This window comes from Burkholderia sp. LFS061 (genome assembly GCF_047978125.1).
Classification (GTDB): Bacteria; Pseudomonadota; Gammaproteobacteria; order Burkholderiales; family Burkholderiaceae; genus Burkholderia; species Burkholderia pyrrocinia_C.
Window position 1 is genome coordinate 1 of sequence record NZ_JBFPFS010000033.1, and the last position, 91109, is coordinate 91109.

A 91109-nucleotide genomic window follows, 5' to 3' on the forward strand; every position below is an offset into this window, starting at 1 on the left:
ACGCGGCAGCGCGTGGAACTGCTGCCGCCGCCCGCGAGCGCGCCCGCCTGGCGCGCATCGCCGGCCGCGCTGCGCTTCGAGCTGCGGCGCGCCGACGGCGCATGGCGCTGCCACGGCGCACTGCAGTTCGACGCGCCCGATGCGCTGGCCGTGTTCTTCGCGGCCGCGCCGGCCGCACTCGCCGACACCCGCGCGGCCTATGCGAACCTGCCCGTGCCGCTCGTGTTCGAGATCGGCCGCACCGAGCTGACGACGGCCGAACTGGCCGATGTCGTCGGCGGCGACATCATCGCGATCGAGCGCTGGCAGGCGCACGAGCAGAACCTGCTGTGCGTCGCGCGGCTGCCGGCCGCGCCGGCATGGGAGATCATCGGACGGCCGTCGGGCAACCGGCTGACCGTCGAACGAATCAGGGAGATGCCTTTGGAACCGACCCGCACCGACACCACGCCCGCGACGGCGCACGACGCGCCGCCCGCCGATGCGCCGCGCACGCTCGACGGCCTCGCGGTCGACCTGCGCTTCGAGCTGCCGCCCACGTCGATGCCGCTCGGCGAATTGAGCGCGCTGCAGCCGGGCGCCGTGATCGAGTTGCAGCAGGGAATCAACCAGAGCGTGATCCATCTGGTCGCGAACGGGATGCTGATCGGCACCGGCCACCTGATCGCGGTCGGCCAGAAACTCGGCGTGCGCGTCGTCACGCTGACGCAACCCGTGCCGCGCGAGCGCTGAGCGATGGGCAACCTGCCGAATCCGGTCGCGCTGATCGCGGTGATCGCCGCGCTCGGCATCGCGCCGTTCGCGGCGCTGATGGTGACGAGCTATACGAAGCTCGTGGTCGTGCTCGGCCTCTTGCGCTCCGCGCTCGGGATCCAGCAGGTGCCGCCGAACCTCGTGCTGAACGGCATCGCGCTGATCCTGTCGCTGTTCATCATGGCGCCCGTCGGGATGTCGATCCGCGACGCGCTGCAAGCGCGCCACTTCGACGCATCGGGGCAGCTGTCGACTGCCGACGTCGGCGCGCTCGCCGATGCCGCGCTGCCGCCGATCAAGGATTTCCTCGTATCGCATACGCGGCAGCGCGACCGCGAATTCTTCGTGCGCACCGCGACGTCGGTCTGGCCGAAGAACCGCGCGGACGGCATCAAGGACGACGACCTGCTCGTGCTGGTGCCGAGCTTCACGCTCGCCGAACTGACGAAGGCATTCCAGATCGGTTTCGTGATCTATATCGTGTTCATCGTCGTCGACCTGCTGGTCGCGAACATCCTGCTCGCGCTCGGGATGCAGATGATCTCGCCGACGACGATCTCGGTGCCGTTCAAGCTGCTGCTGTTCGTCGCGCTCGACGGCTGGTCGCTGCTCGTGCACGGGCTCGTGCTGTCATACCGCGTGGCGGGCGCGGGATGAATGCGCGCGGCCTGCGAACCGCCGCCGCGCACCTGTGCGCGCTGGTCGGGCTGCTCGTGCTCGCATGCGCCGGAATGCAGCCGCACATCGCGCATGCGGCCAGCGGCGCGGGCTTCGCGCAACTCGCTCGCGCGTGTGCGCCGAACGTCGATCCCGACACGCTCGCCGCGCTCGTGCGCACCGAGTCGGGCTTCAATCCGTATGCGATCGGCGTGGTCGGCGGCCACCTGGCGCGCCAGCCCGCGTCGCTCGACGAGGCGCGCGCGACCGCGCGCGAGCTTGCGTCGCGCGGCTTCAGCTACAGCGTCGGCCTCGCGCAGGTGAACGAACGAAATTTCGCGAAATACGGGCTCGACGAAGCGACGATGTTCGAGCCGTGCCGCAACCTGCGGGCCGGCGGCGCGATCCTGACCGAATGCTTCGCGCGCTCGTCGGGCACCGGCCGCGCCGCGCAGGCCGCATTGCGCGCGGCACTGTCGTGCTACTACAGCGGCAACTTCACGACCGGCTTCTCGAGCGGCTACGTGAGCCGCGTCGTCGCGAGCGCGCAGCGCAACGCGCGCGAAGGCGGCGTCGAACCGATTCCGGTCGTGAGCGACACGCCGCCGCCCGAGCGCCGCCGGCGTATGGACGCGGCCGCCACCACGCCGCCCGAACACGCGCGGCGGCTGGCGTCGCCTGCCGCGTCCGCCGATGCGCCTTCGTGTCACGCGCGCCCGGTGGTGATGATGTGCCGCGGGCTGCCGGCGAACCAGGCGAAGCGGCTGTGCGTGCGGTGTCTCGACCAGTGAACGGGTGCGGCGCGGGCGTACGCGCCGACCGTCGCCGGCAAGTCGAACGCCGCGTCACCCGGCCCGCTGCGCCTCCAGCCACGCCTGGAACATCAGCACCGTCCACAACTGATGCTGCCAGTTCATCCGGCCCGTCTGATGCTGCCGCCACAGACGCTCGACCGCGGCCGCATCGAAGAAACCCTCTTCGCGCAACCGCGACGGCCGCAGCAACGCCTCGGCCCAGTCGCGCAGCGAGCCGCGCAGCCAGTGATCGACGGGCGCGCAGAAGCCCTGCTTCGGCCGGTCGATCAGCGCCGACGGCACGTACTGGTCGAGCAGCCGGCGCAGCAGCGCCTTCGACTGCCCTTCCGGCAAACGCACCGACGCCGGCACACGCCATGCGAATTCGACGACGTGATGGTCGAGGAACGGCATGCGCGTCTCGAGGCTCACGGCCATCGCCGCGCGGTCGACCTTCGCGAGAATGTCGGTCGGCAAATACGTGAGCGTATCGATCGCCATCGCCTGCTCGGCGAAGCTCAGGTGCGCGGGCCACGCGGACACCGTGTCGAGCGGCGTCGGCGGCTCCTGTCCCGACAGCGCGATGCGCTCGGGATGATGCACCGACGACATCAGCAGCCGGTACAGGCCGATGCGGCTCTCGGCCGTCATCACATGGCCGAGCTTGTGCAGGCGGTCGCCGATGCGCGACGCCGATTCGCGCGCCTCCACGCCGCCCCATGCGCCCTGCGCGACGGCCGCGAGCTGGTCCGCGTGATCGGGCCGCAGCGCATGCAGCGCGGCGGCGATCCGCGCGCGCACGGCGGCCGGCACGCGATGCAGCTTGCGCCACAGGCGCGGCGTCAGGAAGTAGCGCGTATAGCCGCCGAACAGCTCGTCGCCGCCGTCGCCGGACAGGCTCACCTTCACATGCCGGCGCGTCAGCTCCGACACGAGAAAGGTCGGGATCTGCGATGCATCGGCGAACGGCTCGTCGTAGATCGACGGCAGCTTCGGCACGACGCCGAGCGCATGGTCGGCCGTCACGTAAAGCTCGGTATGCCGCGTGCCGAGATGGCGCGCGACGGCCTTCGCGTAACCGGCTTCGTCGTAGCCGGCTTCATGAAAGCCGATCGTAAACGTGTCGACCGGCGTCGCCGATTGCGCCTGCATCAGCGCGACGATCGCCGACGAATCGACGCCGCCCGACAGGAACGCGCCGAGCGGCACGTCGGCTTCCATCTGCCGCGCGACGGCCTGGCGCAGGATCGCGTCGAGCTGGCCGACGGCCTCGTCGGCACTGCCCTCGAACGGCTGCTCGCGGCCGCTCTCGATCGCCTGTTCGAGCGTCCAGTACGCGCGCACGCGCGGCGTGTCGCGCGCATGCTCGAACTGGATGTACGTGCCGGGCGGCAGCTTGCTGATGCCGCGATAGATCGTGTACGGCGCGGGCACGCTCGACTGGCGCAGATACAGGCACAGTGCGTCGCGGTCGACCGTGCCGTCGAAGCCCGGATAGCCGCGCAGCGCCTTCAGCTCCGACGCGAACACGAGCGCGTCGCCGATCCGGCCGTAGTAGAGCGGCTTCTCGCCGATCCGGTCGCGCGCGAGCGTCAGCACCCGCGATGCGCGATTCCACAGCGCGAACGCGAACATGCCGGTCGCGCGCCGCAGCGTCGCCTCGACGCCCCACGCGACGATCGCCGCGATCAGCACCTCGCTGTCGGAGTGGCCGCGCCACGCCGGTGCGCGACCCGCGCGCTCGAGCTCCGCGCGCAGTTCGCGATGGTTGTAGATTTCGCCGTTGAAGACCATGACGTAGCGGCCGCACGCGGACGCCATCGGCTGTCGGCCATGTACCGACAGGTCGACGATCGCAAGCCGCCGGTGGCCGAGGGCGATGCCGGCTTCCGGATCGACCCAGATGCCCTGCCCGTCCGGCCCGCGATGCGCGAGGCTCGCCGTCATTCGCGCGAGCGTGCCGCGCGCTGTCTCCTCATCGCAGGCGACGCTATTCAAAAAGCCGTCGATTCCGCACATTCGATTTGTCTGCCCCTGTTGACCTGTTCCGTCACGCGTGGCGCAACCTCGCGGCCCGCCGTCAGGCGTGACGGTCGAGCCATCTTACGAAGAAATAATTCAGCAATAATTCACAGATGAATTCCGGCCGCGACCGGAAAAAAAACGGCGTCAAGCGCCGCGCGCGCATGACCGCGCAAAGGGCCATATCGAAATGGAACGGATGGCCGTGCAGGCCCGCTGTCCTGACTAAAGGGGACGGCATGGGGATATGCCCGCCGCGGTGTGCGTCAGACAGCGCCGGTCGCCCATTTCAGCAACTGCGCGACCTCGCGGAAATGCTGCTGCTGGATCGTGCCGTTCTCGGGTGTCGTCTCGTACAGCGCCTGCGCGAGCCCGACGTTCGCAAGCGTCGGGCGCAGCGCGTCGCGCGCGAGCCGCACGATCCGCTCGGCTGCCTCGCCTTCGCCGCGCGCGAGCACCCACGGCAGCGTGCCGATCCCGCCGTAATAGAGCGCGACCGCGACGCGCGGCGAATAGACGACCACCGACGCGAAACCGATCCGGTCCGGCAGCGACGCGAACTGCGCTTCGCGCGCGAGCTGCCGGCGCTTCGCCTCGATGTGCGGGTCGCCCTCGTCCTCCTTGTGCTCGCGTCGCACTTCGTCGATCGACATCTTCATCTTCTGGTTGAACTCGTGACGCTGATGCACGATGTCGATCAGCGCCATCACGATGTAGATCAGCGCGGCCCAGCCGAACAGCAGCATCAGCAGCTTCACGATCAGCGCGAGGATCGACATCGGCCGCGTGAAACCCGACTGCACCGACGGGTCGAGCGACTCGACGATCAGCCAGCCGAGCGTCGCGGCGAGCAGCACCGTCTTCAGCAGCATCTTCGCGAGATTGACGAGGTTGCGCATCGACCACAGGTTCTTCAGCCCCTCGGCCGGATTGAGCCGCGACAGTTGCGGCATGAGGCGGCTCCACGCCATCACGCCGCCGACCTGCACGAAGCCCGCGAGCAGCCCGGCCAGCAGCCCGGCCGCGACGATCTGCGCGGACAGCGTCGCCCAGTCGCGCGCGGCGCCGTCGATCAGCACCGCGATCCGTGCGGACGGGTCGGCCGCGCCGACCGCGTCGAACACGAGCCGGAACAGCGACTGCAACCGCGCGAACAGCGCGCCGATTCCGACCGCGAGCGCGACGCATACGCCGACGAAGAACGCCGACGAAATCGTTTCCGCGCTCTTCGGCACATCGCCTTTCTCGCGCGCCTCGCGCAGGCGCTTCGCGGTCGGCTTCTGGTCCTTTTCGGCCATGTCGGCTCCGTCGCGCGCTCAGGCGCCGCCGTGCGCGGCGAACAGCGCGCGCAGCAGCGCCATCAGCCCGCTGTCGGGGCTCAGCAGCGAATGCAGCGCCGCGTACACCACCGGCAGGAACAGCACCATCATCAGCAGCGCGAGCGCGCTCTTCAGCGGCTGCGAGAACACGAAGATGTTGAGCTGCGGCACCGCGCGCCCGACGAGGCCGATGCCGAGCTCGACGAGCACCAGCACGATCGTCACCGGCGCGGCGAGCTTCACCATCCATTCGAAGATCGTGTCGGTCTGCCGCACGATGAAGGTTTGCAGCATCGACGAGAAATCGGGGCCGAGCGAGCCGATCGGCCACCACGCATACGACTGCGCGAACAGTTGCACCAGCACCTGCAGGCCGCCGGCCGTGACGAACAGCGCGATCGCGACGAAGTTGAGAAAGCCCGACGTCGGGCCGCCCTCGTGGCCGCCCATCGGATCGAAGAACGCAGCGCTGCCGCTGCCCGTCTGGAAGTCGATCAGGTAGCCGACGCCCTGGATCGCGAACAGCACCGCGCTGAACGCGCCCGCGAGCAGCATGCCGACCACCGCCTCCTTCGCGACGAGCAGGCACCACATCAGGAACGGCAGCGCAGCCACCTGCGCGGAGTCGATCGCCGGCGCGACGAACGCGGCGATCACGACGGCGATCCCGTTGCGCACGAGCCCCGTGATGATCTGCTCGTTGAACACCGGCACGACGAACATGATCGGCAACAGGCGCGGCATCACGTAGAGCAGCGGCCGCAGCGTACCCGCGACGTCGTTGAAACCCGCGGCCTGGTCTAGCATCGGCGCTCCGCGGCGGCGGGCGGCTCGGGGTCGTCGGCCGGGGCGGCCGGGGTGGTTGAGGCGGTTGAAGCGGCTGCGTCGCTCATGTCGCTCGCGTCGACCGAGCCGGCTTCCGCAGCGGCCGGCCGGGCGGCCATCTCCGCGTCGAACGCGGCGGCCGCTTCCGGCTGCGCGGCCGCGTGGCCGGCCAGGTCGCCCGCCGCGCCTGACCATACCCCGGCCGTCGCGAAGCGCCGCACCGCGTAGCCGTCCGCGACTTCGTCGGCATCGCGCTCGACCCGCGCGGCGCGCGCGTGCAGCGCCTTCTCGCCGGCCTTGTCGAGCTTGTCCTCGGCGGCCTTCGCCTTGCGCGCGGCGCGCTGCAGGTCGGCGAGCGTCGCCTCGTGGCCGCGATACACGTGCGCGGCCTCGCTCACCGACGCGTTCGCGGTACCGATGTGCCGGTCGAACGTGCGCGTGTCGGCCGCCGCGTTCTGCAGCGCCCGCGCCTCGCGCACGTCGTCGGCGAGCCGCGTCTGGATCGCGGCCTTCGCGGCGACCTGCTGCGCGAGCTGCGCATGCGCGGCCTCGAGCGCGCGGCGGCTCTGCGCGGCGATGCCCTGCTGACGCGCGGCCGCGACGCGCGCGATCTGGCTGCGCATCTCGCGCACGCGCTTCAGGCGCGCGAGCGTGGCGAGCACGAGGCGGTCGTCGGCTTCAGACATGATCGTTCGCCAGCTTCGTCAGCTTCGCGAGCAGCGCGTCGAAATGCACGTCCTCATGCGACGCCTGCGCGCAGAACGCACCGATCGCGTCGCGCGCGCGCAGCGCGAGATCGCCGAGCCGGTCGCTGCCTTCGCGATACTCCCCGATCTGCACGAGCAGCTCGATCTCCTGGTACTTCGCGATCAGCTCGCGCACGCGCGCGGCCGCATGCTGGTGCACGCGGCTCGCGACGAGCGGCATCACGCGCGACAGGCTCGCGAGCACGTCGATCGCCGGATAGCGGTTCGCGAGCGCGATCTTGCGCGACAGCACGATATGGCCGTCGAGGATCGAGCGCACTTCCTCGGCGATCGGGTCCGATTCCTCGTCGCCTTCGACAAGCACCGTGTAGAGCGCGGTGATCGATCCGTTCGCGCCCTGCCCCGCGCGTTCGAGCAGGCGCGGCAGCACCGCGAACGTCGACGGCGGGAAGCTGCGCCGCGTCGGCGGCTCGCCGCTCGCGAGGCCGACCTCGCGCTGCGCGCGCGCGAAGCGCGTCAGCGAATCGACCAGCAGCAGCACGCGCTTGCCCGCATCGCGGAAGTGCTCGGCAATCGCGGTGGCGACGAGCGCGGACTTCACGCGCTCCATCGCAGGACGATCGGACGTCGACACGACGACGATCGAACGCGCGCGCACCTCGGGCGACAGGCTGTGCTCGATGAATTCGCGCACCTCGCGGCCGCGTTCGCCGACCAGCGCGATCACGTTCACGTCGGCCTGCGCGCCGCGCGCGATCATCCCGAGCAGCGTGCTCTTGCCGACGCCCGACGGCGCGAAGATGCCGACGCGCTGCCCGACGCCGAGCGTCATCAGCCCATCGATCACGCGCACCCCGGTCGGAAACGGCGTGTCGATCATCTGGCGCGCGAGCGGGTTCGGCGGGTCCTGCTGCGTCGACACCCACGCGGCACCCGTCACCGGCCCGCGATCGTCGAGCGGCCGGCCGAGCCCGTCGAGCACGCGGCCGAACAGCCCTTCGCCCACCGGAAACACATGCTCGCGCCCGGACGGCACGACGGTCGTCTCCGGCGACAGCCCGGCCACGTCGCCGAGCGGCGTGAGCAGCGTCGTCTGCCGCGAAAAGCCGACCACTTCGGCGAGCAGCGTCGGCTGGTTCGGCGTGCGAAGTTCACAGATCTCGCCGAGCCGCGCGCGGATGCCCGTCGCGTTCAGGATTTGCCCGACCGCGTGATTGACGCGGCCCTGCACCGATACCGGCGAGAAAAACGCGAGCCCCGCGTCGAGTTCGCCGACGAGGCGGCCGCGATCGAACGGCGCGCCGTCGTCGTCGTCGCTGCCGAACGGCTGCGTATCGTCGAGCGGCACGTTCATCGCGCGGCGCCCTTCAGCGCATCGCGGCGGATCGCCTGGCGCAGCGCGTCGATCTGCAGGTCGAGGCTCGCGTCGATGCGTCCGGACGGCGTCTCGACCGTGCACGCATGGCGTTCGAGCTGCGTATCCTCGACGATGCGGATCTTCTGCCGGTTCGATTGCCCCGCGAATGCACCGTCGAGCGCGTCGCGCATTTCGTCCTTGCGACCGGGCGCGACATGCACGACCAGGAACGCCTCGTCGCGCACGAGCGGCGCGATCCGCGCCAGCGCGGCCTCGTACAGCTTCTGCGTGCTCATCTCGCCGACGATCGCGCGCACGGCCTTCACGACGATGTCGGCCATCGCGTCCTTCATCGTCTCCATCGTGCGCGCGGCGGCAAGCGCCTGCGTGTAGGCCTGCGCGGCCTGCTCGCGCTGCGCGCGGCGCATCCCTTCGTCGTAGCCGGCCGCCTGCCGCTTGTCGAATTCGCGCTGCGCGTCGGCGACGATGCGCGCGGCCTCGTCGTGCGCGGTCGCGATCACCGCGGACGCGTCGAGCAGCGCCGCGTATTCGCGCTCCTTGAGCACCTTGCGCTCCGACAGCAGTTGCAGGTTGTCGCTCGTGATCAGAAAAGCCAGTCCCATGACGCAAGCCTCTCGGGAATCAGAAACAGGAACATCAGTTCGCCGAACTGGTCGCGCTGCGTGCGGTTCAGCCAGTACGGCGCTTCGTCGTCGATCGCGCGGTTGAACTTCAGGCGCGCGCGCCGCGCAACCGCGTCGCCCGCCACGCCGATGAAATCCGCGAGCAGCCGTCCGCCGCGTGCGCGGATCACGACGGGCAGCGCGGCGGGATCCGCGCGCCACGGTTCGAGCGTGTCGGCGAGCGCGCCGAATTCCGGCGCGCGTTCGAGCGCAAGTTCCAGTGCGTCGCCGCCGAGCCGGGCCGCGACTTCCGCGCGGATGCGCCGCACGGTCAGCGCATCGCGCAGCCAGTTGCGATGCAGCAGCAGCCCCGCATACGACGCCAGTTGCTCGAGCGCCGCGCCGGGCAGCAGCGCGAGCCGCGCGCACGGGTTCGCGACGTCGAAGTCGTGCCGATCGGCCACGCCGTGCGCGTCGAGCAGGTGCCGCGCGAGCAGCTTGCGGCCGGCCGTGCCGAACGCGTCCGGCGAGCGGTAGCGCGCGGGCCAGTCGGCCGGCACGCGCGTCACGTGCAGATAACGATCGGGCCGCAGGTTGAAGTCGCAGACGAGCGCATGAAACGCGGCACGGCGCGCGGCGGGCGGCGGCGCGAGCGGCTGCAGCCACGGCAGCGGCGCCGTGTCGGACAGGGCGGCCGCGTCACCCGGTGGTGCATGCGAATCGCTCATGCGCCGTCGCGCGCGCCATCCGGCGTGCGCAGACCGCCGCCGGCCGGCTGCACGGACGCGCCGCCATTGGCCCCGCGCGGCGCGCCGAGCAGGCCGGCAAGCCGTGCGCCGAACATTCCGCGCCGCGCCGCCGACAGCGCGATCACCGCGCAGGTCAGCAGGATCAGCGCGAACACGAGCCAGCCGAGCGGCGAGCGCAGCCGCACGATATCGGTCACCGCGCTGCCGATCCCGTCCACGCGCGTTGCTTGCGCGGCGGCCGGCTGCAGGAACAGCGACACGTTGTCGTACTGCAGCCCTTCGATGCTGTGCGCGACGAGATCCTTGACCATAGGCGCCATCGCGCGCAGATCGACGCCCGACCGGTAGCGGATATACACGGCCGCCGACGACGGCTTGATCTTGTCCGCGAGCGGATCGTTCTCCGGAATCACGACCTGCACGCGCGCGACGACCACGCCCTCGATGTCCTGCAGCGTGCGCGACAGGTCCTGCGACACGCCGTACAGATAGCGCACGCGTTCCTCGGCCGGCGTCGACACGAGGCCCTGCTTCTGGAACAGCTCGCCGAGGCTCGCATAACTCGGCTTCGGCAGCCCGTTCGCCTGCAATACCGTGAGCGCCGACTGCATGTCGCCGTCCGCTACGCTGACCAGCCATGCGTTGCGGTCCGACGTGTCGCGCGCGTCGTTGTCCTTCGACGCGCTGATGCCCGCGTCGCCGAGCACCGCGACCATCTGGTTCGCATCGCGCTCCGACAGGCCCGAGTACAGCTCCTTCTGGCACCCGGCCAACAGCACGAGCAGCCCCGCGAGCAGCGCGCGCGCCGCCCGGCTGCGCCACGCATGCGCGCGCGGCGTCGAATCGATCGTCGTCATCGTTTGTCCGCTTCAGGGTGCGTGAGGCCGAATCCGGCCTGCACGCACGCTTTCACTCCTGCGTCTTCAGCACCGTGTGCGTGAAGCCGTTCGCCGCCTGCGCGACCGACAGGCTCAACTGGTACTCCGAAATCGTGGTGGTCGCCGTCCACTGGAAATCCATCGCCTTCACCATCGTCATCATCGGATCGCTGCGGCTGTCCGCCATCGACGTCAGCATTTCGCTGCGATGCTTGTCGATGTTCGCGTACCGCGTATCGAGATCGTTGCCGTAGGTGCGCAACCGCTCGACGAGCGACGACTGGTTCGCCTGCGCGGGCGTCATCTGCACGGCCGGCGCCGCATCAGCCGGCGCGCGCGACATCGCGACGCCCGACGAAGACGACGCGGCCGGCGACGCACCCGGCTGCATCAGCGCATCGAACTGGCGCACCTGCGCCGGATCGGACGCCGAGCCCGTTTGCTGCACGGCACCCGCGAGCGCGGCCGCGCCCGGCGGCGCCGCGCCTACGCCTGTCACTGACATATCCATGCCCTCCTTGGCTGGCAGGCGCCGGACCGGATCGGTCGGGCCCGCCCGGAACAGGCCGGCCGGCACGCGCGCATCAGCGGCCGGGCACCCTTCGCGGGCAGACCCGGCGCGTGTCGGCACGCGGCGCGGCCGGCGACCGGCGTCATGCGCGGCCGGCCGAGCTCAGGTGTTGCGCAACCTGGGCGTTCGCCGTCCCCTCCTGCGCGGTCACTGCGTTGCTGGTTTCGAACGTCGCAGTCGACTGCTGGACCTGGAAGTTGATCTTCGTCAGTTCGAGCTGCGTCTTGGTCAGGTCGTCGGCCTGCTGCTGGACCTGGTTCGTGTTGGTTGCACCACCTGCGGCCTGGGTACCCATGTTTCGCTCCTTAACGTGAAGTTCATTCACCTTCCGGCGGCGGCCCCATGCCCCGCCGGCGACGTGAGCCGCCGCACCGATGCGACGCCCCGCGTAATGCGCGCACCGCCTGTCGAGCGATGCGCATGACCTGTCGCAGCGCTAGTGCGCCGCCTCCTTCGTCGAAGCACCGGCCGACTTGGCACCCGCTTGCGGTACGTCCGGCAACAGCGTCGGCCCCGGCACCGGCTGCGCGACTCCAGCCGCCGCACCGCTCGCGAGCGGCGCCACGAGCGGCGCGGGTGCCTGCTCGGGCGCGTTCGCCGACGCACCGCCGAGCGGCATCGTGATGCGCTGGCCGTTGCGTTCGAACACGACTTCGTCCGCGCCGATCGACACGACGGTCGGCCCGTCCTTCAGCCGCGCGCCCTCGAAATAGCGGCTGCCGTCGACCGTCTCGATATAGCGCTGGTCGCCGTCGCCGGCGAACACGGTCGTGATCTCCGGAATGCCGGCCATCCCGCCGAGCGTCGTCGTCGTGTGCGGCGCGGCCGGATCGGCATCGCGCACGTGATCGACCACTTCGAGCGCCGGGCGCGCGTCCTTCATGTAGTTGCGGATGCGCGGCTCGATCTGCGCGCGCGCGGCCACGCCCGTCAGCTCGATCCGGCCGCGGCCGAGATACGCGACCGTCAGCGCCGTATCGCTGAAATAGGTCTGCGCGGTCGCCACCAGATCGCTGACCACGTAGATGTTGCCGAGCGCCGCGTTGTCGACGCCCGCGACGATCTGCGCGACGCGTTCGCGCGCGGCCGGGTCGCTCACGTAGCCGGACACGATCACGCCGTCGTCGCGCGGCGCGACGGCCAGCTCCGGATACGCGTGCAGCAGTTGCTGCAGCCGGTGCGTGCGCGCGAGCACCGATTCGTGCTGCCAAGGCAGGCGCCCCGACCACGCGACGAAGCCGTAGCCGAGCGCGCCGAGCAGCACGCCGATCCACAGCGCGACCAGCGCGATCACCAGCCGCCGGCTGCCGAGGCGGCGCAGCCCGCCGGTAAGCCAGCCGAGCCACGCGGCCTCGCGCGCGGCGTCCGGCGCGTCGGTTTCGTCGGGCACCGCGACGCTCGCCTGCGCGTGCCGCGCGATGCCGAGCCGGATCGAGCCGACCGTCACGACGTCGTGCGGCGTCATCGAGCGGCGGCCGCTGCCGAGCGGTTCGTCGTTGAACAGCACCGGCGCACCGGCGTCGCCGCCGTGGTTCTGCACGGTCACCGCGAGCGCGCCGACCTGCAGGCACACCTGTTTCGCGCCGATCTCGCGATCGGGCAGGATCACTTCGCAATCGGCCGCGGTGCCGACCCAGTTCGCGCCGCGCGCGAGCGACATCGTGCGGCCGTACATCGGCCCGCTCAGGAAGCACAGGTTCCACGGCGACGCGAGCGCGGCCGCGCCTGCCCCCGCGCCTCCCGCGCCGCCGGGCAATGCGCCGTCGCCGTGCGGATCAATGATGGTCGTCGACATGAGGGGTGGCTCCTGCGGTCGTCGCCGCCGGCTGCGACGCCGCGTCTTTCGGCGGCGGCGGCAGTGCGGGCGGGCCGAACTTCGTGCCGGGCAGCGGCTTCGGCGTCAGCGGCACCGCGACGTCGTTGTCCGGCGGCCGATACATCGACATGCCTTCCTGATTCGCCGGCCCGTCGGCGCCCGGGTTCACGGGCGAGCCGTCCGGCGCGTACATCGACGCGGTCGTCACCACGCGCGGCGTCAGCAGGTAGAACCGCTCCATGTGGTTGCCCGACTTGTCGGTGTACTTGAACAGGTTGCCGATCAGCGGGATGTCGGACAGCCAGGGCACGCCGCTCTTGTTCAGCTTCACCTCGTCGTCGTTGAAACCGGCGATCAGCAGGCTCTTGCCTTCGTCGATCATCGACTTGGTGACGATATTGCGCTGCTGGATCACCGGAATGTTCGACACGGCCTGCCCCTGCACGACGTTGCCGTCCTGGATGTCGATCGACATCATCACGCTCTGCGGATTGCCGGATACGGCGGCCGCGTTGCGGATCGCCTCGTCGACGATCATCGGCGTCACCTTGATGCTCGTGCCGGTCGTCACGCTGTACAGCGACGAATCCTGGTAGCCCTGCACCTGCACGTAGAACTGCGTGAGGTTCTCGAGGATCGCCTCGGTGTTGTCGAGCGCGAGCACCTTCGGTTTCGAACGCAACTGCGCCTGCCCCTTCTGCGCGAGCGCGTTCACGCGCGTGAGCAGGTAGTTGCGCAGCGAGCCGCCGATCGATGCGGTCAGCGCGATACCCGTCGGCAGGAAGGTGCCCGTCTGCCCGGTTTCCGACGTGCCGACGCCGAACGTCAGCGGCGGATTGCCGGAGCCGTTGTACTGCGTGTTGCCGTTCAGCGGATTCGCGCCGTTGCCGATCTGCACGTCGCCGTGCGTCGTGTGCAGGCGCCAGTCGATCCCGAGGCTATCGAGCGAATCCTCGTTGATGTCGATGATCGTCACGTTGATCTCGACGATGCGCGGCCGCTCGTCGAGCTGGTTGATCAGCGACTGGTAGCGATACATGTTCTCCGGCAGGTCGCGCACGATCACCGCGTTGATCGCCGGATCGGCGACGATCTGCGGCAGCGTGTCGCCGCCGCCGCCGTTCGAGAACGGCGAGAACCCGCCGGTCGCGCTGCCGTCGCCGGAATAGCCGCCCGAACGCGGGCCGCCGGAGATATCGGGGAAATCGAGGCGCGGCACCGCGATCGTCAGCCCCGAGCCGAGCTTGACCTGGCGCGCGGCCTGCCCGAGCGACGTGCTCGACGGCAGTGCGTTCGTGCCGCCGCCCTTGCCGAACAGCCGGCTCAGAATCGTCGCGACGCCCGGCACGGTCACTTCCTTGCCCGAGCGGTTGATCGTGAAATCCGAAACGGGCGTTCCGGCTCAGGCGGCGATGGCTTGCCGGGCGGCCCGTCCCGGCTCGATTCCAAGTGCAGCAAACGTTTGCGGATCGATGTCGATCCAGCACGCGACAACCAGACGACCGTCCACCTGCTTCGGCGGCCCTGCCCGGTGCGCGTGCACGCCGATCCGGCGGAACAGCCGCTCCATGCTCGCGAACGTCACGCCGATCAGCTGCCGCGCGCCCAGCTGCGCCGCGCATTCGACGACCGCGGCGAGCATCGGGCGGACGGCCCACTCGGCATTGCCCGGACCGCCTTCGTCGCCGGTCGCCGCGAACCGCGACAGCTCCCAGACGGCAGCCGATTGCGGCAGCGGGACGCCTTCGGCGACCAGGTCGGCGAACAGCGACTTCAGCAGATACGGGCGGGTGGTCGGCAACAGGCGCGCACATCCGCACACGTCGCCGCCGGCGTTTCTCGCGAACACGTAGACGGTATCGTCGCGATCGAACTGATCGCGCTCGAAACTCTCGTTCGCCGACGGAAGCGCCCAACCGAGCTGTTCGACGAATACACGACGCCGATAGCGCCCTAAATCCGCTGCAAGTTCGTGCGGCAACCGCCCTTCCTCGTGAACGAAGGTTCGCATGGGTGTCCTCGGATTGATCTTTGTATGCACGCATTACAGCGCGCGTCCCGAGGAGGCGGTAACTGGTAACTCTTACAGGTAGACGTGCGCCGACGCGATTCGACCGGTGGTAACGGTTTCTTGATCGGCGGGATTGAAATACGGGCGGCTTTTGCTTATAAAGAGCGCCAGTCTTGAGGAAATGTCAGAGGAAAGCGTGGCAGATTGTCACTGGAGCGTGGGACCGGCATGATAGGTGTCATTGCGGCCGAGCAGCGCCGATGCGACGGCGGCGGGCCAGTCGATGCCAGCGAGCCGCGCGACGAGCGCGGCGGCGGTGCGGAACATGCCGAGGTCGGCGCCGTTGGCGTCCACGGCCATGATGTTGCTGCGGACGTCGCCGCCCGCGATCACGAACGTGCCCGTTGCACGTTCGAGATACCAGTCCCAGCCGACCGTCAGGTATGCGACGCCGGCACTGGCCGGGCGGTGCCATTCGGTATAGCCGGCCAGGCGCGCGTCGATGGCGCTGTCGCGCAGTTCCGCGAGCAGCGATGCATCGAGGTCGCTGGCGACATGGTCGAGCGCGAGCGCGGCCAGTGCGTTTTCGGACAGCCGTACGTAGCCGTCCGGAGACGGGCCGCGGACCGGGTGCAACAAAGGTGAAGTCATGCGCGGAATGTATCAGCCCCGAACCGGCGCTGGCACCTGACAGGTATGACAGCGTGACGTTGTCGGAGAAATAATGGAATTACGCTGGCAGGATGCCTACCAACAATTCAGTGCCGCGGAAGACGAGCAGCAGCTCTTCCAGCGGATCGCTGCCTATTCTAAACGCCTCGGCTTCGAATATTGCTGTTACGGCATTCGCGTGCCGCTGCCCGTATCGAAGCCGGCCGTCGCGATCTTCAATACCTATCCGGACGGCTGGATGGCGCGCTACCAGGCGCAGAACTACATCGAGATCGATTCGACGGTTCGCGACGGCGCGATGAGCACCAACATGATCGTGTGGCCGGACGTCGACCGGATCGACCCGTGCCCGTTGTGGCAGGACGCGCGCGACTACGGGCTGTCGGTGGGCGTTGCGCAGTCGAGCTGGGCGGCGCGCGGCGCGTTCGGGCTGCTGAGCATCGCCCGTCATGCGGACCGGCTCACGCCGGCCGAGATCAACATGCTGACGCTGCAGACGAACTGGCTCGCGAACCTGTCGCATTCGCTGATGAGCCGCTTCATGCTGCCGAAGCTGTCGCCGGAGTCGAGCGTCACGCTGACCGCACGCGAGCGCGAGGTGCTGCGCTGGACGGCCGAAGGCAAGACCGCGTGCGAGATCGGCCAGATCCTCAGCATCTCGGAGCGCACGGTCAACTTCCACGTGAACAACATCCTCGAGAAGCTCGGCGCGACGAACAAGGTCCAGGCGGTCGTCAAGGCGATCGGGGCCGGACTCATCGACACGCCCTGACGCGGCACCGGCGGCGGGGCAGTCCCGCCGCCGGATCGCATGAACGGCCGCTGCCGCTCACTCCATCAGCGGCTCCGCTTCCTTCGCGGTCCAGCTCACGCTGGAAATGCTTTTCTCCATGCATGCCCAGCCGTACTTCAGCCGGAATGCGCGGATGTCCGCATGCGCGCCGTTCGCCGCCGGATCGCCGACCGAGCCGACCGCCTGCCGCACGAGCTCGACGTAGCGGCGCGGGCCGGCCACGTACACGCTGTTCGCGCGGTCGTTGATCACGAGCGTGTAGCGCTTGTCGGGAATCTGCATCGCCTGCAGCGCGCGGCCGATTTCGCCGGATGCGTTCGGCGGGATCGGGATCATCTGCGTCTGCGACTGGTCGGCCGGATCGACGTACAGGAACGAGCCGTCGTAGTACCACGTGAGCCCGTAGGTCGAGCAGATCGTGTCGAGCGTCTGCTGCGGCGTGCCCGAGAAACGGCCGCTGATCACGCCGTCGACCTTCGGGTCGACCACCGCCGTCACGCCCTGCGACGATGCGAGTTCGCGAATGAAGTCGCCGATCTTCTTGCCGTTCGCGACGATCGTGAACGGCTTGTTGCGCCAGCGCAGGTCCGCGGCGCGGGCCGACTGCGCGGGCGCCATGCACAGCGACGCCGTGAGCAGCGCGGTCGCGCACATGGCAAGCGCGGCCCGTTGCAGGCTGCGCGGTTGAAACCGGATCTGGGCGACGCGTCGACGCATCAAAGGACTCCTGTGGAAGAAACGAACAAACGGGCGTTCCGGCTCAGGCGGCGATGGCTTGCCGGGCGGCCCGTCCCGGCTCGATTCCAAGTGCAGCAAACGTTTGCGGATCGATGTCGATCCAGCACGCGACAACCAGACGACCGTCCACCTGCTTCGGCGGCCCTGCCCGGTGCGCGTGCACGCCGATCCGGCGGAACAGCCGCTCCATGCTCGCGAACGTCACGCCGATCAGCTGCCGCGCGCCCAGCTGCGCCGCGCATTCGACGACCGCGGCGAGCATCGGGCGGACGGCCCACTCGGCATTGCCCGGACCGCCTTCGTCGCCGGTCGCCGCGAACCGCGACAGCTCCCAGACGGCAGCCGATTGCGGCAGCGGGACGCCTTCGGCGACCAGGTCGGCGAACAGCGACTTCAGCAGATACGGGCGGGTGGTCGGCAACAGGCGCGCACATCCGCACACGTCGCCGCCGGCGTTTCTCGCGAACACGTAGACGGTATCGTCGCGATCGAACTGATCGCGCTCGAAACTCTCGTTCGCCGACGGAAGCGCCCAACCGAGCTGTTCGACGAATACACGACGCCGATAGCGCCCTAAATCCGCTGCAAGTTCGTGCGGCAACCGCCCTTCCTCGTGAACGAAGGTTCGCATGGGTGTCCTCGGATTGATCTTTGTATGCACGCATTACAGCGCGCGTCCCGAGGAGGCGGTAACTGGTAACTCTTACAGGTAGACGTGCGCCGACGCGATTCGACCGGTGGTAACGGTTTCTTGATCGGCGGGATTGAAATACGGGCGGCTTTTGCTTATAAAGAGCGCCAGTCTTGAGGAAATGTCAGAGGAAAGCGTGGCAGATTGTCACTGGAGCGTGGGACCGGCATGATAGGTGTCATTGCGGCCGAGCAGCGCCGATGCGACGGCGGCGGGCCAGTCGATGCCAGCGAGCCGCGCGACGAGCGCGGCGGCGGTGCGGAACATGCCGAGGTCGGCGCCGTTGGCGTCCACGGCCATGATGTTGCTGCGGACGTCGCCGCCCGCGATCACGAACGTGCCCGTTGCACGTTCGAGATACCAGTCCCAGCCGACCGTCAGGTATGCGACGCCGGCACTGGCCGGGCGGTGCCATTCGGTATAGCCGGCCAGGCGCGCGTCGATGGCGCTGTCGCGCAGTTCCGCGAGCAGCGATGCATCGAGGTCGCTGGCGACATGGTCGAGCGCGAGCGCGGCCAGTGCGTTTTCGGACAGCCGTACGTAGCCGTCCGGAGACGGGCCGCGGACCGGGTGCAACAAAGGTGAAGTCATGCGCGGAATGTATCAGCCCCGAACCGGCGCTGGCACCTGACAGGTATGACAGCGTGACGTTGTCGGAGAAATAATGGAATTACGCTGGCAGGATGCCTACCAACAATTCAGTGCCGCGGAAGACGAGCAGCAGCTCTTCCAGCGGATCGCTGCCTATTCTAAACGCCTCGGCTTCGAATATTGCTGTTACGGCATTCGCGTGCCGCTGCCCGTATCGAAGCCGGCCGTCGCGATCTTCAATACCTATCCGGACGGCTGGATGGCGCGCTACCAGGCGCAGAACTACATCGAGATCGATTCGACGGTTCGCGACGGCGCGATGAGCACCAACATGATCGTGTGGCCGGACGTCGACCGGATCGACCCGTGCCCGTTGTGGCAGGACGCGCGCGACTACGGGCTGTCGGTGGGCGTTGCGCAGTCGAGCTGGGCGGCGCGCGGCGCGTTCGGGCTGCTGAGCATCGCCCGTCATGCGGACCGGCTCACGCCGGCCGAGATCAACATGCTGACGCTGCAGACGAACTGGCTCGCGAACCTGTCGCATTCGCTGATGAGCCGCTTCATGCTGCCGAAGCTGTCGCCGGAGTCGAGCGTCACGCTGACCGCACGCGAGCGCGAGGTGCTGCGCTGGACGGCCGAAGGCAAGACCGCGTGCGAGATCGGCCAGATCCTCAGCATCTCGGAGCGCACGGTCAACTTCCACGTGAACAACATCCTCGAGAAGCTCGGCGCGACGAACAAGGTCCAGGCGGTCGTCAAGGCGATCGGGGCCGGACTCATCGACACGCCCTGACGCGGCACCGGCGGCGGGGCAGTCCCGCCGCCGGATCGCATGAACGGCCGCTGCCGCTCACTCCATCAGCGGCTCCGCTTCCTTCGCGGTCCAGCTCACGCTGGAAATGCTTTTCTCCATGCATGCGTTCCAGCGCCTGCTGCGCGAAGCGCAGCACTTCGCCGCCGAGCCAGCCCGACAGCAGCACGAGTGCGACCATCACGGCGATCAGCCGCACCGCGATGCCGATGTTGGCGTCCTGCACCTGCGTGACGGCCTGCAGGATCGCGACGACGAGACCCGTGACCGTGGCGATCAGCACGATCGGCAGCGACAGCAGCAGCACGAGCATCAGCGCCTGGCGCGTCAGGTCGAGGATCGTCGAGCTCGTCATTGCACGGCTCCCGGCACGCGCACGTCGGCGCCCGCGCCGACCGAGCCGTCGTCCGGCGGGTTCTTCACCCAGCCGATCGTGTGCAGCTGCACGTCCTCCTCGACCTCCTGGTACGACAGCACCGCCAGTTCGGGCAGCACCGGCTGCAGGATCGTCTTGACATAGCGGCGCGCGCCGAGCGCGACCATCACCGCGAGCCGCGCCGCGCCCTGCGCGTTGCCGTGGCCGCCGGGGCCGGCCGCCTGCGCGGCCTGCACGATCGCGCGCACCTGTTCGCCGATGTCCTGCTTGATCGCGCTCGACAGCGCGAGGAAATTGCCCTGCTTCGTGCGCATCACCGCACTCTCGATCCGCTCTTGCAGGTTCTGCTCGAACAGCACGACCCGCAGCTGGCGCGTCGTGCCCGCATGGCGGTCGGTAATCATCCGGCGCAGGTCGACGCGCACGAGCTCGACCAGCGCGATCACGTCGTCGGGTTCGTTCGGCGCCCACGTGATCAGGCTCTCGAAAATCACGCGCAGGTTGCGGATCGGCACCTGTTCGGCGAGCAGCCGGCGCAGCACTTCGGTCACGCGCTGCAGCGGCACGAGCCGCGTCAGCTCGCCCACGAGTTCGGGGTGTTCGCGGCGCACGAGATGGAACTACGCTGGCAGGATGCCTACCACCAGTTCAATACGGCGGAAAACGAGCAGCAGCTCTTTCACCAGGTTTCCGCATACTCGAAGCGTCTCGGCTTCGAGTACTGCTGCTATGGAATCCGCGTGCCGCAGCCGGGATCGCAGCCCTTGGTCGAGATCTTCGACACCTATCCGCCGGGCTGGATGGCGCACTATCAGGCGCGCAACTACATCGAGATCGATCCGACCGTGCGCGACGGGGCGGCGAGCCCGAACATGATCATCTGGCCCGACGCCGATGCGGCGGAGCAACCGTCGCTCTGGCGCGACGCGCGCGACTTCGGCATGTCGGTCGGCGTCGCGCAGTCGAGCTGGGCCGCGCGCGGCGTGTTCGGACTGTTGACCATCGCGCGGCGCTCGGACCGCCTCACGCCGGCCGAGATCAACAGCCTGACGCTGCAGGCCAACTGGCTCGCCAATCTCTCGCATTCGCTGATGGGCCGGTTCCTCGTGCCGAAGCTGTCGCCGGCCGCGAGCATCTCGCTCACCAAGCGCGAACGCGAGGTGCTGAGCTGGACCAGCGAAGGCCGCACCGCCAGCGAGATCGGCGAACAGCTCAACATCTCCGAGCGCACCGTCACGTTCCACATCAACAACATCCTCGCCAAGCTCGGCGCGGCCAACAAGGTGCAGGCGGTCGTCAAGGCGATCGGCATGGGGCTGATCCAGGCGCCGTAGATGCACGAGCGCCTGCGTCTCCTGGATGCCCAGCAGTTCGTCCGCATGCTGGCGCACGATCTGCTCGACGTGCGCGGCGAGCGCGCTTTCGCTCGACAGCCACTTGCCGTCCGGCGCGGCACCGTCGGGCTTGATCCACAGTGCGGTCGCGAACGGGCCGAACGCCTCGGCCGGCTGGCGCTCCGCGCGCTCGGGCAGCGGCGCGACACCGTCCCACAGCAGCCAGCCCGGCTTCAGCGCGCCGTGCGCGGCGAGCACGTCCTGCAGGTAGATCCGGTACGTGCCGGCCGCCGCGCCTTCGTCGTCGTTCAGCGTGATGCGCGGGAACACCGTGCCGATATCCGCGTCGACGCGCGCCTTCGCGCTCGACAGCGCGGCCTGCAGTTGCGCGAGGTTCAGGCTCGTGCGCAGGTCGTCGGACAGCGATACCGCGATCAGCAACGTGACGCCCGCCGCGTGCGACACCTTCGCGGGCTGCCCGTCGTCGGCCGTGCCGACGCGCCCCGCGATCTGAATCAGGTTGAAGCTCGGCGCGGTCGTCTTGTGCTTGATCTGCGAGAACGCGAACGCGCCGAGGCCGAGCGCGATCAACGCGAACGACCATTTCGGAAAGCCGGGCACGACGAGAAAACCGGCCAGCACCAGCGCCGCGATCAGCAGCGCGCGCGGATGCGCACCCAGTTGCTCGCCGAGCTGTTCGCCGAGCTGGCGCTGCCGCGCATCGCGGGTCGCGACGCGCGTCGTCACGATGCCGGCCGCGATCGACACGAGCAGCGACGGAATCTGCGACGCCATCCCGTCGCCGACCGTCAGGATCGCGTAGCGTTGCAGCGCCGCGCCGATATCCATCCCGTGCATCAGCGTGCCGACCGCGATCCCCGCGACGATATTGATGAACGCGATCACGAGGCCCGCGATCGCGTCGCCCTTCACGAACTTCATCGCGCCGTCCATCGCGCCGTGCATCTGCGATTCCTGCTCGAGCTTCTCGCGGCGCTCGCGCGCTTCGTCGGCACTGATGGAACTACGCTGGCAGGATGCCTACCACCAGTTCAATACGGCGGAAAACGAGCAGCAGCTCTTTCACCAGGTTTCCGCATACTCGAAGCGTCTCGGCTTCGAGTACTGCTGCTATGGAATCCGCGTGCCGCAGCCGGGATCGCAGCCCTTGGTCGAGATCTTCGACACCTATCCGCCGGGCTGGATGGCGCACTATCAGGCGCGCAACTACATCGAGATCGATCCGACCGTGCGCGACGGGGCGGCGAGCCCGAACATGATCATCTGGCCCGACGCCGATGCGGCGGAGCAACCGTCGCTCTGGCGCGACGCGCGCGACTTCGGCATGTCGGTCGGCGTCGCGCAGTCGAGCTGGGCCGCGCGCGGCGTGTTCGGACTGTTGACCATCGCGCGGCGCTCGGACCGCCTCACGCCGGCCGAGATCAACAGCCTGACGCTGCAGGCCAACTGGCTCGCCAATCTCTCGCATTCGCTGATGGGCCGGTTCCTCGTGCCGAAGCTGTCGCCGGCCGCGAGCATCTCGCTCACCAAGCGCGAACGCGAGGTGCTGAGCTGGACCAGCGAAGGCCGCACCGCCAGCGAGATCGGCGAACAGCTCAACATCTCCGAGCGCACCGTCACGTTCCACATCAACAACATCCTCGCCAAGCTCGGCGCGGCCAACAAGGTGCAGGCGGTCGTCAAGGCGATCGGCATGGGGCTGATCCAGGCGCCGTAGATGATGCCCGCGCGCAGGTCCGCGTCGATGCTCATCTGCTTGCCCGGCATCGCGTCGAGCGAGAAGCGCGCGCCGACTTCGGCCACCCGCTCCGACCCTTTCGCGATCACGATGAACTGCACGACGGCGATCACGAGGAACACCACGCCGCCCACCACGACGTTGTTGCCGACGACGAGCCGCCCGAACGCGTCGATCACGTGGCCGGCGTTCGCATGCAGCAGGATCAGCTTGCACGACGCGATGTTCAGCGCGAGCCGGAACAGCGTCGTAAACAGCAGCAGCGCGGGAAACGACGAGAAGCTGACCGCCGACGGCACGTAGGTCGATACCGTCAGCAGCACGACACTCACGGCGAGATTCAGCGAGATCATCCCGTCGAGCGCGGCCTGCGGCAGCGGCAGGATGAACAGCGCGACGACCGCGACGATGAACGCGGCGATGAACAGGTCGGCGCGCGGCGACGCACCCCGCAGACGCCGTCCGGACACGCCGCGGCCAGCGGAAAACAACCGCTGCCAGTCGCGGGGGAGCGCCTTCGGTTCTGCCATCGTGCCGGTGTCCTGTCGTCGTTATCGCCGGCTGGCACGGGCAACCCTGCCCCGTGCCGCACGGACCGTTGAATGGGACGAGTGTAGCGATGCGAACCGATGGAAAAAGGGATGCACCTCGTAGCGCGAAAGCGCGTTTGCCGGCGGCGATCGGATCGGACTACGAAACCCGGCGACGCGTTCGGGCACGCATCGCCGGAACCGCTTCCATCGCTCGGCGGGCCGCCCGCGCGTGCGTCAGGTCAGGGCTGAAGGCGCCGTGCGGCGAGGTACGCGAGCTGCGCGCGGTTCTGCACGTTGAAGAGTTTTTCGAGCGAACGGATATGGTGGCCGACCTTGTGCAGCGACGTACGCAGCGCGCTCGCGATCTCCTGGTCGGACAGCCCGTGCACGAGACGGTCGAGCACCTGTTGCTGCTCGTCGCCGAGCGCGAAGCCGCGCATGCGCGCGATGCGCGCCTCGAGGAACGGCAGCGCGACACGATGGAACTACGCTGGCAGGATGCCTACCACCAGTTCAATACGGCGGAAAACGAGCAGCAGCTCTTTCACCAGGTTTCCGCATACTCGAAGCGTCTCGGCTTCGAGTACTGCTGCTATGGAATCCGCGTGCCGCAGCCGGGATCGCAGCCCTTGGTCGAGATCTTCGACACCTATCCGCCGGGCTGGATGGCGCACTATCAGGCGCGCAACTACATCGAGATCGATCCGACCGTGCGCGACGGGGCGGCGAGCCCGAACATGATCATCTGGCCCGACGCCGATGCGGCGGAGCAACCGTCGCTCTGGCGCGACGCGCGCGACTTCGGCATGTCGGTCGGCGTCGCGCAGTCGAGCTGGGCCGCGCGCGGCGTGTTCGGACTGTTGACCATCGCGCGGCGCTCGGACCGCCTCACGCCGGCCGAGATCAACAGCCTGACGCTGCAGGCCAACTGGCTCGCCAATCTCTCGCATTCGCTGATGGGCCGGTTCCTCGTGCCGAAGCTGTCGCCGGCCGCGAGCATCTCGCTCACCAAGCGCGAACGCGAGGTGCTGAGCTGGACCAGCGAAGGCCGCACCGCCAGCGAGATCGGCGAACAGCTCAACATCTCCGAGCGCACCGTCACGTTCCACATCAACAACATCCTCGCCAAGCTCGGCGCGGCCAACAAGGTGCAGGCGGTCGTCAAGGCGATCGGCATGGGGCTGATCCAGGCGCCGTAGATGCACGGCGAGGCTCACGGCCAGCGCGCCGCCGATCACGCGATCGTCGATCCATTCGGTACCGTGCGTCTCCGACGTCACGTTCACCGCGACGCGCAGGTCGAGGCGCGGCGCCGACAGGCTGAAGATCACGCCGCTGTTCATCGCGTGCGCGCGCAGATGGAACTACGCTGGCAGGATGCCTACCACCAGTTCAATACGGCGGAAAACGAGCAGCAGCTCTTTCACCAGGTTTCCGCATACTCGAAGCGTCTCGGCTTCGAGTACTGCTGCTATGGAATCCGCGTGCCGCAGCCGGGATCGCAGCCCTTGGTCGAGATCTTCGACACCTATCCGCCGGGCTGGATGGCGCACTATCAGGCGCGCAACTACATCGAGATCGATCCGACCGTGCGCGACGGGGCGGCGAGCCCGAACATGATCATCTGGCCCGACGCCGATGCGGCGGAGCAACCGTCGCTCTGGCGCGACGCGCGCGACTTCGGCATGTCGGTCGGCGTCGCGCAGTCGAGCTGGGCCGCGCGCGGCGTGTTCGGACTGTTGACCATCGCGCGGCGCTCGGACCGCCTCACGCCGGCCGAGATCAACAGCCTGACGCTGCAGGCCAACTGGCTCGCCAATCTCTCGCATTCGCTGATGGGCCGGTTCCTCGTGCCGAAGCTGTCGCCGGCCGCGAGCATCTCGCTCACCAAGCGCGAACGCGAGGTGCTGAGCTGGACCAGCGAAGGCCGCACCGCCAGCGAGATCGGCGAACAGCTCAACATCTCCGAGCGCACCGTCACGTTCCACATCAACAACATCCTCGCCAAGCTCGGCGCGGCCAACAAGGTGCAGGCGGTCGTCAAGGCGATCGGCATGGGGCTGATCCAGGCGCCGTAGATGGCCGGCGAGGGCCAGCACCTTGCGGTCGCCGCTGCCCTGCGCGGCCGCCTCGATCTCGTCGAGCCGCCACGCGACCGGAAAGCCGCTCTGCCGCACCTGCGCGAACCGCGGGTCGCTCTCGTACAGCATCCCTTCGATAAACGGCTGCATGAACGTCGCCGGCGCGAGGTCGCGCAGCAGATGCGCGCACAGGATGCGCCGCCCGATCATTTCATAGGCGCCGTAACCGAGCGTACTGAAACCGATTTGCCGCAATCGCGCATGGCATTGCGCGAAATCGGCCGAAGCAAGGTCGGTTTTACCGAGTGCAATTTGAATGCCGGTAAAAACGTCGCGGTCGATTGCCTGATATTCGTTCGAATAAGCGGCAGCGGCCGCTATATCGGCCTGTGAAAACCATTCGACGCGTGGTGCGCCGTCAGCATATGTCATGAGGAGCCCGCCCTTTCCCAATATGTGAAACTGCGCCCCGTCACGATCTGGTCTTTTCTTTATGATTTTCTGGTCGTTGTTATATGCGTGCGAATATGAACCTTTCGCCGCAATTAGTATTACGGCATATTACGCGCACATAGACATTTTTTGTACAATGCCCCCGCGTTTCGTCAGGGATGACGATCGGCGCATATCAAACGATGCTCGATCGCACCGCCGCGAATGCCGTATACGATACGGCCGCCGCCAGGCGATGCGCGTCGATTCCGAGGGATGGCTCATGTCCGATATTGCATTGCATGAAGAAGCGGTCGCCAAGACCTTTTCCCGCCCGTCGCGCGGGTCGAGCGCATGCGCGGACGCGCTGCGGGAGCGTACCGTGCAGGTCGTCTGGTGCGACGACGTCAAGCGCGGCGAAGTCGCGCAGCCGCACGCGCCGACGCTCGGCGTCGCCGATACGCTCGCGCATGCGCAGAGCACGGCCGAGCGCAACCGGATCGTCACGAGCCTGCTGCACCTGACAGGCTTCTCGACGTTCGCGTACTTCGCGCTCGAATTCGCGCGCGAGCGTGTCGAAAGTCTCTACCTGCACGAAGCGTTCACGCCGGCCACCTATCGCGGCGACTATGTGCGGCACAACCATCACGACGTCGATCCGCGCACGCTCGGCGCGCGCGTGTGCAACATGCCGATCGTGTGGGACCTGCAGCAGCTGCGCCGCGAACACCGCGAGCGCGACGCCGGCCCGTGCGTGACGCCGGCCGCGCTCGACGGTTTCCTGCAGACGATGCAGGACGACGGGATGTGCAGCGGCATCATGTATTCGATGGCCGTGCCCGGCACGCGGCTGCATGCGTTCATGAGCTTCACCGCGCCGCGCCGCACGCGCGAATGGATCACGCCGGCGACGATCGAGCAGGCGCTGTCGATCGGGCTGTCGGTGCACAAGTTCGCGTCGCCGCAACTGATCGCGACGTCGCGCGAGCGTACGGTAAACGGGCTCACGCCGTTCGAGCAGGAACTGCTGCTCGGCATCGCCGAAGGCGCATCCGACAAGGAGATCGGCCGGCGCCTCGACACCAGCGCGCACAACGTCGACTATCACCTGCGCAAACTGCGCAAGCGCTTCGGCGTCGCGAACCGGATCCAGCTCACGTACCTGACGTCGAAGCTCGAGCTGATCTGACGGCGGCGCGGCGCTTGCGCAAAGCGAACGTGCAACGTGTAAACGCCCATGCCGGCCTCGCGGGCCGGCATGGGCGGGTTGCGGCGCGGTGCCGGGTCCGGCGCCGCTTCCTGGCAAACGATCCGCGTTACTTCAGCAGCGTCATCTGCACGACCTTGACGATCACGAGACCGACCGCGATCACCAGATAGCCGCGCAGCACGGCCATCCAGATCCGCGTCGCGAGCGTCATGTTCTGCGGCTCGAGCGTGTCGAGCGGCGGCATGCGCCATGTGTCGCGCAGCGAGCGATCGAGCGCCGGTTCGACGACTCGCTTGTGGCGGCGAATCAGCACCGTCGCGAGATAGCCGGCAATTGCGAGCACGGTGCCGCCCACCAGTACGTCGACGATCGCTTCGCCGCTGATGTCCGGATACATCACCGACGCGGTCAGGATGATCGACAGCAGCACGAGCACCCAGATCACCGCGCCCGTGAACACGTTGAGCTTCGTCGAGTTGACCCACGGCCCCAGCACCTGGCGGTCGTTGCACAGCACGAGCAGGAACACCGTCGCGCTCGGCAGCAGCACGCCCGCGAGCGTCTGCACGGCTTCGGTCAGCAGGCCGAGCGGGCTGCCCGGGATCAGCACGAGCGTGGCCGCGGCCGCGACGATGCCGAAGTACACGAGATAGAAGCCCTTCGCGTCGGACACGCCGCGGTGCAGCGAATGGCGGATCTTGAACACGTCGCCGATCGCATACGCGGTCGACAGCGACACGGCCGCCGCGCCGATGATGCACGCGTCGAGCAGCGCCACCGCGAACAGCGTCGCGCCCGTGCGGCCCGCATACTTCTCGAGGCCCGCGATGATGCCGCCCGCGTCGGTGAAGTTGCCGGCCTCCGGATGCCCGCCGAACAGCGCGGCGCTGAAACCGATCATCGCGACCGCGCCGATCAGCACGAATGCGATGCCGATCCACAGGTCGACCTTTTCATACTTCATGAAGCGCGGCGTGATGCGCTTGTCGATCACGTAGCTCTGCTGGAAGAACAGCTGCCACGGTGCGACGGTCGTGCCGACGATGCCGATCACGAGCAGCATCACGTCCGATAGCTTCGCGTGCGCGGGCCAGTTCGGCACGAGGAAATCGCGCGTCATCTGCGCGACGGGCGGATGGATCGACACGAGCACCGGCACGAGCAGCAGGCTCAGCACGCACAGCCCGATCGCGAACCGCTCGAAGCGCCTGAAATCGCCGGTACTCACCGCGGCCATCGTCAGCGCGGCGGCCACGCACACGCCGGCCACCTTCGGCAATCCGAAGAAATCCAGCACGAACGTGATGCCGATGAACTCGGTGACGATCGTCAGCGCATTGAGCAGGAACAGGTCGATCACGCTGAATGCACCCCAGAACTTGCCGAAGCGCTCGAAGATCAGGCGCGCATGGCCGACGCCCGTGACCGCGCCGAGGCGCAGCACCATTTCCTGGTTCACGTACAGCACGGGCACGAGCAGCAGCAGCGTCCACAGCAGCGTCGTGCCGTAGTTCTGGCCGGCCTGCGTGTAGGTGCCGAATGCGCCTGCGTCGTTGTCGCCGACCATCACGATGAGGCCCGGGCCGATGATCGCGAGCAGCGTGCGCAGCCGCGCCCACCATGTGCCGCGCGCGGCGGTGTCGTGATGCGCGATCGTGCCGAGCGCGCCGCGGATGTCGCCGACATGGGCTTCGTCGAGCACGGCGCTGCGTTCCGCGACGATCGGTGGAGAGACGTTGGATGGCGTGGACATGATGTGTTCCGTACGGCTAATGGTTATCCGATGAGCGTGTGACCTTGGGATGCGTACGCGGGGCCTGCCCGCAGGCAGCCGCGCGTGCGCATGCCGAGGCGCGCTCGGCGCTTCTTCAGTGGCGGATCAACGATTTCAGCTGGTTCAACAGGCGGGAGAACACCCGCGGACGGGCATCGAGCGTCAGCATCGCGTCGTATTGGTTGCGCGATTCCGCGACGTGCGGCAGGTTCGACAGCAGAAGGCCGAAGGTCATGGTCTGGCTCCGTGCGGCGACGGCAGGCGTGCCGGCCGCGTGGTGGGCGCGGGGCCAGTCCGGGGCCTGAACGACGTGTCAGGCTAGTCGGCCGGAGTGTCCCTGCGACCCGGGTTCAAAAGGGTCGGTGCGTGAAACGGGCATAAGGGACAACTGTCACTGTCGTTCATGGCGGCTCCTGTGCGGTGTTCCGGGGGAACACGGTTGACCGCCGTCCGGCTTGCGGGCCGCCGTTCGCGCGCATGAAAAACGCATACGCGAACGCGGCCGCATACCAGGCGGCGGCATATCCGGACGGCGCATGCGAAAACGCATCACGCTAACCGGCGCGAATCAGGGTGCACGTAGGGAGTTGCTGCGGAATACTGCTGCGCGCACCGTTTGCCCGGGGGACAAACGGCGGCTTCGATGAGGCGCGGACGTCGGTCGCTCAGGCGGAAATTTCGTTCGAAGATCGACTACTGCAGGCGTCCAAGGCGGCGGCCCCAAGAGTGAAGATGCCGAATTCTATGAACCGCCCGAAAGTGAAGTCAACCCCTCCAAACCCCATTTCCAGAAATAAATTTCCCGCCTTGCGACGCTGAAAGATTTGCCCTTGAAATGACGTACCGAAACCTTTCAGCACGTCACGAACCGGTCACGCGCCGATGCATGCGAACAACGGCAGGCGCCCGGCAGCGCCCTCTGCTTGCCGACTGCGTGCCGCCGCAACTCGCACACCACACACATCGTCTTTTCTGCGCTTTTTACTTGCACCGCAGCAAAAGTCGCGACTACAATCCGCCCCAATTCATCAAGGGAGTCCCTCCGTGGACACATGCTCTAGTTGCAGTTCGATGCCGGTCCAGGCCGGCCAAGCCATCGCGAGATAGCAGCCAGACGCATGTCTTTCGCCGCTAGCTCGCATTCGTCGGGTTAGCGCGCTTCCTCCCGGGCCGGCCATCGCCGGTTCATCAGTCGCACGCTCCGTCATGTTCCAACCTCCGATCGCAGGCCGCGTCATACGCCCGCGCTCGATCACGTCGTCCGGCCTGCGCCGGACCGGACGGAGGCAGCGTCATGTTCTTTCAATCGTTCGCGATCAGACTCAAGCGCATCGTGCACGTCGCGTGCGACCGCTCGTTCGTTTCCGGCCTCTCGCCGCTCGCCCATGCGTTCGGCAACTGGCGCGGCGCGGCACTCGCCCACGTGCCAGCGGCACCGCGCCCGCTCGACTGCATGCTGGTCGCCGCGATGGCGGCCGCGGTCGCGCTCGCCGCGCTGCTATGCTCGGCTGCATCGCGCCTTGGCTTCGCGCAAGTGTGGCGCGTAGGCGGCTGGCTGCCGTAAGCCCTCGGCGCGCGGTGGCGCCACGCGCCATGTGCCGCCGCGCGAGCGCCTCGCCACGCGTCCCGCATCACGTATTCTTTTCTTCAGTCTAACTAATCAAATCGCCGACGGAATCCGCATGAAGAACCATCTCGAACCCGTTCCGCGCAAGCCGCGCGTCAATGCGCTCGCCGCGCTGCTGCTGTCGCTTGCCGCCGCGCCCGCATTCGCGCAATCGTCGCCGCCGGCCGCGGCCGAACCGGCGGCCGGCGCCAGCGACGCCGCCGCTCCCGCACAACAGGCCGCCGATGCTGCCGCGCCCGCCCCCACCGGCCTGTGGGAGCGCTCGAACCTGCTCGGCAACATGGGCGGCCTGCGCGACCTGCTCGGCGATCACGGCGTCACGCTGAGCCTGCAGGAAACCAGCGAGTATCTGTACAACACGTCCGGCGGCACGAAGCGCGGCGGAGCCTACCAGGGGCTCACGCAATTCGGCTTCAACGTCGACACCGGCAAGGCAATCGGCCTGCCGGGCGGCACGTTCAACGTGTCGGCGCTGCAGATCCACGGCACCAACGCCACGCAGCGCTACCTGCAGACGCTGCAGACCGCGACCGGCATCGAAGCGAATTCGACTACGCGCCTGTGGGAGCTCTGGTACCAGCAGTCGTTGCTCGACGGCAAGGTCGACGTGAAAATCGGCCAGCAGAGCGTCGACCAGGAGTTCATGGTGAGCCAGAACGCGGCGACGTTCATGAACGCCACGTTCGGCTGGCCCGTGCTGCCATCCACCGATCTGCCGTCCGGCGGCCCCGCGTATCCGCTGTCATCGCTCGGCGTGCGGCTGCGCGTGAAGCCGGCCGATGCATGGACCGCGATGGTCGGCGTATTCGACGGCAACCCGGCCGGCCGCACCGACGGCGACGCGCAGGTGCTGAACGCGCACGGCACCAACTTCAACCTGCGCAGCGGCGCGTTCGTGATCGGCGAAGTGCAGTACGCGCTGAACGCGCCGCCGGCCGACCCGAAGGCGCCGCAACCGGCCGGCCTGCCGGGCACCTACAAGCTTGGCTTCTGGTATCAGTCGCAGCATGCGAACGATCCGCGCTACGGCACCGACGGCCTGTCGCTCGCGAATCCGGCGAGCAACGGCATTCCCGCCACCCATCGCGGCAACTACGGGCTCTATGCGGTCGCGGACCAGATGGTCTGGCGGCCGTCGGACGACAGCCCGCGCTCGGTCGGCGTGTTCGCGCGCGTGATGGGCGCGCCGGGCGATCGCAATATCGTCGACTTCGCCGCCAATGCAGGCGTGACGCTGAAGGCGCCGTTCAAGGGGCGCGACAACGACGTCGCGGGCATCGCGGTCGGCTACGCGAAGATCGGCTCGCATGCGCGCGGCGTGGACGGCGACACCGGCACCTACACGACGCCCGGTTATCCGGTGCGCCGGGCCGAGACGGTCGTCGAGGCGACCTACCAGTACCAGGTCGCGCCGTGGTGGCAATTGCAAGCCGACCTGCAGCACTTCTTCCGTCCGGGCGGCGGCATCCCGAACCCGAACGCGGCGGGTGCGCGCATCGGCGACGAAACGGTGGTCGGCGTGCGCACGACGATCACGTTCTGATGCAAGCCGCATACGGAAGCGGAAACGAAAACGGGCCGGACGGCCGCTTGCGCGACAGTCCGGCCCGTGCGTTCGCCTGCAGCGCGCTGAACATGCCGCAGGCGCCGTGCGTCACTCGCCGTACAGCCCGAGCAGTTTCAGCGTGACGCCGTTGGTCCAGCCGAAGCCGTCCTGCAGCGGATATTCGCCGCCACCGCCGCCGCCCGTGCCCGCGCCTTCGACCACGTACTTCTCGACGAGCTTGCCTTCGGTTGCATACACATGCTTCACGTCGGAGAGGAAGCGCGTGCCGATGTCCTTCGCGAGCGCCGGTTCGCCATAACGACGCAGCCCGTCGATCGCGATCCACTGCAGCGGCGCCCAGCCGTTCGGCGCGTCCCACTGCTGGCCGGTATTCTCGGTCGTCGTCGCGAGGCCGCCCGGTTTCAGCAGCGTCTTGCGCACCTCGCGCGCGGTCGCCTTCGCACGCTCGGGCCATGCGACGCCCGCGAACAGCGGATACAGCGCGGCCGCCGTCACGCCGTCGCGCGGCTTGCGCAACTGCCAGTCGTAGTCGCCGTAGTAGCCGCGGCGGTTCCACAAATAGTGGTTGATCGCGGCCGCACGCCGTGCCGCGCGCCCCGCGAAGTCGGTCACGCATGCGACGTCGCGCGTGACCGCGCAGCCCTTCACGATCGTCGTCTCGAGATGAAACATCAGGCTGTTCAGGTCGACCGGCACGATCGACGTCGTGCGGATTGTCGCGAGCGTCTTGCCGTCGCCGAACCAGCGCGAGCTGTAGTCCCAGCCGCTTTCGGCGCCTGCGCGCAGGTCGCGGTACACGTCGTTCGCCGGACGGCCGGGCGTCGACTTCGCGGTCGTCACGTCCTCGAGATACGACTCGTCGCGCGGCGTGTCGCTCGCGTCCCAGTAGCGGTTCAGCACCGCGCCGTCGGGCATCGCGACCACGTTGCGCGCGGCCTGCCCACGCGGCGTCGTGGTTTCGCCCTGCATCCAGTACGCATGCTCCTTGCGCAGTTGGGGCAGGTATTTCTGGTAGACCTTGTCGCCTTCGGCCTGCGCGGCGAGCGTGACCATGTACGCGAAGAACGGCGGCTGCGAACGGCTCGCGTAGTACGTGCGGTTGCCGTTCGGGATGTGCCCGATCGTGTCGATCAGATGCGCGAAGTTGTCGAGCATGTCGTCGACGAGATCCTCCCGCCCCGACACCTGCAGCCCGAGCATCGTGAAATAGGTATCCCAGTAGTAGCCTTCGCGGAAGCGGCCGCCCGGCACGACGTACGGCTTCGGCAGCGGAATCAGCGAACTGTATTGCGGCACCGTGACGCTCGTGCGCGTGAGCTGCGGCCACAGCCAGTCGATGTGCTGGCGCAGCGTCTGGTTCGGCGGCGGCGTCACGCCGCCTTCCGGGGGCGGCGTGAAATGCTGGCCGACGAAGGTCTTCAGCGAGAAGCCCGGCTGCGATTTCTGTTGCTGATACAACTGCACGATCGTCGCGGGATCGGTATCGGGCGTCGCGTCGACGAAGGTCTTTTGGTCGGGATAGATCTGTGCGGTCTGCACCGCGACGAACAGGTCGCCGTAGAGCTGGCTCGGCGGAGGCAGCAGCGTGCCCGACGCGGGGCCGCCAATCGCGGCCGCGGTCGGCACGGCCGACTGGCTGGCCGCCTGAGCGGCGGCCTGATTCGCATTGTCGGCCTGCGCGGCGCAGCCGGCGACGGCGAGATACGCGACGGCCAGTGCGGCGGCCCAGCGCAGACGCGGCGCGGGCGGCGCATGACGCGGTGCATGATGACGCGAGAAGCGACGTGAGAAGCGAGATGCAATCGATGCGGCACGACGTGACGTCATGGCGTGTCCCCTCCTTTCGATGGTGAGTGGCTCGGCACGAGGTCTCGTTCGCGCGCGCGCTCGTCTCGATGGCCCTCGATCGATGCGCGTCATAGGTTGTGTTGCGAGTGGGTCCGACTGTCGCATAAAACGTGCACCGCACGCAAGTTTCGCGGTCGCAGCGACAGGTCGATGTCATGTGTCGTGTCATGCGCCGCAGCCGGCGCGGCGGTCGTCTCTTCTTTCGCGCGCGGAAGCAGGAACGACTGTTGCAACATGCGGAACAAGTGTTGTCGCGCGTGACGCATCGACAACAATATGGGCATAATGGCGTCTTTACCGCGCGCCCAGCCCATGTCGCCCGTCTTTCTAGCACCGCTCATCGTTGCCTGTGCGTTGTTCATGGAAAGCGTCGACGCGAACATCATCGTCACCGCGCTGCCCGCGATGGCGAGGGACTTCGGGCACAACCCCGTCACGCTGAACGTTGCGATCACGGCCTACGTGGTCGGGCTCGGCGTGTTCATCCCGATCTGCGGCTGGCTCGCCGACCGCTTCGGCGCACGCTCCGTCTTCCGCACCGCGATCGGCATCTTCGTCGTCGGCTCGCTGATGTGCGCGGCCTCCAGTTCCCTCGGCGTGCTCACGTTCGCGCGCTTCATACAAGGCGTCGGCGGCGCGATGATGGTGCCCGTCGGCCGCATCATCATCTTCCGCGCGGTGCCGCGCTCGGATCTCGTGCGCGCGATGAACTACCTCGCGATTCCCGCGCTGTTCGGGCCCACGGTCGGGCCGCTCGTCGGCGGCTTCATCACGACCTACCTGCACTGGCGGATGATCTTCTTCATCAACGTGCCGATCGGCATCTACGGGATCTATCTCGCAAGCAAGCACATCGCGAACACGCACGAGCCCGATCCGGGCCCGCTCGACTGGTTCGGCTTCCTGCTGTCGGCAAGCGGCGCCGCATTGCTGCTGATGGGCCTTACGCTGCTCGACGGCTCGCTCACCTCGCGCTCGAACGCGATCGTCATGTGCGTGGCCGGCACCGTGCTGCTCGCGCTCTACGTGCCGTACGCGCGCCGCAAGGAGCGCCCGGTGCTCGACCTCAGTTTCCTGAAGATCCCGACCTACCACGCGAGCGTCGTCGGCGGGTCGCTGTTCCGCATCGGCCTTGGCGCGGTGCCGTTCCTGCTGCCGCTCGCGCTGCAGGAAGGGCTCGGCATGAGCGCGTTCCATTCGGGGCTCATCACGTGCGCGTCCGCGCTCGGCGGCGCGATGAGCCGTTCGACGGCCACGTATACGCTGCGCCGTTTCGGCTTTCGCACGGTGCTGATCTACAACGCGGCATTCGCTGGGCTCGCGATCGCCGCGTACGGCGTGTTCCATCCCGGCATGGCGACCTGGGCGATCTGGCTGATCGTGCTCGTCGGCGGCATCTTCCCCGCGCTGCAGTTCACGAGCCTGAACTCGATGATCTACGCGGACATCTCGCCGCGCGACGCGGGGCGCGCCACGAGCCTCGGCAGCGTGGTGCAGCAGATGTCGCTCGGGCTCGGCGTGACGGTGGCCGGTATCGTGCTGCACGTGTCGCACTGGCTGCAGGGCCACCAGGCGATGGTGTGGTCGGATTTCTGGCCCGCGTTCGTCGTGGTCGGGATGTGCTCGTTCGCGTCGATTCCGATCACGCGGCGGCTGCCGCCCGGCGCCGGCGACGAGGTCGCGCGCGGCAAGCGGCAATAAGCGGTAAGCATTTCGGTTCGCCGCGTTGCGGCGCGGCAAAACACGACGACCTGTCCCGCGCGCTGCGGCCGGGGGAAACGCGTGCCGCGGCATGACAGGTCGCGCGGCAGCCGGCGAAAACCGGAAAAACAAAAAAATCAGCGGACATCCACACGGGGCCGGTGCTCAGCCGCATGGATGTCCGCTCAGGGCTCCGGGTCTCCCGATGGGGGTCGAGAATCCCGGATTCGCTTCCTGCGTGCCATGGACATATGTGCGTCGGAAGCGGAATCGTTGCGCGCACTTGTCGCCGCGCCATGCTCTGCACTATAGGGAAACTTGCGAAACGCATCTGTCAAGCATTGTCAGACGCGTTGCATCGGCGCGTCGCACACGCGCGCCGCTTTCGCGCTAAAGTGATCGCCGACCGCCACCCTCATCCGCCATTCCGATGCTTACGCTCTCGCCCGCCGCCGCCCGCGCGCTGCATCTCGCCGCACAAGGTCTGCTGACGCCGCCCCGCCGCAAGGCGACCAAGGCCGACGTGCTCGATACGATCCGCCGGATGGCGCAGTTGCAGATCGATACCATCCATGTCGTCGCGCGCAGCCCGTATCTGGTGCTGTTCAGCCGTCTCGGCGATTTCTCGCCGCAGTGGCTCGACGAACATCTCGCCGAGGCACGCCTGTTCGAATACTGGTCGCACGAAGCGTGTTTCCTGCCGATCGAGCAGTTCGGCCTGATGCGCTACAAGATGCTCGATCCGTCGGGGATGGGCTGGAAATACGCGGCCGAGTGGCACGCGCAGAATCGCGACGAGATCGAGCGGCTGCTCGCGCGGATTCGCGACGACGGCCCGGTGCGATCGGCCGATTTCGTCCGCGAAGATGGCGTGAAGGGCAACGGCTGGTGGGACCGCAAGCCCGAGAAGCGCCACCTGGAAGTGCTGTTCACGACGGGCGACCTGATGGTGTCGGAACGCCGCAATTTCCAGCGCGTGTACGACGTGCGCGAACGCGTGCTGCCCGGCTGGGACGACACGCGCGACCTGCCGCCGCGCGAAGCCGTGCTGCCCGCGCTGCTCGACTACACGTGCCGCGCGCTCGGCATCGTGCGCGCGGACTGGGTGGCCGACTACTATCGGCTGCCGCGCCGTTCGTATCGCGAGGAGCTGGAACGGCTCGCGGATGCGGGCGACCTGATTCCGGTGCAGATCGACGACTGGAAGGAGCCGGCCTATGTGCATCGCTCGCTCGACGCATTGCTGCCGGCCGCCGCGGCCGACACGCTGCGCTCGACGGTCACGACGCTGCTGTCGCCATTCGACCCCGTCGTATGGGACCGGCGGCGCGCATCGACGCTGTTCGGTTTCGACTACACGATCGAGTGCTATACGCCCGGGCACAAGCGGCGCTACGGCTATTTCTGCCTGCCCGTGCTGCATCGCGGCCGGCTGGTCGGCCGCGTCGACGCGAAAGCGCACCGCACGCTCGGCACGTTCGAACTGAAGGCCGTGCATGTCGAGCCGGGCGTGCGGGTCGGCACGGGGCTCGCGGCCGACGTCGCGAAGGCCGTGAAGAAGCTCGCGGCGTGGCACGGCACGCCGGAGGTCAAGGTCGCACACGCGCCGCCGGCCCTCGTGCAGGCATTCGCGCAAACCTGACGCCGCGTGCCGCCGGCACGCTAGCCGAGCATGTGCATGCCGGCGTCGATATAGTGCGTGCCGCCCGTGATCGCCCGTGCACCGTCGCTCGCAAGGAACGCGCAGAACGCGCCGACGTCGTCGATGTCCAGCGCGTGATGCAGCGGCGCCCGGCGCGCGGTGTCGTCGAGCAGCCGGTCGAAGTCCGGCAGGCCCGATGCCGCGCGCGTCGGCAGCGCGCCCGGTGAAATCGCGTTGACGCGAATGCCCGTGCCGCCGAGTTCGGCCGCCAGGTACCGCACGCTCGATTCGAGCGCGGCCTTGACCGGCCCCATCATCCCGTAGTTCGCGACGACCTGCTCCGCGCCGAGATAGCTCATCGCCATCAGGCTCCCGCCCTGCGTCATCAGCGGCTCGGCGAGCCGCGCCATCCGGATGAACGAATGGCACGAGGTATCCATCGCCAACGAGAAGCCTTCCGGCGAGCTGTCGACGACGCGGCCGTGCAGATCGGCCTTCGGTGCATACGCAACCGAATGCAGCACGAAATCGATCGCGCCCCATTGCACCGCGATCGCATCGAATACCGCCGCCATCTGGTCGGGCCGCCCGACGTCGAGCGGCATCCGGATCGGCGCGTCGAGTTGCTCGAACAGCGGCTCGACGTGCGGCAAGGTCTTCTCCGACTGCCAGGTCACCGCGAGCGTGGCACCCGCCCGGCAAAACGCACGCGCGCATCCCCACGCGATGCTCTGCTCGTTCGCAATGCCGACGACGAGCCCCCGCTTGTGTCGCAACGTCATGCCGCCCCCTGTCGATCCGCGCCGGCCTAGCGCTGCGCCGCGATCCATCGCGCGATGTCCGGCCACACCGCCTTCAGCGTGCGCGACCCCATGAACAGGCCGATATGGCCGCCCGGCACGAGCCGGCTCTCGATCCGCGACGCGGGCGTCCCGAGACGGTCGCGCGCCCCGAACACCTGCTCCGGCGTCGTGATGTCGTCGTCCTCGCCCGCGAGCAGATAGGCCGGGCATGCGACATCCTTCAGGTCGAGCGTGCGCCCGAGCGCAACGAACGTGCCCTTCGCGAGCCGGTTCTCCTTGAAGATCTGCACGATCGCCTGCAGGTACCAGCGTCCCGGCAGGTCGATCGGGCTTTCGTACCAGTTCGCGAACACCTCGCGCTTGCGCAGGTATTCGGGATCGTCGAGATGCTCGTACAGGTCGACGTGCTCGGCAAGATAGTGCTGGTCGGGATGCATGTTCTTCCAGCCGCGCAGCATGAAGCGCCCGCGCATCAGCCCGCCGCCCATCGCCACGAGCTCCTCGTAGAACGACGTCGGATACGTGTGCACCATCCGCCTGATCGGGCCGTCGCCCGCGTCGGTGTCGATCGGCGAGCCCGCCAGCACGAGGCTCGCGACCTTGTGCGGGAAACGCGCCGCATACATCGCGGACATCCAGCCGCCCTGGCACAGCCCGACGAGATTCACGCGGCCACCGAGCTCGTCGACGCACACGTTCAGCTCGGCCAGATACTGGTCGATCTCGAGGTCCTTCATGTCCTCGGTGGCCGAGCGCCAGTCGGTCAGGTACAGACGCGTCACGCCGTGCTCGCGCAGCGTCTGCATCAGGCTCTGCCCCGGCTGGTAGTCGGCGATCATCGCGCTGTGCCCCGCGTACGGCGCATCGACGATCGTCGGCAGCCCGTGCGCCGGCGCGACCGAATAATCGCGAAACGTCATCGTCCGCAGTTCCAGCAACGGCCGGTTCGTCGATGCCAGCGCCGGATGCACTTCGAAATGCAGCTTCTCCTCTTCCGCGAGGAAGCGGAGATTGCGCGCGGCGATCTCGGAACCGGCCGCGAACATCGCCGTGGCGGCGGCCATCGGCCAGAACATCGGCAGCGCGGGGGCGCTGACGGCAGGGGAAGACGTGTCGCGTGCTGTCATCGAAGGTTTCACCGGGTCGGATACGGCGTGGAAGGGATCGCGTCGTCCAGCACGCGGCGCGTGTGCCGCGCGATCATCAGGTTCTCGTCGGTCGGGATCACGCGCACCGTCACGCGCGACGCGTCACTCGAAATCACCGGCAGGCCGGCGGCGTTCGCCGCATCGTCGAGCGCGATGCCGAGCCACGCCGCGCGGCTGCAGATCCGTTCACGCACGCGCGGCGCGTGCTCGCCGATGCCGGCGGTGAACACAAGCGTGTCGAGACCGCCGAGCACGCCGGCCAGCGCGGCGAGTTCGCGAGCCGCGCGGTACGCGAACAGCTCGACCGCATGCGCGGCCGACGGCGCGTCGCTCGCGAGCAGCGTGCGCATGTCGCTCGACACGCCGGACACGCCGAGCAAGCCCGATTCCGTATAGATCAGATGCTCGACCTCGTCGAGCGACCGGCCCTCGTGACGCTGCAGGTACAGGATCACGCCCGGGTCCAGCGCGCCCGTGCGCGTGCCCATCGGCAGCCCGTCCACGGCCGTGAACCCCATCGTCGTCGCCACGCTGCGGCCGTTCGCGAGCGCGCACAGGCTCGCGCCGTTGCCGAGGTGCGCGACGACGGTCCGGCGCTGCGCCCACGACGGATCGAGCCCCGCGAGTGCCGTCGTAATGTATTCGTACGACAGCCCGTGGAAACCGTAGCGCACGATCCCCTGCTCGGTCAGCGCGCGCGGCAACGCGAACTCCCGTTCGAGCGCCGGCATCGTCGAATGGAACGCCGTGTCGAAACACGCGACCTGCGGCAGGCTCGGCGCGACCGCGGCGACCGCGCGGATCGCGTCGACGTGATGCGGCTGGTGCAGCGGCGCGAGCGGCGAAAGCGACGCTATTGCATCGAGCACGCGCGTGTCGATCCGCACCGGCGCGGTGAAATACGGGCCTCCGTGCACGACCCGGTGCCCGACGCCGTCGAACGCGGCCTCCCGCCCGACGTGAGCCGCGAACCACGCGTGCAGCGCTTCGATCGCGCCTTGGTGCCCCGGTCGCGCGACGGGGCTGTCGGCGAGCGTCGCGCCGTGCGCGTCGGCCACGCACAGACGCGGGGCGCCATGCAGGTTCTCGACCTGCCCGTGCAGGCCCGCATCGAGCGAGCGATCCTCGCGCGTGTCGTAGACCGAGAACTTGAGGCTCGACGAGCCGGCATTGAGGACCAGCACGGGATGTCGCATCGCGGCTCCGTCAGTGTGCATCGGCCGCAGCGGCCGGCGCGGCCGCGAGCGCCGCGGTCGTGCGCGCCGCCTCCGCGACGAGCGCCGCGATCGCGCAGCTCGCCAGGCGCGTGCGTTCGCTGTCGGCGCGACTCGTCAGGATCACCGGCACGCGCGCGCCGAGCACGATGCCGGCCGCATCGGCGTTCGCCAGGAACGTCAGCTCCTTCGCGAGCATATTGCCCGCCTCGAGGTCGGGCGCGAGCAGGATGTCCGCATCGCCCGCGACCGCCGAACCGAGATGCTTGAGCCGCGCGGCTTCGGGGCTGATCGCGTTGTCGAGCGCGAGCGGCCCGTCGAGCAGCGCGCCGGTGATCTGGCCGCGCTCGGCCATCTTGCACAGCGCGGCCGCGTCGAGCGTCGACGGCAGCTTCGAGCTGACCGTCTCGATCGCCGACAGGATCGCGACCTTCGGCTGACCGATGCCGAGCGCGTGCGCGAGATCGATCGCGTTTTGCACGATGTCGGCCTTCTGCTCGAGCGTCGGACGGATGTTGACCGCCGCGTCGGTGATGAACAACGGCTTGTGGTAAGTCGGCACGTCCATGATGAACACGTGGCTCAGGCGCCGCCCGGTGCGCAGCCCCGTATCGGCGCGCACCACTTCCTCCAGCAACTCGTCGGTGTGCAGGCTGCCCTTCATCAGCGCCTGCGCGTCGCCCGAGCGCACCAGCTCGACGGCACGCGCGGCCGACGCGTGGCTGTGCGGCGCATCGACGAGCCGGTAGCCGGACAGGTCGACGCCGAGCGTCGCGGCAAGCGCCGTGATGCGCGCCGTCGGTCCAACCAGGATGGGCACGACGATACCGGCCCGAGCGGCGGCGACGGCCGCGCGCAGCGATACCTCGTCGCAAGGATGCGCGACCGCGACCGTCACCGGGCGTAGCGAGCGGCAACGCGCAATCAGCGCGTCGTACTTCTGGTGCTGGCGGAAATCGGTCATCGAATACCCCTTCGCGAGGATCACGTAAACGGATTCTGGTGCGAGACCGGGCGAAATCGTTTGACCCTCGTCAATCGTTTCAGGTGAAGTCCCGATAGCATGAAACCACACGATGACATCCGGATGGCCGCGGCGCCCCCCTGACATGCACATACGCGAAATCCGCTCGAAGATAGCCAGTACGTCGTCCACGCGCACGATCACCAAGGCGATGGAAATGATGGCGCGCACCAAGATGGCGAACGCGCAGCGACGCGCCCGCGAGTTCCGCCCGTATGCGGCGCGCATCGGGGCGATGGCCGCACGCGTGCTGCGCGACCGGCCCGACCACGTGTCGGCACTGATGGCGCGACGCGACCCCGTACGCCGCGTCGGCCTGATCGTCGTCAGCACCGATCGCGGGCTGTGCGGCCCGCTCAATGCGCGGTTGCTCGTCGCATGCGTGGATGCGCTCGAACGCTGGGACCGGGCCGGCGTCGCGTGCGAACTGAGCGTGATCGGTGCGCGCGGCATCGCGCCGCTGATGCGCCACGGCGCGACCATCACGGCGCGCGCGAGCGGCCTGGCCGCCGAGCCGCACTTCGACCAGTTGCTCGGCGCGCTGCTCGTGCCGCTGACCGCGTTCGTCAACGGCGAGCTCGACGAAGTGCACGTCGCCTACAACCGGCTGACGAGCCCGCTCGCGTACGAGCCGCGTATCGACGCGATGCTGCCGATCGCCGGACTCGACACCGGCGCGCCGACCGACGGCGCGGCGGCATCCGACTATCTTTACGAGCCCGCGCCCAAACCGGTAGTGGACACGTTGCTGCTGCGCTACGTCGAGGCAACGCTCTATCAGGCTGTCGTCGAGAACTATGCGTGCGAACAATGCGCGCGGATGTTCAGCATGCAGACCGCGACGGACAACGCCGACCGCGTGCTGCGCGAACTGCGGCACCTGTACCAGAAGACGCGACAGGCGCAGATCACCACCGAGCTGTGCGAAATCGTCGCCGGCGCGGCGGCGGTCTGAAGGGGGTGCGCATGACGACGTCGATGAGGCTCGACATCCTGAGCGTGGAAGCGGTGCTGTATGCCGGCGACGCGCATTTCGTCGTCGTCCCGGGCGAAAGCGGGGAACTGGGGATCTATCCACACCACGCGCCGCTGCTCACGCGGATCCGGCCCGGCGTCGTGACGCTCGTCGACGCGCCGACCGGCGAGCATCGCCGCCTCCTCGTCGCGGGCGGCGTGCTGGAGGTCGGCCGCGACGGCGTGACGCTGATCGCCGATCACGCGCTGCGTACGCCCGAACTCGACGATCTGCGCGCACGCGAAGCACGGCATGCGGCCGACGACTGGCGCCGGCGCTACGCGCACGAAAACCGGCGCGCGTTCGATTTCGCGTCGGCCCGCGCGGAACTGATGGATGAAATCCGGCGCTTCTTCACGATGGCGCTGCGGCAACAGGCGCCGCACGACAAGCCGGGCGGAGCCGGCTAGACGCCGGCTCCGGTGCCGCCCGCTCAGTCGCGCAGCTTGCGAAAACGCGGCGTGCCGTCTTCGAGGTTGCCGTTGAACATCGCTTCCGGCCGCACCCAAAGGCCGCGCGCGTGCGGCCACAGATGCTCGTACACGACCACCGATTCCTCGGTTTCGGAATGGCGGGCGACGCCGATGTAGCGGTACAGCCCGCCCTTGTAGTGGCGATGCGTTGCGAGCTGTTCGGCTTCCTGTTCGGTCATGACGGGCTTCTCTTCGGCAAAAACGGAAAGCGCGTATTGTATGCGCTGCGCCGCGCGTCAGCGTTTCGTATAGATGTCGGGACGGCGGATCTCCATCAGCCGCTCGGGATTCGCGGACGGCCCGAAGCCGACCGGCCGGTACAGCTCGTGCGCGTCGGTCGTCACGAGCATGATGCGGCGCAAGCGCTGCACCATCTCCTGCGCGAATACGTGATCGATCAGCGCGCGGCCGTAGCCGTTGCCGCGTTCGGCCGGCAGCACGAACACGTCGCACAGGTACGCGAACGTCGCGTGATCGGTGACGAGCCGCGCGAACCCGACGAGCCGGTCGCCGACATACGCACCGAAGCACAGCGAACCCTCGATCGCACGCTCGACCACGTCGCGCGGAATGCCCTGCGACCAGTACGCGTCGCGATGCAGGAAGTCGAAGATCGCGTCGACGTCGAGTTCGCGCTTGTCGGTGGAAAATCTCAGCGTGGCGGGGGTGGCTGCGGGCACGTCTGTTCTCCGGTGGGGGGCGGAAGGCGGAGTATCGACGATACCGCGCTGTGCGGCGGGCTACAAGCGGGCACTACCACGCCGCTGCTGCACGACAGGTGAGTCCTCTTGCCGGACGGCAACGCGCGCGTATCAGGCGAAATGCCCGTGCTCGCCGCCGGATATCGGCCCACCGCGACAGCTCGCCGCATTCGCCCGCTTACCCGCGCACGCATTTCGGCGGATGATGTAGCCCGCTCGATCAATCCGCCACCTCGCCACATGCCCTACCGCCTCATCGCCTTCGACTTCGACGGCACGCTCGCCGATTCGCTCGACAGCTTTCTCGCCGCGCTGTCGGAAGCTTCGCGCCTGCACGGCTTTCGCGACGCGACGCCCGAGCTGCGCCCGGCACTGCGCGGCATGTCGGCGCGCGACATCATCCGTGCGCTCGACGTGCCGATGTGGAAAGTGCCACGCGTGACGATCGACATGCGCCGCCTGATGAAGCCGCGCATCGCGCAAGTGATGCTGTTCCCCGGCGTCGACGACACGTTCGACGCGCTCGCCGCGCGCGGCATCCGCATTGCGATCGCCACGTCGAATACCGAGGACATCGTGCGTGACCGGCTCGGCCCGCGTGCCAGCGGCCGCGTCGACACCTTCGCGTGCGGCATTCCGCTGTTCGGCAAGGCACGTCGCCTGCGCGCGCTCGTTCGCGAGGCCGGCGTGCGCGCCGACGAAGTGCTGTACGTCGGCGACGAAATCCGCGATGCCGACGCGGCACGACGCGCGCACATCGCATTCCAGGGTGTCGCGTGGGGCTACACCGCACCCGACGCGTTGCAGGCGCATTGCGCGACGCCGTTGCTGCCGCGCCTCGATGCACTGCTCGATCGCGTGTGACGCATTCAAGCGCATCGCACGCGCAAGTCGTCACGTCGCTCGGCGCGCACGACACGGTAACGGCAGCACGACGATGAAATGCAGATGACACGCACGTGCATCCCGCACGCCGCACACGCGCAAAAATTGCCGCCGCCACGCGTGCACCAGGTACGCAATACCGGCACGCACACCTGCTCATCGATGCGTCTTACCAACCGTTACACAAACCACAGCGCGGTTGCACCTGCTACCCGACCGCTCTCCTAGAATCATTCGGGCCGGGACACACTTCGACCGGCGCCGCGGCAGAGCGGCGGTCGAATCCGGCCCGGGCGCGCCCGGTCTCTCGCACAGCTACGGATCACGTCATCCGTTTTTTAACCAGAGCCCCGATCGAAAGGAGGTCCCATGAACCGCTTTCCCCACATCTCGCGCCTTGCCTTGTCTGCCGCTGGCCTGCTTCTCGTCGCCGTGACGGCGACCGCGCAAACCGCGCAACCGGCACCCGCAGCGCCCGCCGCACCGGCCGCTGCCGCGACGCGCATTCACGAAGCCGACCAGGCCTTCATCACGGACGGCACGAAGACCGTGTCGACGCAGCACGACGCGGCACGCATCGCCGATGCGCGCACGTCGGACAGCCAGGTCAAGGCCTTCGCGCAGCGCGTGTCGGCCGACGATGAAAAGATCATCCAGGCGATGCGCGCTGCAAGCCCGCGCGGCGTCGACGTGCCGGCCAACGACCCCGACACGACCGTGCTGAATAGCATCAAGAGCCTGCGCGGCGCCGAGTTCGACAAGGCGTATATCGAGCAGGTCGCGCTCGCCAGCCAGCAGAAGACGATCTCGGCATTCCAGGCCGAAATCGCATCGGGCCGCGACACGAAGCTGAAGGAAGTCGCACGCCAGTCGCTGCCGATTCTGCAGAAGCACTACGCGGACGCGCAGAAACTCGCGGAGCGTCACCACCTCGCATCGGCGCAGTAACGATGCAGCGCCGCGCGTCGTGCGCGGCGCACCGCTTCCCCTGTCGTCGCGCAGCCGCGTCCCCTGCCGGCTGCGCGATGCACATCTGATCGGCCGACCCGCGAATACGCGCGCCGCACGTCACGCGTCATGCGTTACGTCGCAAGCTTCGCCATCAACCGCCCACGCACGTCCGGCCATTCTTCGTCGATGATGCTGAAGCGCACCGAATTGCGCTTGCGGCCGTCCGGCATGATCCGTTCGTGACGCACGATCCCTTCCTGCTTCGCGCCGAGCCGCAGAATCGCCGCGCGCGATTTCTCGTTCAGCTCGTCGGTCGTGAACTGCACGCGCACGCAGTGCAACGTGTCGAACGCATAGGTCAGCAACAGCCACTTCGCTTCGGTATTCGCGCGCGTGCGCTGCGCCGATTCGCTCAGCCACGTATGGCCGATCTCGAGCTTGCGATTCTTGCGATCGATCTTCCAGAAGCGCGTGCTGCCGATCACGCGGCCCGATGCGCGATCGACGATCGCAAACGGCATCACGGTGCCGGCCGCGCGCCCCTGCAATGCCGTGTCGAGATACGCGTCGATCGTCTCCGCGCCCGGCACGACCGTGACCTTCAGGTTCCACAACTGGCCGTCCGCGGCGGCATCGAGCAGCGCCTGCCGGTCCGACGCTTCAAGCGGCCGCAGTTCGACGCGCTCGCCGATGAGGGGCGGTGGTTCGATGGAAGGCGATGCGGCGGTCATGACGGAGTTCCGAAAAGTTGGGACGATAGCGGCAAAAAACGCCCATCATACGGCGCTGTTTAACCGAGGTGCGCGGCCAGCCGGCGACGGATCGCTTTCGCCTCGCCGCGCAACGCATCGGCAAACGCATCGACGAGCAGGTTCTTCGGCCGGTGCTCGGGCACGATCATGCTGACCCGATACGGGAACGACCGCGTGAGCGGCCGCACGTGCAGGTCGCGGCCGACGAAATCGAGCGCGGTCAGCGGATTGACGATCGCGGCGCCGAGCCCCTGCCGCACGAACGCGCACACCGACACGGCCGACGGCGTGTCGACCACCGAGCGCGGCGCGACGCCCAGCTGAGCAAACGCCTCGTCGATCAGAATGCGATACGGATCGTTCAGCGACAGGCTCACGAACGGCCGATCGGCGAGATCCAGCAGATCGATCGCGTCCTGCGCGAGCAGCGGATGGCCGTCGGGCAGCACGCATACTTCGTCGACTTCGAGCAGCGGCGTAAGCACGGTGCCGGCCGGCGCGACGTCGTGCTCGGTCAGCCCGAGGTCGTACCGCTGCGCGGTCAGCCACTCCTCGAGCACCGGCGATTCCTGCGTCGCGACCGACACGCTGACGCCCGCGTGGGCCGCGTGAAAGCGCCGGCACGCGCCGGGCAGGATCGCGTGCGAGAACGCCGGCAGCGCGATCACCGAAAGCTGCCCGTCGCGAAACTCGCGCAGGCGCGCAGCCGTCGCCGCGACGCGCTCGAGCCCCACATACGCAAGCCGCACGTCGTCGAACAGCGTGAGCGCGGCCATCGTCGGCCGCAACCGGCCGTGCGCGCGCTCGAACAGCGCGAAGCCGACGACCTGCTCCATCCGCGCGAGCTCGCGGCTGATCGTCGGTTGCGACGTATAGAGCATCTCGGCCGCGCGCGTCGTGCTGCCGGTGACCATCAGCGCGCGAAAGACCTCGATATGGCGGTGCGTGAGCATGGTCTTCTATATCAGAAATGAATCGAATGTCGAATAGCAAGCATTTTACTGTATAGATGAACAGGCGCATCATTCACGCTATCCGTTCATTCGACACGATTCATCCGCCATGTCCCTCGATTCCCGCCAGCTCGCGACGCTCGCGCAGCAATACGGCACCCCGCTGTGGGTGTACGACGCCGACGTCATCCGCGACCGCATCGCCCAACTGCGCCAGTTCGACGTGATCCGCTACGCGCAGAAGGCGAATTCGAACGTCCATATCCTGAAGCTGATGCGCGACGAAGGCGCGTGCGTCGACGCGGTGTCGCTCGGCGAGATCGAGCGCAGCCTCGCGGCCGGGTTCAGTCCGGCCGGCGAGCCGGAAGGCGTCGTGTTCACGGCCGACCTGATCGACCGTCCGACGCTCGCGGCCGTGCTGAAGCACGGCGTGACCGTGAACGCGGGTTCGCTCGACATGCTCGCGCGCATCGGCGAGCACGCGCCGGGCCACCGCGTGTGGCTGCGCGTCAACCCCGGTTTCGGGCACGGCCACAGCAACAAGACCAACACCGGCGGCCCGCAGAGCAAGCACGGCATCTGGATCGACGACGTGCCGCGCGCGATCGAAATCGTGCGCCAGTACGGGCTCAAGCTCGTCGGCATCCACATGCACATCGGCTCGGGCGTCGACTACGGCCACCTGTCGCAGGTGTGCGATGCGATGGTCGACCTCGTCACGTCGCTCGGCCATGACATCGACGCGATCTCGGCCGGCGGCGGCCTGTCGATTCCGTATCGCGACGGCGAGCCGCGCGTCGACGTCGGTCACTACTTCAGCCAGTGGGACGCCGCGCGCAAGCGGATCGAACGGCACCTCGGCCACCCGGTGCGCATCGAGATCGAACCGGGCCGCTTCCTCGTCGCCGAAGCCGGCACGCTCGTCACCGAAGTGCAGGCCGTCAACCGCCGGCCGAAACACGATTTCGTGCTGATCGATGCGGGCTTCAACGACCTGATGCGCCCGTCGATGTACGGCAGCTACCACGCGATGTCCGTGCACACGCACGACGGCGCGCTGCCGGCCGGCCGGCCGCTCGTCGACCTCGCGATCGCGGGGCCGCTGTGCGAATCGGGCGACGTGTTCACGCAGGATGCGGGCGGCGTGGTCACGCACCGCAAGCTGGCGCAGCCGCAGATCGGCGACCTGCTGTTCCTGCACGACGCGGGCGCGTACGGCGCGTCGATGTCCTCGAACTACAACAGCCGGCCGCTCGCGCCGGAAGTGCTCGTCGATCGCGGCGCGCCGCGGCTGATCCGCCGCCGGCAGACGATCGGCGAACTGCTCGCGCTCGAGACGTTCGAGTAACGCGCTTTCGGCGTGACGAAGGCCAACGGCCAGGCTTGCCGCTACCGGCAGCCTGGCCGTTTTGCTTTTCGGCGTGCCGCCGGTTCGCGCGGTCGCGGCCCGGAGCAACCGCTCGGCCGCACCACAGCAGCGTCACCCCGCGCGCTGCACGGGCGCCATTTTCGAGAAGTACTTCGCACCGGCCACGCAGCCGACCACGACGACCGTCACGACGACCATCGACGGCGGCACCGTCTCGTGCAGCAGCCCGGCGGCCAGCAGGAAGCCGAAGAACGGCTGCAGCAGCTGCAACTGGCCGACGCCCGCGATCCCGCCGAGCGCGAGCCCGCGATACCAGAACACGAAGCCGATCAGCATGCTGAACAGCGACACGTACGCGAGCCCCCACAGTGCGGCGGCATCGACACCGTCGAACGACGCGGGCCACGTAAGCCACATGAGCGGCAGCATCAGCGGCAGCGACAGCACGAGCGCCCACGAGATCACCTGCCAGCCGCCGAGATCGCGCGACAGGCGCGCGCCTTCCGCGTAGCCGAGCCCGCACGCGACGATCGCGGCCAGCATCAGCGCATCGCCGACCACCGACGCCTGGCCGCCGTTGCGCAGCGCAAACGCAGCCACCGCGCCGCTGCCGACGATCGAGAAGATCCAGAACGGCAGCCGCGGCCGTTCGCCGCCGCGCCACACGCCGAACAGCGCGGTCGCGAGCGGCAGCAGCCCGACGAACACGATCGCGTGCGCGGACGTCACGTGCTTCAGCGCAAGCGCCGTCAGCAACGGGAAACCAACCACGACCCCGAGCGCGACGATCGCCAGCGACACGGTCTCGGCCCGCGTCGGCCGCTTCTGCTTCAGCACGACGAGCAGCAGCAGGCCGAGCGCGCCGGCGATCGTCGCGCGCGCGAACGTGAGGAACAGCGGGTCGAGCCCCTGCACCGCGACACGCGTCGCAGGCAGCGAGCCACTGAAGATGATCACGCCCAGCAGGCCGCTGAGCCATCCGTCGGTCGTCTTTTGCACGGCAAATCCTGAACGGGGAAAGGTGGATGACCGATGATCCGCCGCCCGCGGAAAACGCGTAAGCTACACCCCAATACAATCCGGACAAACTGTACTGAACAACTGGCCGTACAGTTCATTCTTCGCCATGAGCCATACCGCCCCGATTCCCGTTCCGCCCGCGCCGTCGCGCACGCGCGTCGAAACCGTGATGGATACGTTGCGCGCGCGGATCGCGAGCCGCGCGCTGATGCCCGGTGCGCGCGTGCCGTCGATCCGGATGATGGCCGACGCGCTCGGCGTGTCGAAATCGACGGTCGTCGATGCATACGAGCGGCTCGCGAGCGAAGGCGTGCTCGTCGCGCGGCGCGGCTCGGGCTTTTACGTGTCGGGCCACGCGCCGCCGCTCGCGCTCGCCGATCTCGGCCCGCGCCTCGACCGCGAACTCGATCCGCTGTGGCTGTCGCGCCAGTCGCTCGAGGCGGCGCCGACGACGGTGAAGCCCGGCTGCGGCTGGCTGCCGTCGTCGTGGCTGCCCGACGAGAGCCTGCGCCGCGCGCTGCGCGCCGTGTCGCGCGACGAATCCGACGCGCTGACCGACTACGCGACGCCGCTCGGCCTGCCCGCGCTGCGCCAGCAGCTCGCGTGGCGGCTCGCGCAGCACGGCGTCCACGCGGAACCCGCGCAGATCATGCTGACCGACGGCGGCACGCATGCGCTCGACCTCGTATGTCGCCTGCTGCTGGAGCCGGGCGACACGGTCGTGCTCGACGATCCGTGCTACTTCAACTTCCAGGCGCTGTTGCGCGCGCATCGCGCGCGGATCGTCAGCGTCCCGTACACGCCGAACGGGCCCGATCTCGCGCGCTTCGAACAGGTACTCGCCGAGCACCGGCCGCGCCTGTACATCACCAACGCGGCGCTGCACAACCCGACCGGCGCGACGCTCGCGCCGCCCGTCGCGCACCGGCTGCTGACGCTCGCGGCCGAGCACGACCTGCTGATCGTCGAGGACGACATCTTCGCGGATTTCGAGAGCACGCCCGCGCCGCGACTCGCGGCGTTCGACGGGCTGTCGCGCGTCGTATCGATCGGCAGCTTCTCGAAGACGCTGTCGGCCGCGATCCGCTGCGGCTACGTCGCCGCACGCCCGGAATGGATCGAGGCGCTCGTCGACCTGAAGCTCGCGACGTCGTTCGGCAACGCGCAGATCGGCGCGAACGTCGTGCACCGGCTGCTCGTCGACGGCACGTACCGGCGCCATCTCGACAGCCTGCGCGCGCGTCTCGCGGACGCGATGGGCGAGACGATCCGGCGCCTCGCGCGCGCGGGGCTCGGGATCTGGACGGAACCGCGCGGCGGCCTGTTCGTATGGGCGCAACTGCCCGACGGGCTCGATGCCGCACGCGTCGCGCGCCACGCGCTGGACCGCGACGTCGTGCTGGCGCCCGGCAACGTGTTCAGCGCATCGCGCAGCGCGACGTCGTACCTGCGCTTCAACGTGTCGCGCTGCAAGGGGCCAGCGGTGTTCGATGCGCTTGCGCGGGCGATGGACGCGGCGCGTGCGACGGAGCGTGACGGCGTGCAGGCGAGCGCCGACGGACGCGTGCCGGCCGGTGAAAGATGAAAGCCGGCGGAAGCGCGGCGGGATGCCCCGCCGCCTGCGTCAGGCCTCCCCCGCGTGCGCCCTCGCCCGCACCTCCGCAAACGTCGTATCGACCAGCAACCGCCCCGTATCGAACACCGTCTCGAGCGCCTCGTCCCATTCGCCTTCCAGCGCACGATCGTCCCACGCAACGGGCAGCGTCGTCGTCCGATACGCTCCGGTGCGGCGATTGCGCAGCAGCGTGAGCCGCCCCTTCTTCGAGCGCTTGCCCTGATCGGTGACCGGATCCTTGCGGACGTCGTGCCACATGCCATCGCGCCGGATCGCCGAGCACTTCATCGCAAAGCGCTGCGTATCGCGGTTCACCTGCTGCAGCAACGCGCCGCCCATGCCGAACACGACATTGCCGGCCGCATAACCCGCGTCGTCGAGTGCGGAAAGAATCGCGTCGATCGACAGCTCGTCGACACCGTCGCCCTGGATCACGCGCACGCGGTTCAGCACGCGCCGCCCCTTGCCGTTCAAGGTCGAGCCGAACGACACGTCGAGCGCGCGCACGGTCTGCATCACGATCTTCACGGGGTCGCCCGAATCGGGACGCACGACGAGCGTCGCGCCGGAATCGATCACGGCCTGCCTCAGTTCGCCGCCCCACAGATCGAGCGCGGCGAACAGATCGTAGGAGTCCGACACGACCGACACGATCGCGCCGGGCAGCCCGAAGCGGCGGATCATGTTCCGGTACGCATCGGCCTCGCCTTCTCTCCCCCACGACGTGATCGTGCTGTGCTCGGCCGCCGGCACCGAGTATGCAGCCATCGGCTCGCGATAAAAACGGTTCGCGGCCAGCACGCCAAGCACCGTGTCCGAGCCCATGAAGTTCACGAGGTGCGCCGCGCCGCCGATCGCGGCCGACTCCGCGCTCGACACGCCGCGCGCGCCGAAGTCGTGCAGCTTGAACGGCAGTTGCGCGAGATCGTCGTCGGTCCTTTCGAGGAAACGGCGGATCGTCTGCCGCAGGTGCCAGCTTCGCGTCGCGACCGTCACCGGATACCAGACGCGCAACAGCATCGTCTCGAGATACGATGCGAGCCAGAACACCTTCGGATCGTCGCATTCGACGGTCATCAGCACGTTGTGCACCGGCACGACCGAACCCTCCGGCACCGCGCGGATCTTCACGGGCAGATAGCCGTCGTAGCGTTCGACGATGTAGCGCCACCCTGCTTCGTTGAACGGCACGCCGTGCACCGTGAAGAAATCGCGCGCGTCGTCGATCATCGCGTGCGTGACCGGCTTGCACAGATATTCCTTCAACAGCATCTGCAGGCCGAAGAACAGCGTGCGGTCGTAGCGGCCGCCGCGCGATTCGACGTACGAGAACATCGCCGACGAGTCGGGCGGATATTGCAGGAAGTGGGAAGCCTTGTACGAATCCGTGTTGAGGATCGGATTGGCGAGAACCGCGGCAAAGCCGCCGGGATCGTTTTGCATGGCTAGAGCTCCTCTAGGCCGTTGAAGTGCCGCCGCGTCTGTCGCGGCGGACCGGAATGCGGGGACTCAGCGGGTCACAGCTTCCCCAGGAAGTGATACGCGATGTCGAAGTGATCCTCGAACATCACGTTGCGCATCTGCGCGAATTCGTTGAGCGGCACCCAGCGCGCCTTGTCGGCGTCGTCGCTGCCCTTCACGCGCGGCAGCTCGCCGGTCGGGAAGTTGAACAGGCACGCGTGCGTGATCGTGCGGCCGCGCAGCGAGCGGGACGGGTGATCGAACACCTGCCGATCCTTGATCGAGCCGCGCAGCACGGGCTCCGGCAGCTTCAGGCCGGTTTCCTCGCGCAGCTCGCGAATGCACGCCGCATCGAGCCGCTCGTCCTGGTTCACGAACCCGCCCGGCAGCGCCCACAGGCCGCGGCCCGGTTCGCTGCGGCGGCGCACGAGCAGGATATGGCCCGAGTGCACGACCACCGCGTCGACCGTCACGAACGTGACGGGATACGGCGCGGCCGCCCATGCCTTGCGATACGCGGCGATGAATTCGGCTTCCGACTTCAGTTGCGCGAATTCCGGCTGCGTGCGAAAACGCTCGAGCCAGCCGAACACGGGTTCCGGCACGGCCCACTGCACGAAGCTGTTGGTGCGTTCTGCGAAATACTGATCGCGGATCTCGGTGGCGGAAATGTCTTCGGTCGCATCGACGTCGACGAGCTCCCATTGCGGGAACATCCGCAGGTAATACGACGTGGCGTCCTTCTCGTGGCCGATCAGCCCGACCTTGCGCTGCGCGACGTCGCCGAGCGCGGACGCGACGGCGTCCTGCACCCAGCGCACCCAGTCGCCATCGTTGTACGTCGAATCCTGCAACGGCGCGATCGTCACGCGGTCGCGCTCGGACGCGTCGAACAGCGAAGCCAGCATCTGGCGGCGCTCGTCGAACGAGAACGGTTCCTTGATGGTGCGGGGCTTGTCGGTCGACCCGATCAGCACGCACACGCGCTCGGCCCGGCTCAGTGCCGACTTCAGCACGTTCAGGTGACCACGATGCGGAGGCTGGAAACGACCAATGAAAACGAGCGCGTCGAAGCGCCGGTTCTGTTGCGTACTCATGAGGCTCCCTCAAGAGATTGAAACGCTTCGGGTCTTTCCCGAAGGGTTGGAATGAATCCTAGGTGAAATCCCGGAATGCGTCAATCGAGCACACGCTCGACTTGACCATGTCTGACGAAATGCACGGTATTGGCGGGGTACACTCGATTTCATCCTAATCCGCACCATTGCGCCCGCCATCATGAGGATCTCAGTCAGCCGGACCGTCGGTGTCGATCGCAGACGCCTCTTCACGTGGTCGCAGGATTACGCGCGGCGGCTCGTGTGGGACAGCTTCCTCACCGACGCCTATCTGCTCGACGAAACGACGGCCGACGTCGGCGTCGACGCGTTCTGCCGCAGCCAGTCGGGCGCCACGATGGTGTCGCGCTACATCTCGTACCGCCCGCCTCAGGTCGCTGCCGTCGAAATGGTCGAGGGGCCGAAGGTGCTCGAACGCTTCAGCGGAAGCTGGAACTTCACCGAACACACGCCGGGTTCGACCGAAGTGAAGTTCACGTACAATTTCCGCGCTCAGCCGTCCTGGCTGCGCTGGCTGCTCGAACCGCTGATCGGCGCGGTCTATCTCGTGCAGACGCGCCGGCGTCTCGATTCGTTCAAGCGCTGGGCCGAAGCCGAAGCGCTGCCGCGCTGATACGCACTGCCGCGCACCCGCGCGCGGTCCGGCGTGTTTGCGCCACCGCCTTCCAGATGTGTTCGCCCCCGTCACGGCTGCGTCATCTGGCATTTGCCAGATTCGCCAAACCCCGGAGAAACTGCGGGCGGCCGTTATCCCGGCGGCGAGCCCCGACCGAGAGAACGGGGCACGCCTCCCTGAAACGGTGTCGACACAAACAGAGCCTATCGGCAACAAGTGTGAAGCGCTCGCTCAAGGCAATATACCGCCGCGCGCCACCTGCTGCCGGGCCTGCGCCTGCGTACCGAGCGCGGCAGCGATCGCATCGACCGCATCGGCCGCACGCGCCGCGCCGCACATAAATGCATCGACGGCCGCGAAGCGATGCTCGGGCCACGTATGGATCGTGATGTGAGATTCGGCGAGCAGCACGACACCCGTCACGCCATGCTCGCCGCCGAAATGATGGAAGTGCGCGCCGATCACGCGCGCGCCTGCCTGTTGCGCCGCTTCGGTGAGGATCGCTTCGAGCCGTGCGGCGTCGCGCAGCAGCGTCGCATCGATGCCGGCCAGATCGGCCAGCACATGCGAGCCGAGCGTCGCGCTCGGCGGCGCGATCCCGTCGCGTGCGGTCATTTGTGCGACCCGTACGACGAGTAGCCGCTGCGCGCCGACGAACTGCCCCAGCCGCCGCCGCCCGAACCGCTGCCGCCGATCGACGCGCAACTGAACAGCGTGACGACGATCAGGCCGTAGACGCCGTAGAGGATGTACCGGATCACGAGTTGCCCCCGTCCGATGCAAAGCCCTTCCACAGCCATTCGGGCAGCCACAGCACCATCAGGCCGACCAGCACGTAGACGGAGCGGCCGCTGAACGAGAACAGCGAGCCCATGTTGAAGATCACGAGCAGCGCGCTGAACACCCACGGCAGCGGCGCAAAACTGTGCGGGCCTTTGCCGCCGAACAGGCCCGTCGACGCTGCGGCGCCCGTTGCGGCCGCAGCCGCGGCCGTCGCAAGCGCCGGCGTGCCGAAGCGTTCGGCGAGCGCGCTGCCCGACAGCGGCCGCGCACGCGACCACACGATCTCCGCAGCGCTGCGCTCGCGCGTCAGCTTGTCCTTTTGCCAGCCGTAGTCGATGATCGACGTGCGATCGCCCACCTGCACGCGCCAGTTGAACGCACCGACCACGTAGACGACTTCCGATTCATATTCCTCGCGCAGGCGGTAGGTCTTGCCGCCGTCGGTCACGTCGGACTCGCTGCCGATCGTCGGCCAATGGTCGAGCACCTGCACGCGTTCCCAGCGCCCTTCGCTCTGCACGAGCCACAGGAAACCGCGCTTCGGGTTCAGCAGCAGGTATTCGTCCCACGTCTCGTCGTCGCCCGGCACGCGGCAGCGCATCATGCCGATCACCGTGTACTTCACGCCGTCGAACGTGCCGATTGCACCCAGCTCCAGCGCGCCCTTCACCGCTTCGAGCTTGCGCTGCGCCGCGAACACGGTCTGCTGCTCGGCCGTGCACTGCACGCCCGCGTGACAACTGCCGCACACGACGTAGTCGGCCACGTTGGGCGCATACGACAGCGGTGCTCCGCAGCTCGGGCACGCGAACGGCACCATCTCCGCGCCGCGCTTCTCGCGCGTGTCGGCTTCCGTTTCGCGCAGCCCCGTGAATGCGAGCGCATCGAACTCCAGCGCCTCGCCCGAATAGACGGCCGGGCTCCCGCCGTTCGAATCGGCATCCGAATAGTCGTAGGTTGCAAACGCGTTGCCGGTCCGCAGATCGACGACGCGCGCCTCCCAGCCGGCATCGACGCGGAACGGCAGCTCGCCGTCGCCGCCCGTACAGCGCGCGGTGCGCACGTCGGACACGAGATACGCGCGGCCGCCGTGGTCGATCCGCATGCCCGGTTCGAGCGTGCCGAACGCTGGCCACGCACCGCCGGACGCATCGTCGGGCTCGCGCACCGTGACCGCGTACTGGCCCGACGCATCCGACAGCCAGCCGAATGCGCCGTCGTCGAACACGACATACCATTCGCTCCACGCGCCGGCGTCGTAGGTCATCTGGATGCGCCCGAGCACCGTGAACGTGCGCTTGCCGTAGCGGCCGGCCGTGCCGATCTGGATCGGCGACGCATCGTCGAGCACCGTGGCAAGCTCGCCGATGCGCTCGACGTCGGTGCCGCGCTTGAGCAGCGTGCTGCGGCAGAACGCGCAGACGGCCATCACCGCCGCCGCCGAGCGAAACTCGACCGGCGCGCCGCACTGGGGGCACGAAGTGCTGAACATGCGCGACGCTTACCGCGTGAGCTTCGCGAGGATCTCGGCCTTCGCGCGCGAATATTCGTCTTCGGTCACGAGGCCCTTGTCGAACAGCACCTTCAACTGTTCGAGCCGCTGCACGTAATCGGTGCCGTCGGCCGACGCAGCCGGCTGAGCGGCAGCCACCGGCGCTGCGACGGGAGCAGGCGGTGCGGCCGGCGCCGGTTGCGCGGCGCCCGCAATCTGGCCGGCCATCGCCTGCCCGATCGCCGCGCCCGCGGCGAGCCCCGCGCCGATACCGGCAATGCCGCCCGGGTTCTGCGCGGCCAGCGGAATCGCCTGCGCGGTCTGGTATTGCGTGGCGCGCGCAAGATCGCCGGCCATCCCCGCGCCGATCCGCAGGTCGAGCGCCTTCTGCAGCTCGGCCGGCAGCGATACGCTCTCGACCGCGAACGCGTCGAGCGCGAGGCCGTAGCGCGTAAACACCGGCACCAGCGCCTCGGCGATGCGCTGCGACAGCAGCGACTGGTTCGCGGCCATGTCGACGAACGGCACGTCGGCCGAGCCGAACGTCGTGCTCATCGCGGTCACGACCAGGTTGCGCAGTTGCTGCTCGAGATCGTCGACCGTGTACTGCGCGCGTGTGCCGCTGACCTCGCGGTGGAACGCGGCCGCGTCGACGATCCGGTACGAGTAGATGCCGAACGCGCGCACCTGCACGAAGCCGAATTCGCGGTCGCGGATCGTCACCGGCTGCGCGGTGCCCCAGCGGCGGCCGAGCTGCAGCCGCGTGCTGAAGAAATAGACGTCCGACTTGAAAGGCGACTGAAAGAGTTTGTCCCAGTTCTTCAGGTACGTGAGCACCGGCAGCGTGTTCGTTTCCAGCGTATACAGCCCCGGCTGGAACACGTCGGCGACCTTGCCTTCGTTCACGAAAATCGCGACCTGCGTTTCGCGCACGGTCAGCTTGCCGCCGTACTGGATTTCCTGGTCTTCCATGGGATAGCGCCAGGCCAGCACGCCGTCGGAATCTTCCGTCCATTGCAGGACGTCGATGAACTGCTTGCGGATGAATGAACCCAGACTCATGTCGGTCTCCTCGGACGCGTGGCGCGTCAGGTCAGGCAGGCGGCATTGATGATGCCGACGACGAGCGACGCGGTGCCCATCAGGCCGCCCATCGCGACGTTGCGATCCTCGATCGCATGATTCATGCCGGGTATCAGGCGCGTCAGCGCCGCATAGGTGATCAGTTGCACGACCATCGCGCCGACGGCCCAGATCACGACTTCGCCGAGCGTCGAGTTGTGCGCGATGCTGGACGCGAGCGTCAGGCAGAAACCGATCAGCGCGCCGCCGAACGACAGCGTCGCGGCGGCGTTGCCGTCGCGGATCAGCGCCAGTTCGTCGAACGGGGTGACCTTCAGGTACACTGCCGCGAACACGAGAAGCAGCACGAACGCCGACAGTAAATGAACCGCATAAAGATAGGCACTATTCATTCTTTCCCTCGGATTTTGTGCTCGGTTCGCCGCCCCGTCGCCGGCCGGCCCGTCAATGGCCGACCCACGAAAATCCGCGCCAGTATATCCACATTGCCGACCGCTGCACAACGGACGCACCATGCTGCATAAGCGTGCGCTCGTCCTGTCGATCCTCGTGCTCGCGTCGTGCGGGCTCGGCTACGAACTGATCAGCAGCGCGCTGTCGAGCTACCTGCTCGGCGATTCGATCCTGCAGTTCTCGTCGGTGATCGGCTGCTACCTGTTCGCGATGGGGATCGGCTCGTGGCTCGCGAAGTTCGTCGAGGACGACGACGTGCTCGACCGCTTCGTCGACATCGAACTGCTCGTCGGCCTGCTCGGCGGCGTGTCGGCCGCGCTGCTGTTCGCGGTGTTCGCGTGGCTCGCCGCGCCGTTCCGCGCGGCGCTCTACGCGCTGGTGCTCGCGCTCGGCCTGTTGATCGGGATGGAGATCCCGCTCGTGATGCGCGCATTCCAGCAGCGGCGCCAGGCGTTCCGCCATACCGTCAGCGAAGTGCTGACCTTCGACTATCTCGGCTCGCTCGCCGTGTCTCTGATCTTCCCGCTCGTGCTCGCGCCGCGTCTCGGCCTGCTGCGCACGAGCTTCCTGTTCGGAATCCTGAACGCATTCGTCGCACTGTGGACGACCCACCTGTTCCGCGAAGAGATCCGCAACGTGCGCGGCAAGCTGATGCGCGCGGCGCTCGTGATCGGGCTTCTGGTCGCCGGCTTCGCGCTGTCGGACCGCATCACGCACTGGGCCGAACACGGCGTGTACGGCGACGAGACGATCTATTCGGAAACGACGCCGTACCAGCGCATCGTGCTCACGCAATGGCACGACGACATGCGGCTGTACCTGAACGGCAACCTGCAGTTCTCGTCGCGCGACGAGCATCGTTATCACGAAGCGCTGATCCATCCGACGATCGACGCGCTGCCGTGGGCGAAGCGCGTGCTCGTGCTCGGCGGCGGCGACGGCCTCGCGGTGCGCGAACTGCTCAAGCACCGCAACCTCGAACGGATCACGCTCGTCGATCTCGATCCCGCGATGACGAAGCTGTTCTCGACGTCCGCGCCGCTCGTCAAGCTGAACCAGGGCTCGCTGAAGGACCCACGCGTGCACGTGATCAACGACGACGCGGTGCGCTGGCTCGAATCGAATGCCGACGTGTACGACGCGATCGTCGTCGACTTCCCCGATCCGACCAACTTCGGGCTCGGCCGGCTGTATTCGGTGCCGGTGTTCCGGCTGCTCGCGCGCCACCTGTCGGAAAACGGCTACGCGGTGATCCAGTCGACGTCGCCGTATTTCGCGCCGCACGCGTACTGGACCATCATCGCGACGCTGCACGAAGCCGGGCTCAACACGTGGCCGTACCACTGCTACGTGCCGTCGTTCGGCGACTGGGGTTTCGTGATCGCCGGCAAGCGCCGCGATTTCACGGTGCCGACGCACTACTCGGTGCCGACGCGCTGGCTCGACGCGCAGACGGCCGCCGAGATGTTCCACTTCCCGGCCGACATGCCGGCGCTGCCGATGTCGCCGAACGAACTCAACGACCAGCCGCTCGTGCGCCGCTTCGACGACGACTGGAAGCACGTGCTGCGCTGATGGACCGCCGCACGTTCCTCGTCGCGTCGGCGGCCGCGTCGCTCGCCGCATGCGGCCGCACCGGCTGGATCGAGACGACGCCGCGCGTCGGTTACCCCGGCATGCGCGAAGGCCATGCGCTGCGCGACCATGCAACCCTGCCGCCGTCGTCCGGCACGATCGAAACCGACGTCGCGATCCTCGGCGCCGGCGCGGCCGGGCTGTCGTGCGCATGGCAGCTCGCACACGCGGGCCACAAGCGCTTCGCGGTGCTCGCGGGCCCCGAATTCGGCGGCAATGCGGCCGGCGGCCGCTTCGGCGATCTCGGTTATCCGAAAGGCGCGCACTACCTGCCGCTGCCGTCGCTCGAATCCGCACATCTGCGCGACATGCTCGCCGATCTCGGCGTGATCGAATCCGCACCGCTCTCCGCGCGCCCCGTGTACGACGAGCGTGCGCTCGTGCACGCGCCCGACGAACGGCTCTTCATCGCGGGCCAGTGGCAGGACGGCATCTTGCCGACGGCCGGCCTCGGCGCCGACGAACTCGCGCAGCAGGCGCGCTTCTTCGCGTACACGGACGGGCTGCGCAGCGCGCGCGGTGCCGACGGCCGCAAGGTGTTCTGCATCCCGATCGCGGAATCGTCGCGCGACCCGCGCTGGCGCGCCCTCGACCGGCGCTCGTTCCGCCAATGGCTGCTCGACGAGGGTTACACCGCAAAAGCGCTGCACTGGTACCTGAACTATTGCTGCCGCGACGACTACGGCGCGGGATACGAGCACGTGTCCGCATGGGCGGGGCTGCACTATTTCTCGTCGCGCGGCGGCCACGCGGGCGATGCGAGCGACGGCGCGGTGCTGACCTGGCCCGACGGGCTGCACACGATGGTGACGAAGCTGACCGATTCCATCACCGCGCGCACCGGCTCGAATGCGTGGTCGAGGGACGGCTTCGCGGTGCGCGCGACCGAACGCGCGGGCGGCGTCGACGTGCTGTGCGCACGCATCGGCGACGACGGCGCGCTGTCGACGTTCACGCTGAAGGCGCGGCGCGTCGTATGCGCGATGCCGCTGTTCGTCGCGGCGCGCGTGTTTCCGCAGCTTTCCGCGTACGGCTTCGAGCCCGCACGCGACCTGCCGCCGCGCGCGCCGTGGCTCGTGTCCAACTTCCTGCTCGACGGCATGCCGGCCGAGCAAGCCGGCGTGCCGCTCGCGTGGGACAACGTCGTCTACGACGGCACGGGGCTCGGTTATGTCGTGTCGACGCACCAGTTGATCCGGATGTCGCCGCCAACGCGCTCGGTGTTCTCCGCATATCAGGCGTTGAGCACGCAAGCGCCGAACGATACGCGCCGCTGGCTCGCGCAGGCGAAGCCCGACGCGTTGCGCGAACAGGCGGCGATCGACCTGCAGGCCGTCTACGGACGCGAGCTGTGGAAACACGCGACGGCGCTCGAGATCACCGTGCGCGGCCATGCGATGGCGACACCCGACGTCGGCTTCCTGAGCCGGCCGGGGCTGCTCGCGCTGCGCGATGCGGACGGCCCCGTCGTGTTCGCGCACGCTGACCTGTCCGGACTGTCGCTGTTCGAGGAAGCGTCGTACTGGGGCATGCTCGCAGCCCGGCGCGTGCTTGCCTGACGGTCGCCATTCGTCATTGCGGTGCCGCCATCACCCGCTATAATCGCGCGACATTCCGACTGCATTGAGCAGGCCGACGGTGCTGCGCCGTGCGACGCGCCGCATGCCCTCCTCGACAACAACAATGACGAACCGAACCATCCGACGCCTTCGCCCGTTCGTGCGCGCCGCCGTGCGCGTGCTCGCGTGCGCCCCGCTGCTCGGCGCGCCGCCGGCGCTGCATGCGGCCGACACCGCAGGCACCGAGCCCGCATCCGGGCCCTACATCGTCGTCGACACCGGCCATACGCCGGCTCACCCGGGGTCCACCGGCGCGAGCGGCCGTGTCGAATACCTGTACAACCTCGATCTGTCCGCCGCGGTTGCGGAAAAGCTCGCCGCGCACGGCGACCGCGTGCGGCGCACGTCGGCCGACGGCCGCGAGATCGCGCTCGACCAGCGTTCGACGCAGGCGCCCGACGCGAACCTGTTCGTGTCGATCCATCACGACTCGATGCAGCAGCAATTCATCGACGCGGGCCGGCAGCGCGAATTCCGCGGCTTCTCGGTGTTCGTGTCTGAGCGCAATCCGCACTACGCGGAAAGCCTGCGCTGTGCGAAGGCGATCGCAGAACGGCTGGTCGCGGCCGGCGAACGGCCGTCGCTGTATCACGCGCAGCCGATCCGCGGCGAGAATCGCCCGCTGATCGACCCGCAACTCGGCATCCACCGCTTCGACGATCTCGTCGTGCTGCGCACCGCGCCGATTCCGGCCGTGCTCGTCGAGGCCGGCGTGATCGTCAATCCCGACGAAGAAGCACGGCTCGCGCAACGCGGGACGATCCAGCGCCTGTCCGCCGCGATCGCGGGCGGGATCGACGCATGCACGGCGCCGAAGTGACGGCATTGCCCATCGGGCCCAACGGTTTTCACCCAGTCAGGAGCATCAAAATGAAAAAGAAGAATCTGTTCGCATCCTGCGCGTTGTTCGCGCTTGCCGTTCCGTTCGCCGCGCACGCGGCCGGCTGTGCGAAGCCGCACAGCGCGTTCGACCAGGTGTACTGCAGCAGCACGCAGTTCTCGCAGACCGACCGCGAACTCAACGACGAATACGGCCGCCTGCGCAAGCAACTGAGCGGCGACCAGCAGGCGACGCTGAAGGCCGGCCAGCTCGCGTGGATGAAGCAGCGCGACGCGCAGTGCAGCGAAACCCGCAACAACGGCTACCTCGTGGATCTCCAGTGCGCGACCGACATGACGGCGTCGCGGCTGTCGTTCCTGCGCGAGCGCGAGCGTGAATGCACGAGCACGGGGTGCGTGGCGTCGAAGCTCGGCGAGTAAGCGCTTCGCAGGTGCCGTGTCGCGAAGCGGTTCGCGGCACGGCATGCGCTGCGCATCGAGAATCGTTCGATCAGGCAGAATACGCATGACACCGAATACGACAACGATCGACATCCGCGCTGCCACGTCCGCCGATGCCGCGGCCATTGCCGACATCCACGTCGCGTCGTGGCAGGCAACCTACACGGACATCATGCCGGCCCCATTCCTCGCCGGCCTCTCTGTCGAAAAGCGCACGACCTTCTGGCGCTGTGCGCTCGACGCCGGCCGCCCGCTCGTCGCGCTCGCATTCACGGGCAATGACGCGGCGGGCTGGATCGCCTATGGTCCGACGCGCGACACCGACAAGGATCGCGCGTGGGGCGAGATCGAAGCGATCTATCTGCATCCGTCGCATTGCGGGCAAGGAATCGGCGCGGCGCTGGTCGATCATGCGTGCCGATCGCTGCATGACGCGAGCCACGCATGGGTATCGCTCTGGGTACTCGTCGAAAACCGTCGCGCAAGGGCATTCTATGAACGCGAGGGCTTCGTCGCCGAAGACGACATCAAGACGTTCGAGATCGACGGTACGCCGATCGAGGAAGTGCGCTATTGGCGCGCACTTCCCTAATTTGCTTCTTCGACGCGCGCGGCAATCACAAAAACCACCGATACTCCCGCGCGCCGATTTCATTACGAAAATCCAGCTCTTCCTGCCGCTTGTTCTCGCAGTACACCATCACGAACTCGCTGCCGAGCCGTTCGCGCACGGCCGGATGATCCTGCATCGCCGCGACAGCCGACAGCATCTCCTTCGGAAAATCGATCCCGCTGCCGCGATCCTCGTTGAGCGGCGCGATCGGTTCGATCCGCGCATCGAGCCCATGCTCCATCCCGGCGAGGATCGCCGCGAGCACCAGATACGGATTCGCATCCGCGCTCGCGAGCCGGTGTTCGATCCGCAGGTTGCGCGCATCCGACTCCGGAATCCGGATGCAGGCATCGCGATCCTCGAAACCCCAGCTTGCGCGGCTCGCCGCGTTCACCATCGATCCGTAGCGCCGGAACGCGTTGTGATTCGGCGCGAACACGGGCATGCAATGCGGCAGCAGCGCGAGGCATCCGGCCACCGCGTGCCGCAGCGGGCGCTGCCCGTCCGCCGCGAGCAGGTTGCGCCCCGCGTCGTCGTACAGGCTCACGTGCACGTGCATCCCGCTGCCCGGCGCATGCAGGTAAGGCTTGCCCATGAAGCTCGCGCGATAGCCGTGCTGCAACGCGACGCCGCGTGTGCTGCGGCAGAACAGCGCCGACCAGTCGGCCGCGCGCAGCCCGTCGTCGGTATGGCCGAAATTGATCTCGAACTGGCCGGGCCCGAGTTCGGCGGTGATCACCGTCGCATCGACGCCCTGTTCGCACGCGGCCTCGACCATCTCGTGCAGCACGTCGGAGAAGCGCGACAGCCGCTCGATATGCATGTTCGGCTGATCGTCGCGGTCGTCGCTCAGGCGATCGCGCGGGTACTGCGGCATCCCTTCCGCGAGCTGCGCGGCGAACAGGTAGAACTCGATCTCGAACGCGACGACCGGCCGGATGCCGCGCGCCGCGAAGCGCCGCAGCACGCGCGCGAGCACCTCGCGCGGCTCGAACTCGATCGGCGCATCCGTGCCGTCCGAGCTGATCAGCATCTGCGCGAGCGGCTGCCGCTCCCAGCGCACACGCTTCAGCGTGCCGGGAATCAGGCGGCGCTGCGCGTCGGGGTCGCCGTCGTTGAAGCAGTAGTCGCCGATCTTGTAGAGGCCGCCCTGTGTGCCGAGCAGCACGCAGTTCTGCGGCAGCTTCAGCAGCGAGCCCGACGCGATCTTCTCGAGCGCATCGATCGGGTAGCGCTTGCCGTAGAAGTGCCCGGGCAGGTCGAGGCAGATCAGGTCGACATAACGAATCTCGGGGTGCGCCTGCCGGAATGCGCGGACTTCACCGACCAGCGCGGGAACGACGTCAGCCATGTCTCATCCTTTCCATGTCTTGTATGGCGGTGCCGCAGCGCGGCGAACCGGATTCACGCGGCACAGATGACAACGCACGCCGCATTTAAATCAGTACTGCAAACATGCTGTGTGGCGCGGCGGCCTGCGACACCGCCCGCCCCGCCGACGACTCAGGTGAACACCCAGATCACGCGCGTCGGTGCGTCTGTCAGGTTCGCATAACGGAACCGCTTGTGCGCAGGCAGCTGGAACGCATCGTTCGGGCCGAGCGTGACGGGCGTGTCGTCGCCGTCGATCCAGATCGTCAGTTCTCCTTCGAGCACGAAGCCGCCCTGCTCGTCGCTGTCGTCGACGGGCCGCTCGCCGCTGCTCGCGCCTGGCGCGAGATGGCTTTCGAGAACCGAAAAGCGCGAGCGCATGTTCGGCGATACGAGGATGTCGGTAATGCCGGCCGCGTAATACACGGTGCGCCGCTCGTCGGGCCGCGTGACCCACGGCACGCTGCGCGGCTTGCTCAGGCTGTAGAAATACGTGGTCGGCACGCCGAGCGCCTCGCCGATCGCGGTGAGATCCGCGACCGTCGGGCGCGACAGCCCGCGCTCGACCTGCGACAGAAAGCCGACCGAGCGGCCGATCCGCTCGGCGAGGTCGTTCAGCGTGACCTTGCGATGCTTGCGCAGGTCGCGGATCAGGATCGCCAGACTTTCTATCTCTTCCTGTTCGTTCATGATGGGTTCCGAAACGGTCAGACGGTGTCGCGCAAACGGTACCAGGCCTTGCCGATCGCTTCCAGCGGCGCGGCGAGCCGGTCGCCGCCGGGGAAGCGCGGGTTGCGGATGCGCCGGTACTGCGCGAGCAGGCGCTCGTCGCCGAGCACGGCGTCGGCGACCGCGCGCGCACCGGCGAGCGTCGGCAGCACGCCGTGCCCCGAGAAGCCCTGCAGCCAGAAACGCTGCCCGTGGCGGCCGATGTCCGGCGTGCGGCGCATGCTGATGTCGATATGGCCGCCCCACGCGTAATCGAACGGCACGCCGGCCAGTTGCGGGAACACGCGTTCGAGGTGCGGGCGCGCCGCCGCCGCGATATCGGCCGGAATGCCGCCGAGATACGTGCAGCCACCGCCGAACAGCAGCCGGTTGTCGGGGCTCAGGCGGAAGTAGTCGGGCACGAACTGGTTGTCGATCACGCAACTGTTCTGCGGCAGCAGCGCACGCGCAACGTCGGGCGCGAGCGGCGCGGTCGCGACCTGGTACGTGCCGACCGGCAGCAGCCGGCGCGCCAGGTCGCGATCGAGCCGGTCGACGTACGCGTTGCACGCGAGCACGAGCACGTCCGCGCGCACTTCACCGCGCGCCGTGCGGGCGATGTGGCCGCCGGCCGTCTCGCGGCAGTCGAGCACGCGGCTCTGCTCGAAGATGCGACCGCCTGCGCGCTCGATCGTCTGCGCGAGGCCGAGCGCGAGTTTCAGCGGATTCAGGTGGCCGGCTTCCGGATCGTGGAGTGCGGCGAGATAGCGCGTGCCGCCGATCCATTCGGGCATCTCGTCACGCCCGATCACGCGCAGCCGGTCGTAGCCCCAGCGCTCGGCCGCCTCGTCGCGGGCCTGCGCGAGCATCGCGACGCGGCGCGGCCGCACCGCGGCCCACAGGCTGCCGGGCCGGTAGTCGATGTCGAAGCCGTGCCGTCCGGGCAACTCGCGCACCTCGGCCGCGGCCCAGCGCATGCTGTCCCACAGCAGGCGCGCGCCGTCGCGGCCGAGCGAATCCTCGAGCGGCTGCATGTCGCACGACCAGCCGAGCAGCGCCTGCCCGCCGTTGCGGCCCGACGCGGCCCACGCGACACGGCTCGCCTCCAGCACGACGACGCGCTTGCCGGCGAGCGCAAGGCGCAACGCCGTATGCAGCCCGCTGAAGCCCGCGCCGACGACGAGCACGTCGGCGTCGATGCGCTCGTCCAGTTCCGGACGATGCGGGATCGGCGCCGGGTAGGTGCCGGCGTAGTAGCTTGCGACGTGACGGTCGGACTGCACGAACATGCGGACTCTCGTGAAATTTTCGCATCGAAATTTCATGAAAAACTAGCACGACAATTTCACGCAGGCAAGCGCGCGGGAAAAGCGGCGCATCAGTCCGAGGAACTAAACATGATCATGCGATGGGAGACGTTCTCGCACGCTGTTGCAGTTGCGTGCTCAAGCAGCGTGAGGACTGCGACGATCGCAAACTGCCCGAGCAGCCCGTAGCGCCCCATTCGTCCACGCTCTCCGTCCGGTTGCAAACCGCAACCGGACGGTCGACAGGTCGATCAACCTCAATTGCTGAAGATCAGACCGCGAGCGGCGCCATTGACGTAAATCCGGCCATATGTGTTCCAGTCGCCGGCCATCACGCCGAAGTCGCCGAATTGGTGCATGTCATCGTTGAAGCGCGCCCACGTGGCACCACCGTCGTCGGAATGGTAAATGCCCCAGACGCCGTTCAGCGTGCCTTCCACGTAGACCGCGGCCGAGTACGGCGAACCGGTCCGTGCCTTGCCCAAGGCGATCACGGTGGCGCCCAGCGTGCCGTTGGCCGACGCAAAGGCGCCGAGCTTCGCCCAGGTCGCCCCCGAGTCCACCGAGTGGTACACGGCCGTGCCGTCGGCCAGCCAGAGGTCGCCCTCGGCGTTCGGGTTCACCGCGATCGACGTATCCCGCCAGGAATTCCAGGCAAGGTTCGCATTCACGGAGCCCGTGTTCAGCGCGAACGTATGGCCGCCATCGGTCGACACGTAAACCTTGCCGCCCTGCCAACTCCACGACGCGCCGCCCGAATCGTACGCATAGACTTTATTGGGGTTCTTGCGGTCAGCGGCCAGGCGATAGGCCCGAGGGAAGCCGCTCCAGGTGGCGGTGAACGCAGGAAGGTTGGTTGAGGTCCAGCTCGTACCATTGTTTGTGGTGTACGACGGCACCGAGTCGGGCGGTGCCCAGGTCACGTTGTTGCGGGACGGGACCACCAGGTTCCCCACGTTGCTCTGGCTCGCCGCTGCGCCGGCAGGCAGGGACGCGAACGTCCCCCAGCTATTGCCGCTGTCGCCCGACCAGAAGCCCTTGGTGGCATGGCCGTTGGCGTTGTCGACGCCAGCGGCGGCGATGTACGTCGGATCGGACCACGACATGTCGGCCGAATTGCCGCTGCTCCATGTGCTCAAGGGGCCTTTCGTCGGCCTCGTCGAGAGGTCCGTATCGACCCACGTGCCGATGTCGCCCGCGCTGTTGATGAAGTTGTACGACGCACCGGGCGGCGCCGTGACGAGAGCCAGGGTGACGGTCTCCTCGAGGTTGTTGACTTTCGGACTCCAGATCGGCGTGGCCGACGAGGCGTTCATGGTTTCACAGATGCCGCCGCCGTGGATGTGCATGATGTGGTCGCGATTGGCGGGGTCGATCGTGACGCCCTCGACCCAGCCGGCGCAGCCACCCGCGGCAATGCCCGTATGCGGCATGCCGGCCTCGATCTCGTGCCACGTATTGCCACCGTCGTCGGATAGCTGCACGGTCTTGCCGGTGTCGTTCCAGCCGGTCATGCCCAGCGCGATGCGGGCGGTCGAGCCGAGACCGGAGACGGACAGGCCGCCAAAGCCGTTGCCGGTGGAACTGTTGAGCAGCGTCCAGGTGCTGTTGTTACTGGCTCCGTACTTGTAGAGGTAGCTGGGACCGCCGATGCCCTGGCCGACACCCGAGTTGAACACCACGTAGAAATTGCCGTCGGGCGTGCGCACGACGTGCGGGATGTAGTATCCGGACACCGTGGACGGGACCTGCACCGGCGTCCACGAGGCCCCGCCGTTGGTGGACTTGTACAAGGGCGACGTCAGGCCCGCCGCGTGGGCGTAGTCCGGGGCGACGGTAGCCCACATGATCCAGGTCGGCTGTCCGCTACCTTTGCCCGACGTATCGAAGATGACCTGTTCGACGCCGATCGGGGAATTGCCGCCGCTGACCGTGGTGGAGGACAGCCCCGTGACCTGGGCCCAGGTGCGGCCCGAATCGACACTCTTCCACAGGCCGGCCGTGCGCGATCCGTAGAACAGCGTCGAGGGATTGTTGGGGTCGACCTGCAGGCGCTCGCCGGTGGCCCGGCCGTTGTCGTTGCCGCCCACCGGGAACGGCAGGTCATAGTGTGTCCAGGTGTTGCCGCGGTCGCTCGAGATATAGATGCGGCCATTACGACCCTGCGTCACGGTTATGCCTGTCGTCATGTAGACGAGCTGGTCGTTGTTCGGGTCGAGCGCGAGGCTTTCGACACCATGGAAATCGCCCTCGCCTCCGCCGAAACCGATGCCGTCGGTGATGGGCGTCCATGTCGAGTTGGTCGCGTTCCAGCGGTACGCGCCACCAACATCGGTGCGTGCGTACAGCAGGCCCGCGTTGGTCGGATGGTAGATCAGGCCGGTGACATAGCCGCCGCCGCCCCACGTGACGCTGGTCCAGCTGGCCGCTGGCCCGTCGATCTGGCCACGCTTGGTGCCTACATAGGCTCCCGCATTGGTCGCGCCCGTGGCGCCGCCTTGTGTCCCGGTGCCGCTGCCTGCGCCTGTCGTGCTCTCGGATCCGCCACCACAGCCCCATAGCGCACATGCCATCGCCGTAGCGGCCATCCATCGTTGAGAAAACACGGTCATCAGAGAATTCCTTAAAGGAAGAGGTCCATCGCCGGGCCAGCCATCGGGCCCGGCGACAATCAAATCGCCATGAGCGATGCAATCTGCGCAGCGCTGAGCGCACCGCGATAGATGCGGAAATCGTCGATCAGGCCGTTGAACGTGGCGTCGTGGTATTGCGATTTGCCCAGCCAGTTCTGCGTGGTACTGCCAAGGCGGAACGGCGCCTGGAACATCGCCGTGTTGGTACTGACGGGCGTGCCGTCCACGTACATCGTGCCGGTCGAACCCGATAGCGTGACGGCCACATGCATCCATCGCTTGCTCGGTAGCTCGGTGGGGGCGTCGATGATCTGTTCCGGAGGGCCATCGCCGGGGCCGTTGGCCGTCATGGCAAAGCGCGCCCCCGCCCAGCCGTTGCGCAACTGCGCGCGCGGCGTGAACATCATGTAACGGTGAAAGCCCGTTCCGAAATCGAACAGGCGTGCCCACGTTTGCGAGCCGTTCCAGAACACCCAGGCCGCGATGGTGAAGTCCGACACTTCGGTCAGCAGATCGTCGGGCAACGCCACGTAGGCGCCCGAGCCGTTGAGCGAGACCGCGTTGCCGCTGCGCCCCGCTGCCCACGTTGCGCCGTTGAGCGTGCCATTGCGCCCGTTGCCCGAGCTATCGGCGGCCGTGATGCCGCCACCTTCATCAAACGCGAGGTGCGCGAGCAGCTGCTGCGCCGTGATCACTTTCACTTCGTTGGAGAGCGCCGATTCGCCCGCAATCGTTTGCGCTGTCACGACATAAAAATACGTGCCGGCACCGGCTGGCATATCGGTATAGGTCAGCAGATCGGTGATACCGCTCCGGATGGTGCTGTACGGTCCGCCGGCAATGGCGGCGCGCTTGACGTCGTAGCTGGTGGCATTGCTCGCGCCCCACCACGACAGCACCACCTTGCCCGCGCTTGCATAGCCGGTCAGGCCGGTCGGCGTTGCGGCGGGGGTGCCGGGGTCCAGCGTGCAGGTGAGCGTGCCATAGCCAAGCTGGTCGAACCCGCCACTGTTGGGCCCGTAGTTGCCGCCCCCACCCTCCGGTGCCACCGAGTCCGCCGCGCGCTTGGTGTACGGCGCCGCCAGGCCTTTGCGGTTGATGTAATGATTGGCCACCAGCGCCCAGCAGGGCCGCCCCAGGGCGCCGCCTTGCCCACCGTTGGAGAACTGCGTCTGGATGACGCCTGCGCTGTTCTCGTACGTGACAAAAGGCACCGGGTAGAACGTGCCGTCCGCCTGCGTCAGGTTGGCCTTGGCCACGTATTCCGCGCCTGCGAGGAAGCGGTTGTTGTCATGGCCGTACAGGTCGATGCCCTGATTCCAGGCCATCTCGCAAATGGCGCCGGTCAATGCAATGCCGAGCACACTGTGGCCCTGATCGCGGCCGGCTTCCTGCCATTGTCCGAGGTTGCCGGGGTGCATGTAGTACACGGCTTGCCGGATGCAGCCGTTGCTGCCGCCAGTCTTGAAATGGGTAACGGCCTCGTTGACGAGTTCGGCATCGTCGCACAGCACGCCGATGGCCAGGACGCACGCGATGTTGGCCAGGCCCCAGTTGGCCCAGTAGTGCGTGTCCATGGCGGTGTCCACACGGGTCAGGAAAGCATGGCTGACCGGGTAGAAGACATTGCGCATCATCGCCTGAAACGCGGCGAGGCCGGCCGGGTTCCAGCCGCTGTAGCTGCGCATGATTTCGGCTGCGTTGGCGAACTCGTAGCCGTAGATGCCGGCGGCGAGCGCCACGTCGCTGCCGCCAAGCGTCGTCAGCGTCGAGGCCCATTGGTCCAGATACTCCACGGCCTTGTCGGCGTAGCGTTTGTCGTCCGACACCTTCCAGCGCAGCGCGTCGCCATAGGCGGCGGCGATGTCGTTGTAGAGGGCGCCGTAATTCTGACCATGCGTGGGGTCGTTGCCACGATAGATGCCGACCTGCGGGTTCGGCTCGTTCGTCAGGCGCGTGTGACCGTTGGCGACGAGTACGTTCCAGCTATCGATCCAGGGTGAGGCCTTGGCACCCACCTTGGCGCGCATGCGCGCGAAATCCGCCTCGGTATGCAACAGACCCGGATGCGTGAAGCCCTGGATCTGCACGGTGCTCTCCTGCAGCGCGACAGGTGCCTTCTCCGGTGAAGGTGCGTCGAGCAATGTTGGCGTGGTCGCGCTCGGCTGACCGCCGCTGCGCGTCGTTGCTTGCGCGACATTCATGGCGCTGTCGCCGTCGCCCCCGCAACCGGCCAGCAAAGACGCCCCCAGCCCCACCATGAAGTGCCGGCGCGAAGTACTCCTGATATCGTCCACTTCGCACGCATTGTCCGACAGCGCTGCCCCCTTTACCTGATTGCTGTTCATATATCCATTCACTCCATGTTGTCGTTAATGATGAAAGCGCCCGGGTTCAATGTGCGCCGGAGGCGATCTGGCGCGTCAGACCTTCGACAACTGCAGCCTTGCCGACACCGGCCTGCCCGCCCGGTCACCCGCTGCGATCCAGATTCGCGTGTTCGGCGGGGGGTTTGTCGATGGCAACTCTTTTAGCTATCGCTGCCGCCATTCGCAAACCATATTGACGTTCAGGCCGTTCTCACGAGCAATCCGCGAGGTCGATGCATTCGGTCGTTTCGGTTCCGCTGCAAGGACTTTGTCAGGTCTGTTAACTATCGTGCCAGCGATATATTTCGCGGGCGTTATCCTTGCCGTTTTTCGTCATGGATTCAAGACCTCGTGCAACTGACCTGCGAATAAACTTTCGGCCCGGTCGCCGCGCTGTTCCGGTTCGATCACGAGGACAAAGCCGTCGACGACCCGAACGACACGCCGCCTGGCATCAGTGCGGTGACGCTGTGGGCCGCGCGAAGCGAAGTCGTCGAGCATGCGCACGAGACGTCCCGCAACGTCGCCGCCGTCCTGGTCAGCGAGATCGCGCGGACCGTCGAAACGTCCAACAATGCGCTCGTTGCACTCGCCGCCGATCTCGTCAACCCCGAGGTCGCGCGCATGGACGCCGGCCGCCGGTGCGCATGCGCGTTGCGGCGCCCATGGCCGACGCGACTGCTGCGGCAACCGGCATCGACGTCCAGGACCTGCCGTGCGGGCCGCTCGACGAAGCGCAGGCGAAGGCGCTGTTCGCGCGCTTCGGCGTGACACCGGTGCGCGACCGCGTCGTGCGCAACGCAGCGGACGCCGGGCAGGCGGCACGGCACTTCGGCGATCGCGTGGTGCTGAAATTGCTATCGAACCGCGTCACGCACAAGAGCCACATCGGCGGCGGCGCGGTCGGCGTGCATGCCGATGCGATCGGCGAGCGGCTCGAACGCATGCGTGCCGATGTCGAGATCGGCGCCGGTTTTGCGCCGGACGCGTTCCTCGTGCAGGAAATGATCGCGGCGACGCGCGTGCGCGGCCCCCGCCGGCGCCGTTTCACGGCTCGGGTTCGATATCGTGACGTCGGCAGTGCGTGTGTCGTACGTCGCCTTCCTCGTCCTGGGGCGGGCCGCACGATGCGAAAGCCCGCGACGCGACGGAGTGCGAACGGCCTACCGCCCGGCCGGCGGCTGCAGGATGCCGCGCGGAATCAACGCGATCAGCACGCAACTGACCAGCAGGCAGGCGCCCAGTGCGTAAGTTCCGTTGTTGATGTTGCCGGTCATTTCCTTCGCGATGCCGGTGATCATCGAACCCGTGAAGCCGGACAGGTTCCCCACCGAGTTGATCAACGCAATGCCGGCGGCCGCGGCCGTGCCGGACAGGATCTGCCCGGGAAAGGTCCAGTAGATCGGCATCAGCGCAAGGATCCCGCACGTCGCGATGGTCAGGAACAGGATCGACAGCGCCACGTTATGTGCGCACGCCGCGCTCGAGATCAGGCCGATACCGCCGATCAGCGCGGGAATCGCCGCATGCAGGCGACGTTCGCCGGTCTTGCGCGAGTGCGAGGCGTTCCACACCATCGCGAAGATTGCCGTCAGGTACGGAATGGCGGTCAGCAGGCCGATGTGCAGCGGGCTGCGCACGCCCGAAGCACGGATGATCGACGGCAGCCAGAAGGCGAGCCCGTAGAAGCCGGTATTGAACGTGAGAAGGATGAAGGTGAGCAGCCAGACACGCGGGCTGCGCAGCGCGGCGCCGATGCTGTGCGACTTGTGCGCTGCCTCGGATTCGAGGTTGCGCGACAGCACCGCCTTTTCGTCGGCGGACAGCCACTTCGCCGACTGCGGCCCGTCGCCGAGGCAGGCCAGCACGATGAACGCCACCACGATCGACGGCAGCCCTTCGAGCAGCAGCATCCATTGCCAGCCGCTCATGCCCGACAAACCGTGCGTCTGCTCCATCAGCCACCCGGAAACCACGCTGCCCAGCGTCAGGCTCAACGGGATCGCGACCAGGAAACCCGACATGGCCACGCTCTGGCGACGCGCCGGGAACCAGTAGTTCATGTACAGGATGACGCCCGGGAAAAAACCGGCTTCGCACAGGCCCAGCAGGAAGCGCAGCGTGTAGAACATGGTGGACGTCTGCACGTGGAAGAACTGTGCGAGCGGCACGATGAAGGCCATCGACGACGACACGATGCCCCACGTGATCATGATCCGCGCGATCCAGAAGCGCGCGCCGTAGCGGTGCAGCAACAGGTTGCTGGGCATCTCGAACAGGAAATAACCCCAGAAGAAAACGCTGGCGCCGAGCGCATAGACGCTGTCGCTCAGGCCCAGGTCGTCGAGCATCTGCAGCTTCGCGAAGCCCACGTTGACGCGGTCCAGGTAGGCCACGACATAGCAGAGCAGCAGCAACGGAAGGATGTGCCGCATGACCTTGCGATAGAGGGCGTCCTCGGACGAATCGGCCGCGGCCGGTGCGGCAGCGGTCTGCGTGATGGATGGCATCGGTTTGTCTCCTGATCGTGTAGGTCTTCTTCGTACCGGCGTGTTCCGGATGCACGAATGTTACCGATAACATTCCGTCGCAAAAAAAACGCCTGCGAGGCGACGGGAGCGGCCGGTGATCTGATACCGGTAACAAAACAAAGGTAGCATGCTGCGACAGGCGCGTTCAAGCCCCGACGAACGAGTGGTTACCCTAGTGCGCCGCAGGCGACCGGCGCGGTATGCCGCACCGGTATGATGTAGCCTTTACAGGCTTTCCCGATCGCGATTCCGATGCCCAGCCCCACCGCCGTCCGGCCTGCCGGACCGCCCCGCATGTCCGATGTAGCGCGCCTCGCTGGCGTATCGAAGATGACCGTGTCGCGCGTGCTTGCCGGCCACGGCGTGGCCGCCGAGACGCGCGAACGGGTCTGCCGCGCGATCGATCAGCTCGGCTACGTGGCCGATGCTGCCGCCGGGGCGCTGTCGTCGGGGCGGTCGGAATTCGTCGCGGTGCTGGTGCCGTCGCTGTCGAGCTCCAACTTCTCGGACACCGTGCGCGGCCTGACCGACGCACTCGAACCGCACGGCCTGCAACTGCTGCTCGGCGACACCGACTACGACCTGGAGCGCGAGGAACGGCTGGTGCGTTCGATGCTGCGTCACCAGCCGCGCTGCATCGCGCTGACCGGTGCACAGCACACCGATGCGACGCACAAGGTGCTCGAGCGCTTGGACATTCCCGTGGTCGAGATGTGGGACCTGCCCACGCGCCCCATCGACACCGCCGTGGGCTTCTCCAACGTACGCGCCGCGCGTGCGATGGTGCGGCATCTGGCCGATCGGGGTTACCGGCGCATCGGCTTTCTCGGCGGCGCGAGCGAACTGGATCGGCGCGGCCTCGATCGCCTCAAGGGCTACCAGGCGGAAATCAAGGCATCGCGGCTGGGCGAGCCGCGCATCGTCCGGCTCGGTGAATCGCCGATCACCATGAGCCACGGCGGGCCCGCAATGGCCGCGCTGCTGGCGCAGTGGCCGGACACCGATGCCGTGATGTGCGTGAGCGACATGTCTGCGTTCGGCGCGATCATGGAATGCCACCGGCGCGGCCTGTCCGTGCCCGCGGACATCGCAGTGGCCGGCTTCGGGAACTTCGAAGTGGCGACGTGCTGCCACCCGACCATCACCACCGTGTCGGTCGACGCATACGGCATCGGGCTGCGCACCGGCCAGGCGTTGCTGGAGGCGCTGCAGGCGCGCGACGACGGCGAACGCGCCGAGCCTCACAGCATCCGCATCGACTACACGATCGTCGCGCGGCAAAGCGCGTGACACACTGACCGGGCGCATCGGCCGCCGCACGCATCGGTGTGCGCCGATGCCGGACGGACGCGCCGCCGCGGCAGCACGCGCCCCCCCGCCCCTTCCGCTGCTCGCACGCAAAATTCCCTTCCGCCACGCAAAACCCCCGTGCTAACATCCATTGAAATGTTACCGGTAACTATCCGGCACGCATAACCGAAAACGGCCCCCTTCGGAGACAGCCCGCCATGTCACAAATCCCTCGCCGCCTGCGCAGCCAGGAGTGGTTCGACGATCCTGCGCACGCGGACATGACCGCGCTCTACGTCGAGCGCTTCATGAACTACGGGCTGACGCGCGAGGAACTGCAGTCGGGCCGCCCCGTCATCGGCATTGCGCAGACGGGCAGCGACCTGGCGCCCTGCAACCGCCACCACATCGAACTGGCCGAGCGCACCAAGGCAGGCATTCGCGACGCGGGCGGCATTCCGATGGAATTCCCCGTGCATCCGCTGGCCGAGCAAAGCCGCCGGCCCACGGCCGCGCTCGACCGCAACCTGGCCTACCTCGGGCTCGTGGAAGTGCTGCATGGCTTTCCGCTGGACGGTGTGGTGCTGACGACCGGCTGCGACAAGACCACCCCCGCCTGCCTGATGGCCGCAGCCACCGTCGACATGCCCGCCATCGTGCTGTCGGGCGGACCGATGCTCGACGGCTGGCACGCGGGCAAGCGCGTCGGCTCGGGCACCGTGATCTGGCATGCCCGCAACCTGCTCGCTGCCGGCGAGATCGACTACGAAGGGTTCATGCAGCTGACCACGGCATCGTCGCCGTCGATCGGCCACTGCAATACCATGGGCACGGCACTGTCGATGAACAGTCTGGCCGAGGCGCTGGGCATGTCGCTGCCGGGCTGCGCGAGCATTCCCGCCGCCTATCGCGAGCGCGGGCAAATGGCTTACGCCACCGGCAAGCGCGCGGTCGAACTCGTTCGCGACGATCTGCGCCCGTCGAGGATCATGACGCGCGCGGCGTTCGAGAATGCCGTCGTCGTCGCCTCCGCGCTCGGCGCATCGACCAACTGCCCGCCGCACCTGATCGCCATTGCCCGCCACATGGGCGTGGAACTGAACCTGGACGACTGGCAGCGCCTGGGTGAATCCGTGCCGCTACTCGTCAACTGCATGCCGGCCGGCGAATACCTCGGGGAGAGCTTTCACCGCGCCGGCGGCGTACCCGCCGTGTTGCGCCAGCTCGATGCGGCCGGCCTGCTGCGGCGCGACTGCCTGACCGTGTCCGGCCGCGCGATCGGCGAGATCGCCGACACCGCGCAGGACGCCGACCGCGACGTGATCCGTACGCCCGACGCGCCGCTCAAGCATGGCGCGGGCTTCATGGTGCTGTCGGGCAACTTCTTCGACAGCGCCATCATGAAGATGTCGGTGGTGGGCGACGCCTTCCGCCAGACCTATCTTGCCGAGCCGGGCGCGGAGAACACGTTCGAGGCGCGCGCGATCGTGTTCGACGGCCCCGAGGACTACCACGCCCGCATCAACGACCCCGCGCTCAACATCGACGAGCGCTGCATCCTGGTGATCCGCGGCTGCGGCACGGTCGGCTACCCGGGCAGTTCGGAAGTCGTCAACATGGCGCCACCTGCCGATCTGGTGAAGCGCGGCGTGACGTCGCTGCCCTGCATGGGCGACGGGCGCCAGAGCGGCACGTCGGCCAGCCCGTCGATCCTGAACATGACGCCGGAAGCTGCGGTCGGCGGCGGCCTGGCCCTGCTGCGCACGAACGACCGCATTCGCGTGGACCTGAATCGCCGCAGCGTCGACGTGCTCGTCGACGAAGGCGAACTCGCGCGCCGCCGCGAGACGGCAAGCTTCACGGTGCCGCAGGCACAAACGCCCTGGCAGGAACTCTACCGCCGGTTCGTGGGCCAGTTGTCCACCGGCGGCTGCCTCGAACCGGCCACGCTGTACCTGAAGGTGATCGAGCAACGCGGCAACCCGCGCCATTCGCACTGATCCAACCGACCACGACTCCTGCCGAGCTGACCATGCGTACTCTTTCCGTTTCCGACTGCCTGCCGCACGACCTTGCGCAGGCCCTGCTGATCGGCCGTGTGTGGCGGCACGATGGTACCCATGCGGGGCCGAGCGTCGTCGCCGTGCGCGGCGGCGAGATGTTCGACATCACGCGCACCGTGCCGACCACCGCGGACCTGTTCGACCGCCCCGACGCGATCGCCATCGCAGGCACCGCCCCCGGCGAGTCGCTCGGCCGCGTCGAACCGCTGCTGCAGGCGGCGCTCGACGGCGCGTCCGGCGCCACGCATCTGCTCGCCCCTTGCGACGTGCAGGCCATCAAGGCTTGCGGCGTCACCTTCGCCGTCAGCCTGATCGAACGCGTGATCGAGGAACAGGCCGGCGGCGATCCTGCCAAAGCGCGGATCGTGCGCGAAACCATCGCCGCGACCATCGGTACCGACCTGTCCAGGATCGTGCCCGGTTCGGAAGCCGCCATGCGCCTGAAGGCCGAACTCGAGCGCCGCGGCGCGTGGTCGCAATACATGGAAGTCGGAATCGGCCCGGATGCCGAGGTGTTTTCCAAATCCCAGCCGATGTCCGCAGTGGGCTTCGGCGCGGACGTGGGTCTGTTGCCCGTGTCGGTCTGGAACAACCCGGAACCGGAAATCGTGCTGGCGGTGGACAGCAACGGCAGGCCGGTGGGCGCCACGCTCGGCAACGACGTGAACCTGCGCGACATCGAAGGCCGCTCGGCACTGTTGCTCGGCAAATGCAAGGACAACAACGGCTCGTGCGCGATCGGCCCGTTCGTGCGGCTGTTCGACGACGGCTTCACGCTGGACAGCGTACGGCAGGCCAGCGTGTCGCTGCGCGTCGAAGGCGCGGACGACGGCTTCGTCCTCGACGGCATCAGCCACATGCGCGAGATCAGCCGCGACCCGGCCGACCTCGTCGCGCAGACTAGCGGCGCGCATCACCAGTATCCGGACGGCTTCATGCTGTTTCTCGGCACGATGTTCTCGCCGATCCAGGATCGCGACGCGCCCGGCGGCGGATTCACGCATCACCTGGGCGACCGCGTGACCATCTCCACGCCCGCGCTCGGCGCGCTCGTCAATACCGTGCGGCTTTGCACGGAGATCGCGCCGTGGACCTTCGGCGTGCGCGCGCTGTATGCGAATCTGGCCGCGCGCGGGCTGCTTGCTGCTTGAGGCCGGACGCTCGACAACCTGAAGGCGTACGCGTACTGCATCGACGGACTACAGGCCGGCGGCAAGCTTCGTCGATATCCTCGCGGCCGGCTGCGATGCCGGCATTCGCTACGACGAACGCCTCGAACAGGACATGATCGCCGTGCCGATCGGCCCGCGCCCGCAACGCCGCGCAACCGCCGCGGCACCGGCCTATCTCGACCGGCGCGGCCGGCCGGCCCATCCGCGCGAACTGCCCGATCATGCGTGCCTGCGCGGCCGCTTGCCAAGGCACGCCCAGCAGCCCATCGATCATGAAACGCCATCTAACCGGGACGATACTGTTCACGGAAATGAGCCACGGGCGCGGCTTTCCGCGAGTGCCGAACGGCATCCTCAGGAAATTGAAAAGCCCCCCACTTTGTTTCGCTCTCCGTGTTGATTTGCACGTAAGCACTTCGCACCCCAAGGGGTGAGCCAACGTAACGTACAATTTTTTCCGGATTCTGAAGCAACAGTCATGTTTCCCTGTTTTCGTCTGTCGCCGACTCAAATTTTTACCCTCGTCAAAATTTTGGCCGGAGAGAATGACACGCTGATACAGCGCATCACCCATCCAGGCACAGCCCCGCAAACCCTTTCAGACCCAGCCAATCGCTGACCGGGAGACAAGATGCCCACGAACCAGGATTCACGCCCGACGGACGAAACGGATCACGGAGAATTCTCGCTAAGCGAAGTCCCGCTCGAGAAACGCACCGGGTTCCTGTCGATCACGATGGTGTTGTTGAGTTTCACGTTCTTCACGGGAACGATGTTTGCCGGCGGCAAGATCGGTGTCGCCTTCGACGTCGTCGGCATGATCCAGATCGCCGTGATCGGAAACCTGTTGCTCGCCGCCTATGCGGCGTCGCTTGCGCTGATTGCCGCGCGCAGCGGCCTGAATGCCGTGCTGATGGGGCGATTCTGCTTCGGGGAAATCGGTAGCAAGCTGTCCGATTTTCTGCTCGGCTTCGCCGAACTCGGCTGGTACGCATGGGGAACCGCAACGGTGGCCATCGTATTGGTCAAGCTGCTTGGGTGGCCGGCCTCCGTTACCACGCCGCTGATGATCCTCTTCGGCTTCGGATTTTCCATCACGGCCATCATCGGATATCGCGGCATGGATGTGCTGTCGCGCGTCTCCGTGCCGTTGATGTTCGTGCTTCTGATGACGTCGATGTGGATCGCCACCCGCGATATCGGCGGCTGGGCCGGCCTCACGCACGTCGTGCCGTCTCATCCGATGCAGTTCTCGGCGGCCGTGACGATGGTAATCGGCACCTTTGCCAGCGGCGCCACCCAGGCAACCAACTGGACGCGCCTCGCACGCAGCGCGCGCAGTGCCGTGTGGGCAAGCATGATCGGATTCTTCGCGGGCAACGGCCTGATGATCGTCGCGGGCGCATACTGTGCAATCGTCTATCAGCAAGCCGACATCGTCGAGGTGATGATGCTGCAAGGCCTGTCGATCGCAGCGGTCGTGATGCTGTGCCTCAATCTCTGGACCATCCAGGGGCCGACGATGTACAACGTGGCGGCCGCCGGATGCCATCTGCTGCGCACCGAACGGCGCCGCGCGCTCGTACTGGTGGGCGCGGCGATCGGCATCGTGCTCGCGGTCGGCGGGATGTACGAGTTGCTGATCCCGTTCCTGGTGCTGCTCGGCTCGATCATTCCTCCCGTCGGCGGCGTGATCATGGCGGACTACTGGTACCGCCATCGCGGGACATACCCGTCGCTTGCCACCGCCCGCCTGCCGCGCTTCAATCCGGTCGGTCTGGCCGCGTATGCGATCGGCGCCATACTCGCCTATACATCGCCGTGGATCGCACCGATCGTCGGCATCGCGGCGTCCGCCGCCGCCTACATCGCGCTGCTGCAGATTTCCCGTGCGTTCTCCCGCGAACCGTCCGTCCAGGGTGAATGATTTCGCTTCACGCCCGCCCGGCCCCCACAAACAAAAGGAATCCTCATGAAAATCGTCAACGCCAGATTGCGCGGCCATAGCGGCCTCTTCACGATAGACATCGATACGGACACGATTCGCGGCATCGACCTCCAGCCGTCGCAGCTGACGCCGCCAGGAGACGACGTCATCGATGCAGGCAGCAATCTCGTCATCCCGCCGCTGGTCGAGCCGCATATCCATCTGGATGCGACGCTGACCGCCGGCGAGCCCGAGTGGAACATGAGCGGCACGCTGTTCGAAGGCATCGAGCGGTGGGGCCAGCGCAAGGCCACGATTACGCATGACGATACGAAAGCCCGCGCCCACACCACGATCGGGATGCTGCGCGACAACGGCATCCAGCACGTGCGCACGCATGTGGACGTCACCGATCACACGCTTGCCGCATTGAAGGCGATGCTCGAGGTCAGGGACGAGGCGCGCGATCTGATCGACCTGCAGATCGTCGCCTTCCCTCAGGAAGGCATCGAATCGTTCGAGAACGGACGTGCGCTGATGGAGCGCGCGATCGAAATGGGCGCCGACGTCGTCGGCGGTATTCCGCATTTCGAGAACACCCGCGATCAGGGTGTGAGTTCCATCAAGTTCCTGATGGATCTCGCGGAACGCAAAGGCTGTCTGGTCGATGTCCATTGCGACGAGACTGACGATCCGCATTCGCGCTTCCTGGAGGTGCTCGCCGAGGAAGCGCGGGTTCGCGGGATGGGCGCGCGCGTCACCGCCAGCCACACGACCGCCATGGGTTCCTACGACAACGCTTATTGCTCGAAGCTGTTCCGCTTGCTGAAACGGTCGGGAATCCATTTTGTATCGTGTCCGACCGAAAGCATCCACCTGCAAGGACGTTTCGACACCTTCCCGAAACGACGCGGCATTACGCGGGTGGCGGAACTCGATCGCGCCGGCATCAACGTGTGCGTCGGACAGGATTCGATCAAGGATCCGTGGTATCCCGTCGGCAACGGCAACATCCTGCGCATCCTCGACGTCGGCCTGCACGTGTGTCACATGCTCGGTTATGACGACCTGCAGCGATGCCTCGACTTCGTCACGGAGCACAGCGCACATGCGATGTCGCTGGGCGACCGTTATGGCATCGCCGTCGGGCGGCCGGCCAATCTGCTGATCCTCGATGCCGATTGCGACTATGAAGTGATACGCAAACAGGCAAAGGTGCGAATGTCGCTCCGCGCCGGGAAGGTCATCATGCAGCGCGCGCCTGAACGCATCACCTATCCTGAAGCGGGCACGCGTTGAGCGGGCAACGACAACGCTGGTCCGACATGCTGGCGGAAGAAAAGCGATGAACCCGTCCGAACCGATTGCAGGAACGCCCGCCCGGCACCACGGCCGGCGGGAAGCGCTGCGCGACACGCTCGAGGCGGCCATTCTCGCCGCTGCCGAAGAATCGTTTTCCACGTACGGCTTCGAGGGGAGTTCCGTTGCGAAGATCGCGGCGGCCGCCGGCTTGTCGAAGCAGAACCTGATGTACTACTTCCCCACGAAATTGGCGCTTTACAAACGCGTGCTGGACGACGTATTGCGCGACTGGCTGGGCAGGATGCGGGAGTTTGCGGCGCCCAGTCGCGAGCCCGCGGAAGCGATGTCGGCCTATATCCGGGCCAAGCTCGAATTCTCCAGAAATCGCCCGCATGGATCGCGGGTTTTTGCGCTGGAAATCATCGGCGGGGCAAAGACCTACGGAAAGGAAATCCGCAAGCAACTGATTCCGGTGTTGCGCGACGACATCCGGGTGCTCGAACGCTGGATCGACGAAGGCAAGGTCAGGCAGGTCGAAACGGAGCACCTGTTCTTCCTGATCTGGGCAGCCACGCAAGCGTATGCGGATTTCGCTCCCCAGATGCTGCTGGTGCTCGGCAAGCGCACGCTGGGAAGCGACGATTTCGACGCGGCTTACCGCACCATCTCGAGCCTGGTGCTCAACGCGCTGATCACCGAAGACGGAATGACCGCTTGACCGCCTCCGTCGCCACATGCATGGCGATCACGGAGGCATGCCCTGCCCCGGCACCATCAGCGCTCGCCGGGGAAATGCGGGACGACGTCGCGACGCCGTGCGCTTCGCCGTCGTGCGCTCGCCCCACTGCGGCTTGCCGGCGAACCGCCGATCAGTCGTCGTGCTTGTAGCGCTTCTTGTTCTTGTGCTTGTTGCCGCGGTAGTAATCGTTGGAGCGCGAGTTATTGCGCGACACGTGGCCGCCCAGCGCCGCACCCGCGCCGCCGCCCACCGCGGCGCCGACGAGACTGCCGGCCGTGCCGCCCATCGCGTTGCCCGCAGCGGCACCCGCGCCACCGCCCAGTGCGCCGCCGACTACGGCACCCGTGCGTTCGCGTTTGTTCGACGTCACCGCACCGCCCGCGCCACCGCCGACGGCCCCGCCGATGATTGCGCCCGTGCTTCCGCCGACCGCGTTGCCGACCGCCGCGCCCGCGACGCCACCCAGCGCGCCGCCCAAGGCATTGTTCGTGTCGCTTGCCACGGCAGGCAGCGACGCCACCGCCGTCACACCGACCACCACTGCCATCCCGGCCAATTTCTTCAGCATCTGTCTGCCCTTTCCAATTTCTGAGATATCGACGGGCGAATTTAGCATCTTTCAGGTAGGCCCACCGTGATAAAGCGTTAAATCGGGCGTTCTCCTGGCAGAAACCGCCGCCAAGCCGAATCCGGCCGGCATGTTCGCCCCCGCCACGCGCGACGGACGTTCCGCATCGGCTCCCCGGATGCCCCCCGGCGTTCTTCCTTCCCGCGCCCGCGATCCTGCATTACCATCGTGCGTCCGCCGCGCCTGCCCCCTCCGGCAAGCGAGCCCAGCCACCTCCCCGCTCCCGCACCGATGCTCGCCCTCGTCATCCTCGCCGGCCTCTGGGCCGGCCTGCAGAACACCCTCGCGGGCGGCGGCTCGTTCATCACGCTGCCCGCGCTGATCGTGTCGGGCATGTCGCCGCTCGCGGCAAACATCACGTCGACGGTCGCGCTGTTTCCCGCGCAGGTCACGACGGGCTGGGCGAGCCGAAACATGGTTCGCGGCGCGGGCAAGCTGTCGTTTCGCGCGCTGTTCGCGATCAGTGTCGTCGGCGGCGCGCTCGGCGGGCTGCTGTTGCTGAAGACGCCTTCGTCGATCTTCTCGCGCCTCGTGCCGTGGCTCGTGCTGTTCGCGACGATCGTGTTCGCGTGGGGCAGCTTTTTCCGCAAGCCGAGCGAAGGCACCGCACACCTCGGCACGATTCCCGCCGCGATCTCGCAGTTCATGATCGCGATCTACGGCGGCTACTTCGGCGGCGGGCTCGGCTTCCTGATGATGGCCACGCTGACGATGGCCGGCCTGTCGCCGCGTCACGCGATGTCGACGAAGAACGCGCTCGCGGGCGTGATGAACGCATCGGCCGTCGTGCTGTTCCTGACGTCGCCACAGTTGCATTGGGGCGCGGCACTCGCGCTCGGCGGCGGCGCGATCGTCGGCGGGCTGCTCGGCACGTGGGCGCTGCATCGCGTGAACGAACGCGTACTGCGGATCGGGATCGTCTGCATCGGCGCGTTGCTCACCGTCGGGTTGTTCGTCAAGCCGATCTGATACACGCACACCGTTGCCGCCGCAACGGCAGTCATTCCGGTTCAACGCCCGCGGCCCGGCACAAAGCGATCCTGCTCGGCGCGATGCTCGACGATTTCCTGCCGTGGCTGCCGGTCCGGGCCGGCGCGAGCGTTCAGCCGAACGGCCGCACGCCGATCAGCGGGCCATGCAGGAACAGCGCGAACACGGCCCACACGACGAGCCCGGCCACGATCGTCACCGCGTCGCCCGACAGCTTGCCAGCCGGATAACGAACGCCGTCGCGGCGATCGCGCGTACGCGACACGACGAAATCGACGAGCGCCCACACGAAGAACGCGCCGAACAGCACGACCGCGTGCACCGTGCCGTTCATGAGCAGGTGCGCAACCGCCCAGACCATCACGCCGGCCAGCATCGGATGCCCGACGAGCGTCTTGATGCGGTTCGCAGGCACATACGACGCGGCGATCAGCACGAACGCGACTGCGGTCAGCATGCCGGTGAGGTGGCGCACGCCGACGGGCGACACCCACAGCAGCGCCGCGCCCTCGCGCGCGATTCCGTAACCGCGGACGATCAGCACGAAGCCGACGATCGACGCGACCGCATAGCCGGCCTTCCAGCCTTTCTCGCCGATTCGCGCGATCATCGCGGAGCGCCAGCCGTCGGCGACGATCCGGATCGAGTGCACACCGAGGAAGATCGCTAAACCGAGAATCAGGACGAGCATCGGCTGTCTCCGTCTGGAATGATGAGTGGGGGAGCGTGCCGCGCGGCGTACGATGCGCCGTTCGCGGAGCCGGCGGCGAGGCCGGTGCGGGTCGCGCGCGGGCACGAGCGCGATCCGCGCCGATCATAAACGCCGGGGCCGCCGTTGTGAAGCATGCAGAATGTGCGGTGCGGCAAGCTTTACGCTTTTGCGTGCCCGATCTGCGGTCGCCCCGGTACCCTCATGTTTGCCGCCAGTAGCCCTTGCTGCGTCGATATTCGACGCATTGGCGTGGACGCGACGGTGCCGGCGAGCGCGCCCATCGCCGATAAGCGGGATTGACTGGCGCAGGCTTGGCGCAAACACGCGGCGAACATCCGCGCGAGCGTACGGCAGCCGCCGCGCGACGCGCGAATCGCCCGACGACCGAGTAGTGAGAAAGAAAGGAGAACAGAAATCACGAAGCCGTTGCTTCGCGTGGTCGGCACTAGGATTTCTTACGTGCCGATGACGATTTCGAAGCCAATTTGGGCGCCATGTCGGGCAACGGCTTTGCAGTCCGCTTCGATGCCGGCTTCGATTTCTGCCCCGTCGTCGATTTTGGCGCGGGTTTCGGCGAAGCTTTCGGCGCCGCCTTCGATGCCGGTTTCGGCGCTGTCTTCTGCGCCGCCCTCGCCTTGCGCTTCGGCGGCCCCGCCAGCAGTGCCGCGCGATACGCGCCGCGACACCAGTCGAACAGCGCGCCCGCATCCTCGAGCACGTCGGCCGGCGTCTCGTAGTAGCCCTCGAGCGCGACGGTACGCGTGCGTCCCGAATACGAGAACGGCCCCATCCCCGCCGCGACGAACGCCGGACGGTTCACGTCGTCCACACGCAGGAACAGCGACCCGCGCGCCAGGAAGCCGAACATCACGCCGTCGAGCCGCAGCGCAGCACCGCTGAAAAAACGCGTGACTTCGATATGGCCGAGGCTCGCGATCTGGTACGCGATCTCCTCGCCATGCGCCTTGTCCGCCTGCCAGCTCATCGGCCGCCCTTGTCCATCAAGCGGCGCCGATACAGCGCTGCGTCCACGCATCGAGCGCCGCGTCGTCGAAGCCGACGGCCGCCGCACTGCTGCGAATCTGCCGCCACGTCGCGCGATCGACCGGAATGCCGCCGGCGCCGCGCGCGGCGCGGCTCGCCTCTTCCGGCTCGCCGGGCACCTGCACCGGCGCATCGCCCGCCTGCGGCGACGCCTTCGCCCATGCGACGAACGCATCGGCTTCGCGCTCGGCATCGGCCGCGTCGAACGCTTTCGGGTCGATCAGCACCGACAGCATCCCGTTCACGATCGCGCTCGTCTTCTGCAGCGTGCCGCCGTACGTCGTATGCCCGCCGACGAGCGCGCCGCCGAAGATCTCGCACATCGCCGCGAGCGCGTAGCCCTTGTGCAGCCCGAACGGCAGCAGCGCACCGAACGGCTGCTCGTGCATCACGGCCGGATCGTCGGTCGGCTGGCCGCGGTGGTCGATCAGCGACCCGGCCGGCACGCGCTTGCCCTGGTTGTGCGCGACGCGCGTCTTGCCGTATGCGATCGCGCTCGTCGCGAAATCGAGCAGCAGCGGCTGCCGGCCCGCACGCGGATACGCGGCGCAAAACGGGTTCGTGCCGAAGCGCGGATCGGTGCCGTGCAGCGGCGCGACCAGCAGGTCGCCCGGCACGTTGACGAAATGGAACGACACGAGCCCCGAGCGCGCGCACTGCTCGGCCCAGTGCCCGATGCGGCCGAGGTGATGCACGTCGCGCAGCCCGATCGCGCAGATGCCCATGCGCCGCGCGCGCTCGATTCCCTCGACCATCGCCTCGAACGCGATCACCTGGCCGAAACCGCGCCCGCCGTCGATCGTCAGCACCGCGCCGCCGTCGCGGACGATCGACGCGTGCCCGTTCAGCTGCAACTGCCCTTCCCGCCACGACGCGACGTAGTTCGGGATCATCCCGATCCCGTGCGAATCGTGGCCCGCGAGATTCGCGCCGACCAGATGATCGGCGACGAGCCGCGCTTCGCGCTCGCTGCTGCCGGCCCGTTCCCAGAGTGCCGCGACGAACGCGTGCAGCGGTTCGGCGCGCATGCGCAGCGGTTCGGTGTCGGGCGTCGGCAGTGCGGTCATCGGCAGGGTTCCGTCAGGTCGGATCGGGTTGGGCAATCGGGACGTCGAACGGCCGCGACGATCAGCGCGCGGTCGCGATCACGTCGGCAACCGCCGCGGTCAGCTTCTTGGCGTAAGGCACGTGCAGGAACTCGTTCGGCCCGTGCGCGTTCGACTTCGGCCCGAGCACGCCGCACACCATGAACTGCGCGGACGGGAAGCCTTCCTGCAGCACGTTCATCAGCGGGATCGTGCCGCCGAGGCCCATGTACGCGCAGTCCGCGCCGAAATGGCGGCGCGACGCGGCGTCGAGCGACGACGCGAGCCACGGCGCGAGATCCGGCGCGCTCCAGCCCGTCGCGGCGCCCGCGTCCGGCTTGAACGTGACCTTCGCGTTGTACGGCGGATCGAGTTCGAGCAGTTCCTTCAGCTGCTGCACGGCCTGCGCGGCATCGACGAGCGGCGGCAGACGCAGCGACAGCTTGAACGCGGTGCGCGGACGCAGCGCGTTGCCCGCATCGGCGAGCGCCGGCATGCCGGCCGCGCCCGTCACCGACAGCGACGGACGCCACGTCGAATTCAGCAGCGCCTCGCGCGGATCGGTCGTGGTCGGCAGCACCGGCTTGCCGTCCGCGCCGCACGCCCACGGCAGCCCCTTCCATACAGCATCGCCGAGGATCGCGGCGGCCACGTCGGCTTCGCGCACGCGGCTCGACGGGATCTCGCAATGGAACACGCCCGGCAGCAGGTTGCCGTTCTTCGCGTCCTCGAGACGCTCGAACAACTGGCGCATCACGCGGAAGCTCGACGGCGCGATGCCGCCGTAGACGCCCGAGTGGATGCCTTCTTCCAGCACCTCGACCTGCAGGTCGCCGGACACGAGCCCGCGCAGCGACGTGGTGAGCCACATCTGGTCGTAGTTGCCGGCGCCCGAATCGAGACACACCACGAGCGACACCTGGCCGAGCCGGCCGCGCAGCGCGTCGACATACGGCAGCAGGTCGTAGCTGCCCGATTCCTCGCAGGTCTCGATCAGGCCGACGCAGCGCGGCCGTTCGATGCCCTGCTCGTCGAGCGCGCCGAGCGCCGCGAGGCTCGCGTAGATCGCATAACCGTCGTCCGCGCCGCCGCGGCCGTAAAGCTTGCCGTTCTCGAACTTCGGCGTCCACGGGCCGAGGTCCGCGCGCCAGCCGTCGAATTCGGGCTGCTTGTCGAGGTGGCCGTACAGCAGGATCGTGTCGGTACTGCCCGAGCGCGTGGCCGGCGATTCGAAGAAGATCACCGGCGTGCGGCCCGGCAAGCGCACGATCTCGAGCTTCAGGCCTTTCACGGGCTGGCGTTCGGCCCACTGCGCGGCATCGGTGACGACGCGCTCGAGATAACCGCGCTTCTCCCAGTCGGGATCGAACGCGGGGCTCTTCGCGGGGATCGCGATGTAGTCGGTCAGTGCGTGGAGGATTTCATCGTTCCACTTGCGCTCGATGAAGGTAACGAGCTTGTCATGGTCGAGGACGGGGGTAGTGTCGACGGAGGTCATGGTGGGGGCCTGGATCGGGCTGACGAAAATCCAGATCATACGCCGTTGATCCGCCGTCCGCGCCCCTTCCGCGTGCGTTCAGATGGCCTGCGGGAACGCGTCGCGCAGCCCCGCCGCGCATGCGAGCGAACCGACCATCGGGGCCTGGATCAGCGGCAAACGGGAAGGCAGCATCGTCATTGAAATCACCCTTCGGAAGAAATTGTTGTCGCGCGCGCCGGCGGCGCACTTCCAATGCACCCCAGTATGACTTGTGCTTCCCCGGCTTTGCGCACGACACGCACGGCGTCGAAGTCGAGGACGATGTTTACCTGATCGCGTGGATCCGGCAAGCCAGGCGCGATACGAACACGCGCCGAGCGTGCTCGGTCGGGCGCCCGCTATCTTCCGCCGCGATCCATCCCGCGCCGGTACGCGGCCGGGCTCGTCGCCGCGACGCGCCGGAAATGCCGGCGCAATGATTCCTCGGAGCCGAACCCCGCGCGCGCCGCGACCTGCGCGAGCGGCAGCGCGGGTTGCGCTTCGAGCATGTCCTTCGCGACGTTCACGCGTTCGCGGATCAGCCACGCGAGCGGCGACATCCCCGTCGCATCCGCGAATTGGCGCTGCAGCGTACGCGTGCTCATCGCGGCCTGCGCGGCGAGCGACGCGAGCGTGTGCGGCTCGGCCGCGTGCGCGCGCATCCAGTCGATCAGCTTCGCGAGCCGGTCGCTGCCGCCCGGCGCGACCGGACGCGGCACGAACTGCGCCTGGCCGCCGTCGCGATGCGGCGGCAGCACGAGGCGTTGCGCGACACGGTTCGCGATGGCGCCGCCGTGATCGCGGCGCACCAGATGCAGCAGCATGTCGAGCCCCGCCGCCGAACCGGCCGACGTAACGATCTGCCCTTCGTCGACGTACAGCGCATCGGGATTCACGCGCAGCGCCGGGTAACGCGCCTGCAGGCGCTGCGCGTAACGCCAGTGCGTCGTCACGGTGAGCCCGTCGAGCACGCCGGCCGCCGCCAGCACGAACACGCCCGAACAGATCGAACAGAGCCGCGCGCCGCGCCGATGCGCGGCCCGCAGCTTCTTCAGCAGCGGCTCCGGCGGCAGTTCGTCCGGATCGCGCCAGCCGGGAATCACGATGGTGTCCGCGCGATCGAGCGTCGCGAGCCGGTACGGCGCGGCGACCGTGATGCCGCCCGCCGCGCGCACGGGCCCCGGCTCGCTCGCGCACACCGCGAAGCGATACCAGTCGACCCCGAGTTCGGGGCGTTCGAGTGCGAACAGTTCGACCACGCAGCCGAATTCGAACGTGCAGAGGCGATCGTAGGCGAGCGCGACGACGAGATGATTGTGCATGGCGCGATGTTACCGGAACTTGTCGATCGCGCCACTGCCGCGAACCGCGCCGAACCGCGATACTGCCCTCCATCCCGGCACATTCCGCGCCCGTTCATCCAGGAGAGCCTGCCCATGTCCTTCGTCACCGACGTGCCCGCCGCCGACAGCCCCGCCGCCCTCGCGCATTTCGAGGCATCGCTGCGATTCGAGACCGATTGCTGGGACGTGCACGACGCGCTCGCGTCCGGTTCGCCCGATTTCGTGCTGCTCGACGTACGCGGCCCCGACCAGTTCGCCGCCGGCCACGTGCCCGGCGCACGCAACCTGCCGCGTCGCAAGATCGTCGCGGGCAAGCTCGCCGGTTATCCGGCCGGCACGCTGTTCGTCGTCTACTGCGCGGGCCCGCACTGCAACGGCGCCGCGCGCGCGGCGATCGAACTCGCGCGCCTCGGCCGCCCCGTCAAGCTGATGATCGGCGGCGTGACGGGCTGGCTCGACGAAGGTTTCGCGTTGAGCAACGAACTGCAGCCAGCGGACGCCGAAGCCCGCTGATCGTTATTAAAAACGCAACAATCAATTGCCGGCACACAAACGGAAAAAGCGCGACAATCGGCCACATTGCAGTTCGGACGGAGCAGCACAATGAATGATGCAGTCCTGATTCAAGTGGCCGGTTCGGTCGTCGCGATCGCGCTCTATTTCCTGCCGGCCGTCATTGCCGACCGGCGCGGCCGGCACGACAAGCTGACGATCGCGATGTTCAACGCGCTGTTCGGGTGGACCGGCATCGGCTGGCTGATGACGCTGTACTGGGCGTGCCAGTCGAACCCGCGCACCGATGTCGCGCAAACGATCCTCGCGAAGCGCCGCGGCATCAGCATGCGGACCTTCTCGACCGGCCTCGTCGAACGCGTGCAGCGCCGCGTCGCCGCCCAGGAGCAATGGGCGGAGAAGCAAGGCTGCCGCTAGCAGGCTGTTGAAAAACGCCTCGTCTTGATCACGAGGTCGCTGCGCAAAAGGATTTCGTATGCGATTGGCTGCTGAGTTGGCGACGGATCGTCGAAGCTGGACCGCTC

General features: G+C 67.6%; 82 protein-coding genes and 12 pseudogenes. 38 read left to right on the forward strand and 56 right to left on the reverse strand.

The window, feature by feature from the left end:
* The 3 genes from sctQ to ACNQQL_RS25040 all read left to right on the forward strand — a co-directional run.
* On the forward strand, nt 1–732 hold a 732-nt coding region (gene sctQ, locus ACNQQL_RS25030; protein ID WP_347066440.1), incomplete at its 5' end, for a type III secretion system cytoplasmic ring protein SctQ.
* Between the two features lie 3 nt (nt 733–735).
* On the forward strand, nt 736–1410 hold the full coding sequence (gene sctR, locus ACNQQL_RS25035) for a type III secretion system export apparatus subunit SctR (protein WP_034180501.1): 675 nt from the start codon (nt 736–738) through the stop codon (nt 1408–1410).
* A complete protein-coding gene (locus ACNQQL_RS25040) occupies nt 1407–2201 on the forward strand; it encodes a lytic transglycosylase domain-containing protein (RefSeq protein ID WP_347066443.1) in 795 nt (264 codons plus the stop codon). Before sctR ends, ACNQQL_RS25040 begins: the two co-directional genes overlap by 4 nt.
* 54 nt (nt 2202–2255) lie before the next feature.
* Here ACNQQL_RS25040 and asnB read toward each other — a convergent pair whose 3' ends face one another.
* The 14 genes and pseudogenes from asnB to ACNQQL_RS25110 all read right to left on the reverse strand — a co-directional run bounded on the left by asnB (nt 2256) and on the right by ACNQQL_RS25110 (nt 15733).
* Nucleotides 2256–4223, reverse strand: a complete 1968-nt coding sequence (gene asnB, locus ACNQQL_RS25045) for an asparagine synthase (glutamine-hydrolyzing) (RefSeq protein ID WP_347066445.1) — start codon at nt 4221–4223, stop codon at nt 2256–2258.
* A gap of 269 nt (nt 4224–4492) precedes the next feature.
* A complete protein-coding gene (locus ACNQQL_RS25050) occupies nt 4493–5524 on the reverse strand; it encodes an EscU/YscU/HrcU family type III secretion system export apparatus switch protein (RefSeq protein ID WP_347066447.1) in 1032 nt (343 codons plus the stop codon).
* Nucleotides 5525–5542: 18 nt separating this feature from the next.
* On the reverse strand, nt 5543–6352 hold the full coding sequence (sctT, locus tag ACNQQL_RS25055; protein WP_034180505.1) for a type III secretion system export apparatus subunit SctT: 810 nt from the start codon (nt 6350–6352) through the stop codon (nt 5543–5545).
* Nucleotides 6346–7056, reverse strand: coding sequence for a hypothetical protein (locus ACNQQL_RS25060; protein ID WP_347066450.1), 711 nt, complete (start codon nt 7054–7056; stop codon nt 6346–6348). Before ACNQQL_RS25060 ends, sctT begins: the two co-directional genes overlap by 7 nt.
* Nucleotides 7049–8431, reverse strand: coding sequence for a type III secretion system ATPase SctN (gene sctN, locus ACNQQL_RS25065; RefSeq protein ID WP_347066453.1), 1383 nt, complete (start codon nt 8429–8431; stop codon nt 7049–7051). The genes ACNQQL_RS25060 and sctN overlap by 8 nt, the downstream gene beginning before the upstream one ends.
* Nucleotides 8428–9057, reverse strand: a complete 630-nt coding sequence (gene sctL, locus ACNQQL_RS25070) for a type III secretion system stator protein SctL (RefSeq protein WP_347066455.1) — start codon at nt 9055–9057, stop codon at nt 8428–8430. The genes sctN and sctL overlap by 4 nt, the downstream gene beginning before the upstream one ends.
* A complete protein-coding gene (locus ACNQQL_RS25075; protein WP_347066457.1) occupies nt 9039–9785 on the reverse strand; it encodes a SctK family type III secretion system sorting platform protein in 747 nt (248 codons plus the stop codon). The genes sctL and ACNQQL_RS25075 overlap by 19 nt, the downstream gene beginning before the upstream one ends.
* The gene (gene sctJ, locus ACNQQL_RS25080; RefSeq protein WP_347066460.1) at nt 9782–10663 is read right to left on the reverse strand and encodes a type III secretion system inner membrane ring lipoprotein SctJ; all 882 of its coding nucleotides are present in this window, start codon (nt 10661–10663) and stop codon (nt 9782–9784) included. The genes ACNQQL_RS25075 and sctJ overlap by 4 nt, the downstream gene beginning before the upstream one ends.
* Nucleotides 10664–10715: 52 nt before the next feature.
* On the reverse strand, nt 10716–11189 hold the full coding sequence (locus tag ACNQQL_RS25085) for a hypothetical protein (protein ID WP_034180983.1): 474 nt from the start codon (nt 11187–11189) through the stop codon (nt 10716–10718).
* 148 nt (nt 11190–11337) lie between these two features.
* Nucleotides 11338–11550 (reverse strand): hypothetical protein, encoded by a 213-nt coding sequence (locus ACNQQL_RS25090; RefSeq protein WP_034180511.1) that lies wholly within the window; start codon nt 11548–11550, stop codon nt 11338–11340.
* Nucleotides 11551–11691: 141 nt separating this feature from the next.
* The gene (gene sctD / locus ACNQQL_RS25095) at nt 11692–13050 is read right to left on the reverse strand and encodes a type III secretion system inner membrane ring subunit SctD (protein WP_347066463.1); all 1359 of its coding nucleotides are present in this window, start codon (nt 13048–13050) and stop codon (nt 11692–11694) included.
* Nucleotides 13031–14458, reverse strand: a pseudogene (sctC, locus tag ACNQQL_RS25100) (type III secretion system outer membrane ring subunit SctC); the annotation flags it as partial. The gene sctD and the pseudogene sctC, both read right to left, overlap by 20 nt.
* 15 nt (nt 14459–14473) lie before the next feature.
* Complete coding sequence (locus ACNQQL_RS25105) at nt 14474–15082, reverse strand: acyl-homoserine-lactone synthase (RefSeq protein ID WP_126225651.1); 609 nt, start codon at nt 15080–15082, stop codon at nt 14474–14476.
* A 207-nt stretch (nt 15083–15289) separates the two neighbouring features.
* A complete protein-coding gene (locus tag ACNQQL_RS25110) occupies nt 15290–15733 on the reverse strand; it encodes a DUF4902 domain-containing protein (protein ID WP_006762267.1) in 444 nt (147 codons plus the stop codon).
* Between the two features lie 73 nt (nt 15734–15806).
* Here ACNQQL_RS25110 and ACNQQL_RS25115 point away from each other — a divergent pair, with 73 nt between their 5' ends.
* Nucleotides 15807–16526, forward strand: a complete 720-nt coding sequence (locus ACNQQL_RS25115) for an autoinducer binding domain-containing protein (protein WP_011659109.1) — start codon at nt 15807–15809, stop codon at nt 16524–16526.
* A gap of 123 nt (nt 16527–16649) precedes the next feature.
* Here the strand turns inward: ACNQQL_RS25115 and ACNQQL_RS25120 are convergent.
* From ACNQQL_RS25120 to ACNQQL_RS25130, 3 genes and pseudogenes are all read right to left on the reverse strand, one after another.
* Nucleotides 16650–17264: pseudogene (locus ACNQQL_RS25120) on the reverse strand (secretin N-terminal domain-containing protein); the annotation flags it as partial.
* 43 nt (nt 17265–17307) lie between these two features.
* Nucleotides 17308–17916 carry an acyl-homoserine-lactone synthase gene (locus ACNQQL_RS25125; RefSeq protein WP_126225651.1) on the reverse strand — a complete coding sequence of 203 codons (609 nt, stop codon included), beginning with the start codon at nt 17914–17916 and terminating at the stop codon, nt 17308–17310.
* Nucleotides 17917–18123: 207 nt separating this feature from the next.
* Nucleotides 18124–18567, reverse strand: coding sequence for a DUF4902 domain-containing protein (locus ACNQQL_RS25130; RefSeq protein ID WP_006762267.1), 444 nt, complete (start codon nt 18565–18567; stop codon nt 18124–18126).
* A 73-nt stretch (nt 18568–18640) separates the two neighbouring features.
* Between ACNQQL_RS25130 and ACNQQL_RS25135 the strand changes: the two genes are divergently transcribed.
* Complete coding sequence (locus ACNQQL_RS25135) at nt 18641–19360, forward strand: autoinducer binding domain-containing protein (RefSeq protein ID WP_011659109.1); 720 nt, start codon at nt 18641–18643, stop codon at nt 19358–19360.
* A 121-nt stretch (nt 19361–19481) separates the two neighbouring features.
* Here the strand turns inward: ACNQQL_RS25135 and sctS are convergent.
* Nucleotides 19482–19733, reverse strand: a pseudogene (gene sctS, locus ACNQQL_RS25140) (type III secretion system export apparatus subunit SctS); the annotation flags it as partial.
* Nucleotides 19730–20371, reverse strand: a pseudogene (locus ACNQQL_RS25145) (FHIPEP family type III secretion protein); the annotation flags it as partial. The pseudogenes ACNQQL_RS25145 and sctS, both read right to left, overlap by 4 nt.
* On the opposite strand from ACNQQL_RS25145, the gene ACNQQL_RS25150 reads away from it, so the two are divergent.
* Entirely contained in the window at nt 20369–21088 is a 720-nt protein-coding gene (locus tag ACNQQL_RS25150) for an autoinducer binding domain-containing protein (RefSeq protein WP_015877499.1), read from the forward strand. The pseudogene ACNQQL_RS25145 and the gene ACNQQL_RS25150 sit on opposite strands and share 3 nt — an antisense overlap.
* Here ACNQQL_RS25150 and ACNQQL_RS25155 read toward each other — a convergent pair.
* Nucleotides 21068–22111, reverse strand: a pseudogene (locus tag ACNQQL_RS25155) (FHIPEP family type III secretion protein); the annotation flags it as partial. The gene ACNQQL_RS25150 and the pseudogene ACNQQL_RS25155 sit on opposite strands and share 21 nt — an antisense overlap.
* On the opposite strand from ACNQQL_RS25155, the gene ACNQQL_RS25160 reads away from it, so the two are divergent.
* Nucleotides 22107–22826 (forward strand): autoinducer binding domain-containing protein, encoded by a 720-nt coding sequence (locus ACNQQL_RS25160; RefSeq protein ID WP_015877499.1) that lies wholly within the window; start codon nt 22107–22109, stop codon nt 22824–22826. The pseudogene ACNQQL_RS25155 and the gene ACNQQL_RS25160 sit on opposite strands and share 5 nt — an antisense overlap.
* On the opposite strand, the pseudogene ACNQQL_RS25165 reads toward ACNQQL_RS25160, so the two are convergent.
* A pseudogene (locus tag ACNQQL_RS25165) lies at nt 22826–23377 on the reverse strand (FHIPEP family type III secretion protein); the annotation flags it as partial. The gene ACNQQL_RS25160 and the pseudogene ACNQQL_RS25165 sit on opposite strands and share 1 nt — an antisense overlap.
* A gap of 242 nt (nt 23378–23619) precedes the next feature.
* Nucleotides 23620–23862: pseudogene (locus tag ACNQQL_RS25170) on the reverse strand (LuxR C-terminal-related transcriptional regulator); the annotation flags it as partial.
* On the opposite strand from ACNQQL_RS25170, the gene ACNQQL_RS25175 reads away from it, so the two are divergent.
* Entirely contained in the window at nt 23860–24579 is a 720-nt protein-coding gene (locus ACNQQL_RS25175) for an autoinducer binding domain-containing protein (RefSeq protein ID WP_015877499.1), read from the forward strand. The pseudogene ACNQQL_RS25170 and the gene ACNQQL_RS25175 sit on opposite strands and share 3 nt — an antisense overlap.
* Here ACNQQL_RS25175 and ACNQQL_RS25180 read toward each other — a convergent pair.
* Nucleotides 24580–24741: pseudogene (locus ACNQQL_RS25180) on the reverse strand (DNA-binding response regulator); the annotation flags it as partial.
* Here ACNQQL_RS25180 and ACNQQL_RS25185 point away from each other — a divergent pair.
* Entirely contained in the window at nt 24739–25458 is a 720-nt protein-coding gene (locus tag ACNQQL_RS25185) for an autoinducer binding domain-containing protein (RefSeq protein ID WP_015877499.1), read from the forward strand. The pseudogene ACNQQL_RS25180 and the gene ACNQQL_RS25185 sit on opposite strands and share 3 nt — an antisense overlap.
* On the opposite strand, the pseudogene ACNQQL_RS25190 reads toward ACNQQL_RS25185, so the two are convergent.
* A pseudogene (locus tag ACNQQL_RS25190) lies at nt 25453–25893 on the reverse strand (autoinducer binding domain-containing protein); the annotation flags it as partial. The gene ACNQQL_RS25185 and the pseudogene ACNQQL_RS25190 sit on opposite strands and share 6 nt — an antisense overlap.
* 283 nt (nt 25894–26176) lie before the next feature.
* Between ACNQQL_RS25190 and ACNQQL_RS25195 the strand changes: the two are divergent.
* Nucleotides 26177–27082 carry a helix-turn-helix transcriptional regulator gene (locus ACNQQL_RS25195; protein WP_072442503.1) on the forward strand — a complete coding sequence of 302 codons (906 nt, stop codon included), beginning with the start codon at nt 26177–26179 and terminating at the stop codon, nt 27080–27082.
* Between the two features lie 127 nt (nt 27083–27209).
* Here ACNQQL_RS25195 and ACNQQL_RS25200 read toward each other — a convergent pair whose 3' ends face one another.
* Both ACNQQL_RS25200 and ACNQQL_RS25205 read right to left on the reverse strand, forming a co-directional pair.
* Nucleotides 27210–28856: an Nramp family divalent metal transporter gene (locus tag ACNQQL_RS25200; protein WP_175959575.1), complete on the reverse strand. Its 1647-nt coding sequence runs from the start codon at nt 28854–28856 to the stop codon at nt 27210–27212.
* 115 nt (nt 28857–28971) lie between these two features.
* Complete coding sequence (locus tag ACNQQL_RS25205) at nt 28972–29112, reverse strand: hypothetical protein (protein WP_347066466.1); 141 nt, start codon at nt 29110–29112, stop codon at nt 28972–28974.
* Between the two features lie 1059 nt (nt 29113–30171).
* Here ACNQQL_RS25205 and ACNQQL_RS25210 point away from each other — a divergent pair.
* On the forward strand, nt 30172–30441 hold the full coding sequence (locus tag ACNQQL_RS25210; protein ID WP_347066468.1) for a hypothetical protein: 270 nt from the start codon (nt 30172–30174) through the stop codon (nt 30439–30441).
* Between the two features lie 118 nt (nt 30442–30559).
* Nucleotides 30560–32047, forward strand: a complete 1488-nt coding sequence (locus tag ACNQQL_RS25215; protein ID WP_347066470.1) for a carbohydrate porin — start codon at nt 30560–30562, stop codon at nt 32045–32047.
* 111 nt (nt 32048–32158) lie between these two features.
* On the opposite strand, the gene treA is transcribed toward ACNQQL_RS25215, so the two are convergent.
* Complete coding sequence (gene treA, locus ACNQQL_RS25220) at nt 32159–33898, reverse strand: alpha,alpha-trehalase TreA (protein ID WP_347066472.1); 1740 nt, start codon at nt 33896–33898, stop codon at nt 32159–32161.
* An 89-nt stretch (nt 33899–33987) separates the two neighbouring features.
* Nucleotides 33988–34281, reverse strand: coding sequence for a hypothetical protein (locus tag ACNQQL_RS25225; protein WP_177318409.1), 294 nt, complete (start codon nt 34279–34281; stop codon nt 33988–33990).
* On the opposite strand from ACNQQL_RS25225, the gene ACNQQL_RS25230 reads away from it, so the two are divergent.
* Together ACNQQL_RS25230 and ACNQQL_RS25235 are read left to right on the forward strand one after the other, a co-directional pair.
* Nucleotides 34232–35620 carry an MFS transporter gene (locus tag ACNQQL_RS25230; RefSeq protein WP_347066474.1) on the forward strand — a complete coding sequence of 463 codons (1389 nt, stop codon included), beginning with the start codon at nt 34232–34234 and terminating at the stop codon, nt 35618–35620. The two genes, ACNQQL_RS25225 and ACNQQL_RS25230, sit on opposite strands and share 50 nt — an antisense overlap.
* Before the next feature lie 430 nt (nt 35621–36050).
* Entirely contained in the window at nt 36051–37262 is a 1212-nt protein-coding gene (locus tag ACNQQL_RS25235; protein WP_347066476.1) for a winged helix-turn-helix domain-containing protein, read from the forward strand.
* Between the two features lie 20 nt (nt 37263–37282).
* Here the strand turns inward: ACNQQL_RS25235 and fabI are convergent, their stop codons facing one another.
* The 4 genes from fabI to ACNQQL_RS25255 are packed head-to-tail and all read right to left on the reverse strand — an operon-like array spanning nt 37283 to nt 41544.
* Nucleotides 37283–38044 carry an enoyl-ACP reductase FabI gene (gene fabI, locus ACNQQL_RS25240; protein ID WP_347066478.1) on the reverse strand — a complete coding sequence of 254 codons (762 nt, stop codon included), beginning with the start codon at nt 38042–38044 and terminating at the stop codon, nt 37283–37285.
* Nucleotides 38045–38070: 26 nt separating this feature from the next.
* The gene (locus tag ACNQQL_RS25245; protein WP_347066480.1) at nt 38071–39192 is read right to left on the reverse strand and encodes an alpha/beta fold hydrolase; all 1122 of its coding nucleotides are present in this window, start codon (nt 39190–39192) and stop codon (nt 38071–38073) included.
* Between the two features lie 8 nt (nt 39193–39200).
* Complete coding sequence (locus ACNQQL_RS25250; RefSeq protein WP_072444179.1) at nt 39201–40409, reverse strand: acetate/propionate family kinase; 1209 nt, start codon at nt 40407–40409, stop codon at nt 39201–39203.
* Between the two features lie 10 nt (nt 40410–40419).
* Entirely contained in the window at nt 40420–41544 is a 1125-nt protein-coding gene (locus ACNQQL_RS25255; protein ID WP_347066482.1) for a phosphate acetyltransferase, read from the reverse strand.
* Here ACNQQL_RS25255 and atpG point away from each other — a divergent pair.
* Both atpG and atpC read left to right on the forward strand, forming a co-directional pair.
* A complete protein-coding gene (gene atpG / locus ACNQQL_RS25260; protein WP_204421501.1) occupies nt 41537–42406 on the forward strand; it encodes an ATP synthase F1 subunit gamma in 870 nt (289 codons plus the stop codon). The two genes, ACNQQL_RS25255 and atpG, sit on opposite strands and share 8 nt — an antisense overlap.
* Nucleotides 42407–42417: 11 nt before the next feature.
* Nucleotides 42418–42876 (forward strand): ATP synthase F1 subunit epsilon, encoded by a 459-nt coding sequence (gene atpC, locus ACNQQL_RS25265; protein ID WP_072444191.1) that lies wholly within the window; start codon nt 42418–42420, stop codon nt 42874–42876.
* 23 nt (nt 42877–42899) lie between these two features.
* Here atpC and ACNQQL_RS25270 read toward each other — a convergent pair whose 3' ends face one another.
* Together ACNQQL_RS25270 and ACNQQL_RS25275 are read right to left on the reverse strand one after the other, a co-directional pair.
* Nucleotides 42900–43118 carry a DUF1653 domain-containing protein gene (locus tag ACNQQL_RS25270; protein ID WP_006480837.1) on the reverse strand — a complete coding sequence of 73 codons (219 nt, stop codon included), beginning with the start codon at nt 43116–43118 and terminating at the stop codon, nt 42900–42902.
* Nucleotides 43119–43175: 57 nt separating this feature from the next.
* Complete coding sequence (locus ACNQQL_RS25275) at nt 43176–43619, reverse strand: GNAT family N-acetyltransferase (protein ID WP_072444193.1); 444 nt, start codon at nt 43617–43619, stop codon at nt 43176–43178.
* A 261-nt stretch (nt 43620–43880) separates the two neighbouring features.
* Between ACNQQL_RS25275 and ACNQQL_RS25280 the strand changes: the two genes are divergently transcribed.
* Together ACNQQL_RS25280 and ACNQQL_RS25285 are read left to right on the forward strand one after the other, a co-directional pair.
* A complete protein-coding gene (locus ACNQQL_RS25280) occupies nt 43881–44504 on the forward strand; it encodes an HAD hydrolase-like protein (protein ID WP_072444195.1) in 624 nt (207 codons plus the stop codon).
* A gap of 390 nt (nt 44505–44894) precedes the next feature.
* Nucleotides 44895–45473 carry a DUF4142 domain-containing protein gene (locus ACNQQL_RS25285; protein WP_347066487.1) on the forward strand — a complete coding sequence of 193 codons (579 nt, stop codon included), beginning with the start codon at nt 44895–44897 and terminating at the stop codon, nt 45471–45473.
* A gap of 134 nt (nt 45474–45607) precedes the next feature.
* On the opposite strand, the gene ACNQQL_RS25290 is transcribed toward ACNQQL_RS25285, so the two are convergent.
* Together ACNQQL_RS25290 and ACNQQL_RS25295 are read right to left on the reverse strand one after the other, a co-directional pair.
* On the reverse strand, nt 45608–46207 hold the full coding sequence (locus tag ACNQQL_RS25290) for a GNAT family protein (RefSeq protein ID WP_347066489.1): 600 nt from the start codon (nt 46205–46207) through the stop codon (nt 45608–45610).
* Nucleotides 46208–46266: 59 nt separating this feature from the next.
* Nucleotides 46267–47181, reverse strand: coding sequence for a LysR family transcriptional regulator (locus ACNQQL_RS25295; RefSeq protein WP_072444200.1), 915 nt, complete (start codon nt 47179–47181; stop codon nt 46267–46269).
* A 109-nt stretch (nt 47182–47290) separates the two neighbouring features.
* Between ACNQQL_RS25295 and lysA the strand changes: the two genes are divergently transcribed.
* Nucleotides 47291–48529: a diaminopimelate decarboxylase gene (gene lysA / locus ACNQQL_RS25300; protein WP_347066492.1), complete on the forward strand. Its 1239-nt coding sequence runs from the start codon at nt 47291–47293 to the stop codon at nt 48527–48529.
* A gap of 132 nt (nt 48530–48661) precedes the next feature.
* Here lysA and ACNQQL_RS25305 read toward each other — a convergent pair whose 3' ends face one another.
* The gene (locus tag ACNQQL_RS25305) at nt 48662–49549 is read right to left on the reverse strand and encodes a DMT family transporter (protein WP_072444204.1); all 888 of its coding nucleotides are present in this window, start codon (nt 49547–49549) and stop codon (nt 48662–48664) included.
* Between the two features lie 127 nt (nt 49550–49676).
* Between ACNQQL_RS25305 and ACNQQL_RS25310 the strand changes: the two genes are divergently transcribed.
* The gene (locus tag ACNQQL_RS25310; protein WP_347066494.1) at nt 49677–51155 is read left to right on the forward strand and encodes a PLP-dependent aminotransferase family protein; all 1479 of its coding nucleotides are present in this window, start codon (nt 49677–49679) and stop codon (nt 51153–51155) included.
* A 39-nt stretch (nt 51156–51194) separates the two neighbouring features.
* Here ACNQQL_RS25310 and ACNQQL_RS25315 read toward each other — a convergent pair whose 3' ends face one another.
* Nucleotides 51195–52628, reverse strand: a complete 1434-nt coding sequence (locus tag ACNQQL_RS25315; protein ID WP_347066496.1) for a nicotinate phosphoribosyltransferase — start codon at nt 52626–52628, stop codon at nt 51195–51197.
* Nucleotides 52629–52702: 74 nt separating this feature from the next.
* The gene (locus ACNQQL_RS25320) at nt 52703–53743 is read right to left on the reverse strand and encodes a bifunctional nicotinamide-nucleotide adenylyltransferase/Nudix hydroxylase (RefSeq protein ID WP_347066498.1); all 1041 of its coding nucleotides are present in this window, start codon (nt 53741–53743) and stop codon (nt 52703–52705) included.
* A 181-nt stretch (nt 53744–53924) separates the two neighbouring features.
* Here ACNQQL_RS25320 and ACNQQL_RS25325 point away from each other — a divergent pair, with 181 nt between their 5' ends.
* The gene (locus tag ACNQQL_RS25325) at nt 53925–54377 is read left to right on the forward strand and encodes a type II toxin-antitoxin system RatA family toxin (RefSeq protein WP_347066500.1); all 453 of its coding nucleotides are present in this window, start codon (nt 53925–53927) and stop codon (nt 54375–54377) included.
* Between the two features lie 234 nt (nt 54378–54611).
* Here the strand turns inward: ACNQQL_RS25325 and speD are convergent, their stop codons facing one another.
* The 5 genes from speD to ACNQQL_RS25350 are packed head-to-tail and all read right to left on the reverse strand — an operon-like array spanning nt 54612 to nt 58130.
* Nucleotides 54612–54995 (reverse strand): adenosylmethionine decarboxylase, encoded by a 384-nt coding sequence (speD, locus tag ACNQQL_RS25330; protein ID WP_347066502.1) that lies wholly within the window; start codon nt 54993–54995, stop codon nt 54612–54614.
* Nucleotides 54992–55141, reverse strand: a complete 150-nt coding sequence (locus ACNQQL_RS25335; RefSeq protein WP_153489189.1) for a hypothetical protein — start codon at nt 55139–55141, stop codon at nt 54992–54994. The genes speD and ACNQQL_RS25335 overlap by 4 nt, the downstream gene beginning before the upstream one ends.
* On the reverse strand, nt 55138–56655 hold the full coding sequence (locus tag ACNQQL_RS25340; protein WP_347066504.1) for a DUF4178 domain-containing protein: 1518 nt from the start codon (nt 56653–56655) through the stop codon (nt 55138–55140). Before ACNQQL_RS25340 ends, ACNQQL_RS25335 begins: the two co-directional genes overlap by 4 nt.
* Before the next feature lie 9 nt (nt 56656–56664).
* Nucleotides 56665–57717: an SPFH domain-containing protein gene (locus tag ACNQQL_RS25345; protein WP_347066507.1), complete on the reverse strand. Its 1053-nt coding sequence runs from the start codon at nt 57715–57717 to the stop codon at nt 56665–56667.
* 26 nt (nt 57718–57743) lie between these two features.
* Complete coding sequence (locus ACNQQL_RS25350) at nt 57744–58130, reverse strand: DUF350 domain-containing protein (RefSeq protein WP_174419351.1); 387 nt, start codon at nt 58128–58130, stop codon at nt 57744–57746.
* Between the two features lie 121 nt (nt 58131–58251).
* Between ACNQQL_RS25350 and ACNQQL_RS25355 the strand changes: the two genes are divergently transcribed.
* From ACNQQL_RS25355 to ACNQQL_RS25375, 5 genes are all read left to right on the forward strand, one after another.
* Entirely contained in the window at nt 58252–59766 is a 1515-nt protein-coding gene (locus ACNQQL_RS25355; RefSeq protein WP_347066509.1) for a polyamine aminopropyltransferase, read from the forward strand.
* Nucleotides 59766–61385 (forward strand): NAD(P)-binding protein, encoded by a 1620-nt coding sequence (locus ACNQQL_RS25360; protein WP_347066511.1) that lies wholly within the window; start codon nt 59766–59768, stop codon nt 61383–61385. Before ACNQQL_RS25355 ends, ACNQQL_RS25360 begins: the two co-directional genes overlap by 1 nt.
* Before the next feature lie 124 nt (nt 61386–61509).
* Complete coding sequence (locus ACNQQL_RS25365) at nt 61510–62265, forward strand: N-acetylmuramoyl-L-alanine amidase (protein WP_347066514.1); 756 nt, start codon at nt 61510–61512, stop codon at nt 62263–62265.
* Between the two features lie 50 nt (nt 62266–62315).
* Entirely contained in the window at nt 62316–62705 is a 390-nt protein-coding gene (locus ACNQQL_RS25370; RefSeq protein ID WP_072444220.1) for a lysozyme inhibitor LprI family protein, read from the forward strand.
* A gap of 85 nt (nt 62706–62790) precedes the next feature.
* Entirely contained in the window at nt 62791–63318 is a 528-nt protein-coding gene (locus ACNQQL_RS25375; protein ID WP_347066516.1) for a GNAT family N-acetyltransferase, read from the forward strand.
* A gap of 25 nt (nt 63319–63343) precedes the next feature.
* On the opposite strand, the gene ACNQQL_RS25380 is transcribed toward ACNQQL_RS25375, so the two are convergent.
* The 5 genes from ACNQQL_RS25380 to ACNQQL_RS25400 form a co-directional block, all read right to left on the reverse strand.
* Nucleotides 63344–64690 (reverse strand): glutamine synthetase family protein, encoded by a 1347-nt coding sequence (locus tag ACNQQL_RS25380; protein ID WP_347066518.1) that lies wholly within the window; start codon nt 64688–64690, stop codon nt 63344–63346.
* Between the two features lie 152 nt (nt 64691–64842).
* A complete protein-coding gene (locus ACNQQL_RS25385) occupies nt 64843–65400 on the reverse strand; it encodes a helix-turn-helix domain-containing protein (RefSeq protein WP_034180557.1) in 558 nt (185 codons plus the stop codon).
* 17 nt (nt 65401–65417) lie between these two features.
* Nucleotides 65418–66707 carry an FAD-binding oxidoreductase gene (locus ACNQQL_RS25390; RefSeq protein ID WP_347066520.1) on the reverse strand — a complete coding sequence of 430 codons (1290 nt, stop codon included), beginning with the start codon at nt 66705–66707 and terminating at the stop codon, nt 65418–65420.
* Nucleotides 66708–66982: 275 nt separating this feature from the next.
* The gene (locus ACNQQL_RS25395) at nt 66983–69337 is read right to left on the reverse strand and encodes a dockerin (protein ID WP_347066522.1); all 2355 of its coding nucleotides are present in this window, start codon (nt 69335–69337) and stop codon (nt 66983–66985) included.
* A gap of 59 nt (nt 69338–69396) precedes the next feature.
* Nucleotides 69397–71706 carry a LamG-like jellyroll fold domain-containing protein gene (locus ACNQQL_RS25400; RefSeq protein WP_416392716.1) on the reverse strand — a complete coding sequence of 770 codons (2310 nt, stop codon included), beginning with the start codon at nt 71704–71706 and terminating at the stop codon, nt 69397–69399.
* Between the two features lie 414 nt (nt 71707–72120).
* On the opposite strand from ACNQQL_RS25400, the pseudogene ACNQQL_RS25405 reads away from it, so the two are divergent.
* Together ACNQQL_RS25405 and ACNQQL_RS25410 are read left to right on the forward strand one after the other, a co-directional pair.
* A pseudogene (locus ACNQQL_RS25405) lies at nt 72121–72369 on the forward strand (hypothetical protein); the annotation flags it as partial.
* Nucleotides 72370–72392: 23 nt separating this feature from the next.
* A pseudogene (locus ACNQQL_RS25410) lies at nt 72393–72728 on the forward strand (acetate--CoA ligase family protein); the annotation flags it as partial.
* 162 nt (nt 72729–72890) lie between these two features.
* Here ACNQQL_RS25410 and ACNQQL_RS25415 read toward each other — a convergent pair.
* A complete protein-coding gene (locus ACNQQL_RS25415; protein ID WP_347066524.1) occupies nt 72891–74237 on the reverse strand; it encodes an MFS transporter in 1347 nt (448 codons plus the stop codon).
* Nucleotides 74238–74510: 273 nt separating this feature from the next.
* Here ACNQQL_RS25415 and ACNQQL_RS25420 point away from each other — a divergent pair, with 273 nt between their 5' ends.
* The 7 genes and pseudogenes from ACNQQL_RS25420 to ACNQQL_RS25450 all read left to right on the forward strand — a co-directional run bounded on the left by ACNQQL_RS25420 (nt 74511) and on the right by ACNQQL_RS25450 (nt 82730).
* Nucleotides 74511–75548 carry a LacI family DNA-binding transcriptional regulator gene (locus ACNQQL_RS25420; RefSeq protein ID WP_347066526.1) on the forward strand — a complete coding sequence of 346 codons (1038 nt, stop codon included), beginning with the start codon at nt 74511–74513 and terminating at the stop codon, nt 75546–75548.
* 218 nt (nt 75549–75766) lie between these two features.
* Nucleotides 75767–77548 carry an IlvD/Edd family dehydratase gene (locus ACNQQL_RS25425; protein ID WP_347066528.1) on the forward strand — a complete coding sequence of 594 codons (1782 nt, stop codon included), beginning with the start codon at nt 75767–75769 and terminating at the stop codon, nt 77546–77548.
* 32 nt (nt 77549–77580) lie between these two features.
* Nucleotides 77581–78762: a fumarylacetoacetate hydrolase family protein gene (locus ACNQQL_RS25430; protein WP_347066530.1), complete on the forward strand. Its 1182-nt coding sequence runs from the start codon at nt 77581–77583 to the stop codon at nt 78760–78762.
* A gap of 64 nt (nt 78763–78826) precedes the next feature.
* Nucleotides 78827–79108, forward strand: a pseudogene (locus ACNQQL_RS25435) (LysR family transcriptional regulator); the annotation flags it as partial.
* Nucleotides 79109–79414: 306 nt separating this feature from the next.
* Nucleotides 79415–80710, forward strand: coding sequence for a cytosine permease (codB, locus tag ACNQQL_RS25440; RefSeq protein ID WP_347066532.1), 1296 nt, complete (start codon nt 79415–79417; stop codon nt 80708–80710).
* A gap of 45 nt (nt 80711–80755) precedes the next feature.
* The gene (gene codA / locus ACNQQL_RS25445) at nt 80756–82009 is read left to right on the forward strand and encodes a cytosine deaminase (RefSeq protein ID WP_347066534.1); all 1254 of its coding nucleotides are present in this window, start codon (nt 80756–80758) and stop codon (nt 82007–82009) included.
* Nucleotides 82010–82055: 46 nt separating this feature from the next.
* Nucleotides 82056–82730, forward strand: a complete 675-nt coding sequence (locus tag ACNQQL_RS25450) for a TetR/AcrR family transcriptional regulator (RefSeq protein ID WP_347066536.1) — start codon at nt 82056–82058, stop codon at nt 82728–82730.
* A 151-nt stretch (nt 82731–82881) separates the two neighbouring features.
* Here ACNQQL_RS25450 and ACNQQL_RS25455 read toward each other — a convergent pair whose 3' ends face one another.
* Nucleotides 82882–83319 carry a hypothetical protein gene (locus ACNQQL_RS25455; protein WP_072444247.1) on the reverse strand — a complete coding sequence of 146 codons (438 nt, stop codon included), beginning with the start codon at nt 83317–83319 and terminating at the stop codon, nt 82882–82884.
* 291 nt (nt 83320–83610) lie between these two features.
* Here ACNQQL_RS25455 and ACNQQL_RS25460 point away from each other — a divergent pair, with 291 nt between their 5' ends.
* Nucleotides 83611–84348: a sulfite exporter TauE/SafE family protein gene (locus ACNQQL_RS25460; protein WP_072444249.1), complete on the forward strand. Its 738-nt coding sequence runs from the start codon at nt 83611–83613 to the stop codon at nt 84346–84348.
* Between the two features lie 133 nt (nt 84349–84481).
* Here ACNQQL_RS25460 and ACNQQL_RS25465 read toward each other — a convergent pair whose 3' ends face one another.
* From ACNQQL_RS25465 to ftrA, 5 genes are all read right to left on the reverse strand, one after another.
* Nucleotides 84482–85060 carry an NnrU family protein gene (locus tag ACNQQL_RS25465; RefSeq protein ID WP_347066538.1) on the reverse strand — a complete coding sequence of 193 codons (579 nt, stop codon included), beginning with the start codon at nt 85058–85060 and terminating at the stop codon, nt 84482–84484.
* 466 nt (nt 85061–85526) lie between these two features.
* Nucleotides 85527–86066, reverse strand: coding sequence for a TfoX/Sxy family protein (locus ACNQQL_RS25470; protein WP_347066540.1), 540 nt, complete (start codon nt 86064–86066; stop codon nt 85527–85529).
* A gap of 16 nt (nt 86067–86082) precedes the next feature.
* The gene (locus ACNQQL_RS25475; RefSeq protein ID WP_347066542.1) at nt 86083–87192 is read right to left on the reverse strand and encodes a malate/lactate/ureidoglycolate dehydrogenase; all 1110 of its coding nucleotides are present in this window, start codon (nt 87190–87192) and stop codon (nt 86083–86085) included.
* A 61-nt stretch (nt 87193–87253) separates the two neighbouring features.
* A complete protein-coding gene (locus ACNQQL_RS25480) occupies nt 87254–88708 on the reverse strand; it encodes a M20 family metallopeptidase (RefSeq protein WP_347066544.1) in 1455 nt (484 codons plus the stop codon).
* Nucleotides 88709–89088: 380 nt separating this feature from the next.
* On the reverse strand, nt 89089–90051 hold the full coding sequence (gene ftrA, locus ACNQQL_RS25485) for a transcriptional regulator FtrA (protein WP_072444261.1): 963 nt from the start codon (nt 90049–90051) through the stop codon (nt 89089–89091).
* 114 nt (nt 90052–90165) lie between these two features.
* Between ftrA and ACNQQL_RS25490 the strand changes: the two genes are divergently transcribed.
* Nucleotides 90166–90585 carry a rhodanese-like domain-containing protein gene (locus tag ACNQQL_RS25490; protein ID WP_347066546.1) on the forward strand — a complete coding sequence of 140 codons (420 nt, stop codon included), beginning with the start codon at nt 90166–90168 and terminating at the stop codon, nt 90583–90585.
* Between the two features lie 90 nt (nt 90586–90675).
* Entirely contained in the window at nt 90676–91002 is a 327-nt protein-coding gene (locus ACNQQL_RS25495; protein ID WP_347066548.1) for a superinfection immunity protein, read from the forward strand.
* The last annotated feature ends 107 nt before the right edge of the window (nt 91003–91109 follow it).

Bases quoted from the DNA above. Each gene is read 5' to 3' on its own strand.
- sctR (WP_034180501.1), top strand. From the start codon at position 736: ATGGGCAACCTGCCGAATCCGGTCGCGCTGATCGCGGTGATCGCCGCG.
- ACNQQL_RS25040 (WP_347066443.1), top strand. From the start codon at position 1,407: ATGAATGCGCGCGGCCTGCGAACCGCCGCCGCGCACCTGTGCGCGCTG.
- asnB (WP_347066445.1), bottom strand. From the start codon at position 4,223: ATGTGCGGAATCGACGGCTTTTTGAATAGCGTCGCCTGCGATGAGGAG.
- ACNQQL_RS25050 (WP_347066447.1), bottom strand. From the start codon at position 5,524: ATGGCCGAAAAGGACCAGAAGCCGACCGCGAAGCGCCTGCGCGAGGCG.
- sctT (WP_034180505.1), bottom strand. From the start codon at position 6,352: ATGCTAGACCAGGCCGCGGGTTTCAACGACGTCGCGGGTACGCTGCGG.
- ACNQQL_RS25060 (WP_347066450.1), bottom strand. From the start codon at position 7,056: ATGTCTGAAGCCGACGACCGCCTCGTGCTCGCCACGCTCGCGCGCCTG.
- sctN (WP_347066453.1), bottom strand. From the start codon at position 8,431: ATGAACGTGCCGCTCGACGATACGCAGCCGTTCGGCAGCGACGACGAC.
- sctL (WP_347066455.1), bottom strand. From the start codon at position 9,057: ATGGGACTGGCTTTTCTGATCACGAGCGACAACCTGCAACTGCTGTCG.
- ACNQQL_RS25075 (WP_347066457.1), bottom strand. From the start codon at position 9,785: ATGAGCGATTCGCATGCACCACCGGGTGACGCGGCCGCCCTGTCCGAC.
- sctJ (WP_347066460.1), bottom strand. From the start codon at position 10,663: ATGACGACGATCGATTCGACGCCGCGCGCGCATGCGTGGCGCAGCCGG.
- ACNQQL_RS25085 (WP_034180983.1), bottom strand. From the start codon at position 11,189: ATGTCAGTGACAGGCGTAGGCGCGGCGCCGCCGGGCGCGGCCGCGCTC.
- ACNQQL_RS25090 (WP_034180511.1), bottom strand. From the start codon at position 11,550: ATGGGTACCCAGGCCGCAGGTGGTGCAACCAACACGAACCAGGTCCAG.
- sctD (WP_347066463.1), bottom strand. From the start codon at position 13,050: ATGTCGACGACCATCATTGATCCGCACGGCGACGGCGCATTGCCCGGC.
- ACNQQL_RS25105 (WP_126225651.1), bottom strand. From the start codon at position 15,082: ATGCGAACCTTCGTTCACGAGGAAGGGCGGTTGCCGCACGAACTTGCA.
- ACNQQL_RS25110 (WP_006762267.1), bottom strand. From the start codon at position 15,733: ATGACTTCACCTTTGTTGCACCCGGTCCGCGGCCCGTCTCCGGACGGC.
- ACNQQL_RS25115 (WP_011659109.1), top strand. From the start codon at position 15,807: ATGGAATTACGCTGGCAGGATGCCTACCAACAATTCAGTGCCGCGGAA.
- ACNQQL_RS25125 (WP_126225651.1), bottom strand. From the start codon at position 17,916: ATGCGAACCTTCGTTCACGAGGAAGGGCGGTTGCCGCACGAACTTGCA.
- ACNQQL_RS25130 (WP_006762267.1), bottom strand. From the start codon at position 18,567: ATGACTTCACCTTTGTTGCACCCGGTCCGCGGCCCGTCTCCGGACGGC.
- ACNQQL_RS25135 (WP_011659109.1), top strand. From the start codon at position 18,641: ATGGAATTACGCTGGCAGGATGCCTACCAACAATTCAGTGCCGCGGAA.
- ACNQQL_RS25150 (WP_015877499.1), top strand. From the start codon at position 20,369: ATGGAACTACGCTGGCAGGATGCCTACCACCAGTTCAATACGGCGGAA.
- ACNQQL_RS25160 (WP_015877499.1), top strand. From the start codon at position 22,107: ATGGAACTACGCTGGCAGGATGCCTACCACCAGTTCAATACGGCGGAA.
- ACNQQL_RS25175 (WP_015877499.1), top strand. From the start codon at position 23,860: ATGGAACTACGCTGGCAGGATGCCTACCACCAGTTCAATACGGCGGAA.
- ACNQQL_RS25185 (WP_015877499.1), top strand. From the start codon at position 24,739: ATGGAACTACGCTGGCAGGATGCCTACCACCAGTTCAATACGGCGGAA.
- ACNQQL_RS25195 (WP_072442503.1), top strand. From the start codon at position 26,177: ATGTCCGATATTGCATTGCATGAAGAAGCGGTCGCCAAGACCTTTTCC.
- ACNQQL_RS25200 (WP_175959575.1), bottom strand. From the start codon at position 28,856: ATGTCCACGCCATCCAACGTCTCTCCACCGATCGTCGCGGAACGCAGC.
- ACNQQL_RS25205 (WP_347066466.1), bottom strand. From the start codon at position 29,112: ATGACCTTCGGCCTTCTGCTGTCGAACCTGCCGCACGTCGCGGAATCG.
- ACNQQL_RS25210 (WP_347066468.1), top strand. From the start codon at position 30,172: ATGTTCTTTCAATCGTTCGCGATCAGACTCAAGCGCATCGTGCACGTC.
- ACNQQL_RS25215 (WP_347066470.1), top strand. From the start codon at position 30,560: ATGAAGAACCATCTCGAACCCGTTCCGCGCAAGCCGCGCGTCAATGCG.
- treA (WP_347066472.1), bottom strand. From the start codon at position 33,898: ATGACGTCACGTCGTGCCGCATCGATTGCATCTCGCTTCTCACGTCGC.
- ACNQQL_RS25230 (WP_347066474.1), top strand. From the start codon at position 34,232: ATGTCGCCCGTCTTTCTAGCACCGCTCATCGTTGCCTGTGCGTTGTTC.
- ACNQQL_RS25225 (WP_177318409.1), bottom strand. From the start codon at position 34,281: ATGAACAACGCACAGGCAACGATGAGCGGTGCTAGAAAGACGGGCGAC.
- ACNQQL_RS25235 (WP_347066476.1), top strand. From the start codon at position 36,051: ATGCTTACGCTCTCGCCCGCCGCCGCCCGCGCGCTGCATCTCGCCGCA.
- fabI (WP_347066478.1), bottom strand. From the start codon at position 38,044: ATGACGTTGCGACACAAGCGGGGGCTCGTCGTCGGCATTGCGAACGAG.
- ACNQQL_RS25245 (WP_347066480.1), bottom strand. From the start codon at position 39,192: ATGACAGCACGCGACACGTCTTCCCCTGCCGTCAGCGCCCCCGCGCTG.
- ACNQQL_RS25250 (WP_072444179.1), bottom strand. From the start codon at position 40,409: ATGCGACATCCCGTGCTGGTCCTCAATGCCGGCTCGTCGAGCCTCAAG.
- atpG (WP_204421501.1), top strand. From the start codon at position 41,537: ATGCACATACGCGAAATCCGCTCGAAGATAGCCAGTACGTCGTCCACG.
- ACNQQL_RS25255 (WP_347066482.1), bottom strand. From the start codon at position 41,544: ATGTGCATGTCAGGGGGGCGCCGCGGCCATCCGGATGTCATCGTGTGG.
- atpC (WP_072444191.1), top strand. From the start codon at position 42,418: ATGACGACGTCGATGAGGCTCGACATCCTGAGCGTGGAAGCGGTGCTG.
- ACNQQL_RS25270 (WP_006480837.1), bottom strand. From the start codon at position 43,118: ATGACCGAACAGGAAGCCGAACAGCTCGCAACGCATCGCCACTACAAG.
- ACNQQL_RS25280 (WP_072444195.1), top strand. From the start codon at position 43,881: ATGCCCTACCGCCTCATCGCCTTCGACTTCGACGGCACGCTCGCCGAT.
- ACNQQL_RS25285 (WP_347066487.1), top strand. From the start codon at position 44,895: ATGAACCGCTTTCCCCACATCTCGCGCCTTGCCTTGTCTGCCGCTGGC.
- ACNQQL_RS25290 (WP_347066489.1), bottom strand. From the start codon at position 46,207: ATGACCGCCGCATCGCCTTCCATCGAACCACCGCCCCTCATCGGCGAG.
- ACNQQL_RS25295 (WP_072444200.1), bottom strand. From the start codon at position 47,181: ATGCTCACGCACCGCCATATCGAGGTCTTTCGCGCGCTGATGGTCACC.
- lysA (WP_347066492.1), top strand. From the start codon at position 47,291: ATGTCCCTCGATTCCCGCCAGCTCGCGACGCTCGCGCAGCAATACGGC.
- ACNQQL_RS25310 (WP_347066494.1), top strand. From the start codon at position 49,677: ATGAGCCATACCGCCCCGATTCCCGTTCCGCCCGCGCCGTCGCGCACG.
- ACNQQL_RS25315 (WP_347066496.1), bottom strand. From the start codon at position 52,628: ATGCAAAACGATCCCGGCGGCTTTGCCGCGGTTCTCGCCAATCCGATC.
- ACNQQL_RS25320 (WP_347066498.1), bottom strand. From the start codon at position 53,743: ATGAGTACGCAACAGAACCGGCGCTTCGACGCGCTCGTTTTCATTGGT.
- ACNQQL_RS25325 (WP_347066500.1), top strand. From the start codon at position 53,925: ATGAGGATCTCAGTCAGCCGGACCGTCGGTGTCGATCGCAGACGCCTC.
- speD (WP_347066502.1), bottom strand. From the start codon at position 54,995: ATGACCGCACGCGACGGGATCGCGCCGCCGAGCGCGACGCTCGGCTCG.
- ACNQQL_RS25340 (WP_347066504.1), bottom strand. From the start codon at position 56,655: ATGTTCAGCACTTCGTGCCCCCAGTGCGGCGCGCCGGTCGAGTTTCGC.
- ACNQQL_RS25345 (WP_347066507.1), bottom strand. From the start codon at position 57,717: ATGAGTCTGGGTTCATTCATCCGCAAGCAGTTCATCGACGTCCTGCAA.
- ACNQQL_RS25350 (WP_174419351.1), bottom strand. From the start codon at position 58,130: ATGAATAGTGCCTATCTTTATGCGGTTCATTTACTGTCGGCGTTCGTG.
- ACNQQL_RS25355 (WP_347066509.1), top strand. From the start codon at position 58,252: ATGCTGCATAAGCGTGCGCTCGTCCTGTCGATCCTCGTGCTCGCGTCG.
- ACNQQL_RS25360 (WP_347066511.1), top strand. From the start codon at position 59,766: ATGGACCGCCGCACGTTCCTCGTCGCGTCGGCGGCCGCGTCGCTCGCC.
- ACNQQL_RS25365 (WP_347066514.1), top strand. From the start codon at position 61,510: ATGACGAACCGAACCATCCGACGCCTTCGCCCGTTCGTGCGCGCCGCC.
- ACNQQL_RS25370 (WP_072444220.1), top strand. From the start codon at position 62,316: ATGAAAAAGAAGAATCTGTTCGCATCCTGCGCGTTGTTCGCGCTTGCC.
- ACNQQL_RS25375 (WP_347066516.1), top strand. From the start codon at position 62,791: ATGACACCGAATACGACAACGATCGACATCCGCGCTGCCACGTCCGCC.
- ACNQQL_RS25380 (WP_347066518.1), bottom strand. From the start codon at position 64,690: ATGGCTGACGTCGTTCCCGCGCTGGTCGGTGAAGTCCGCGCATTCCGG.
- ACNQQL_RS25385 (WP_034180557.1), bottom strand. From the start codon at position 65,400: ATGAACGAACAGGAAGAGATAGAAAGTCTGGCGATCCTGATCCGCGAC.
- ACNQQL_RS25390 (WP_347066520.1), bottom strand. From the start codon at position 66,707: ATGTTCGTGCAGTCCGACCGTCACGTCGCAAGCTACTACGCCGGCACC.
- ACNQQL_RS25395 (WP_347066522.1), bottom strand. From the start codon at position 69,337: ATGACCGTGTTTTCTCAACGATGGATGGCCGCTACGGCGATGGCATGT.
- ACNQQL_RS25400 (WP_416392716.1), bottom strand. From the start codon at position 71,706: ATGAACAGCAATCAGGTAAAGGGGGCAGCGCTGTCGGACAATGCGTGC.
- ACNQQL_RS25415 (WP_347066524.1), bottom strand. From the start codon at position 74,237: ATGCCATCCATCACGCAGACCGCTGCCGCACCGGCCGCGGCCGATTCG.
- ACNQQL_RS25420 (WP_347066526.1), top strand. From the start codon at position 74,511: ATGCCCAGCCCCACCGCCGTCCGGCCTGCCGGACCGCCCCGCATGTCC.
- ACNQQL_RS25425 (WP_347066528.1), top strand. From the start codon at position 75,767: ATGTCACAAATCCCTCGCCGCCTGCGCAGCCAGGAGTGGTTCGACGAT.
- ACNQQL_RS25430 (WP_347066530.1), top strand. From the start codon at position 77,581: ATGCGTACTCTTTCCGTTTCCGACTGCCTGCCGCACGACCTTGCGCAG.
- codB (WP_347066532.1), top strand. From the start codon at position 79,415: ATGCCCACGAACCAGGATTCACGCCCGACGGACGAAACGGATCACGGA.
- codA (WP_347066534.1), top strand. From the start codon at position 80,756: ATGAAAATCGTCAACGCCAGATTGCGCGGCCATAGCGGCCTCTTCACG.
- ACNQQL_RS25450 (WP_347066536.1), top strand. From the start codon at position 82,056: ATGAACCCGTCCGAACCGATTGCAGGAACGCCCGCCCGGCACCACGGC.
- ACNQQL_RS25455 (WP_072444247.1), bottom strand. From the start codon at position 83,319: ATGCTGAAGAAATTGGCCGGGATGGCAGTGGTGGTCGGTGTGACGGCG.
- ACNQQL_RS25460 (WP_072444249.1), top strand. From the start codon at position 83,611: ATGCTCGCCCTCGTCATCCTCGCCGGCCTCTGGGCCGGCCTGCAGAAC.
- ACNQQL_RS25465 (WP_347066538.1), bottom strand. From the start codon at position 85,060: ATGCTCGTCCTGATTCTCGGTTTAGCGATCTTCCTCGGTGTGCACTCG.
- ACNQQL_RS25470 (WP_347066540.1), bottom strand. From the start codon at position 86,066: ATGAGCTGGCAGGCGGACAAGGCGCATGGCGAGGAGATCGCGTACCAG.
- ACNQQL_RS25475 (WP_347066542.1), bottom strand. From the start codon at position 87,192: ATGACCGCACTGCCGACGCCCGACACCGAACCGCTGCGCATGCGCGCC.
- ACNQQL_RS25480 (WP_347066544.1), bottom strand. From the start codon at position 88,708: ATGACCTCCGTCGACACTACCCCCGTCCTCGACCATGACAAGCTCGTT.
- ftrA (WP_072444261.1), bottom strand. From the start codon at position 90,051: ATGCACAATCATCTCGTCGTCGCGCTCGCCTACGATCGCCTCTGCACG.
- ACNQQL_RS25490 (WP_347066546.1), top strand. From the start codon at position 90,166: ATGTCCTTCGTCACCGACGTGCCCGCCGCCGACAGCCCCGCCGCCCTC.
- ACNQQL_RS25495 (WP_347066548.1), top strand. From the start codon at position 90,676: ATGAATGATGCAGTCCTGATTCAAGTGGCCGGTTCGGTCGTCGCGATC.